The sequence below is a fragment of the Actinoplanes sp. 13 genome, assembly GCF_056134165.1.
The window spans coordinates 112,237-225,693 of record NZ_JBVYOQ010000009.1; the positions used below are offsets into that span (position 1 = coordinate 112,237).

A 113,457-nucleotide genomic window follows, 5' to 3' on the forward strand; every position below is an offset into this window, starting at 1 on the left:
GGGCTGGACTCGCTGCGGCCGTGGTTCTCCGGATATCTGCCGGCCCTGGTGCTCGGCGTGGTGCTGCCGCCGCTGGTGGTGGTCGTGATGGCGGTCGTGGACCCGGCGTCGGCAGTCATCGCGATCTGCACGCTGCCGCTGCTGCCGCTGCTCGGCGCGCTGGTCGGATGGGCCACGCAGGCGCGTGCCCAGCAGCGTTGGGCGGCGGACTCACGGTTGGCGGGCCACTTCCTCGACGTCGTGCGCGGGCTGCCGACCCTGAAGGTGTACGGCCGGGCCGAGCGCCAGATCGCGGTGATCGCCGGGCTGACCGACCGGCACCGGCGGGCGACCCTGCGGGTGTTGCGGGTGGCTTTCCTGTCGTCGACGGCGCTCGACCTGGTCGGCACCCTGTCGGTGGGGCTGGTCGCGGTGCAGGCGGGGCTGCGGGTGGCGGCCGGGACGATGGAGCTGGGGCCGGCGTTGCTGGTCATCCTGCTGGCGCCGGAGGCCTACCGGCCGCTGCGGGAGATGGCGGCGCGCTATCACGCTTCCACGGACGCCACGGCGGTGATCGCCGATGTGGACCTGATCCTGGCCGGGCCCGGTTCTCCGGCCCCGGCTTCCTCCGTGCCCTCCGCCCCCTCCACAGGCCCGTCCTCCACGGCTTTGTCTCCCACTGCGGCTGTGCTCCAGCCCTCTGCTGAGGTCTTGCGCGCATCGGCGGCTTCGGGAGAGGTACGGCTGCAGCTCACGAGGCTGGCGGCCGGGCGGTGGGGGGTGCGGGTGGCGGGGCTGCGCGCTCGATACCCGGGGGCGCCCAGCGACGCGGTCCGGCTGGATGAGCTCGGTGTGCGCGGCGGCGAGATGGTCGCGTTGCGGGGGCCGTCGGGCGCGGGGAAGAGCACGGCCCTGCGGGTGCTGGCGGGACTGCATCCGGCGGAAGCCGCGGCGATCGCGGTCGGGCGGACCTTCTACCTGCCGCAACGGCCCGTGTTGCCGCACGCCCGGACGGTCGCCGAAGTCTTCCCGGCCGGCACCGGCGCCGGGGACATCAGGGCGGCGTTGCGTGCTGTCGGGCTCGGCGGTGAGGTCGGTGGGACGACCCCGCTGGGCGAGCACGGCGCGGGGATCTCGTCGGGGCAGCGGCAACGGCTCGCGCTGGCGGCTCTGCTGCACCGGGCGGAGACGGAGATGGCGGCGGTGCGGCAGGCCGGTTCGGCGGCGGTCGTGACGTTGCTGCTCGACGAGCCGACGGCGCACCTGGACGCGTGGTCGGAGCGGGTGGTCGTCTCGCGGTTGCGGGAGTTCGCGGCCCTCGGGTGTGCGGTTCTGGTCGTGGCGCACCGGCCGGCCCTGCTCGCCGCCGCCGACCGCATCGTCGACCTCCGGTCCCCCGGTCCGGCCCTCACCGCCGGTCCGGCCCTCGCCCCCGACGCCGGTCGGCTGGACCCGGCCGGCTCGCAGAGCAGTTCCGCCGCCGCCGAAACAGCGCTGGCGGCCGGCCGGGTGGGGTTGGCCGGCTCACCGAGCGGGGCCGACACTCGCGCGGCAGCGCCGAGAGCCGGCCGTAGGGACGAGGCCGGCTCCGGCGACAGGGGGGACGGAGCCGGCTCCGGGAGTGGTGGCGACCGCGGGGCGGGGCGGACAGCGGGCGCGTGGCGGGAGTGGGCCCGGCGGCCGGGGACGGCGGTCACGCTCGGGGCCGGGTCGTCGCTGGCGGGGATCCTGCTGACGGGGGCGGCGGCCTGGCTGCTGGTCCGGGCCTCGTCGCTGCCTCCGGTGCTCTCGTTGTCGACTGCTGTCGTGCTGGTGCGCGGCAGTGCCGTGGCCCGGCCGCTGCTGCGCTATCTGGAGCGGCTGGTCTCGCACGATCTCGCGTTCGCCAGGCTGGGGCGGCGCCGGGCGAACGTCTATCGACTGTTGGTACCGCGGGTGCCGGGGCGACGGGCCCCCCGGCGTGGCGACCTGCTCACCCGCCTCGTCGACGACGTGGACGCGCAGGTCGACGGGCTGCTCCGGGGACGACTGCCGGCCCTGGCGGCGGCGGTGACGATCACGGTTGCGGGACTGGTCGTGGGGCTGACGGCGCCGGCGGTGCTCCTGCCCCTGGCGATCGGTGTGCTGGCCGCGGGCGTGGTGGCGCCGATGGTGGCGGCCCGGCAGGTGACCCGGCTGGACGCGGCCACCGGCAAGGCCCGGGCGGAACTGCGGGACGCGGTGGTGGAGACCGTGGACGGCGTCGAGGAGATCGGTGCCGGTTCCGGTCGGCTGCGCGTACCCGAAGAGAGAAGCCGGACCCTCGCGGACCTGGAGGCGCGGGCGGCGCGGGAGGCCGGGCTGGCCGCGGCGCTGGCGCACGCCGGGTGGGGGGCGGCAGCGGCCGGGACCGCGCTCGCGCTGGCCGGTGCGGGGCTGTCGGCGGAGTGGAGCGCGGTGCTGCTGCTCGGCATGATCGTGCTGGGCGAGACGGTGGTGGCGCTGCCGGAGGCGGCGATCGCGCGACGGCAGGCGGTGGGCGCCGAGCAGCGGGTGGCCGCGATGACCACGGAGCCCGGAACGGCGACGAACGACGAGCCGCGCACGGACGACGAGCCGGTGATCGATTTCGGGCGTGGTGGGTGTGTGGTGCGGGTCGAGGGACTCGTCGCCGGGTGGGATCCGGAGCGGGCGCCGGCGCTCGACGGGTTCGATCTGGAGCTGGCGGCGGGATCGCGGACGGCGATCACCGGTCGGTCCGGCTCGGGCAAGTCGACGCTGGCGGCCGTGCTGGCCCGGCTGCTGACGCCGCGGGCCGGGACGGTCGAGATCGACGGGACGCCGATCGCGGCGCTGCCGGAGGGCGGATTCCGGCGGCGGGTCGCGCTGGTCGGTGAGGCGACGGGTCATGTCTTCGCTTCGACCGTACGAGAGAATCTGCGTCTCGCCTCTCCCGGCGCGAGTGACCCGGAGCTCGTGGCTGCGCTGAACCGCGTCGGGCTGGGCGGGTGGCTCGCCGGGCTGCCGGACGGGCTGGGCACCTGGCTGGGCACCGGCGGCAGCACGGTGTCGGGCGGGCAGCAGCGGCGACTTGCCACGGCGCGGGCGCTGCTCGTCGATCCGGGGCTGCTGATCCTGGACGAGCCGACCGAGGGTATCGACGAGGCCGGCGCGCGGGAGCTGATGGCGGATCTGCTGGACGCGGCGTCCGGTCGTACCGTGCTGGTCCTCGCGCACCGCGCGGAAGGCCTGGACCTGGTCGACCGGGTGGTGGATCTCGGCGCCGCGGGGTGATCTCCTTCCGGGCGATCAGGGCCGCGAGGCCGTGCGACGGCACACCGCCGGGGTAGCGTTCTAGCTGGATCTCAGTCGGCCCGGAGCGGCTCAGGCACGTCGAGGGGTGCGTGCCGGTGGCGATTCCGTTCGGTCACCGGCGCGCGGCCACGATGATGGACCGACCGGTCCGCTAAACTGCCGCCATGGCACGCCGGCCCACCCCGGGCACCCGCGACACGATTCTGACCGCCGCCGCCGGGCTCTTCTACGAGCACGGCGTCCGCGCGGTCGGGATGGCGCAGGTGGTGGAGGTGGCCGGCTGCGGCAAGAACCTGCTCTACCGGCACTTCCCCAGCAAGGCGGAGCTGGCGGCGGCCTATCTGCGGCTGACACGCCAGGAGCGCGAACGCGGGGTCACCGAGGCCCTGCGCTGGTCCGGCACCCCCACCGAGCGGCTGACCGCGCTGATCGGGGAGATCGCCGAAGAGGTGCGCCGGCCGGGATACCGGGGATGCGCCTTCCGCAACTATCTGACCGAGTTCCCCGGCGAGGACGACGAGCCGGCCCGGGTGGCCAAGACGTACCTGACCGACAGCCGCGCCCGGGTGGACCGCCTGGTCGAGGAGTCCGGCGGTGACGCCTTGCTGGCGGACCGCATCTGGCTGATCGTCAACGGTCTCTACGGCGGCCCCCCGGTCCAGGCGCAGGTCGCGGTGGACTGGGCGGCGGAGCTCATCGACCGCCTGCCCTGACAGCCGCTCCCGCGACACGCGTCCGGCCGGACGCGGAAGCCCGGCCGGGGCGCGCCGGGCCGCCGATGCTGAGGCCGGTGTCGCCGGGTCGGCGTTCAGGAATCGCTGAGGAGGTCGAGGACCTCCTCCTCGCCCGAGGCGACGTTTCCCTTCTCGTAGTGCTCGATCACGCGCGGGTCGATGTACGAGTTGCGGGCCACTGTGGGCGTGTTGCCGAGCAACTCCGCGACCTCCCGGGAGGCCTGCGCCACCGCCTTCTTCCGTTTCGCCTTCGTGGGCTGCGGGCCGACCGCGGCCAGGGTGGCCGCGGCCTGCACGGTGCCGTGCCACGTCCGGAAGTCCTTGGCGGACATCTGCTCGCCGCTGACCTCCCTGAGGTATTCGTTGATGGTGTCGGCGCGGACCTCCTGCCAGCGCTTGCGACCGGCGTCCCAGTACGCGAAGAGCCGGTCCTCGCCGCGGCGGCGGCGTTTCAGATCTTTCAGCACCGCGCAGACCTCGCCGTCGCCGACGGTTGCCGAGTGGGAGACGCCGGACTTGCCGGTGAATTCCAGCAGGACGCAGCCGCCTTTGCCACGCAGGTGGTCGGGGCGCAGCGTGGAAAGCCCGAACGACGGATCCTCCTCGCGGGCGGCGGAGTCCTCGCCGCCGACCCGGAACATGCCCATGTCGAGGAGCCGGACGATGGCCGCGAGCACCCGTTCACGGCCGAGGCCGCGGCCGGTGAGCGCCTCGTCGAGTTTCTCGCGCACCTCCGGCAGGCGGGCGGCCACCTCGAGGGCGTGGTCGAACTTCACCCGGTCCTGCCGCGTACGCCACTCCGGGTGGTAGAGGTACTGTTTGCGGCCCGCGTCGTCGACGCCGGTCGCCTGGATGTGGCCGCGCGGGTCGGGTGAGATCCACACGTCCTTCCAGGCGGGCGGGATGACGAGTTCCGTGATCCGCCGGACGTCGGCGGAGCCGGACGGCAGCGGTTTGCCGTCCCGGTCCAGATAGCTGAATCCTTTGCCCGCGCGCCGCCGGCCGAGGCCGGGGGACGACGGGTCACTGCGCCGCAGTCGCATGCTGCACCTCCTCGACGGCGGAGAGGACCTCCTCCATGGTTACCGCGAGAAGCGCCGGATGAACCGGGCCGGGCAGATCGCCGCGTTCGTCGCGGATGCCGTGCCAGATCGCCCGGTGCCACGGGCGGTCCGGGGGCGGGCCCCAGCGCCGCGGGGAGACCGGCCCGAACAGCACCACCGACGGGGTGCGGTACGCGGTGGCCAGGTGCGCGATCCCGGTGTCACCGCTGATCACGAGGCGGGCACCGGCCACCAGGGCGGCGAGTTCGGCCATGTCGGTGCGGGGGACGGCGGAGGCGTCCAGCCCGGCGAGTTCGCTGACGCGTACACAAAGGTCGTGTTCGGCGGGGGAACCGGTGATCAGCAGGCGGTGGCCCGCCGAGCGCAACCGGCGGGCGACGGCGGCGTACCGGTCCGCGGGCCAGCGCCGGGCGGGCGACTTGGCGCCGGGGTGCAGGATCGTCACTCCGGCCGGGACGTCCGCCGGCGGCACGGCAAGATCAAGATCCGATTCCGAGCAGGGTACGCCGTACCAGCGCATCAGCCGGCACCAGCGCTGCACCTCGTGCTCGTCGTCGCGCCAGCCAGGACCGTCGAGGTGCCCGGCCGCGGGGCTGGCGAAGCCCCACAGCCGTGACGGCCGCAGCGCCTGCAGCCGCCGGTGCGACTCGGGCCCGGAGCCGTGCAGGTTCACCGCGAGCCGGGGCGCCGCCGGGGCGTTGTCGAGCGGTTCCAGCTCGCGCGCCGGCACCACCCGGTCGATGCCGCCGACCGCGTCGATCAGCGGGGTGAGCCAGGTGGGCGCGGCCAGGCTCAGGGTCTCGCCGGGGAAGGCGGCGCGGAGCCCGCGAAGTGCGGGCACCGCGGCCGCCAGGTCTCCCACGCCGAGCGCGCGCAGGACCAGGATCACGGGTACGACGTCTCCTGCTCCGCCGCCACGACCAGCTCCCGGACCGCGCAGCCGGCCGGCTGGTTGAGCGCGAACAGGACGGCCGCCGCCACGTTCGCCGGGTCGTTGAGGATCGCGTCCGGTCCCGGCTTGTACTTGGCGTCGCGCTCGTCGAAGAACTTGGTCCGCATGCCGCCGGGGATGAGCAGCGTGACGTTGACCTCGCCGGCGAGTTCGGCGGCGAGCGCGCGGGTGAAGCCGACCACGCCGAACTTGGCCGCGCAGTACGCGGTGGCGTCGGAGACCGCCTTGATCCCCAGGGTCGACGAGATGGTCACGACCCCGCCGTGCGACTGCTTCAGCTCGGGCAGCGCGGCCCGGATCACCGCGGCGGTGGCCAGTAGGTCGATCATGACGATCCGGTCCCAGGTCTCGCCGGGGATGTCGGCCAGCGCGCCGGGCACGTCCATGCCGGCCGCCGTGACGACGCCACTGATCGCGCCGCCGGCCCGGGCGATGAGCTCCCGGGTGGCCTTCTCCGCGGCCCGGGTGTCGGCCAGATCGCACTCGATCCACTCGACGCCGTGCGCGGGCTTCTGCCGGTCGATGACGTACGGGGTGCCGCCGCCCTTGATCACGGCGTCGACGACGGCGGCGCCCAGGCCGCTCGATCCACCGGTGACGATGACTGCGTCCATTCCCTACCTCCTGCGTGCTTCGGCGATGGTTTTCGTGGTGGAGCGACCGTCCAGGTAGGGCACGATCACGGTCTGCCCGCCCCAGCGTTCGACGAGCTCGGTCTCCGGCAGCGAGTCGTAGTCGCCGCCCTTGACCCAGATGTCCGGGCGCAGCCAGGACAGCACCGCCTCCGGCGTCGTCTCGTCGAAGATCACGACGGCGTCGACGCAGTCGAGGGCGGCGAGCAACCCGCTGCGGTCGGCCTGGGCGGTGAGCGGGCGGTCCGGGCCCTTCAGCTGCCGCACCGAGTCGTCGCTGTTCAGGCAGACGATCAGGCAGTCGCCGAGGGAGCGGGCCGCGCGCAGGGTGGCCAGGTGGCCGGTGTGCAGCAAATCGAAGCAGCCGCCGGTGGCGACCACGGTGCCGCCGCGCGCCCGGGTCTCCGCGACGAGGCGGCCGGCCTGGTCGGCGCCGATCCGCCCGCCCTCGGCCGGTTTCGGCGACGGCTCGAGGGCGGCCTGGACGCCACCGGCGGCGACGAAGGTGCTGGCCACCGTGACCGCCTCCTGCACGGCCTCGGAGACCAGCCGGCCGTTGGCCAGGGCCAGCGCCGCAGCCGAGGCGAACCGGTCGCCGGCGCCGCAGGTGTCCCCGGCGGACACCGCCGGCGACGGCACCACCAGCGGGGTCGCACCGGAGTGGCAGAGCACCGCGCCGTGCGCACCGCGGGTCACCACGACCGCGCCGGCCCGCCATCGCTGCCGCAGCGCCTGACCGGCGCGCTGGGCGGTGGACAGCCCGGAGCCGTTCCCGGCGTCGCCGGAGAGCCGCCGCACCTCGCTCTCGTTGGGCGTCACCAGGCTGACGTTCGGCACCGGCGGCGGGCCGTTCGGGTGCGGGTCCCACACCACCGGCGCCTTCGCCCCCTCGATGGCGGCGCGCAGCACGGGGTGCCGGGCGACGCCCCGGCCGTAGTCGCTGACCAGGATCGCCGAGGCGTCGGCGAAGACGTCCAGCACGGCCGGCGGCACGTCGCCGGGCGGCTGCGGTTCGCCGCCGCGGTCCAGGCGCAGCAGCACCTGACCGGCGGCGCGCAGCCGGATCTTCTCGGGCGTGGCGCCGGGCAGCGGGAGGGCATACACCTCGACGCCGGCGGCGGTGAGCAGCTCGGTGAGGCGGGCGCCGGCGGCGTCCGAGGCGATCGCGGTGACCAGCGCGACCCGGTGACCGTGCCCGGTCGCCAGCAGCGCGGCCAGTCCGGCGCCGCCGGGGCGCTCGCGCACCTGCTCCTCGTCGAGGACGGGCGCCGGGGCGTCCGGGGCGATGCGGCGGACGGTGCCCTCGACGTCGCGGTCGAGGAGGGTGTCGCCGACGATGACGAGTCTCATACGGCGGCCATCTCCTTCCGGTTCTGGTTGACGAAAGGGATGAGGTACCGGTCCAGGTAGGTGCACATCACGTGCACCGCGACCAGGTGCAGCTCCTGGACGACCTGGCTGTCCGGCGACGGGCAGGCCAGCGTCTCGTCGCAGGCGTCGGCGAGCGGGTTCGGGGCCTCGCCGACCATGGCCCAGGTGTGCAGGCCGGCGTCCTTGGCGGCCTCGACGGCGCGGACCAGGTTCGGGCTGCGGCCGCTGGTGGAGAGCACCAGCAGCACGTCGCCGGGGCGGCCGTGCGCGCGCACCTGGCGGGCGAAGACCTCGTCGAAGCCGTAGTCGTTGCTGATCGCGGTCACCGCCGAGGAGTCCGGGGTGAGCGCGATCGCGGACAGCGGCATCCGCTCGTCGCGCAGCCGGCCGACCAGCTCGGCGGCGAGGTGCTGGGCCTCGGCGGCGCTGCCACCGTTGCCGGCGACCAGCAGGCGGCCGCCGCTGCCCAGGTGGCGGGCCAGGTGGGCGCCCCAGACCTCGAGCACGCCGGCCCGCTCGCGGAACGGCTCGATGGCCGCCGCGAGCCCGTTCAGGTGACTGTCGAGCGGGCTCATGCGAGGACCTCCAGGTCGGCGACGGTCGAGTAGACGGCGGCCAGGCGCTCGGCGACGCGCGGCCAGGAGTAGGAGGCGGCGGCCCGGTCGGCGGCGGCCGCGGCGTACGCGTACCGCCGCATCTCGTCGCTCGCGAGCCGGCGCAGGGCCGCCCCGAGGGCGCGCGGGTCGCGCGGCGGCACCAGGTCGCCGGTGACCCCGTCGACCACGGTGTCGCTGAGCCCGCCGACCGCGGTGGCCACGACCGGCACCCCGCACGCCATGGCTTCCAGGGGGGTCAGGCCGAACGGCTCGTACCAGGGGGTGGCGGCGAGCAGGTCGGCGGAGCGGTACCACCGCGGCATCTCGTGGGCCGGGACCGCGCCGACCAGGGTGACCCGGTCGGCCACCCGGCAGTGCTCGGCGAGGGCCCGCAGCCGCCGGGCGTAGGGGTCGTGGGCGAGTTCCGCGGCCGGCGGCCCGCCCACCACGACCAACTCGGCGTTCGGCACGGCGGTGATCGCCCGGATGGTGTCCTCGATGCCCTTGCGCTCGACGAGCCGGGCCACGGTCAGGATCCGCAGGCGTCCCGAGGCGCGGGGCACAGCCGGTCCGGTGGCGCGGAAGCGTTCGGTGTTCACCCCCGAGGGGACGAGGTCCATCCTCGAGCGGGGCACGCCGAGCCGGGCCAGTTCGGCGATCTCGTCGCGGCACTGGACGATCACCCGGTCCATCTCGCGGCCCAGCCGGCGCTCGTACGCGACCCGCTCCGGCGGGCTGGTGTCGGCTGCGCCCTGGTGCCGGCGCTTCACCGAGCCCAGCGCGTGGAACGTCTGCACGACCGGCACCCCGCGGGCGCGGCCGGCCTCCAGAGTGGCCAGCCCGCTCATCCAGAAGTGCGCGTGGGCGACGTCCGGGCGCCACTCGTCGCGCCAGTCCGCGGCCATCTGATCGGCGAACTCCCCCATGTACGGCAGCAGCTCGTCCTTGGGCAGCGTCTCGGCCGGCCCGGCTGGCACGTGCACCACGTCGACGCGCTCCCCCATCGGCACCACGGCCGGCAGGTCCCGGCTGTCCCGCCGGGTGTAGACGCGCACCTCGTGGCCGTGCCCGGCGAGCGCCGCCGCCAGTTCGGCCACGTGCGAGTTCTGCCCGCCGGCGTCGACACCGCCGAGCGCCGCGAGCGGGCTGGCGTGTTCCGAGATCATCGCGATGCGCACATTTCCTCCTCCAGGAGCCGGTCCCAGTCGGCCAGGAACCGGTCGAGCCCGTACCGGGTGAGCGCCACCTGCCGGGCGCGGGCGCCGAGGCGGGCCGCCTCGTCCGGCTCGTCGATCAGCCACTGCGCGGCGTCGACGAGCGCGCTGACACGGGTGGAGAGCACTCCGGCCTCCGGCGGGACGGCGGCGATCGCCTCGGTGGTGCCGAGGGCGAGCACCGGCATGCCCATCTGCATGGCCTCGATCAGGCTGAGGCCGAGCGAGGTCCACCGGCACAGGTGCAGATAGGCCCGCCGCCGGGCGACCTCGGTGTGCATGACGTGTTGCGGCGGATCCTCGAAGACCGTGGCGCCGGGCAGCCCGGTGACACCCATCCCGAAGACGTCGAGCGGGGCGACGGAGGCGAACCGGGGGAACAGGTCGGTGCCGGTGACCCGGCCGCGCCGGACCGGCTCGTTGGTGACGATCGCCAGCCGTTCCAGGTCGCCGGTCCAGCGGGCGGCGGGCTCGACGATGCCGTGCTCGATCACCGTGGTCCGGGTGTTGCCGCAGTCCCAGAACAGCTCGTTGAAGTGCGTGACATGGGCGATGATCACGTCGTCCCGGTCGGCGAGCGGGTGCCGGCTGAACGGCACGTCACCCTTCGGCGTGTTGTGCTCGACGTAGATCACCGGCACGTGCGGCGGGATCAGGTCGAGCTCCTCGGGACGCTGGGCGATCGCCACGTCGACGTCGCGGATCTCCTCCAGCGGAAGCTCCTCCACCGTGTCCGGCCAGTCGAACGTTCGGGCACGGCCACGGCCCCACGCGTCACGCGCCGGGTTGACCGGCACGAGATAGCGGTGTTTGCCCTGGACGAACGCGGTCGTCCAGGAGCCGTGCACGTGCCAGAGCAGGATGTTCACGCGGCAGCCACCTTCTCTTGCTGAGGGGAGACGGGCACGCCGATCCGGCGTACCGCCTCCAGGACGTCCCGCGGCTCGACGGTGCCCAGGCAGGGGTGGCCGGGGACCGGGCAGCGGGTGGCGCGGGTGTTCCGGCAGGCCGCGGCGGCATCGCCGAGCCGGACCGCCGGCACGCGGTAGGGACCCCACTGGCCGTAGGGCACGGTGGGGGCGTACAGGCTGATGACGGGGGTGCCGACGGCCGCGGCGAGGTGCGCCGGGCCGGTGTTGGCGACGATCAGGCAGGCGGCGCCGGACAGCAGCGTGGCCAGCTCGCCGAAGGACATGGCGCCGGTGGGGTGCCCGGCCGTCCCGGCCACGAACGACGCCAGCTCCTGTTCGGCCGGGCCGCCCGTGACCAGGACCCGGTGCCCCTCGGCAGCGAGGGCGGCCACCACGCGGCGCAGGTTCTCCGGCGGGCAGGACCGGGCCTCGCAGCTCGCTCCGGGGTGCACCACCAGGTAACCGCCGGGCGCGGCGGGCGGCGCGGTCACCGCGAGCGTCCCGTCGTCGCCCTCGGGGAGGGCGAATCCCGCCGCCGCCGCGACGCTGCGGGCCCGCTCCGGTTCGGGCAGGCCGTCCGGTACGCGATGACGGACGTCCAGCAGGCTGCCCGGGTAGTCCTCGCTGATCGCCGTGATCCGGCCGACCCCGGCGGTGCGCAGCAGCAACGCCAGCGGCAGCGCCGACTGATGGAACGACGTGAAGATCACCGCCTCGTCGGCGCCGACGGCGCGCAGCCGTTCGGTGAGCGCGTGCACGTCGGCCGGGTCGACCGGTCCGGGCTCCGGGTCGATCCAGGGCAGCCGCCACTCGACGATCTCGTCGACACCGGGCAGCAGCTCGGCGGCGGCCCGGCCGCGCGGCCCGCAGAGCAGCACCACCCGGTCGGCGCCGGCCGTCAGGGCCCGGAGCGCCGGCCCGGTGACCAGCACGTCGCCGGCCGAGTCGGAGCGGACGGCCAGCACCGTGCGGGGCCGGCCGGGCCGCGGCGCCGGCGTGACCAGCGCCTGCCGGGTGAGGATCAGGTCGACGGCCGCGGCCAGGTCGACGGCGGTGTGCGGCGCGGCGGCCACCTCGGCCGGGAGGGTGACGGCGGTCGGCACCAGGATGCCGGTGGCGCCCGCCGCCAGGGCCGCCTCCACGTCGCGGCCGATGTCGCCGACCATCACGCAGCGGGCCGGCGTGGTGCCGAGGGCCGCCGCGCCGGCGCTGACCATGCCCGGCGCCGGCTTGCGGCACCGGCAGCCGGCAGTGTCGTCGTGCGGGCAGATCTGCCAGGTGTCGAACGGGCCGAGCAGCTCCTCGACGCGGCGGTTCACCGCTTCGAGCTGCTCGGCGGTGAACCGGCCGCGGGCCAGGCCGGACTGGTTGGTGACCACGCCCAGCCGCAGTCCGGCGGCCCGGAGCCGGTCGAGCGCCGCCCGGGCGCCGGGCATCGGCTCGACCAGGGCGGGGTCGCCGTTGTAGGGGACGTCCACGACGAGCGTGCCGTCGCGGTCGAGCAGCACCGCGTCGTAGAGGGCTCCGCTCACCGGCGGGCCTCCGCGGGCCGGCCGAGGATCTCTTCCGGTGCGGGCATCCGCACCGCGTCCCGCCAGCGCAACCAGCCTCGCAGCCAGTGGCCGACGGCGACCGGTGGGATCGCCGCGCTGGTCAGCAGCATGGTGGTGACCTCACGCGGGTCCCGGGGGCCGGGCCGGATCCGGGCGGCGGCGAACTCGGCGGTGCCGGCCGCCCAGGCGGCGCCGGCCACGGCTGCCGCTGCCGACCAGCCCCGGCGCCCGGTGACCAGGCCGGCGGCGGCGCAGACCAGCGCGGTGGCCCCGGCCGCGGTCACCGCCGCGTGGCGGCGCCGGCGGCCGGGCGGGATCTCGAGCACGGCGCGCCAGTGCGGGCCGTAGAGGCGGCGCAGCAGGGCGTCGTCGGCGTTACCGCGCTGGGTGCGCAGGCTGATCCAGCGGTGCTCCGGTCGTACCGGATGGGTCACGCATCGATGGCCGCGCCGCAGTTCGTAGCCCGCGCCGCGCACCCGGTGGGCGATCTCGGCGTCCTCCCGGAAAGCGCGCGGCAGACGCTCGTCGAAGCCGCCGGTGCGCTCCAGCGCGGCACGGCGGTAGGCCATGTCCGCGGTGATCCACTCGCCGTCGGCGAGCCCGGCGGTGACCCGCTCCCAGTCCGTCGGCCGGCGGTCCGCCGGCAGCGGCACCCGCAGCCGGCCCTGCACTCCCCCGGCCTCGGGGCCGGCGTCGCCCAGGTCGGCGGCGAGCGCCTCGGGCCAGCCCGGGTCGGGCAGCACGTCGTCGTCGAGGAAGGCGATCCACTCGTGCCGGGCCGCGCGCCAGCCGGCGTTGCGCGCCGCGGCCGGCCCGGCGGCCCGCCCGGTGACGACCTTCGCGCCGCCGGCGTGCGCACCGAGCTCGAGCGGGGTGCTCCGATCCGGCCGGTCGTCGACGACGATCAGCTCGAAGCCGTCGGGCAGCGGGCCCAGCGCCGCGAGCAACTCCTGCAGGCTGGGCCGCCCGAGGGTGGGGACGACTATGCTCACGCCGTCCAAGTCGTCCTCCGGTGCACCGCGAACGGGCCGATCGCGAGCAGGTCGACCGGCGCCGAGCCGAACAGCTCCAGGGCCTCGCGCGGGGTGTCGACCATCGGGCGGCCGGCCGTGTTGAGCGACGTGTTCACCACCACCGGCAGGCCGGTGCGCCGCTCGAAGTCGGCGAGCATCTCGGCGACCAGCGGCTCGGTGTCGGTGTGCACGGTCTGCACCCGGGCGGTGCCGTCGACGTGGGTGACCGCCGGGATGCGGTCCTTCCACTCCGGCTTCACCCGGTGCACGAAGAGCATGTACGGGCTCGGGTAGACGCCCTCGAAGATGTCGTCGAACCGCTCGGCCCGGACCATCGGCGCGATCGGGCGGAACTGCTCGCGGCCCTTCACGTCGTTCATCCGCGTCTGGGTGTGCTGGTCGCCGGGGTGGGCGAGCAGCGAGCGGTGGCCCAGAGCGCGCGGGCCGTACTCGCTGCGGCCCTGGTACCAGGCGACGATGCCGTTGCGGGCGAGCACCTCGGCAGCCTCGGCGGCGATCGACGCCGGCCGGGTGTACGGCACGGCGGCCCGCTTCAGCTCGGCCTCCAGTTCCTCGTCCGACCAGCCCCGGCCGAGCGCGGCGGAGCCGAACGGGATGTGCTCCCCGGTGACGGCGAGGGCGGCGCCCAGGGCGGTGCCCGAGTCGCCGGCGGCGGGCTGCACCCAGACCCGGTCGAACGGGCCCTCGGCGGCGATCCGGGCGTTGGCCACGCAGTTCAGCGCGGTGCCGCCGGCCATGGTCAGGGTCTTCAGGCCGCCGGAGCGCTCGTACGTCCACCGGGTCAGGTCGAGCAGCACCTCCTCGAGGCGGACCTGCACGCTGGAGGCCAGGTCGGCGTGCGCCTCGGTCATCTCACCGTCGGCGGTCCGGGACTTCGCGAGGGCGTCCCAGTCGATCCGCTCGACCGTGAAGCCGCCGTCGTCGTTGGCGTGCACCAGCTCGCGGAGCAGGCCGAGGAACTTCGGCCGGCCGTACGAGGCCAGGGCCATCACCTTGTACTCGTCGCTGGAGTGCATGAACCCGAGGTGCCGGGTGAGGTCCTCGTAGAGCAGGCCCAGCGAGTGCGGCAGCTCCTGGCTGCGGAAGGTCTCCAGCTGTCCGTCCCGGAACGCGCCGGACAGGTGGCTGGCGGCCTCGCCGCGCCCGTCCAGGACCAGCACCGCGCTCGGGCCTTCCACGCTGAGCCCGGCTGACGCGGCGTGCGCGACGTGGTGCGGCACGAAGCGCACCTGCTCCGGGTCGAGGCCGGGCAGAGCGGTGGCCAGGAACTGCGGCGCCCGCCGCGCATAGTCGACGCGGAGGTGGTCCCACGGGTCGTTGATGCCCACCTCGGCCGGGTCACGGCAGAGGTCGGGGTCGAAGGAGTACGCAACCGCGTCCAGATCACCGGGCTTCAGGCCGGCCGCCTCCAGGCACCAGGCCGCGGCCAGCTCCGGCAGCTCCCAGGCGGAGAACGGCACGGGACGTTTGCCGTGCTTACGGCGGCTGAACCGCTCCTCCTCGGCGGCCGCCACGACACGGCCGTCGACGATCACGGCAGCCGCTGGATCATGGAAGATCGCGTTGATCCCGAGTACTCGCATAGCGGCCGGTTACCCCGGAAATTTGCGGATACTCACATGATCATCGACTTCTCCGAGAAAACCGGCGGCCGGGGTAATGGCCGCCATGACCTGCACTGATAGGTACTGTGAGCAACTAGATAGTTGCCATCTGTCACGTTTTCATTCGATGCAGTGTGGTACTCGGGGGCCATGTACGACATCGAGCAGCTGATCGACGGAACCTGGGCGCCCGGCACCGGCGGGCGCACCCTGACGGTCACCGACCCCCGCGACGACAGCCCGGTCACCCGGGTGCCCGTCTCCTCCGACGCCGACGTGGCCGCCGCCGTGAAGGCCGCCCGCGCCGCCGCACCCGCCTGGGCCCGGACCGCACCCGCTGCCCGGGCCGCCGCACTGCACGCCGCGGCGAACGCTCTGGAGGCCGCCGCCGGCGACCTCGCGGAGATCATGGCCGCCGAGATGGGCAAACCGGTGGACGGCGCCCGCGACTCCATCGGCGCCGGCGTCGGCACCCTGCGCCAGTACGCCGAACTCGGCCCGACCCACCGCGGCCGCGCGCTGGCCGGCAACGACGAGGCGATCGACCTGATGGCGTACGGCCCCCGCGGCGTGGTCGCGGTGATCACCCCGTGGAACGATCCGGTCGCGGTCTCCTGCGGCCTGCTCGGCGCCGCGCTGGTCACCGGCAACACCGTCGTCTACAAGCCCAGCGAGCGCACCCCGGCCACCGGCTGGCGGCTCACCCACTTGCTCGCCCCGCACCTGCCGGAAGGCGTGCTGTCCCTGGTCAACGGCGACGGGCCGGTCGGCGCGGCACTAGCCGCCGCGGAGGTCGACGTGGTCGCCCACGTCGGCTCGACGGCGACCGGCCGGGCGATCGCCGCGGCCTGTGCCGCCACCGGGGCGAAGGCGCTGCTCGAGAACGGCGGCAGCGACCCGGTGATCGTCGACGAGGGCGTCGACCCGCGGTGGGCCGCGCAGCAGGTGGCGCTCGGCGCGTTCGTCAACTCCGGGCAGATCTGCGTGGCGGTCGAACGGATCTACGTGCACTCCGCGGTCGCCGGCCCGTTCGTCGCGGCGCTGGCCGACGAGGCCGCCCGCTGGACGACCGAGATCGGCCCGCTCGTCGACGACCGGCTGCGGTCCGCCGTCGACGGCCAGGTTCAGGCAGCGGTCGCCGACGGGGCGCGCCTGGTCTGCGGCGGCGCCGTGCCGGACGGCCCCGGCGCCTTCTATCCGCCGACCGTGCTCGCCGACTGCACCGACGACATGGCGGTGGTCCGGGAGGAGACGTTCGGCCCGGTCGCCCCGGTGGTGACGGTGAACTCCTTCGAGTCGGCCCTGCAGAAGGCCGCGGACTCGCCGTACGGCCTCGCGGCGACCGTGCTCACCACCTCGATGAGCCACGCGCAGCAGGCCTGGCGCGAACTCCCGGTCGGCACCGTGAAGATCAACGCGGTCTTCGGCGGCGCACCGGGCGGCGCCGCGCATCCGCGTCGCGGCAGCGGGCAGGGCTTCGGGTACGGCCCGGAACTTCTCGACGAGATGACGGTGACCAAGGCCGTCCACATCGAGGCGCCCCCATCCGGCTGGTGATCCCCCTGAGCGGCCCGGTCACTCTCTCTGCCGGGCCGCTTTCACCTTCTTCGGTACGGCCAGGACGAGTCCCCCTGGCTACACCGCGGCCATCTGCCGGAGCCGGGCCGCAGCGCGGCCGCCGGGCTGAAGCGGTTGGTCACCCTGTCGGCGCCGGGCCACGGCGACCGGTGTCACGAACGCCGATCCGGCGGTCTGGTGGCCGCCGCCTACCTTGAGGGCATGGACTCCCACGACACCATGCTGCGGCTGGCGGCGCAGCTCAGGCAGGCCGCCATCGACGCCGGCCGGCGCGACGTCGTGGCGGAGGTCGACGACCTGATCGTCCGCATCGCCGGCGACAGCGGCGCCCCGGAGCAGGAAGGCGAGAGCAAGAGCAACATCGTGATCAGGATCCTGGACGGCCTGGGCTTCTGAAGACGGCTTACCCGGATCGCCCCGGTCCGGTTGGGCTGCCGACCTGCCGTGATCGCTAGCCTGATCCCGTGACGGATCTCTTCGAGCAGTTCATCGACGAGCACCGCCGAGCACTCGCCGGGTGCCTGGACGGGCTGACCGAACAGGAGGCCCGGCGCTCGCTGGTGCCGTCCCGGACCACGCTGCTCGGCCTGGTCAAGCACGCGACGTTCGTGGAGAAGGTCTGGTTCGACGAGGCGATCACCGGCCGTTCCCGCGCCGAGATCGGCATCCCGGCCACCCCGGACGAGTCGTTCGTCCTCCACACCGGCGACACCATCGCCTCCGTGCAGGCGGCTCACCAGGAGGCGTGCGAGGCTTCCCGGCGGGCCACCGCGCGCCTCGGGCCGGACGATGTCGTCACCGGGAACCGGCGCGGGCCGCTGCCGGTGCGCTGGATCCTGCTGCACGTGCTGCGGGAGATGGCCCAGCACTGCGGGCACGCCGACATCATCCGGGAGCAGATCCTGCGGGACCGTGGCTGATCAGCCGTTCCATCTCGCCGACCGGCAGGGCCGGATTCGCCGCGGCGACCTTGCCGAGCTCGGGATCGTCGAGCAGGGCGACGATGCGGGCCACCGGCAGCCGCGGGCACCTCGCGGCCACCGTCCGGACCTCCTCATCGGGGTCGGCCAGCAGGGACTCGAGGACGCCGGGGCCGGCTGCCGGGTCGAGCGTGGCCAGCAGGCGCAGGCCCGGATCGGGGTCGCCGGCGAACCGGGCCAGCCCCACGGTGGGAAACCCGGGCCGGCGACGCAGCCGCGCCCGGGCCCATCCCGGCACCACCCGGTAGGCCGGCATCAACAGGTGGGCCGGCGCCGCCGGATGGGTCACCGCCAGCGCCGCCCGCACGCCCTCGTCCGGGTCGGACGCCAGCTCCGCGATCAGTTCAGCGGGCAGCTCGCGGTCACGGGCGGCGCGCAGGCGCAGCAGCGGGTTCACCGACCGGGCCCAGGCCGCGGTCTTTCCCGGTTCCCGCTCGCCGCCGGAGTCACAGTCGCAGGCGCGGCTCTTGGTCGCGTCCGGGCCGAGGACGATACCGGCGCGCTGCTCCTCGGTGAGCACCGGGTGGACCGAGATCCCGGCGCGGACCTCCGCGTCGGGGTCAGCGCCGAGCCGGACCGCCTGCTCGTTGCCGAGATCGTCCCGGCGGGTGGTGAGGCGGCGCACCTCCGCGTCGGGATGGGCGACCAGCGCCTCGACCGCGTGCGGCGGCAAATGCTGGTTGAACGCCAGAAAGGAGGCGTCGTCGGCGTCGTCGAGCACCGAGGTCAGCAGCTCGGGGCTGAGCGGGTGTTGCAGCACCGAACCCCGCCGCATCCCGCGGATTCCCTCCAGATCCTCCGCGGTCCGCGGGCGTACGTCCTCGGCGAGCTGCTCCGCCATCGCCGACCGCACCGCCGGGGACGCGTCGGCCAGCAGCGCCGACCGGCTCGCCGCGTCGAGCCGGTCACCGATTCCGCAGGCGATCAGCCGGAACTGTTCCTGCGGGTGCCGGGCCAGCACCGGCACCAGGCGGCGCTCCCGGGCGACGAGCTCGTGCACCTCGCCGGCCAGCTCGGACGGAGTCAGCAGTTCCCGCCGCAGCCACGACTCGAGCTGCTCCAACACGCGCGGCAGATCCGCTTCGGGCAGCGGCAGGTTCCGCCCGGTGAGGACCCGGTCCCGCACCAAGGAGTGTGGATCGCTGAGCATCCCGAGGCGGACCCGCGGCTCCACCGCAGCGTTCTCGACCAGGGCCGCGCGGACCCACTCGTCGGGATGGTCACGCATCGCGGCGAGGGTCGCCTCCGGCACCGGCCGGCGTAGGGCCAGCGCCCACGTCACCACCGGGCCGTGCGCGCGGACCAGCCGCGCCAGCAGCTCGTCCGGGACAGCCGGGTTGCCGGCGAGGCCACCCAGCACCGGGTCGTCGGAAGGCCGGGACTTCCACTCGGGCATGCCACCTCCGGGCTCAACCAGTGTGTGAAGTTGTGGTCGGATTCGCACCTCAACTTCACACACCGGTCTCAGGCGATCGGGTTCAGGTGGCCAGAGTAGGGGGCGGGATCCCCTGGCCGGGACCGCTGTTCACCCGATCGACCGCGGCCACTACCCCGGGATAGGCTGAAGCTCGTCAGCCCCGGCAAGACGCCGCAGGCCGGCCTCGACCGCCGGCGGCAGCGGGCGCCGGTTCCGCAGCACCCACGGCATCGCCCGCGCCACGTCCCAGCCCGCCGCCGGGCAGTCGCGCAGCGCCTCGGTCACCGTCTGCGCGGCCACCCCGGCCGGGCGCCGCAGCAGCGCGGTCAGCATCCGGTTGCGCGCCTCGATCCGCCGCCGGGCGCCCCGGTCGCGGCCGGTGGGACGCGGGAAATGCCGGACGACCAGGGACTCGTCGTAACAGAGCCACCAGCCCGCCGCGGCCATGTCCATCGCCAGGAGTGCTTCTTCCCCGTACACGAAAAGACGGGGCTGGAAGCCGCCGGCCGCGAGGAAGGCCTCCCGCCGGACCATGACGGCGCAGGAGAGGAAGCCCAGCACCGACGGCCCGGGCGCGCCCGGCGGGGTGCCCAGCGGCGCGGCGGCCATCGCGGCCGAGATCGGGTCGAGGCGGCCCTCCGGGCCGATCAGCACCCGGGCGGTGAGCAGCCCGAGCTCGTCGTGCGCGTCCAGCAGGGCGACGGCCCGTGCCAGGCACCCCCTCGACCAGTACGAGTCATCGTCCGCGAAAGCCACATAGGGTGTCGTGGCGCGCCGCACCCCCTCGTTGCGGGCCGCGGCGCCCCGGTTCTCGCCGAGGCGCACCACCTCGACGGCCGGGAACGCCTCCTCGACCGCGGCCGGGCTGCCGTCGTCGGAGCCGTTGTCGACCAGGATCACCGGTGCCTCGTGTTCGGGCAGCGTCTCGAAGAGGCGGTCCCGCCGGTTGCGGGTCGCCACCACGACGGTGACCCGCGCGGTCACCTCGCGCCCAGCTGGTCGCGAAGCTCCTTGGCGAAGAACTCGAAGAAGCCGTCCGGATCGGGTCCGGCGTTCATCAGCACCAGGTGGTCGTACCCGGCGTCGGTGTACTCGCGGACCTTCGCCACGTACTTCGCCGCGTCGGGGCCGGCGATGACCAGCTCCCGCACGTCGTCCTCGGTGACCGTGGCCGCCGCCGCCTCGAAGTTGACCGGGTTGGGCAGCTCGGACATCACCTTCCAGCCGGTGACCATCCAGCGGCTGGTCCGGTGCGCCTCGGCGATCGCGGCCTCCTCGGTGGGCGCCCACGCGACCGGCACCTCGGCGTATTTCGGGCCGCGCCCGCCGGCGGCGGTGAACGTCTCGACCAGGTCGGCGCGCGGCTCGGTGGCGAACAGGCCGGTGCCGTGGCTGGCGGCCAGTTCGGCGGCGGACTTCCCGCCGGCGGCGACCGCGATGGTGGGCAGCTGGTCCGGCAGGTCGAACACCCGCGCGTCGTCGAGCTGGAGGAACTTGCCTTCGTACGACTGATAGCCGCCCTGCCAGAGCAGGTTGATGATGTCCAGGGCCTCGACCAGGCGCTCGTGCCGCTCGCGGACGCTGCCGAACGTGGGGGTGCCGACGATGTGCTCGTTGAGCCGCTCGCCGGAGCCGATCCCGAGGGTGAACCGGTTGTCCGAGATGATCGCGAGGGTGGCCGCGGCCTGCGCGATGATCGCCGGGTGGTACCGCACGGACGGGCAGGTCACGCCGGTCGCCAACCCCAGCGTGCGGGTCTGGGTGGCGATCGCGCTCAGCACGTTCCAGGCGAACGGCGAGTGGCCCTGCACGTCGAGCCACGGGTGGTAGTGGTCGCTGATCTCGACGAAGTCGAAACCGGCCTGCTCCGCCTTGACCGCCTGGTCGATCAGGTCCTTCGGGCCGAACGCCTCGGCCGCCAGTTTGTATCCGATTTTCATGGCGTTGCCGGTTCCCCGCACAAGGCCTTGCAAACGCTATCAGGGGCGGCCGAAGCCGCCCCTGATGAAATCGCGGCTGCCTAGGAGGTCGCGGCCTGCTTGGTCTCGTCGCGGACGTCCTGCGCGTTGGAACGCGCCGTCTCCTTGGTCGTCTGCGCCGCGTCCCGGGCGGTCTCGCGGATCTCGCCGGCCGCCTGCTGCACGGTGCCGCCGAGGTCGTCCTTCAGCTCGGTGGCCACGTCCTTCACCTTGTCGGTGAGGTCGCTGCCGTGCTCCTTGAGCTGCTGGCCGGCCCGGCGCTCGGCATCGGTGACCGGGATCAGCGAGGACGCCAGCAGGCCCACGCCGAACGCGATGATGCCGGCGGCGAGCGGGTTGCCCTGGGTCTGGCCGGCAACCGTCTGCGGCGCGGAACGCACCGCGTCGGCCGCGGTGTGCGCGGCACTGCTGGCCTTGTCGCCGATGTTCGACGCCGTCTCGCCGGCCTTGTCGCTCAGGTGCGACGCCTTCTCGCTGGCCGTGCCGGCCAGGTTGGAGGCCTTGTCCTGTACGGCGTAACGGGTGTCCTCGGTGGTGCCCATGACCTTCTCCTTCACGCTGGTCCAGCGCCTACGGGCGACCTGGCGGGGGCTGGTCTTCTCGGCCAGCAGGTCGACGTCGCGCGTCAGCGTGGCGCGGGTGTTCTCGATGTCCTGCTTCAGCCGGTCGGGTTCTTCAGCCATTGCGCGTCCTCCTTCAGAGTTTCCGCGGTGCGGCGCGGCACCGGGTCGACGGTCTTGAGCTTCTTGCGGCCGTTGACGAAGAGAACGGCGCCGATGGCCGCCCAGACGAGGCCGACGATCAACGCGGCCCAGCCGAGCGGGATGACCTCGCCGAGGCCGAAGACGACAGCGAAGCTCAGCAGCACCACGGACAGGTAGCCGGCGAACCCGGCGCCGCCGAGCATCCCGGCGGCCTTGCCCGCCTTGGTGGCCTCCTGCTGGATCTCCGCCTTGGCGAGGGCGACCTCCTGCCGGAACAGCTGCGACAGGTCGTTGCTGATGTTGCCGATGATCTCGCCGATCGAGGTCTCGGAAACCTGCTCGTCGCGGTACGGGGTGGTCATGACCGGGTTCCCGGGTAGGTCTCGTCCACCACGGCCGGGGTGCCGGTGCCGGTGGCGGAGTAGGACGTGGTCGCCGGGGGCGTCGTGGTCGCCGGGCTCACGTAGCCGGGGTCGTAGTTCGTCGCCGGGTCCACGTAGGCCGGGGTTCCGGTGGCGTAGCCCTGCGTGCCGGTCGCGTAGCCGGTCGTGCCGGTGCTGCTGGTGAACGTGTCGGTGTCCGGCTTCCCGGCGTCCGGGTCGGCCTTCGCGACGCTCTTGCCGAGGCGCCCGACCACGAAGCCGGCCGCGAGCGCGGTGGCCAGGAAGGCGCCGGGGCGGCGGCGGGCGAAGTCCTCGACCTCACGGAGCACGCCGTCCGGGCCGTTGCGGTCCAGGTAGTCGGCGAACTGGCGGCCGCCCTCGGCCACCCGGGAGACGACGGCGGCGGCCGGCGAGTCGCCTCGCTCGCCACGCATCTCGTCCAGCTGGTCGGCGGTCTGCCGGATGGTGCCCACCAGACGCTCGTTCTGGGTGCGGGCCTGCTCGCCGAGCTTGCCACGCACCTCGGAGGCGACGCCGCGGGCCTGGGCGCGCGCCTCCGCGCCGACCCGCTGGACCTGCTCCTTCGCGGTGTCCTTCACGTCTGCGGCGGCCTGGCCGGCCGACTCGCGGGCCTGCTCGGCGACCTGGCGGGGCTTGGAAGTCTCGGTGCCGGTGTCGCCGGTCGCATAGCCACCCGTCTCAGCGACGGGGTAGGCCGGCGTGGTCGGGTAGTCGGTGCCATAAGCCGGCTGCGGCGGCACGTCGACCGGATCTGTAGCGCGGTCACTCATGGTTCCTCCGTTTGGGTGTTGGCCGTTGTGCCCACGCCTTTCAGCTACCCCTCAGGAGCTGCGACGACTCCTCTCCGGATGTGATGAATAGCGCCAAAAAGTGGCCCCATAAAACCGGAATTCCTGGGTACTGCGCGACCCTTTCCGAGCACATTTCACGTATGGCCTCAAGGGGCCGACTGTTAAGGTCCCTCCGTGAACGATCATCTCGGTACGCGGACCATCGGCGGCCGGACCTTCGACTTCTCCCGCCGGGTCGTCGTGATGGCGATCGTCAACCGCACACCGGACTCGTTCCACGACCGGGGCCGCACCTATGCCCTGGAACGGGCCGTCGAGGCGGTCCGCGCCGCGGCCACTGACGGCGCCGACTGGATCGACGTCGGCGGGGTGCCGTTCGCGCCGGGCCCGGAGGTCACCGTGGCCGAGGAACTGGACCGGGTGCTGCCGGTCGTCGAGGCGGCCCGCGACCTCGCCGTGGTCTCGGTGGACACGTTCCGTCCCGAGGTGGCCCGCGCGGTGATCAAGGCCGGCGCCGGGGTCGTCAACGACACCTCGGGGCTGCGCGACCCGGCGATGGCCGACGCGGTCGCCGGCACCGACGCCCAGCTGGTGATCTGCCACAGCCTGGCGGCGCCGCGCACGCTTCACCCCTCGCCCCGGTACGACGACGTGACGGCCGAGGTGGGCACGTTCCTGCGGGCGAAGGTCGAGCTGGCGATCTCCCGGGGGGTACGACCGGACCAGATCATCATCGACCCCGGTCACGACCTCAACAAGAACACGTACCACTCACTCGAGATCACCCGGCGGCTGGACGAGATCGCCGCGATCGGGTACCCGATGCTGGCGGCGCTCAGCAACAAGGACTTCATCGGCGAGACCCTGGACCGGCCCCAGCAGGAGCGACTCGCCGGCACCCTCGCGACGGTCGTCTTCTGCATCCTGCGTGGCGCCCGGATCATGCGGGTGCACGACGTCCGGGCGGCGTACGACGCGGTCCGGATGACCGAGGCGATGCTGGGGTGGCGGGAACCCGCCTACACCAAGCACAACATGTGAGCCCCGATCAGGCTTCCGGGAGTGTGCCGAGCAGCTCGGCGGCCCACGGCGGCGGCGGGACCGCGCCCGGGCCGAGCACGCGCATCGAGCCGAGCACGGTGAGCAGCATGCCCATCGCGAAGAAGTCCCGCACCTGCTCGGGCCCGGCGCCGGTCAGCTCCCGCACGACGTCGTAGAGCCGGCCGTAACAGTCGCGCACCGCCTCCCCGACGACCGGATCGGCGGCTGCCGCGTAACCGTGCAGCAGCACAGCCAGCAGCTCCGGCTCGGCGAGCAGATCCTTGTAGGCCTTGCCGAGTGAGTCCAGCGTCGCCTCGCGCGCCGCGGCGCCCCGCCAGGTCTGCTCGATCCGCTCCCCGGCGTGCCGCAGGGTCGCCAGGAACAGCTCCTGCTTCGTGCCGAACAGACGGACCACGTACGGCTGGGAGACGCCCGCGAGCCGGGCCACCTGATCGGTGGTCGTCCCGGCGTAGCCCCCGTCGGCGAAGACCTTGACGGCCGCCTCCACGAGCTGGACGTGGCGCTGCTGGGCGGTGAGGCGGGTCCGGGTCACGTTGACATGTTATCAGTCAATGCCTACCGTACTTAGTTATCAGTGGATAACAACTTACTGGGGGAAGTAGTGACCACGCTCGCGCCGGCCCGTCCACGCACCCGCCCGTTCGGCCTCGTCATCGCCGCGGTCGGCATCCCGGCCTTCATGGGCGCCCTGGACAACCTGGTCGTCAGCACCGCGCTCCCGGTGATCCGCACGGATCTCGGGGCGTCCCTGTCCGACCTGCAGTGGTTCGTCAACGCGTACACCCTGCCGTTCGCCGCCTTCCTGCTCACCGCGGCCGCGCTCGGCGACCGCCTCGGCCGCCGCCGGATGTACCTGGCCGGCATCGTGCTCTTCACCACGGCCTCGGCCGCGGCGGCACTCGCCGCCGAGCCGTGGCAGCTCACCGCAGCCCGCGCCGTCCAGGGCATCGGCGGCGCGATGATCACGCCGCTGTCGCTGACCCTGCTGGCGGCGGCCGTCCCCGACTCCCGGCGCAACGCCGCGATCGGCATCTGGGGCGGCATCACCGGCCTCGGCGTCGCTGTCGGGCCGGTCATCGGCGGCGCGGTCACCGAAGGCCTGGCCTGGAACTGGATCTTCTGGGTCAACGTGCCGATCGGCGCGGTCGCGCTCGTGCTCGCCGCCACCGTCCTCACCGAGTCCCGCGGCGGCGCCCGCCGGCTCGACCCGCTCGGCCTGGTGCTGTCGGCGGGCGGCATGCTGCTGCTGGTCTGGGGCGTCGTCGACGGCCCCGAACGCGGCTGGACCACCGGCCGGGCGCCGGTCATGCTCGGCGGGGGCCTCGCGCTGATCGCCGGGTTCCTCCTCTGGCAACACCGCGGCCGTACGCCCATGCTGCCGCTCAGCCTGTTCCGGTCCCGCTCGTTCAGCCTGGTCACCGCGGTGACGCTGACCTTCTCCGCGGGCGCGTTCGGCGCGGTCTTCCTGCTCGCCCAGTTCTTCCAGGTGGTGCAGGGGCTCAGCCCGCTCGAAGCCGGCCTGCGCACCCTTCCGTGGACCGCCGCCCCGATGATCGTCGCGCCGCTGGCCGGCATCTTCGGCGCCCGCCTCGGCCTGCGCAACCTGATCGTCGCCGGGCAGGTCCTGCTCGCCGCCGGCATCCTCTGGATCGGCCTGGCCACCAGCACCGACGTGAGTTACGGCCGGCTGGTCGGGGCGTTCCTGCTGGCCGGCGTCGGCATGGGCCTGACCTTCGCGCCGATCAGCACGGTCGCCCTGGCCAGCGTGTCCGAGTCCCGGCGGGGCGTCGCCTCGGGCGCCAACAACACGGTCCGCGAATTCGGGGTCGCGGCCGGCGTGGCCACCCTCTCCTCGATCTTCAGCACCTACGGCAGCTTCGCCACCCACCAGGCCTTCGTGGACGGCCTGCGCCCCGCCGTCCTGACCGGCGCCGCAGTCCTGGCCGCCGGCGCCGTCGTGGCCGCCTTCCTCCCCCGCCGCGCCACTCCCGCCGAGACTGCAACCTCTCCCGTCCCGGCCGCCGCCACTGCGGCGCCCGCCCGGACCTCGCAGGCGGCGCCCACCCCCGCCCTGCGAAGCTGACCCCTTCCGGCCGGCTCCAGCGCTGTCCCGCCTCCGCCGAAGGAGCCCCGGCCGGCTCCCTGAGTGGTTCGGGAGGCGATGCGGCGGCGCTGGGCGCCGACCGGGATCTTCGGTCGGAAACATCTGTGAACTTCAGGCAGCGGGACTGTTGCATCCGCGCAACGCGGCTGAAACGATGACCTTCAATTCGATGCCTTCGTGGGAACACCGCGAGGACACCGGCACCGTCCTCGCCGGTCGATCCCGCTCGCGGTTCCCGCTCCCCGCGGGCACCGGATCCCGCCCGCCGATCATCCCCGCGGCGGCGCGAGTGGCTGCGTGTGCCGGACCTCCGACCGGCACACGCAACTCCACGCTCTCCCGGCCCCCACCGCCGACACCCACACCGGCGCCTCCACGCGTCGCCGCCTGCCGCGATCGCCCGATGTGGTAGTGCCGGCGTTGGCGCCTACCGGGCTCAGTTCCGGCTCCCGGACCGACGCGGCCAACCCTGGGCCGGCCAGCGGCCAGCGGCCAGCGGCCAGCGGCCAGCGGCCAGCGGCCAGCGGCCAGCGGCCAGCGGCCAGCGGCCAGCGGCGACGGCGACGGCAGCGGCAGCGGCAGCGGCAGCGGCAGCGATCAGGTGCCGGCGACCGGTGGCCGGCAGTTGGTGCGTGACGGCGGCTCAGCCGATGTGCACCCAGACGTCGTCGAGGGTGCCGTGGAACTGGTCGTTGTCGGCGCCGACGCCCTTGCCGCCCACGGTGAACGGGTGGCTGGTCTCGACGGCCAGGGTCGCCGGGACCGGGATGCTCGCCTCCAGCCGGTCGTCGACCAGGATGGACAGCGTCGGGCCGGTGCGGCGGCACTCCAGGGAGTGCCATCTGCCGTCGGCCACCGAGGTACGGCTGCGCGCCACGTGCACGGTCGTACCCGTCTTGTCGCTCATCCCGCAGCTCGGCTTGCCGGAGAGGCCGTCGACCTGCAGCTTGTACTGGCCGCCGCCGGTCGAGTAACCCTTCTGCAGGATGTTCTCGCCGCGCCCGGTCTCGGCCGGCGAGAGCAGCACCCCCGCGCCGTACCGCAACGGCCGCGCCCCCGGGTTCAGGTCACCGGTCTCGCCGGCCTGCAGGATCAGGCGCGGGCACGCGGCGCCGGCGCACTTGGCCGGGAAGCGGAGCGCCTGCCCGCTGCCGTGCTCAACCAGGACCGGCATGCCCCCGTTGCGGGTGACCGCGCGCAGCAGGTGACCGTGGCCCGAGCCGTCGTCGAACGTGCCGTCGGCGATCGTGGTGTCGAAGTTGTACGAGGCCACGTGGTCGGACGAGGGCGCCGCCGCCGAGGCCGACGCGAGCGCCTCCGCGCGCGGCGTCACACCGGCGAACGCGGCGTACCGTTTGCGGCCCAGACCGCCGACCGTGGTGAAGTCGCCGACCGCGCTGACCGCGCCGAGCACCCTGCTGGCGGCCAGCTGCCGGGTGCCGGCCACCCCGTTGGCCTGCGGCGACCACTCCAGCAGGTTGCCGTCGGCGTCCACCGCGGCCAGCTTGCCGCGGACCACCGACCCGTCGGTGCAGATGCCCCGGGCGCCGTTGTTCGTGGTGGTGCACGCCTTGTCGAAGTGGCCACCGACGTAGACCACGCCACCGAGGACGGTGACCGCCTGCGCGTCGCCGTCGAAGACCCGGGTCCAGCGGGTCTCCCCCGAGCGGGTGTACGACACAGCCCGCCCACCCAGGCCGCCGAGCGCCGCGTACACGCCGTCCTCATGGGCGCTGAGCGCGAAGACCTGCGAGACCGGCTTCGGCACGAACCCCCGGTCGAGCACGCCGGTGGCCGGGTCGACCGCGGACAGCCGCAGCGTGGAGCCGACCCCGTTGGTGCGGTGGAACCGCCCACCGAGATAGACCCGGTCCTCGGTGACGGCGAGCGCGTTCACCGCGTCGTCGGTGGCCGGCGCCCACGTGTCCAGGGCGCCGGTGGCGAGGCTGAACGCGGCCAGGTTGGCGCGCGGCACGCCGTTCACCGCGGTGATCCGCCCGCCCAGGTAGAGCCGGCCGTGCCCGGTCGCCAGAGCGCTGGGCTGGCCGAGCACGCTGTGCCGCAGCGGGGTGAGCGTGCCGTCGGCGACCCGCAGGCCGGCGACCGCGTCCCGCGTCTCGCCGTTGACCCGGTCGAAGTCGCCGGCCGCGTAGACCACGTCGCCGGCCACGGCGAGCGCCCGCACGTTCGCGTCGGCCGCGGGCTTCCAGTCGAGCAGCGCGCCGGTTCGGGCGCTGAAGGCGGCGAGCCGGGTCCGGGCCACCGCCTTGCCGTTCACCACGGCGCTCGTGAAGTTGCCGCCGACGAAGACGGTGTCACCGCGGTACGCGACCGCGTAGACGGAACCGTTGAAGGAGGGGGACGTCACCGGGTTCGAGGAGACGATCTCGGCGAACGCCGTGCCGCCGGCCGCGACGAGCACCGTCGCGATCCCGGCGATCAGCGTCCGGCGGACCACCGACTTACCGTTCTTGGGGTTATTGGCCACGTTGGTACCTAACTTCACGGTCCCCGCAAAGGTGGCGGACCTCCCGTCCGGCGGGACTATGCTCCGGTCGTACCACGGATGGAAGAAGGGAAATGTCGTGCCGCACCGTCGCCGCACCGCCCTGACCACCGTGCCGGCCGCGGTCCTGCTGGTGAGTGCCGGCTGCGAGATCGAGGTGGAGCCCGGTTCGCTGCCCGTCCCGGTCAGCATCGCGCCGGCGCCGTCCGCCTCGGCCGGCCAGCCGCGATATGTCTGCAGCGCGGTCCAGGCCGTGCTCACGCAGGGCGGGCTGCGCCTGGCCGAACACGCGACCGGCGACGGCGCCGACGGGCTGCGGAAGACGTTCGCCGACATGGCCGGGCAGATCACCGCCGCGGGCGAGAGCAGCACAGATCCGGCTCAGCGGCAGGCGGTCGACGAGATCGCCGCCGACCTGACCCGGGCGTCGCGGACGGGCGACCCGGAGGCGTTCCTCACCGGAGAGTTCACCACCATCGGGCAGAAGCTCGACGGCACCTGCACGTAGTCTTTCCCTCATGATCGATAGGCCGGTTCGGATAGGGCTGCAGTTGCAGCCGCAACACATGGACTACGCCACCATCCGCCGCACGGCTGCCGAGGCGGAGGAACTCGGCGCCGACATCCTGTTCAACTGGGACCACTTCTACCCGCTCTACGGCGAGGCCGACGGCCCGCACTTCGAGTGCTGGACGATGCTCGCCGCCTGGGCCGAATCCACCTCCCGGGTGGAGATCGGCGCGCTGGTCACCTGCAACAGCTACCGCAACCCCGACCTGCTCGCCGACATGGCCCGCACGGTCGACCACATCAGCGACGGGCGGCTGATCCTCGGCATCGGCTCCGGCTGGTTCGAGCGCGACTACACGGAGTACGGCTACGAGTTCGGCACCGCCGGCGGCCGCCTCGACGACCTGGCGACGGCCCTGCCCCGCATCGAGTCGCGCTGGGAACGCCTGAACCCCCGCCCGACCCGGAAGATCCCGGTGCTGATCGGCGGCGGCGGCGAGAAGAAGACCCTGCGCCTGGTCGCCCAGCACGCCGACATCTGGCACTCGTTCGCCGACGCGGAGACCCTGGAACACAAACTGGGCGTACTGCGCGGCCACTGCGACACGATCGGCCGCGATCCGAACGAGATCGAGGTGTCGGTGGCCTTCAAGCCGGAGAGCGGCGACCGCATGCGGGAACTGGGCGCCCGGCTGTTCACCATCGGCGTCGGCGGCCCGAAACCCGACCTCGGCGAACTCCGCGAGGCCCTCGCCTGGCGAAACGAGATCAACGCCTGACGCGACGCTGACGGCAGGAGGTTGGTCACCGTCCTTCGCCAGATCAACCCCTGCCGTGTACGGCGGGCTCGTCGTCCACCGGCCGGTCGAAGTCGATGCGATTGCGAGAAGCCGCCCGTCTCCGTCAGGACGGTAAGCCGCACTCCACACGGCAACGCCGACCCCCGGACCCGGTGTGTGAAGTTCGGGTGCGATACGCACCCGAACTTCACACCCGTCATCGTGTGATCAGCGGGCGAACGGGCCGATCAGCTCCGGCAGCGGGTTGACCACGCCGGTGTTGCTGAGCGTGGCGACCCCCGGCGGCGGGGTGTCCGGGAAGACGGCCGGGCAGTGGGTGCCCTTGGCCGGCGTGCGGCGATCGATCAGATACGTGTCGATCGCGGCCCGGGCGCACGGACTCAGCCAGTACGTCCCGTGGCCGACGCCGTCGTAGGTCAGGAACGTGGCGCTGGGCAGCTGGGACGCCAGGCTGGTGCCCCACTGGTACGGCGTGGCGACGTCGTAGCGGCTGTTCGCCAGCAGGATGGGCGGCAGCTTCTTGGAGGCGCGCAGCTTGTGCGGCGGGTTGGTGACGCCGAACGGCCAGTTCTGGCAGCTGGTCAGGTCGCTCCAGGCCAGCGGGTTGTACCGGGTGTGCGGGGCGATCTTGCGCTGGACCTTACGGATGGCGTCGAGGACGGTGTACGAGCCGACGTCGAAGCGGAAGTCGGAGCACATGACCGGCCAGTACCCGTACTCGACCGGCTCGCCGCGGAAACGCTGCGCCAGGGCAGGGGTCTCGCCGCCGAGCCAGAGCAGGTCGTCGGCCAGCCAGAACCAGGACGCCGGGTCGTAGAGGTAGCCGAAGATGAACGAGATGACCGTCTCGGCGCTGATCACGTCGCCCTCGACGACCAGCTCGCCGGCGTCGGCGCGGGCGAGCAGCTCGTCGAAGTAGGCCAGCACGTCACGGTCGTTCAGGGAGCACGCCTCGGTGCGCTCGCACCAGGCGGCGAACTGCTCGAACGACTGCTCCATCGCCAGCGATTCCCACTTCTGATAGCTGGGGATGCTCTGTGCGTGATCCATGTTGGAGTCCAGCGTCATGGCGCGGATCCGGGTCGGGAACAGCTCGGCGTACTGCTGGCCGATCATCGTCCCGTAGGAGACGCCGTAGTAGCTGATCTGCTTCTCGCCGAGCGCGGCGCGGATGGCGTCCATGTCGCGGGCGACGCTGGCGGTGTCGATGTTCTTGGCGAGGGGGCCGGACAGGTCGCGGCAGCTCTCGGCGAGGGCACGGTTGGCGGCACGCAGGCTCGCGTACTCCTGCTTGCTCTTGGGGTGCAGCAGCGCACCTTGCGCGTCGACCGCGTCGCCGTCGCAGAGGACCGCGTTGCTGCGGGCCTGGCCGCGCGGGTCGAAGCCGACGATGTCGAACCGGTTGACGATCGCCGGCGAGAACGACTCGGCGGCGCCGTAGGCGAAGCTCACCCCGGAGCCGCCCGGGCCGCCCGGGTTGATCAGCAGCGGACCGATGCGCTGCGCGGGGTCGGCGGCCGGCAGTTTCGCCAGCGCTAGCTTGATCTTGGGCCCGCGCGGCTCGGACCAGTCGACCGGCACGTCGAGGCTGCCGCAGAGCACGCGCTCCGGGGCTTCCTCGGCGGGGTCGCAGGGACCCCAGGCGATCGATCCGGCCGGCGCCGGTGCCGCCGGGGCCGCGGCCTGGGCGGCCACCGGCGCGGCCGGGGCGACGGTGGCCAGCAGGGTCACGGCCAGCAGGGGTACGACTTTGCGTCTCATGGGCAACCTCATGGTCGGGTGCAGAGTCGAGACCCATCTAAGCCAGACGATGCAAGCCTGTCACCCCGCCAGGCCCGCTTTCACGTGCCGAGTCACGTCGTCGGCGAGAATCTCCTGGTCACCGCGGGCCAGCGCGTCCACAGTGAGTTTGGCGATGGCGGCCGGGTCGGATTTCTGCTCCGGGGGGACCGCGGCGGCCATGTCGGTGTCCATGTATGCCACGTGCAGGCCGGTGACGGCGATCCCGCGCGGGGCGAGCAGCTCGCGGCTGGCGTTGGTGAGCGCCCAGGCCGCCGCCTTGGCCGCGGAGTACGACCCGAGGGCGCCGGGGTGCAGCCAGGACAGCACGGACAGCACGTTCAGCACCGCTCCCCCACCGTTGGCCTCGATCACGGGAGCGAACGCCCGGGTGGTGGCGAGGGTGCCGAAGTAGTTGGTCTCCATGTCGAGACGGATGCCCGCGAGGTCGCCGTCGAGCAGGGAGCCGCCGGCGCCGACCCCGGCGTTGTTGACCAGCAGGGTGGCGTCGGCGGCGGTGCCGGCGGCCCACGCACGGCGGCTTCCACAAGCACTTCACCTCGAAGGACGCGCTGGTCGCCGAGGCGGTCGGGCGGGCGTTCACCGAGCAGGCACAACACGTGCCGGAGGAGCGGGGGCGCTGCTGGACGCGTACCTCGCCCTCATCCTGGCCCGCGCGACCGCCGGCACCGAACTGTCCGATCGGATTCTGACAGCGGCGCGCGAAGCGCTGCTCAGCCCAGCGGAAGGCCGTCCTGCAGCAGGGTGAGCGCCTGCTCCAGGCGCTGCAGGTCACCCGGCGTGGCGCCGTCGACGTGCGACAGCCCACCGGACGGCAGCACCGAGAGCATCGCGCCGACCGCCGCGCCGGCCGTCACCCGGGCCGAGAAGTCGTCGGCCGGCAGGCCGGCCCGCTCCGCGATCGCCGCGGCCACCAGGTCGATCGCGTCGGTCATCTGGTGCAGCAGGCGGGCCCGCAGATCCGGCACGCCGATCAGCAGCCGCTGCCGGCGCCGCTCGAACTCCCAGGTCTGCTCGTCCATGTCGGCGAAGACGGCACGCAGCGCGTTGAGGATCGCGGTGATCGGCGGCACGTCCACGGGCTGCGCGCGGATCCCCGCGATCAGCCCCGCGTCCACGTCGTCGACCAGGACGACGTCCTCCTTGGTCGGGAAGTAGCGGAAGAACGTGCTCGGCGAGACCTCGGCCGCGTCCGCGATCTGGTCCACGGTGGTCGCCGTGTAACCCTGCTCCTCGAACAGGCGCATCGCGTGCTCGCGGATCGCGGCGCGGGTCCGCGCCTTCTTGCGCTCGCGCAGGCCGGCCGGCGGCGTGGTCACGAAGCCGGCCGGGCGGACAGGGACGGGGACGGTGTCATGCCCCCGATTCTGCCAGCATCGGAGCGGGCCGCCGGTGCGCCGGCAGCACGATCAGCGCCAGCACCGCGCCGATCCCCGCCACCGCGCCGGCGACGATCAACGAGTCGCCCATACCGGCGGTGAAGGCGTCCCGCACCGACGCGAGCAGCGCCACGTCCCCGGTCTGCTGAGCGATCGCCGCCCCGGCGGACACGCTGTCGCGCACCGGCTCGGGCACCGCGGCGCGATAGCCGGCGTTCAGCACCGTCCCCAGCACCGCGACCCCGATCGCGCTGCCCACCTGCCGCAACGCCTGGATCAGCCCGGACCCCGCGCCGCTGCGCTCCGGCGGCAACGCGCCGAGGGCCGCGTTCATCGACGGCGGCATCGTCAGACCGAGCCCCACCCCGGCCGCCGCGATCCACGCCGCCACCCAGCCGTAGGGGGTGCCCGCGGTGGTCAGCGCTCCGGCGAACAGCGACGCCGCCATCACCGCCAGCCCCGCGGCGATCACCACGCGGGGGCCGCGCGACGTCGTGAGCCGGGCCGCGACCCGGGCGCCGGCGATCAGCCCGCCGATCACCGGGAGCAGCCGCAGCCCGGTGCCCAGCGCGCCGGCGCCGTGCACCGCCTGGAACAGCTGCGGCAGGGCGAAGAGCAGCCCGAACAGTGAGAAGCCCGCCAGGGTGGCGAAGAGCGTGCCGCCGACGAAGGCCCGGTCGCGGAAGAGCCCGAGGTCGATCAGCGGCGCGGCGGCCCGCCGCTCCCACAGCACCAGCGCGACCAGGGCCGACACGCCGAAGGCGACGGTGAGCAGGGCGCGCCCGTCGCTCCAGCCGCGTTCGCCGGCCTCGATGACGCCGTACGTGAAGGCGACCAGTCCCGCCGTCGACAGCACCACACCGGGCAGGTCGAAGCGACGCTGCCGGTCACCGTGCGACTCGGGGAGCCAGACGGTGACCGCGATCAGACCGAGCACCACCAGCGGCACGTTGATCAGGAACACCGACCCCCAGCGGAAGTGGTCGAGGAGCCAACCGCCGAGGATCGGGCCGAGGGGGACGCCGAGCGCGTTGGCGGTGATCCAGACGGACAGCGCCCGCGGACGCTCCTCGGCGTCGAACAGGACGGTGACCACGGCGCCCATCAACGCCATGATCAGCGCGGCGCCGAGACCGAGGACCGCTCGGGCGGCGATCAGCTGGCCGGTGGACTGCGCGTACGCGCACGCGGCCGACGCGAGACCGAACAGGATCAGGGCCACCCGCATCAGGCGCTTGCGCCCGTACCGGTCGCCGAGCATCCCGGCCGGCAGCAGGGTGGCGGCCAGGACCAGCAAATAGGAGGTGGTGAACCACTGAAGGTCGCCGGTGGAGGCGGACAGCTCACGGGCCAGGGTGGGCAGCGCGACGCTGAGCACCGTGCCGTCCAGCCCGATGGCGACGGTGCAGAGGGCGAGGGCGGCCAGCGCGTACCAGCGCGAGGGCGATCGAGTCATAAAATGAGAGTAACTGTCAAAAGCAAGTCTGTGTCAGTTAAGGTCGGTTGGGCGCGCCGCCTGCACGGCTTGCCGACCTGTGCCACGATCTTGGATGGCGATCCGGCGTACGGAGGAAGCTGCATGAAGAAGATCCTCGGTTGGGTCCTGGTGTTCCTGCTGGTCTTCTGGATCGGCACGAACCCCCGGCCGGCCGCTGACGTGGCGCGCAGCCTCGGCGACGGGGTGGCCCAGATCTTCAGCAACATCGGGACGTTCTTCGTCGACCTCTCCAACGGCTGAGGCGCCACTGCGGCGGTAATCCATTGACGACAGTGGCTCGTCACGCATAGCGGCGTCCGCTCAGGACCGCCGACTCCCGAGCTGAGCATCGATGACCGCACTGCACGACCCCGCCCCGGCGCCGCCGCTGTCGATGCCGGCCGCCTCCGGCTCGCGCAGCACCTGATCACCACGGTCCTCTCCCTGATCGCCCTGGTGGCCGCCCGCTCGTCGGGCTCGCCCGGACGGCCGTCGCCACCGTCCACCGGAGCAACCGGTCGAACACGCTGCGCGCCCTGCTGGAGCGCTTACCGGTTCCGCCGGTAGATCTTCGGGTTCCTCGCCGTCGGCGCCTCGGTCATGGTGGCCACCCTGATCGGCACCGTCATGCAGCTGTCGTCGATGGCCGAGGACCTCGTCGAGGAGCAGACCGGGGCCCTCCCGGCGGACGAGGCCGGCGGGATCGACGCGAACTGGCTCGCGGTGGTCCTGCTGCTGAGCCTCCGACCCTGCGGGCGCCGTGGCTGCACGAGGGCCAGCGGGTCGCCGGCCTGTCGGTCCGGCCGTGGGTGGTGGCCGACGGCGTGCGCGACCATGTGGTCGTTGCCGGGCGCTGCCTGAGCCGTTCAGGCTCCGTCAGATGCCCTGGCGGTTGCGGACCGGCAGGGAAAGCTCGGTGGCCACCGGATTCCACAGCCGCAGGAACCTGATTCTCGCCGCGCCGGCCTGCTCGGAGACCTGATCGCCCTTGCTCTGATGCCGACGGGCGGCGCAGAACTCCAGCGCAGGATCATTGTCGAGCCCGCACACGCCGCATTTCATTCCGGGATCGTACCGACGCCCACCACGCCCACGACAGGCCATTTCCGGCGCCGATCAGCGCAAAGAAAACGCGGCCCCGACGACGATGAAGGGGCCGCGTTCCGGTGATACGGGTTAAACCGTTCGGGCCAGCCGATCGGCGAGCAGCTTCGCGAACCGGGCCGGGTCGTCGAGGTCACCGCCCTCGGCGAGGAGCGCGGTCCCGTACAACAGCTCGGCAGTGTCCGGCAGAGCCGGGTCCTCCGCGCCCCGCTCGTGGGCCGACCGCAGACCGGAGACCAGCGGGTGGTTGGGGTTGAGTTCGAGGATCCGCTTCACCCGCGGCCCCTCCTGGCCCATCGCCCGGTACATCTTCTCCAGCGCCGGCGTGATGTCGTCAGCGTCGCTGACCAGGCAGGCCGCCGAGGTGGTCAGCCGGTGCGACAGCCGCACCTCCTTGACCCGCTCGTCGAGCTTCTCCTTGAGGAAGCCGAGCAGCGGCCCGAAGTCGCCGTCCGGCTGCGGCTCCTCCTCGTCCTTCTTCAGGTCCACGGAGCCGCGGGCGATGGACCGCAGCTTCTTGCCCTCGAAGTCGGGCACCGCGTCGACCCAGATCTCGTCGACCGGGTCGGTGAGGATCAGCACCTCGTAACCCTGCTCGCGGAACGCCTCCATGTGCGGGGAGTTCTCCACCTGGGAGCGGCTCTCGCCGGTCAGGAAGTAGATCTCCTCCTGCCCCTCCTTCATCCGCTCCACATAGCCGGCCAGCGTGGTCGGCTCGGTGCCGTTCGTGGTCGCGAACGAGGCGATCTCCAGGATCGGCTTGTGGTTGTCCGGCTCGCTGAGCAGGCCCTCCTTGACCGCCCGGCCGAACTCGCGCCAGAACGTCGCGTACTTCTCCGGGTTGCTGGTCATCAGGTCCTTGACGGTGGCCAGAACCTTCTTGACCAGCCGCCGGCGGATCATCTGGATGTGCCGGTCCTGCTGCAGGATCTCCCGGGAGATGTTCAGTGACAGGTCCGCCGCGTCCACCACACCCTTGACGAAGCGCAGGTAGTCCGGGATCAGCTCGCGGCTGTCGTCCATGATGAAGACGCGCTTGACATAGAGCTGAAGCCCCCGGCGGGCGTCCCGCTGGAACAGGTCGTGCGGCGCCCGGGACGGGATGAAGAGCAGCGCCTCGTACTCGAAGGTGCCCTCCGCCTTCATGTTGATGATCTCGAGCGGGTCGGTCCAGTCATGGCTGATGTGCCGGTAGAACTGGTGGTACTCCTCGTCGGTGACCTCGCTGCGCGGCCGCGCCCACAGCGCCTTCATCGAGTTGAGCGTCTCGTCGCCCTTTCTGATGGGGAACGAGATGAAGTCCGAGTACCGCTTGACGATCTCCCGGATCTTCCAGTCGTCGGCGTAGTCGAAGAGATTGTCGTCCTCGTCCTTCGGCCGCAGGTGCAGCGTCACCGACGTCCCGACCGGCGCGTCCGGCTCGTCGTCGATCGTGTAGGTGCCCTCGCCGCCGGACTCCCACCGGGTGCCGTGGCCCTCGGTGCCGGCCTTGCGGGTCACCAGCGTCACCCGGTCGGCGACCATGAAGGTCGAGTAGAAGCCGACACCGAACTGCCCGATCAGCTCGGGGCTCTCCTTCGCCTCCTTCAGCTTGGTGAGCAGCTCCGCGGTGCCCGATTTGGCGATCGTGCCGATCAGGTCGACGACCTCGTCGCGGGTCATGCCGATGCCGTTGTCCCGGACGGTCAGCGTCCGCGCCTCGGCGTCCGCCTCGATCTCGATGTGCAGATCCGAGGTGTCCGCCTCGATGCCGTCCTGCAGCTTGGCCAGGCGCAACTTGTCCAGGGCGTCCGACGCGTTCGAGATCAGCTCGCGCAGGAAGATGTCCTTGTTCGAATAGATCGAGTGGACCATCAGCTGCAGCAGCTGTCGCGCCTCGGCCTGGAACTCCAACGTCTCCATCGTCACCCGTTTCCGTCCGGTCCGGTGTTACGCCCCGATCGTAAGACCGAACCGATCCGCTCCGGGCACCCGCTCACCACACCCACCCTCGCGCGGCGTGTTCCCGCAGCTGACGGCAAGGACGACGATCAAGGGCAGGCTGTCGTAGCGGGGTGGTGGGTACAGACCGCTGCTCACGCCGAGGGCCGCGCGGCGGCTCGCTGGCCGCTACGCGTCCAAACCACTCCCCACCACCCGGCAACCTGCGTGCGTGGTCACCCCCAGAACCCGTGTGTGAAGTACGGGCTCGATGCGAGCCGAAACTTCACACACACAGGGTCAGCAGCCTGGGCCGGCGGCGACGCCGTTGACGATGCGGTACTTCGAGATGTCGCCCTTCACGTACGAACGGAGCTGCGTCGCCGAGCGCGGCGCCTCGCCGTGCACCCCGGTGAACGCGACGATCGCCGTGTCGACGGTCCGGCAGGTCGCCTGGTTGGCGACCGCCCGCGCAGACTCCTCCGCCTTCTTCGGGTTCAACGCAACGTAAGAAACACCCGAAATACCGAGAGTTACTGCGGCGGCCATCGTCAGCTCCAAGATACGCACCGGAGCAGGCTAGCGATCATTACGCCAAGTATCCAGTGGGCCGATCAGACGAGTGATGATCACTCTTAGCGACCATGCCACTTAGGCGAATGAATCGTCGTGAGCCTTTACCGGCACTCCCGGCGCCTCTTACGGTGATTACCCGCAGCAACGGTCTGAACACGCTGGAGGATCCCATGCGTCGTGCCGCTGTCGTTCTCTCCCTCGCCCTCGCCGGCCTTCTGATCGCCTCGCCTGCGCAGGCGTTCGCCCACACCCGGGTGCAGAACCCGGCCCTGCACGCCGTGCTCGACGGCCTCACCCTGCTGGTGGTGTCCGCACCGGTGTGGACCGCCCTGCTGTGGAGCGGCGGGAACCGCCGGCACCTGGCGGCCCTTGTCGCGGTGGTCCAGATCCCGGTGGCGGTCATCGCCTTCGCGCCGATCACCGACCCGTACCTGCATCTCGCTCTGTTCCTGATCGCGCTCGCCATCACCGGCGCCGCCCTGCGGGCGGTGCGCAACCAGGCCCGCGCCACCGCGCCGGCGGCCGGCCGGAGCTGACCACGGCCCCGCCGCCGCCCGGTGATCGGCCGGGCGGCCCGGCCGAACTCTCAGCGAGGACGTCATCCGCTGTGATGCCGAGTTAACGTGCCCGCAAGTGAGACTGGCCACAATGACCCCGTGGTGACCGAGACGATGATGCCCGTCAACGGCATCCAGGTGTGCATCGAGACCTTCGGCGAACCGGCCGACCCCCCGCTGCTGCTCCTGGCCGGAGAGGCCAGCTCGATGGACTGGTGGGACGACGAGTTCTGTCGGCGGCTCGCCGCGGGCGGGCGCTTCGTGATCCGCTACGACCACCGGGACACCGGCCGGTCCACCTGCTTCCCGGCCGGCGGCGCCTACTCCGGGGTCGACCTGATGAACGACGCGCTCGGTGTGCTCGACGCCCTCGCGATCCGGGCGGCGCACCTGGTCGGCATCTGCCTCGGCGGCGGCCTGGCCCAGCGCATCGCGGTCGAACATCCGGAGCGGGTGCTCACCCTTACCCTGATCGCCACGAGCCCCGGCACCGGCGAATCCACCGCACCCCGCGGCGAGATCGACTGGTCGAGCCGCCGAGCCGCCGTCACCGCGCTGATCGGCGAGGTACGCGCCCACGGCGGCCCGTTCACCGCCGACGAGTACCACCTGCGCCGCCTGGCCGAACGGATCTACGACCGGGGCGGCAACCTCGCGGTGGCCCTGCACAACCACCGCCGGGCCGGCTTCGGTCCGCCGGTCCGCGACCGGCTCGGCGCGATCACCGTGCCCACGGTCGTCCTGCACGGCACCCTCGACCAGCGGTTCCCGGCCGAACACCCGACGGAGCTGGCCGGTTCGATCCCGAACGCCCGGCTGGTGTGGCTGGAGGGCGTCGGCCACGAGTTCCCGCCCCGCGCGGTCTGGGACCGGGTGCTCACCGAGATCCTCGGCGCAGCCTCCTGAGACCGCCCGCTCGACCGGATGCCCGGTGCATCAGCCTGACATCATCGGCCGGGTGCTGCTCCGCGTCGCCGTGCCGTCCGCCGTTCTGGTCGCGTTCGTGCTGGTCCTCCACCGCCTGATCCCCGGGCGGTACGGCAATCTGGTGGAGACGTTCCTGCCCTGGTTCGGCCTGACCGTCCCGGTGCTGCTCGCCCTCGCCTCCTGGCTGCGCACCGTGCCCGCGCTGCTCACCGCCCTGCTTCCGCTCGTCACGTGGCTGGCCGTGTTCGGCGGCCATCTCCGCCCGGCCGCGGACGTCACTCCCGCGCTGATCGCGGTGCAGCACAACGTCAGCGACGAGAACCCCGACCCGGCCGCGACGGTACGCACGCTGACGGCGGAGAGTCCGGATCTGATCGGCCTGCAGGAGATCACGCCGGAGGCGTACCCCGCCTATGCCGCCGCCTTCGGCACCGCTTACCCGCACCACACCGTGCAGGGCACCGTCGCGCTCTGGTCCCGGCACCCGCTGACCCGCCCGGGCCCGCTGGACATCCGCCCCGCCGCGTTCGGCGCCGACTGGAACCGCGGCCTGCGCGCGGTGGCGCAGACCCCGAACGGCGAGGTGGCGGTCTACGTCGTTCACCTACCCTCGGTGCGGGTCGGTCCGGGTGGCCTCGATTGCGTACGACGGGACGAGAGCGCCCGTCTCCTCGGCGCTGCCCTGCGGACCGAGCCGCTGCCCCGCACGCTCCTGCTCGGCGACCTCAACGCGACCGTCGACGACCGCGGCCTGGCCCCGCTGACCGAGGTGCTGAGCACCGCCGACGCCACGTTCGAGTTCACCTGGCCCGCGACGTTCCCCGTGGCGCGAATCGATCAGATCATGGCCCGCTCCCTCCACGTAGCTGATCTCCGCACGCTCCCCAGCACCGGCAGCGACCACCTCCCCCTGACCGCCCACCTGACGTGGTGACTTCGCGCCCACACCGCACTCCCACCCGGCGTGACGACTTCGGGTTCGCTCCGCGCCCTGAGTCACCACACAGGCGGGTCGCTCGGTGGGCGGGGCGACGTCGGCACCAAGCAGTCGCGGTCGGGCTGAACCGGCAGGCGGGGACGCCGGCGACGCGGCGGGTGCGGGTGCGGGTGCGGGTGCGGGTGCGGCTGAGCGATCCGGCTCTGGAAGCGGGGCCGGCTGGTCAGGGCTTGAGGCTGGTGCGCAGGGTCAGGCCGGCGGCGACGGCTCCGGCGGAGCAACCCAGGTAGAGGGTCAGGAAGAAGAGCGCGCCCCCACCGCCCAGACCGGCGATCGCCAGGGCGAAGAACAGCGCGCCGGCCGCCGAGCCCATGGTCAGGGTCCAGGCCGCCGCTTTCTGGGCCGGGCTCCAGCGGCTGGAACCGGTGGCGATCAGCAGGCCGGCCATCGGGCTGACCACCGGAAGCACGAACGCGCCGGCCGTGAGCAGGGTGATCGCCGTGTGTTCCGGCCCGCCGCCGGGCGCGGGTGCCGGGGCCGCGACCGGCACCGCAAGCGCCGGCAGGCGCAGGTGGGTGGGCATCCCGCCCCGGCGGACCGCCTCGGCCAGCTGCTCGGGCGGGCCCAGCCGGCCGAGCGCCAGGGCCGGGTCGTCGGCGAGATCGCGCCGCAACGAGATGTAGTTGGTGACGGTCCGCATCAGGTCGTCGCGTGCCTCGGGCAGCAGGTCCCCGCTCGCCGCCCAGAGCGCGGCCAGATAGTCGAGCACCAGCGCATCGCCGGCGGCCAGCGGTGTCGCCCCCGGAGAAGCGGTTCCGGTGGCGGCCTCGCTGGTGGCGGTGGTGCTGGTGGCGGCTGGGCTCATCGAGGGTGAGGTCATGGTTCCTCCCGGGTCGGCGTTGCCGCCAGCATCGCGGGACGGGACCCCGGGGCGCATCGGTCCCCGGTGTGAGGTGCCGGCCGCCGGCTACATCTTTAGGCCGACCCACTTCCGTGTCACCGGGCCCGCCAGCGGGCAGGATGAGGGCATGCGCCTGGTGTCTCTGCTGCCCTCCGCGACCGAGATCGTGTACGCCCTCGGCCGCGGCGACGACCTGGTCGGTGTGACGTTCGAGTGTGACGAGCCGGCCGAGGCCCGGTCCACGAAGACGGTGGTGGTCGGGGGGCGGGACACCCGGAGCATGAGCCCGGGTGAGATCGACGCCTACGTGCGCACGCAGATGGCGGCCGGCGGTGATCTCTACACGTTGCATGCGGACGCGCTGGCCGGCCTGAACCCGGATCTGATCCTCACCCAGGATCTGTGCCGGGTGTGCGCGGTGCCGTCCGGGCACGTGGACGACGCGCTCACCCACCTGGGCTGCCGGTCCGAGGTGCTCGCCCTGGACCCGCACTCGCTGACGGACGTGCTGGACACCTTCATCGAGGTGGCGAACGCGCTGGGCGTACCCGAGCGGGGTTCTGATCTGGTGGGTTCGCTGACGGAACGCCTGGCGCGGGTGTCGAAGGCGGTTGCCGGCCGGCCGCGGCCGAGAGTCGCGGTGGTGGAGTGGGTGGATCCGCCGTTCGGCGCCGGGCACTGGGTGCCCGACATGATCGTCGCGGCGGGCGGCGAGCCGGTCGCCTGCCGGCCGGGGCATCGGTCGGTGGCGGTGTCCTGGGCCGAACTGGCCGCACCGGAGCCGGAGGTCGTGCTGGTCACGCCGTGTGGCTATCACCTGGACGGCGCGGTCCGGCAGGCGGCGGTGGTGGCGCCGCACTTCCCGGGTTCCGCGGTGTGGGCGATCGACGGTGACGGCCTGGTGGTGCGGCCCGGTCCGCGCCTGGTCGACGGTGTTGAGGCGATCGCCGCGATCCTGCACCCGGACGCCGTCCCCGCTCCCCCACCCGGCGCCGTCTCGCGGGTGGCCTGAACAGGCGTTGCGGCGAGGCCCGGCGCAACCTGACGCGTGCGGCGGTGACGGGGGGCGGGTCAGCGGGTCGCGAGGGCGGGCTGCTGCGGCGGCGCCGACCAGCGGCTACGGGGCTCCTCGCGGATCCGTGACGCCCGGTGCAGCCAGGCCACATCGGTGCCGAACGACCAGGTCAGCGTGCCGAGCGAGACCGCCAGCGTGACCACCGACAGCCATCCCGGGAGCAGGCCGCTGAGCACCACGAGAAGCACGATCCCCTGCTGCGCGGCGACCACCTTGCGGCTGAACCGGGGCGGCAGCGGGGCGTTCAGCCACGGGGCCACCCACGCGGCAGCGGCGAAGACGTAGCGGAAGGCGCCGATCGCCAGCGCCCACCAGCCGAACTCGGCGGCCGCCACGAAGCTGAGGACGAGGACCAGGACCGAGTCGACCTCCATGTCGAAGCGCGCGCCGAGCGGCGTCGACGTGCCGGTGCGGCGGGCCACCTGGCCGTCCACCCCGTCCATGGCCAGGGCGACCGTGGCGATGGTGACCAGCAACGCCGTCGGCACCGGGGATCCGGTGAAGGCGGTGACGACCAGCGCGGTCACTCCGCCGGTGAGGATCGCGCGGCTGAGGGTGACCGCGTTCGCCCAGCCGAGGTCGCGCATGCCGGCGCGGCGCAGGCCGAGCCCGAGCAGGCCGCACAGCGCGGCGCCGTAGGCGGCGCCCGCGACCCAACCGGCCGTGCTGAGGTCCACGACACCGGCGAGCGCGGCTAGCAGGAGCAGCTGGGCCGCGAACCCGGCCAACGGGGCCCGGGCGGGACTCGTCGTCATCGTGGCGGTACTGATCGTCACCGTTCCTCCAGCACGTAGGGTTTAGCCGCTGTCCCCGTTACACGCTTGCCGGGGACTTTTGGTTCAGTGTCGAGAGGAAGACCCTTGGCGGCTCGCGCGTTCTGGATGACTTGCCCGGGAACCGGGGAGATACGCACCGAGCCGATGCCGGAACGGTCACAGTCCGATGTCGTCGTTCGTACCCTGCATTCCGGGGTGAGCCGGGGCACCGAGACGCTGGTGTTCCAGGGCCGGGTTCCGCGGAGTCAGCGGGCGACGATGCGCGCGCCGTTCCAGGTCGGCGACTTCCCGGCCCCGGTGAAGTACGGATACCTGAACGTCGGCGTGGTGGAGGCCGGCGACCCGGACCTGGTCGGCCGGACCGTGTTCTGCCTCTATCCGCATCAGACCCGTTACGTGGTGCCGCGGGATGCGGTGACGGTGGTGCCGGAGGGTGTGCCGGCCGCGCGGGCGGTGCTCGCCGGCACGGTGGAGACCGCGGTGAACGCGGTCTGGGACGCGCACCCGCAGATCGGCGACCGGATCACCGTGGTGGGCGGCGGCATGGTCGGCTCCTCGGTGGCCGCCGTGCTGGCCGGCCTGCCGGCCACCAACGTCCAGCTGGTCGACGTCGACCCCGGCCGGGAGAGCATCGCTGCATCGCTGAACATCGGTTTCGCCCGGCCCGCCGACGCCGAGCGCGACCGCGACCTGGTCATCCACGCCAGCGCCACCGAAGCGGGCCTGGCCACATCCCTGGAGCTGCTGGCCACCGAGGGCACCGTCGTCGAGCTGAGCTGGTTCGGCGACAGGCACGTCAGCATCCCGCTGGGCGAGAACTTCCACTCCCGGCGGCTGACCATCCGCTCCAGCCAGGTCGGCGGCATCGCGCCGGCCCGCCGCCGTTCCTACGCCGAGCGCCTGGCCGTGGCCCTGGATCTGCTCAAGGACCCGCGCTTCGACGCGCTGATCACCGGGCACGACGCCTTCGACGACCTGCCGGCGGTGCTGCCGAGGCTGGCCGACGGCAGTCTTCCCGCCCTTTGTCACGTCATCGACTACCCGGCCGCCAATTGATCTTTAAGCTCACCACGACCGTAGTACCGGCACGAAACACGAGAAGGAGTTGAGCCCTTGTTCAGCGTCACCGTCCGCGACCACATCATGATCGCCCACAGCTTCTCCGGCGAGGTCTTCGGACCCGCCCAGCGGCTGCACGGCGCCACCTTCGTGGTGGACGCGACGTTCCGCCGCCCGGATCTGGACGACGACAACATCGTGGTCGACATCGGTAAGGCGAGCGAGCAGCTGCACACCGTCTGCTCCGGGCTCAGCTACCGCAACCTCGACGACGATCCCGAGTTCACCGGGGTGAACACGTCCACCGAGTTCCTCGCGAAGCTGATCGCCGACCGGCTGGCGGTGCGGATCAAGGCGGGCGAGTTCGGCCCCGGCGCCTCCGGGCTGACCGGCATCGAGGTGAAACTGCACGAGTCGCACATCGCCTGGGCGAGCTACGAGCGCACCCTGTGAGTTTCCCGCTGGTCGCGGTGCTGCCGGGCGGGATCGACGACCCGGCGGCGCCGAGCGGGGGCAATCGGTACGACCGCGAGGTGCTCCGGCGCCTGGCCACCACCGATCCACACCCTCTGGTCGTACGGGAGGAAGCCGTCCCCGGCAGCTGGCCCCGTCCCACGCCGGCCGAACGGTCGGCGCTGACCGCCGTCCTGCGCGGCGTCCCGGACGGCGCGACCGTGCTGATCGACGGTTTGGTGGCTTGCGGTGTCCCGGAGCTCCTGGAGCCGCATGCCGGCCGGCTGCGCCTGGTGGTCCTGGTCCATCTCCCGCTCAGCGACGAGACCGGCCTGTCCGCCGCGGACGCCGCCGAGCTGCGCGCCCTGGAGCGACGCGCGCTGCACCTGGCCGCGGCGGTGGTCGCCACCAGCGGACCGGCGGCCGGTCAGGTGGAGCGGATGCACGGCCTGTCCGGTGTGCACGTCGCTCCCCCGGGCGTCGACCCCGCCCCGCTCGCGGTGCCCTCACCCGGCGGCGGGCGGCTGCTCAACGTCGCGTCGCTGATTCCCCGCAAGGGCCAGGATCTGCTGATCGCGGCCCTGCGGCAGCTCGGCGACCTGGAGTGGACGTGCACTTTCGCCGGCGCCGGCCGGGCGCCCGTCACGGGCGAACCGCGGCTGCGCTTCCCCGGTCCGCTGACCGGCGCCGACCTCGACGCCGCCTACGCCGGCGCGGATCTGTTCGTGCTCCCGTCCCGCGCCGAGACGTACGGGATGGTGGTGACCGAGGCGCTGGCCCGCGGCCTGCCGGTGGTGGCCGCCGACGTGGGCGGCGTCCCGGAGGCGCTCGGCGTGACACCCGGCGGCGACCGGCCCGGACGTCTGATCCCGCCCGGCGACCCGGACGTTCTGGCCGCCACCCTGCGCGCCTGGCTGACCGACCCCGGGCTGCGGGAACGCTGGCGTGAGCGGGCCCGCAGCCGCCGCGAGACCCTGACCGGCTGGGCCGAGACCGCCCGGCTCCTCGGCGACATCCTTGGACGGAGTGCACAGTGACCGGAGAATTCAGTCCCGACTGGCTGACCCTGCGCGAGCCGGCGGACGCCGCGGCCCGCGCCGCCGACCTGGTCGGCGAGCTGCCCGGGCCGGTGCGGGTGATCCGCGACCTGGGCTGCGGCACCGGTTCGCTGGGCCGCTGGCTCTCGCCGCAGCTGCCGGCCCCCCAGCACTGGGTGATGACCGACCTCGACCCGGCGTTGTTGCGGTTGGCCGCCGACGGCATGCCCGCCGACGTGTCGGTGGATACCCGGCTGGGCGACGTCACCCGGCTGACCGCCGCCGACCTGACCGGCACCGACCTGGTGACCTGCTCGGCGCTGCTGGACCTGCTCACCGCCGAGGAGCTGGACAGCCTGGTGGCGGTCTGCGCCGAGGCCCGGGTGAGCGCGCTGTTCACGCTCTCGGTGACCGGGGAGGTCCGGTTCACCCCGGCGGACCCGCTCGACGAGGCCATCCAGGACGCGTTCAACGCCCACCAGCGGCGGGTGACCGGCGGGCGGCGGCTGCTCGGGCCGGACGCGCCCGGTCACGCGGCGGCCGCGTTCGAGAAGGCGGGCGCCCGGGTGCTGACCCGGCCGAGCCCGTGGCGGCTCGGCCCGGCGCTGTCCGATCTCACCACGGAGTGGCTGCGGGGATGGGCCGCGGCGGCCCACGAACAGCGCCCTGACCTGTCCGTGGACGCCTACCTGACCCGGCGGGCGGCGACCGTCCCGCACGCTTCCGTGGGACATCAGGATCTTTTAGCGATCTTCAACTGAACCGTGGCGTGCGAATCCGGCGTACTAGTCCCTAGAACGACGAGGGGACTAAGAAAAGTGACGCGATCGATCTGGGCCTGGGCGCGCCTGTTGGGTGGTGCGGCAATCCTGGCCCTGGTGCTGTGGCGACTCGGGACCGGCGCGTTCCTCGACGGCCTGCGGGTGCTCGACACCGGCGCGCTGGCGGCGGCGCTGGTCATCGGAGCGGCCACCACCGTCCTCAGCGCCTGGCGCTGGTGCCTGGTGGCACGCGGCCTCGGCATGCGCCTGCCGCTGCGGGACGCGATCGCCGACTACTACCAGGCGCTCTTCCTGAACGCGGCGCTGCCGGGCGGCGTGCTCGGCGACGTCGGGCGGGCGGTGCGGCACGGCCGGGACGAGGGCGACCTGGGCCGCGGCGTCCGGGCGGTGGTCCTGGAGCGGACCGCGGGACAGATCGTCCTGCTGGTCGTCGCCGGGACCGTGCTCCTCACCGTACCGTCGCCGGTGTTGACCCTGGCCCAGGAGCACGGCCTGCTGATCGCCGCGGTGGGCCTGAGCGTCGCGACGGCCGGCGGCCTGGTGGTGGCGGTCCTGCGCCGTCTGCGGCACGGCCGGTCCCGCGCGGCCGGCGCCGCCCGCACCGGGCTCGCCGAGATCCGCTCCGGCCTGTTCTCCCGGCGCAGCGCGCCCGGCGTGCTGCTGGCCTCGGCCGTGGTCCTCGCCGGGCACCTCGCCACCTTCCTGGTCGCCGCCCGCGCCGCGGGCAGCGCGGCCTCGGTGCTGCAGCTGGCGCCGCTGCTGATCCTCGCGCTGCTGGCCATGGGCCTGCCGGTCAACGTCGGCGGCTGGGGCCCCCGTGAGGGTGTGATGGCCTGGGCGTTCGGCGCGGCCGGGCTCAGCGCGGCGCAGGGGCTGACCATCGCGGTGGCGTACGGGATCCTGGCGTTCGTGGCGGCGGCACCCGGCGCGGCGATCGTGCTGATCAGGTTGCTGGCACGCAAGCGCGAGCGGTCCGTCCCGATGCCGGCTCTGGAAACGATCCCAGCTCTGAAGACGGCTCGGGGAACTGTCCCGGTCCGGGTGTCGGCAGTGGCGCCGGTCTCGCCGGCGCCGGTGATGGCGGCCCGCCCGATCATCGTGCCGGCCCCGATCCCGGTGGTTCGCCGCACGACGGTCCGGCAGCCGGCCGGTGTCGCGGCTTGACCAGTCCGTCAGCGGCTTTCGCCGAACCGTTCCGAGAGGGCATAGCGCAGCAGCACGACGTCGCCGATCCGGCGGACCTCGGCGAGGTCGGCCCGGTTGCGCGGGCCCCACGGGAACGCACCGTCGTGGACGAAGCGCGGCGCCCGGGCGTCGCCGACGAAGAACGGCGCCACCACCAGCTGGAGTTCGTCGGCGAGGCCCGCGGTGAGGAACTGGGTGTGCATGCGGCCGCCGCCCTCGACCATCAGTCGGCGCACGCCGCGCCCGGCCAGGTCGGCCACCACCACACCGACGTCCACCGGGTCGCCCGCGTCCACCACCACGGCCCGGTCGCCGAGCAACCGGCCGGCGCCCGGCACGGACGGCGTGGCGCAGTAGACGAGCTTGTCGTTGCCGCCGGCCGTGAAGAACGACGCGTCCGGGTCGAGGTGGCAACTGCTCGTTACGGTGACCTTCACCGGGTCCGGGTGCTCGCCCCGGGCGACGCGGGCCGCCCGGCGGTCCGCGGAGCGCACCAGCAACCGCGGGTTGTCCTGCCGGATGGTGGCGGCGCCGACCAGGATCGCGTCACAGCCGGCGCGGACCTCGTCGACCCGGTCGAAGTCGGCGTCGTTGGAGAGGAGCAACCGCTCGTCGCTCGCGTCGTCCAGATATCCGTCGATCGACATCCCACAGCTCAGCACGATGTAAGGACGCTCAGCCACCGCCCCACGATAGTCCCCGGACCGCACCACTGGATCTGGAGGGCGATGATCGGTAAGGCTGAGTACGGCGGGAACCAACGAGGAGGACCGATGTTCCAAGCCCAGGCCGGAACGGCGACCACGGCGACGATCCGGCGGCAGGTCACCGTGCCGCTGCGCTTCCCCGACGGCTACGCCACCAGTGCACGGGTGATGACCTTCGACGGCCTGGCCGACGGGAAGGAGCACCTCGCGCTCGGATTGGGCGACTGGCAACGAGCCCTGACCAAGTCGGCGGCCGGTGGCCGGGCGCCGCTGGTCCGCCCGCACAGCGAGTGCCTGACCGGCGACGTCTTCGGCAGCCAGCGCTGCGACTGCGGCCCGCAGCTGCGCGAGGCGGTGGAGCGGATCGCCGACCAGGGCGGGTTCCTGCTCTACCTGCGGCAGGAGGGCCGCGGCATCGGCCTCTACGCCAAACTGGACGCGTACGCGCTGCAGGACGACGGGCTCGACACGTACGAGGCGAACGTGGCGCTCGGCCGCGGCGAGGACGAGCGCGACTACACCGCGGCGGCGCAGATGCTGCTCGCCCTCGGGGTGGACAGGTTGCGGCTGCTCAGCAACAACCCGGACAAGGCGGCGCAGCTGACCGGTCTGGGCATCGACGTGACCCAGCGGATCCCGACCGGGGTGCATCTGTCCGCCGCGAACGTGCGGTACCTCAGCGTGAAGGCGACGCACACCGCGCACACCATCGATCTCCCCCTGGCGGAGTGACTTCGGCCTGCGGCCTCAGGCGAGTCCGGCCGGCGGCCCCGGGCGTGTCCGGCCGGCGACCTCGGGCGTGTCCGGCCGGCGACCTCGGGCATGTCCGGCCGGCGACCTCGGGCATGTCCGGCCGGCGACCTCGGGCATGTCCGGCCGGCGGGTGAGCGAGCCACCTGCCGGCCGGGCTCTGTCCACAGGGCCGAACGATCTTCCCGCCGGGCTCTCTAGTATCGCGGGGTGACTTCGCCGATCCTCGTGTCCAGCGCCACCGACGCCCTCAACAAGGTCTTCGGCTATCAGTCGTTCCGCGGCCAGCAGGGCGACGTCGTCGAGCACGTCATCAACGGCGGCGACGCCCTGGTGCTGATGCCGACCGGCGGCGGCAAGTCGCTGTGCTACCAGATCCCCGCCCTGGTCCGGCCCGGCACCGGCGTGGTCGTCTCGCCGCTGATCGCGCTGATGCAGGACCAGGTCGCCGCGTTGCGGACCCTGGGCGTCCGGGCTAATTTCCTGAACTCGTCGCAGGACTTCGACGAGCGGCGGATCGTCGAGGCCGAGTTCGTGGCCGGTGAGCTCGACCTGCTCTACGTCGCGCCGGAAGGGCTCGGCACGGCCGGCGTGCAGCGGCTCCTCGATCGGGGGAAGATCTCGCTGTTCGCCATCGACGAGGCGCACTGCGTGGCGCAGTGGGGCCACGACTTCCGGCCCGACTATCTCGGGCTGTCGATGCTGCACGAGCGGTGGCCCGAGGTGCCGCGGATCGCGCTGACGGCCACCGCCACCCCGGCGACGCGCGACGAGATCGCGACCCGGCTGCAGCTCGTCGAGGCGCGGCACTTCACGGCCGGTTTCGACCGGCCCAACATCCAGTACCGGATCGTGCCGAAGAGCCAGCCGGCCAAGCAACTGCTGTCGTTGCTGCAGACCGAGCATCCCGGCGACTCCGGAATCGTGTACTGCCTGTCCCGGGCCTCGGTGGAGAAGCACGCCGCGTTCCTGACCGACAACGGGATCCCGGCGCTGCCGTACCACGCGGGGCTGGACTCGCGGACCCGCTTCGACAACCAGTCCCGGTTCCTCCGCGAGGACGGGCTGGTGATGGTGGCGACGATCGCCTTCGGGATGGGCATCGACAAGCCTGACGTGCGGTTCGTGGCCCACCTCGACCTGCCCAAGTCGGTGGAGGGGTATTACCAGGAGACCGGCCGGGCCGGGCGCGACGGGCTGCCGTCGACGGCCTGGCTGGCCTACGGGCTGCAGGACGTGGTGCAGCAACGCAAGATGATCGACGGTTCGGAGGGGGACGTCGCGTTCCGGCGCAACGCCGCCCAGCATCTCGACTCGATGCTGGCGCTGTGCGAGAGCGTCACCTGCCGCCGGGCGCAGCTCCTGCGGTACTTCGGGCAGGAGGACGTGCCGGCCGACTGCGGCAACTGCGACGTCTGCCTGTCACCGCCGTCCTCGTGGGACGGGACAGTCGCCGCGCAGAAACTGCTGTCCACGGTGTTCCGCCTGCACAAGGAGCGGAATCAGCGGTTCGGGGCGGGGCAGTCGATCGACATCCTGCTCGGCAAGCGGACCGAGAAGGTGGCGCAGTTCCGGCACGACGAGTTGAGCGTCTTCGGCATCGGCACGGATCTGAGCGAGGTGGAGTGGCGCGGCGTGGTCCGGCAGTTGCTCGCCGGCGGGTTTCTCGCCGTTCAGGGTGAGTACGGCACGCTCGCCCTGACCGAGAGCAGCGGCGAGGTGCTCCGCGGCGAGCGCAAGCTGCTGATGCGGCGCGAGGCCAAGCCGGCCCGGGCGGCCCGGTCGTCGTCGGGGCGGTCGGCGGCCGCGGCGGCACCGGCGGACTTCCCGGCGTCGGCGGAGCCGCTGTTCGAGAAACTGCGGACCTGGCGCGGCACGGTGGCCAAGCAGCAGGGCGTCCCGGCGTACGTGATCTTCCACGACGCCACGCTGCGGGCGATCGCCGCGCTGGCCCCGCAGACGATGGACCAGCTGGGAACCGTCAGCGGTGTCGGCCAGAGCAAGCTCGCGAAGTTCGGCGACGGGGTGCTTGCCGTGGTCAACGGCGAGCCGGAGGACTGACCAGCCGATCCCGGCGCCGGAGCCCGTCGTGCGAGCCCTCGTCGCTGCCCACCGCCACGCGCAAGCCCGTGACGCCACCCCGCCGCCACACGCGCAAGCCCACGTCGCCACCCACCGCCACACGCGCAAGCCCACGTCGCCACCCACCGCCACACGCGCAAGCCCACGACGCCACCCGCCACCACACGCGCAAGCCCACGACGCCACCCGCCACCAAGCCCGCGTCCGCCGGCGGCGCTGCCCCACCACAGCGCCGCTGGTGGGCCGGTCAGGGCTCGCGGATCGCCTCGCCGGCCAGTTCGATCCGGACCTTCTTGCCGACCAGGACGCCGCCGCTCTCCAGCAGGACGTTCCAGACCAGCCCGTAATCCTCCCGGTCGAACTCGGCCGACGCGCTGAACCCGAAGATGTCCCGCCCGTACGGGTCGCGCCGGGCCCCGCCGAACTCCAGGTGCAGGCCGATCGGCCGGGTCACGCTCTTGATCGTCAGCAGGCCGTGGACGACGAACCGGCCGGACGCGCGGGTGGCCGCCGGTGGCAGGTCGGCGACCGTGCCCCGGCGACCGAGCGGATTGTTGCGCAGGCGCGCCCAATGGAAGATCGGATCGTTCTCCGCCTCCCAGACGATGCCCGTGCTGCGGTACTCCAACGTGGGAAAGCGTTCCACGTCGAGAAAGTCCGGACTGGACAGATGCTTGTCCCGATCCGGATTGTGCGTGGTGATGCTGGCCGCCTGAATCGTCGCGGTGATCGACGACCGCAGTGGGTCTCCCCCCACCACGATCGTCGCCGACGCCTCGGCGAACTCACCGCGAATCGGGCTGACCATCATGTGTTGTGCCTGAAAGCCGATGCGCTTGTGCGCCTCGTCCAACGTGTAGACACCCGGATCCGGAATGATCAGGCCGTTCCACTCACGGATCGGCCGGTCGACCGTCACGTAGCCTCCCCCTCGGCGACGTCCGGCATCCTCGAGCACGAGCCCCCGCCCGTTCGGATGCCAGGATTTCCGGGCGATTCTAGGCTCCACGTTGATCACGCAATGTCCCCGAGGAATGCATTACGTGGCCGCCGCCACATCGGCACCGATCCACAAGATCCCTGATTTCGTATCATTCGGGTCAGCGGGGTCGCTTTCGTCATCAGCGCTGTGAGCTGGGGAAACACTGAATCGGTAAGGAACCGGTGGCAATCCGTCCGGCAGCTGTTCCGCGCTGTCAGAAGTAGGACATCCCACATCGCGGTCGCACCGCGTGACTGCCGACAGGTCACTCTGCGCTGATATTCACCATCCACGGGACGCCGAACCGGTCGACCAGCTGACCGAACTCGTCACCCCACATCTGCTTCTCCAGCGGGACCTGCACGGTGCCGCCCTCGGCGAGCGCATCCCACACCGCCCGCAGACCGTCGCCCGCGCCGCCGGTCAGGCTGACGGTCATCGTGGTGCCGGGCTGGAACTCCATGCCGGGCGGGCAGTCGGAAGCCATCAGCGTGTGCCCCTCGGTCGTGTCCAGCCGGGAGTGCATCAGCTGGTCCTTGATGCCCGGATCGGGGGTGCCGAACTCGCCGAACGTGGTGACCGTCAGCTCGCCGCCAAGAACGGTGCGGTAGAACTCCATCGCCTCGCGCGCGTTGCCGTTGAACGTCAGGTAGGGGTTGAGCTGGGATGTCATGACAGCTCCTTCGAAGATCGATCGATCGTTGCCTTCTCCTCAGGAACGCTAGACCTCCCCACCGACAATTCCCTTCCCCGCCCGAGGGGCTCCACCCGGTCGGGTAACGCGGACGGCGGGGCGCAACGCGGGGACGGCGGCGCGCCCCGCCGCGGCGCGACGCAGGGACGGCGGCGCGGCGGGGCGCGACGGGGTGCGACGCGGGGACGGTGCGCGACGCGGCGCGGCGCGGTGGCGCGACGGGAGTGGGTAGCGGTGCACGGCCCGGGTGCGCGGCCCGGCCGCCACGCACCCCCGCCGCCGGGCTCAGCGGTGGTCGGAGCCCTCCGACTGCACCGCCGCGCGGCCCGCTTCCAGGCGCGCGATCGGCACCCGGAACGGCGAGCACGACACATAGTCGAGCCCCACCTCGTGGAAGAAGTGCACCGAGTCCGGGTCCCCGCCGTGCTCCCCGCACACGCCGAGCTTCAGTCCTGGGCGAGCGGCCCGCCCCTCCTCCGCGGCGATCCGCACCAGCCGGCCCACCCCGGCGGCGTCGATCGACTCGAACGGGGAGATGCCGAAGATGCCGAGCTCCAGGTAGCGCCAGAAGAACGCGCCCTCGACGTCGTCGCGGGAGAAGCCCCAGGCCATCTGGGTCAGGTCGTTGGTGCCGAACGAGAAGAACTCGGCGGCCTCGGCGATCTCGCCGGCCGTCAGCGCCGCCCGTGGCACCTCGATCATCGTGCCGATCAGAACCTCGACGCCGGTGGATTCGCCCACCACCTCGGCAATGATCTTCTCGGCCTCGGTGCGTACCGTCTCGAGTTCCTGGACCGCGCCGACCAGCGGAACCATGATCTCCGGGCGTGGCCGGCCACCCTCCGCGGCAAGCGCCACCGCGGCCTCGGCGATGGCACGGACCTGCATCGCGAACAGGCCGGGGATGACCAGTCCGAGGCGTACGCCGCGCAGGCCCAGCATCGGGTTCTGCTCGTGCATCCTGCGCACGGCGGCGAGCAGCTTCTCGTCGTGCTCGACGCGCCGGCCGTGTTCGTGCTGGACGGCGACGCGCACCGCCAGCTCCTCCAGCGGCGGCAGGAACTCGTGCAGCGGTGGGTCGATCAGCCGGATGGTCACCGGCAGCCCGTTCATCTCCCGGAAGATCTCCAGGAAGTCGGCGCGCTGCAGCGGCTGCAGGGCGGCCAGGGCCTCGTTGCGCTCGGTCTCGGTACGCGCCAGGATCAGCCGTTCCACCAGCTCGCGCCGGTCGCCGAGGAACATGTGCTCGGTGCGGCACAGCCCGATGCCCTGCGCCCCGAAACGCCGCGCCCGGGCGGCGTCCGTGCCGGTGTCCGCGTTGGTGCGCACGGTCAGCGCGCGCTTGGCGTCGGCGTGCGTGAGGATGCGGTGCACGGCGCCGACCAGCGGGTCGTTGGCCTGGGCCGGGTCGAGGTCACCCTCGAAGTACTGCACCACCTCGCTGGGGCGCACGGGCACCTCGCCGAGGTAGACCCGGCCGGTGGTGCCGTCGACCGAGACGATGTCGCCCTCGCGGACGGTGTGCGCGCCGACGGTGAACGAGTCCCGGCCGACCTCCATCTCGTCGGCGCCGCAGACGCAGGTCTTGCCCATGCCGCGGGCGACCACGGCGGCGTGCGACGTCTTGCCGCCCCGGCTGGTCAGGATGCCGTTGGCGGCGATCATGCCGGGCAGGTCGTCCGGGTTGGTCTCGCGGCGGACCAGGATGACCGGCCGGCCCTCGGCGGCCACCTCGACGGCGTGCTGGGCGGTGAAGACCACTTCGCCGTACGCGGCGCCGGGTGACGCGCCGACGCCCCGCGTGATCGACTCCGGGGACGACGACAGGTCGAAGCGCGGGAACATCAGCTGCGCCAGTTGTGCGCCGGTGACCCGGGTGAGCGCCTCGTCGAGGTCGATCACGCCTTCGTCGATGAGCTGCGCGGCGATCGTGAAGGCGGCGGCCGCGGTGCGTTTGCCGACCCGGGTCTGCAGCATCCACAGCTTGCCGCGCTCGATGGTGAACTCGATGTCGCACAGGTCCCGGTAGTGACCTTCGAGGGTGGCCATGATCTGCATCAGCTCGTCGTACGACTTCTTGTCGAGCCGCTCCAGGTCGGCCAGCGACAGCGTGTTGCGGATGCCGGCGACGACGTCCTCGCCCTGGGCGTTGGACAGATAGTCGCCGTACACGCCCTGCTCCCCGGTGGCCGGGTCGCGGGTGAAGGCGACGCCGGTGCCGGAGTCCGCACCGAGGTTGCCGAACACCATGGCGACCACGTTGACCGCGGTGCCCAGGTCGGTGGGGATGCGCTCCTGGCGCCGGTAGAGGACGGCACGGTCGGCGTTCCACGACCGGAAGACCGCCTCGACGGCCAGGTCCAGCTGCTCGCGCGGGTCCTGCGGGAAGTCGTGGCCGGTGTGTTTGACGAACACCTTCTTGTACGCCCCGACCAGTGCCTTGAGGTCGTCGGCGTCGAGCTGGACGTCGTCCTTGACGCCCTTGGCCGTCTTCGCCTCGTGCAGCGCGTCCTCGAACTCGTGACCGGGCACGTCGCAGACGGTCTTGCCGAACATCTGGATGAGCCGCCGGTACGAGTCCCAGGCGAACCGGTCGTTGCCGCCGGCCTGGCGGGACAGCCCGTCGACGGACTCGTCGTTGAGCCCGACGTTGAGGACGGTCTCCATCATGCCGGGCATCGAGAACTTGGCGCCGGAGCGCACCGAGACGAGCAGCGGGTCGGCCGGGTCGCCGAGCCGGCGTCCCATGTCGCGTTCCAGGGTGGCGAGATGCTCGTCGATCTCGGCGGCGAGCCCGTCGGCGTGCGTGCCGTGGCGCAGGTACTGCTGGCACGCCTCGGTGGTGATCGTGAAGCCGGGAGGAACGGGCAGGCCCAGGTTCGTCATCTCCGCGAGATTGGCGCCCTTGCCACCCAGCAGGTCTTTGAGGTCCTTGTTGCCCTCGTGGAAGTCGTAGACGAACTTCATGCCGCACCCACCTCCGGTTAAGAATCCGCGGCCAGAAGTGTTTCCTGCCCCGGGATTCGTAAGGCTAAGCGTGACGCCGGTGAATAGTTAACAGTCCGGTGGGGTTTTCCACACCTGCACGGAAGACCCTGTTCGGTTAGCGCTCTCATCGAGCACATATGAGCAAGTCGATGGGGCGAGGTAGCGTTTCGGCAATGCAGGGAATGAAGGGAATGGCGGCACTGCGCCGGCGGAGCGCCCGGCAGCTCCGGGGCATCCGCGTCCCGTACCCCTTCGATCTCGATCTGCTCTGCGCCGAGGTGGCGGCGGCCCGCGGCCGTCCCTTGCACCGCCTCCCGCTGCCCGGTCCCCGCCCGGACGCGCCGTGCGGCCTCTGGCTGGGTCTGCCCGGCGCCGACTACGTCTTCTACGACCCCGGAACGTCGCCGCTGCACACCGAGCACATCGTGCTGCACGAGATCGCGCACATCCTCTGCGGGCACACCACCGACCGGGCGCGGCTCTTCCCCGACCTCGATCCGGCCCTGGTGGCCCGGGTGCTCGGCCGGGCCGGGCACACCACCGCGCAGGAACGCGAGGCCGAGACGCTCGCCTCGGTGATCCGGGCCGGCGGGGCGCCGGTGCGCGGTGACGTGCTCAGCCGGGCGGTCCGCGTGCTGCGCTCGTTCCTGGCCGCACCCCGGCCGGCCCGGCTGTGGACCGTGCTCCGGGCGTACCGGACACTGCTGGCGCTGCGGCCGCTGTGGAACGCGATGCGGCGCGCCTGTCCGGAGATGGTCCTGTGGCGGCCGGCGCGCTCGGCGGTGGAGCTGCGCGGGGTGGCCGGCGTGCGGCTGCGTCTCTACCGGCGGGTGATCGAGATCCGGGACGGGATGCTGGCCCTGCGCGACCACCTGCCGGCCCGGTCCGCGATCGGCGACGCCGAGCCGGCGGCCGCCGAGGCCCGGGCGATCGCGGTGGCGCTGCAACGGCTGGCCGCCGGTGCGCCGGCGGCGGGCCCGCCGCGGCCGTGGGCGCCGGTCGGGCCGGACATGGCCGACGAGATCGCCTGGCTGTGCGAGGTGAGCAGGGCGTACCGGCGGATCGTCACCGAGGTCCGGGGTGCTCGGACTCCCACACCTGACGGATCAGCTCGTTGATCGTCTCGCGCGCGCCGGGTGACACGTCGGCGGCGCGCAGCGCCATCTCGGTCACCCCGGCGTCCCGCAGGGTCCGCAACAGCGACAGCTGACCGTCGACCCGGTCGGTGGTCTCGTCGTCCAGGAAATACGCCACCGGCACCCCGAAAAAGGTGGCGAGCGCCGTCAGATGCTGAACAGTCGGGTTGTCCCGGCGGCCGGTGCGCAGCTGCCAGATGTAGGTGTGCGAGATGGGAACGCCCTGGCCCGCCCGGATCGCCTCGGCGACCGCCATGTAACTCGGCTCCGGACGGCCGGTGGCGCGGAAGAGCCGGTCCAGCTTCTCGGCGATCGAGAAGACCCCCGCTGTCCCGGCCATCCCGCACCACCTCCCGCCGGACCCCCGCTCACCTCACGCAGGCCATGAGCAGCGGCGACGCCGATGCACATCCCCCGATGCGGGCCAGACGTAAACTGAGGTTGATGGGCCGATCAGAAGCCTAGGCGAGCTTGGAGCAGCGCTCAAGAAACACCACCGGGACGGTTGAGTCCCCATCGGACAGTCGGGGGATGCCGGTTCCGGCGCCGGAACCCGGCCGGGAAAATAAGGGCGCCGCTGCGAATTCCACGGGGGAAGAACTCGCAACGGCGCAGAGCGAACATTAGACCAAGCGCGGGCGACTCGCAATCCCGGCTAACCCACCCGCTGGACCACCGTGCCGACGAGGCGCTTCCAGTCGTTCTCGAAGTTCGGCGACGGGCTCGCGTTGTCCAGCCGGTACACCGCGTAGGTGTCGACGAGCACGACGTTGCGGCTGGTCAGCACGGCCACCGCGGTGTCCGCGGTGCCCGGGTGCGTGGAGTCGTACAGCTTGTGCCGGACGATCACGAAACCGGACCAGCCCGCCTCGTCGACCGGCCGGACCTCGACAGTCTCGGTGTAGGCCGGTTCGTTGCGGTCCGCTGTGGTGGTCTGCGGCACGGTCACCGACGGCGGGCACTTGTCGGCGACCGCCTTGAGCAGCTCCTGGCCGGCGGCGGCCGCCGCGGCGTCCGGATAGACCAGCGCGGTCTGGTGCAGCGTCTGCGCGCCCTTGCTGCCCTCGTCGGCGAGCGACGCCGAGACCAGCTGGGCGCCGGGCGGCGCCTGCGGCGGGGTGCTGGTGCCGCCGCAGAAGCTGACCATCTGGTTCGCGTCCGCGCTCTCGGTGGGCGCCTTCCAGGTCGGGCCGACCTCGGCGGCCTGGAGGAACGCGCCCCGCATCGTGGTGACACCGATCAGGGCGTCCTCCGGCGCCGGGTCGGGCTCGTCGTCGCTGCAGCCGGTGAGCAGCGCGAACACGCAGGCGGCGGTGACGACGGCACTGATCGCGGCGCGGCGGGTCCGGGGAAACATCGGGCCATCTTGACAGACCACGACGCCATCGGAAAAAGCGCGACGCGCCGCCACCACATGCTCACCCAGGGTCGATCCCGTCGCGAGTCACCCGTCGCGCGGGCGGCGGATCACGGATAGCGTGACGACAGGCGACGACGCCGGAGGAGGTGCCCGATGGCCGATGTCGATGCGCTGGCCGCCCGGCTGCGGGCCGAGATACCGGCCGGGCAGGTGCTCACCGACCGGCAACAGCTCCGGACGTACGAGTGTGACGGCCTCGCGAACTACCGGGTGATCCCGGCGCTGGCCGTCCTGCCCCGCACCGCCGCCCAGGTCGCCGCGGTCGTCCGCGCATGCGTCGACGCGAAGGTCCCGTTCGTCGCCCGCGGCTCCGGCACCGGTCTGTCCGGCGGCGCCCTCCCGCACGCCGACGGGGTGCTGATCGTGACGTCGCAGCTGCGCCGGATCGTCGAGGTGCGCCCCGCCGACGAACGCGCCGTCGTCGAACCCGGCGTGATCAACCTGCAGGTCACCACGGCCGCCACCCCGCACGGCTACTACTACGCCCCGGACCCGTCCAGCCAGCAGATCTGCTCGATCGGCGGCAACGTGGCGGAGAACTCCGGCGGCGCGCACTGCCTGAAGTACGGCTTCACCACCAACCACGTGACCGGCCTGCGGGTGGTCACCCCCGACGGCGAGCAGGTCCAGCTGGGCGGCGCCGCTCCGGACACCCCGGGGTACGACCTGCTCGGCACGTTCGTCGGCTCGGAGGGCACGCTCGGGGTCGCCACCGAGGTGACCGTGCGCCTCACCCGGCTGCCGGAGACGGTGCGCACGCTGCTCGCCGCGTTCACCTCCACCGACCAGGCCGGCGCCGCCACCTCGGCGATCATCGCGGCCGGGGTGGTGCCGGCCGCGATCGAGATGATGGACGCGCTCTCCATCGAGGCCGCCGAGTCCGCGGTGAGCTGCGGCTATCCGCCCGGTGCCGGGGCCGTGCTGATCGTCGAGCTGGACGGGCCGGCCGCCGAGGTCGAAGCCCAGTTCGAGCAGGTCAGCCGGCTCTGCGACGAGGCCGGCGCGTTCGAGACCCGGGTGGCCGCCGACGACGGCGAACGGCAGCTGATCTGGCGCGGCCGCAAGTCGGCGTTCGCCGCGGTCGGCCGGATCAGCCCGGACTACATCGTGCAGGACGGGGTGATCCCGCGGACCGCGCTGCCCGAGGTGCTGCGCCGGATGAACGAGGTCGCCGCCGAGCACGGGGTGCGCGTCGCCAACGTCTTCCACGCCGGCGACGGCAACCTGCACCCGCTGGTCCTCTTCGACGCCGGCGTGCCCGGCGAGGCGGAGCGCGCCGAGACGGTCTCCGGCGCGATCCTCGACCTCTGCATCGAGCACGGCGGCTCGATCACCGGGGAGCACGGCGTCGGCGTGGACAAGGCCCGGTACATGCCGCGCATGTTCACCGACACCGACCTCGACACCATGCAGCTGCTGCGGTGCGCCTTCGACCCGGACGGCCTCGCCAACCCCGGCAAGGTCTTCCCCACGCCACGGCTGTGCGGGGAACGCCCCGGACGCCGGCAGGGCGCTTTCTCCCACGACGGCGCGGAGGTCTTCTGACATGGGCGCGCTCGACGAGCTCGCGGTCGAGGCGAGCGATGACGACGTGGTGGGCGGCGTCCCGGCCCGCCTCGTCGCGGCGCCGAGGTCCACCGCGGAGGCGGCCGCGCTGGTCGCCGACGCGCAGGACCTCAGCGTGGTGGTCCGCGGCGGCGGCACGAAACTGGACCAGGGCACTCCCCCGCGCCACCTCGACCTGATCATCGACACCCGGCGGCTGACCGGGGTGGTCGAGCACGCCGCCGGGGACCTGATCACCGTGGTCCGGGCCGGCACGCCGATGGCCGAGCTGCACGCGCTGCCCGGCCAGCAGCTGGCGCTGGACGCGCCGGACGGCGCGACGGCGGGCGGCACGGTCGCGGCGAACGACAGCGGGCCGCGCCGGCTGCGTTACGGCACCGCACGCGACCTGCTGATCGGCATCACCGTGGTCCGGCCGGACGGGAAGGTCGCCAAGGCCGGCGGCAAGGTGGTGAAGAATGTGGCGGGGTACGACCTGGGCAAGCTCTACACCGGTTCCTTCGGCACCCTGGGCCTGATCACCGAGTGCGTGTTCCGGTTGCATCCGGTGGCGGCCGCGACCCTGTTCGTCCGCGCCACCGCACCGCCCGGCCACACCGCGCGGATCCTCGGCGCCCAGGTGGCGGCCAGTGCGATCGAGGTGCACGCCGGCCCCGGCGCCGACCCGCAGATCGCCGTCCTGCTCGAAGGCACCGCGGCCGGCACCCGGGACCGGGCGGCGCTGGTCGCCGGGCTGCTCGACGGCGGGGAGATCAGCGAGGAGCCGCCGCCGTGGTGGGGCGTGCCGCCGCGCGACGACGTGACGGTGAAGCTGACCGGCGTGCTCTCCCAGGTCCCGGCGCTCGTCGCCACCGCGGTGGGTGCGGGCGCCACGGTCACCGGCTCGGCCGGGGCGGGCGTGCTCTACGCGGCCATCCCGGCGAACGGGGCCGCCGAGGCGCACTGCCGGGTCGAGCTGCTGCGCGCGGCGGCGGTGCGGGCCGGCGGGCACGCGGTGGTGCTGACCGCGCGGCCGGACGTCCGGGACGCCCTGGACATCTGGGGTCCCGTGCCGGGTCTCGATCTGATGCGCCGGGTCAAGGCCCAGTTCGACCCGGCCAACCGATTCGCGCCCGGCCGTTTCGTCGGCGGCATCTGATGCCCCCACCCGAAGCCCCACCCCACCGTGTGAACTTCGGGTTCGACACGCACCACAACTTCACACACAACGAACGTCCAGCCCGGCGTGTGAACTTCGGGTTCGATACGCACCACAACTTCACACACAACGAACGTCCGGCCCGGCGTGTGAACTTCGGGTTCGGGACGCACCACAACTTCACACGCGGTTCGAGGGGGTTGACGTGACTGATGTGGACGCTACGCACGGGACCGGGGAGCCGCCGCCGGACGCGTTGCGCGCCGCGGAGAAGGTCGGCAGGCCCGGTGGTGAGCCGGCCTTCGACGGCGACCATCCGCCGCGCGCCGACCTGGTGTCGGACTGCGTGCACTGCGGGTTCTGCCTGACCACGTGCCCGACGTACGTGCTGTGGGGCGAGGAGATGGACTCGCCGCGCGGCCGCATCCACCTGATCGGGCAGGGCCTGGACGGCGAGCCGCTGAGCGACTCGATGGTCGAGCACTTCGACAACTGTCTCGGGTGCATGGCATGCGTGACGGCGTGCCCGTCCGGGGTGCGGTACGACCGGCTGATCGAGGACACCCGGGCCCAGGTGGAGCGCCGGCACCAGCGCGGGCCGCGGGACCGGGCCCTGCGGGCGGCCATCTTCGCGCTGTTCCCGTACCCGAAGCGGCTCCGGCTGCTGCGGGGACCGCTTCGGGCGTACCAGAGCTGGGGTCTGCAGAAGCTCGTCGGCCGCACCGGCCTCCTGCGCCGACTGGCACCCGGCCTCGCCGCCCTCGAGTCGCTGGCGCCGCGGCTGCGCAGCGTGCCGAAGCCGCCGGCTCGCGTGCCGGCCCGCGGGACACGGCGTGCGGTGGTGGGCATGCTGACCGGATGTGTCCAGTCGGCGTTCTTCCCGGACGTCAACTCGGCGACCGTACGGGTGTTGGCAGCCGAGGGCTGTGACGTGCTGATCCCGCCCGGCCAGGGGTGTTGCGGGGCGCTGAGCGTGCACAACGGGCGCCGGGCCGAGGCGCAGCGGTTCGCCCGGAAGCTGATCGACACCTTCGAGACGACCGGGATGGATTACTTCGTGGTGAACGCGGCCGGGTGCGGGTCGTCGCTCAAGGAGTACGACGAGTTGCTCGCCGACGACCCGGCCTATGCGGCGCGGGCCGCTGCGTTCACGGCGAAGGTACGCGACCTGACCGAACTGCTGGTGGAGCTGGGCCCGGTGGCGACCCGGCATCCGCTGCCGTTGACCGTGGCCTATCACGACGCCTGCCATCTCGGGCACGCGCAGGGGGTGCGCGACCAGCCCCGCGCGCTGCTCGCCGGCATTCCCGGTCTCCAGGTCCGGCCGATCGCGGAGGCCGAGATCTGCTGCGGCTCGGCCGGCGTGTGGAACGTGCTGAACCCGGTCCCGGCGGCCGAGCTGGGTGACCGCAAGGCCGCCGCGGTCCTGGCGACCGGCGCGGAGCTGCTGGTCACCGCCAACCCGGGGTGCCTGATGCAGGTGGCCGCCGCGGTGCGCCGCCAGGGCTCGTCGATCGCCCTGGCCCACACCGCCCAGGTCCTGGACGCCTCCATCCGTGACCTGGGCGGTGCGGGCCTGCTCCAGGGGCGGTGACCCACCATCCACCCCCGGCCGGCGCGCGGAGCCGGGCCCGTTCCCAACCCGCCTCCGCACTGCCCCCGGGTTCGTCGGCGTGGGGCCCGAGTCCCGTTCCCCAGTCTCACTCCCCACGCCCCGGGGTGTTCTGTCAGCCGATCGAGAAGCTCGGGTGCGGCGGCTGGTTGTAGGCGGTGTTCTGCCAGGCGATCGCGGTGCGGTACTGGATGTCGTGCATCAGCGTGACGACGCGCAGGCCGGTCGCCACCGGGGTGCTGTAGATCCGCAGCCGGGTGTTGTCGGTGGTGGGCCAGATGACCTCCTCGCGCCAGTCGCCGAGCAGGTCGGCGGAGAGCGACGGGGTGGCCTTGGTGCCGTTGTTCGAGTGCACCCCGGAGGCGGTCAGCAGGCGGGTGTCGGCGGCGGTGCCGTACTTGTCGATGCGGGTCTGGTCGAGCAGCTCCCGCTGGGCGTCGCCGTCCCACCAGATGACGAAGTTGGACGAGCCAGGCTTGCGGCTGGAGACCACCGCGCCGGACGGTGAGCGCACCCCCGCCGGGGCCGAGGACCAGGACTCGGCGCCCGGGCTGCCGGCCCAGATGTCCGCCGAGACGCCCCGGCCGTTGTCGCCGGCGGCCGGCGTGGACCAGATGACCCGGCCGGTCCGGGCCTCGGCGAACCACGAGGACGGCTTGCCGGCGTCCTCACTGACCTTGAACACCTCGAGACCGGCCCGGCTCGGGTCCAGATCGCCGACGTGCAGGGCGTCGCCGTGCCCGTGGCCGGTGTTCCACAGCCGGGCGCCGTTGTCGTCGATGGCCAGCGCGCCGTAGACGATCTCGTCCCGACCGTCGGCGTCCACGTCGGCCACCGAGAGCTGGTGGTTGCCCTGGCCGGCGGTGCCGGGGTTGGTGGAGCTGTTGCTGTCGAACGTCCAGCGCCGGGTCAGCGCACCGTTGCGGAAGTCCCAGGCGACGACAACGCTGCGGGTGTAGTAACCGCGGGCCATGATGATGCTCGGCCGCTGCCCGTCCAGATAGGCGGTGCCGGCCAGGAAGCGGTCCACCCGGTTGCCGTACGAGTCGCCCCAGCTGCTCACGGTGCCGCGCGGCGGGACGTAGTCGACGGTGGACCGGACCGCCCCGGTCCGGCCGTCGAAGACGGTCAGGAACTCCGGGCCGGCCAGCACGTACCCGCTGGAGTTGCGGTGGTCGGCGCTCGCGTTGCCGATCACCTGCCCGGTGCCGGAGGTGGTGCCGTCGGCGGTCTTCATGGCCACCTCGGCCCGGCCGTCGCCGTCGTAGTCGAAGACTTGGAACTGGGTGTAGTGCGCGCCGGCCCGGATGTTGCGGCCCAGGTTGATCCGCCACAGCCGGGTGCCGTCCAGCCGGTACCCGTCGAGGTAGACCGGGTCGGTGACGCCGGACTGCGAGTTGTCCTTGGCGTTCAGCGGCTCCCACTTGAGGACCAGGTCGAGCCGGCCGTCGCCGTCCAGATCGCCGGTGGAGGCGTCGTTGGCGGCGTACAGCGCGCTGTTCGGGTTCTGGATCGGGACGTCCAGGTAACCGTCGGCGAAGCTCAGCGAGGTCGACGAGGCCGCCTGCTCGACGCCGTTCACCACGGGACGTACGGTGTACGCCTGGCCGGCGGCCGCGCCGCTGTCCAGATGGTTGGTCACCGACGTGGTGGCGATCCGGGTCGAGCCTCGATAGAGGTTGAAGGTGACGCCCGCCGGATCGCTCGCGAGGAGCCGCCAGCTGACCAGGTTGCCGGCGGTGGACCGGACGCTGATCAGACCGCGGTCGAGCGCCTCGCGCTGCTTACCGTCGGTGAGCGGGGGCGGTGGGGGCGCGGCCCGCGCCGGGCCGATCGCCGGAAATCCCGCGGCCAGGACGGCGGCCACGGCTCCGGCGACGGTTCTGCTCTGCGCCATTCTCCAACCTCACATCGATGTGCGTTAATGGGAGCGCTCCCAGCGTGCGCCGTTCGCGCACGCTCGTCAAGAACACCCGTGGAGGCATCCCATGCACCGACGAAGACTCACCGCTCTCGGCGCCGCCGCCGCACTCCTCGCCACCGCTGCCATCGCCACTGCGACCAGGGCGGACGCTGCCGCCGGCTGCTCGGTGAAATACACCGTGGCGTCCCAGTGGTCGGGCGGCTTCGGCGCGAACGTGGAAGTCACCAACCTCGGTGATCCGGTGCCGTCGTGGTCGCTGGTGTTCACGTTCACCGCCGGCCAGACGATCAGTCAGCTGTGGAACGGATCGGTGACCCAGTCCGGGTCGACGGTAACGGTCCGTAACGCCGGCTGGAACGGATCCGTCGCCACCGGCGGGAAGGCGTCCTTCGGCTTCAACGGCTCCTGGACCGGCTCCAACCCGGCGCCGTCCGCGTTCACCCTCAACGGGGTGGCCTGCACCGGTGGAGTAGCGCCGTCGTCGCCCTCGTCACCGTCGCCGTCCACCTCCACTCCCCCGGCGGACGGGCCGACGAAGATCATGGCGCTCGGGGATTCGATCACCGGCTCGCCCGGCTGCTGGCGGGCGTACCTCTGGCAGAAGCTGCCCGCCGCCGAGGTCGACTTCGTCGGGACGCTGCCCGGGCAGGGCTGCGGTTTCGCCTACGACGGCGAGAACGAAGGGCACGGCGGTTTCCTGGTCACCAACGTCGCCAACCAGAACCAGCTGGTCGGCTGGCTGGACGCGACCGACCCGGACGTGGTGCTGATGCACTTCGGAACCAACGACGCGTGGAGCAACATCCCCGCCACGACGATCCTGGCCGCGTACACCCGGCTGGTCGGGCAGATGCGCGCCGCCAACCCGAACATGAAGATCATCGTCGCGCAGATCATTCCGCTCAACCCGCCGACCTGCGCGGATTGTGGACAGCGGGTGGTCACGTTGAACGCGGCCATCCCGGGGTGGGCGGCGTCGCTGAGCACGGCCGCGTCACCGATCACGGTGGTGGACCAGTGGACCGGCTTCAACACGGCGACCGACACCTACGACGGAGTGCACCCGAACGACGCCGGCAACGTGAAAATCGCGGATAGGTGGTATCCGGCGGTGGCCGCGGCCATCTCCTGACGCCGGCGTTCCTCCTCGGCCGGCTCTCAGGGCTGTCCTTCAGTCTGCGGGCAGCTGTGGGGGTCGGCTCTTGGTTCGCGGCCGGCTCGCGGGACTGTTCTGGACGCGTTCGGGTGGTTCGCGAAAGGTCTGAGCGCCTCGGCGCGGAGAGCCAGCCCCTCCGGGGACTGTGGCCAACGCCGGCCCAGGCCTACGCTGACACCCATGGCCGAGCTGAAGACACAGCGCAACGACGACGACGTGGCGGCCTTCCTCGCAAGCGTCCCCGACGAGCAGCGCCGGGCCGACGCGGCCGCCGCCACCGAGCTGATGGCCGCCGCGACGAACAGCCGGCCCACCATGTGGGGCAGCTCGATCATCGGCTTCGGCACGTACCACTACGTCTATGCCACCGGCCGGGAGGGCGACTGGCCCGCCGTCGGGCTCTCGCCCCGCAAGCAGGCGCTGACGCTCTACGTCTCGGCCGGGTTCGACGGATACGCCGAGCTGCTGGGCCGCCTCGGGCCGCACCGCACCGGGAAGTCCTGCCTCTATCTCAAGCGGCTCGCCGACGTCGACCAGGCCGTGCTCGGTGACCTGGTCAAGGCCGGTTTCGACCACCTGAACGGCCGCACGCTGACGCCCGGCCCGAGCTGACGCGCGAAGCGGCGAACCGGACGTCATAATCATCCGGTGGACAACTGGGAATACGCACGGCTGGAATACCGCGCTGCGGGCACCCTCGGCGGTGACCGCTACATGGACTGGACCGCGACCTTCCACCACCCGGGTGGCGTGCTGCGCTGGGGCACCGACGAGCGCTTCGACGACATCCAGCATCTGAACCGGGCGGGTGCGGCCGGCTGGCAGGCGTACGACCGGGCGGCCATCCATGTGAAGGACGAACCGCACCGACTGAGCAGCGTCACGTACTCGATGCGCCGCTCGATCCCGGTTGATCCCGCCGTCCCGGGCGTCGCCTGATCATGCCTCGCGAGACCGGGACCAAGCTGATCGCCTCGAACAAGAAGGCGCGTCACGACTACGCGATCCTGCGGACGTACGAGGCGGGTCTGGTGCTGGCCGGGACCGAGGTGAAGTCGCTGCGCCTGGGCCGCGTGTCGCTGGTCGACACGTTCGCCCAGGAGCACGAGGGCGAGATCATGCTCTACGGGCTGCACATCGCGGAGTACGGCTTCGGCAGCTGGACGAACCACGCCCCGCGCCGCACCCGCAAGCTGCTGCTGCACAAGGCGGAGATCATCAAGATCTTGAACCAGTTGGGGAACGGGCAGGGCCTGACGCTGGTGCCGCTGTCGCTCTATTTCAAGGACGGCTGGGCCAAGGTGGAGCTGGGGGTGGCGCGCGGGCTCAAGTCGTACGACAAGAGGCAGGTGATGGCCGAGCGCGACGCCCAGAAGGAGATCGCCCGGGAGATGGGCCGGCGCCTGAAGGGCCGTCGCTAAGATCGACGGGTGGAATTCGGTCTCGATACCTTCGGCGACGTCACCGTCGGCGAGGACGGCAAGCGCCTCCCCTACGCCGAGGTGATCAGGAACGTGGTGGAGCAGGCGGCGCTGGCCGACCGGCTCGGCGTCGACGCCTTCGGCGTCGGTGAGCACCACCGCGACGATTACGCGATCTCCGCGCCGGAGATCGTCCTGGCGGCGATCGCCGCCCGGACCGAGCGGATCACCCTGGGCACGGCGGTCACCGTTCTCAGCTCCGACGATCCGGTACGGGTCTTCGAGCGTTTCGCCACCCTCGACGCCGTCGCGAACGGCCGTGCCGAGATCATCCTGGGTCGCGGCTCGTTCACCGAGTCGTTCCCGCTCTTCGGCTTCGACCTGGCCGATTACGAGCGGCTGTTCAGCGAGAAGCTGGACCTGATGACGCATCTGCTCGGTGAGGGCCCGGTGACCTGGGAGGGCACGGTCCGCCCGCCGCTGCGTGACCAGGAGGTCTATCCGAAGACCGAGTCCGGCCGGATCCGCGCCTCGATCGGCGTCGGCGGCAGCCCCGAGTCCGTGGTCCGCGCCGCCCGGTACGGCCTGCCGCTGGTCCTGGCGATCATCGGCGGCGAGCCGGCCCGGTTCGCGCCCTACGTCGAGCTGTACCACCGGGCCCTCAAGGAGCTGGAGCAGCCGTCCCAGCCGGTGTCGGTGCACTGCCCCGGCTTCGTGGCCGCCACCGACGAGGAGGCGGTCGACGTGCTCTGGCCGCACGCCCGGCGGATGCTGGACCGGATCGGCCGCGAGCGCGGCTGGCCGCCGATGACCCGGGACCGTTTCCAGGCCGACGTCACCGGCGGCGCGTGGCACGTCGGCTCCCCGGAGACGGTGGCGCAGAAGATCGCGGCCACGGTGAGCGCGCTCGGCATCCAGCGTTTCGACCTGAAGTACTCGCACGGCACCCTGCCGCACGACCGGCTGATGACCTGCGTCGAGCTGTACGGCACGCAGGTGATCCCCCGCGTGCGGGAGTTACTGGCCTGAGGCGAACCTGACGACCTGACCGACCTCGCGCATCCCCAGCTGTTCGTAGAGCCTGCGGGGCACCGGATAGGCGTCGTCGCCCCGCGGGCCGACCCGCGGGCGCGGCGCAGCATCTCGGCACACAGGGCTCGGGCCAGGCCGCGGCGGGCGTGCTCGGGCGCGGTGCCGACCGGCTCGAACAGGACCGACCTCGACCGCGGGTCGAACCAGCCCAGACCGTACCCGGCGAGCGACCCGTCGGCCGCTTCGACGACCAGGTCGAGTTCCCGGCGGTACGGCGGGGTGCCGAGCACGGCCAGGTGCTTGTCGATCGAGTACTTCGAGCCGGGCTCGTTCCCGGTGACCGGCAGGTCGAGCATCCGCTTGATGCGCGCCGGGTCCCCGCGGGACTCAGATGGAGCGCCGCGGCCGGTTCCGCGGGCCATACGTCGGCGAATCCGTGGAGGGGATCGCCCCAGGCCAGGCTCATGCCGGGGGCCGGGCCGCCGTCGCCGCCGGCGTGCGACCAGGCGAGGTCACCGACGTGCAGCCGCTGGTGCGGGGCCCAGCTCCGGGAGACGCAGTCGAGGCGCGCGTCGAGGCCGCCGCTTCCCCGGTCCGGTCGTGCTCATCACCGCATTGTCTCCGCATGCCGGGACAGCCGCTAAGGTCGGGTTTCATGACCGAACGTCTGGACTGGGCCGACCCGACCCTGCGCACCTGGGACTGCACCGTGCTCGCGTCCGACCCGGAGGGCGGCATCGTCCTGGACCGGTCGGCTTTCTATCCGGGTGGCGGCGGGCAGCCACCGGACCACGGGGTGCTGCTCTGGGAGGGTGTGCAGACCCGGATCGTCGACACCCGCAAGGGCGACGACCTCTACCTGATTCCGGCGCCGGGTGACCCGGTGCCCGCCGTGGGGACGACGGTGCGCGGCGCGATCGACGACGAGCGGCGCAGCAGCCTGATGCGCACGCATTCCGGCCTGCACATCCTCTGCGGGACCGTGTTCCGCGACTTCGGCGCGCTGGTGACCGGCGGCAACATGCAGCCCGGCGAGGCGCGGATGGACTTCAACCTGCCGGAGGTGCCGCCCGGGTTCAAGCAGTCGCTGGAGGACGCGGTGAACGCGGAGATCGCCGCCGATCGCAAGATCGTGGCGCGGGTGCTGCCCCGCGAGGAGGCCCTGGCCATCCCGACGCTGGTGCGCACCCAGGACGCCCTGCCGCCGCTGGAGAGCCCGGAGATCCGGGTGATCGACATCGTCGGCCTGGACGTGCAGGCCGACGGCGGGACGCATGTCGCCTCGACCGCCCAGGTCGGACGGGTCGAGGTGGTCAAGGTGGAGAGCAAGGGCCGGCAGAACCGCCGGGTGCGGATCCGGCTGGCCGGCTGACCGGCCCTCGCCTGAAGGGTGGTTACTGCAGCTTGGCGCGCTCGCAGGCCTTGCGGAGCTCCGGCGTGCACAGGTCTTTGAGCTCGACGAAACCATCGTTCAACACGGTCTTCATGTTCTTGGCGGTGATGGGCTGCGGGTCGAGGCTGACGAACGGGATGTAGAGGCCGGACTCCGGGTCCTTCAGCTTGTCCGTGGTCGGCGGCTTGCCGTCCTTGAAGAGCTGGATCGCCAGGCTGGCGGCCTCGTTCGCCTCCTTCTCGATCGACTTGTAGACCGTCATGCACTGGTCGCCGCGAAGGATGTTCTGCAGGCCCTGGACGGTCGCGTCCTGGCCGGTCACCGGCACCTGGCCGTTGAGGTTCTTCTCCCGCAGCACCTCGATGGCCGCGTTGCCGAGGCCGTCGTTGGCGGCGAGCACGCCGCCGATGTTCGGGTACTGGCTGAGCATCTGCGCGAAGATCTCGCGGCCCTCGTCGTTGTCCCAGTCGGGCACCCACTGGTCCGGGCCCTTGGTGTAGCTCGCCGTGTCGTACATCTGCTGGAGGACCTCGTCGTAGCCGTCCTTGAACAGCCGCGAGTTGTTGTCCGTGGGCGACCCGTTGAGCTCGGCGATGATCGGGTTCTGGGCCTTCTTCGCGGTCAGGCACTGCTTCAGGTACTGGGCCTGGAGCTGGCCGACCTTGTGGTTGTCGAAGCTGACGTAGTAGTCGGCGCCGCCGTTGAGGGTCAGCCGGTCGTAGTCGATGACCGAGACGCCGCGGGCCTTGGCGTTGTCGATCGCCGCCTTGCCGCTGGCCGGGTCCAGGTTGGCGATGATCAGCACCTTGACGCCCTTGTCGACCATGTCGGCCGCGATGCGCTTGAACTGTTCCTTGTCGCCTTCGGCGTTGCGGATGTCGTAGGGCACCTTGGCGGCCTTGAAGGCTCGCTCGAGGTACCTCGGGTCGTCGGTCTTCCACCGCTGCGAGCTCTTGGTGTCCGGCAGCACCACGCCGATGCCGCCCTTGCCGGACGTCTTCGCACCGGTCGCGGTGGCCGCCGAACCACTGTCGTTGTCACCGGGTTCGGAGCCATCGTCACAGGCAGTGAGTGACATCGATGTCAGCAGGCCGGCGGCGACCAGAGCGACCAAAGACTTGCGCATCGCGATAGGTGTCCTCTCAGGGGGGCCCGAGCTGCGGTGGCCGCCGAACGGTCCGCCAAGTATCGGTCAGCGCGGCGCGGACGCAGCATCGGGAGGGGGGCCAGCGCACAAGATTATTCATCTTCTGCGGGTTACCGCCAAACAATCACTCACCGTGACCGCGTCATCCCTTATCCGCACCGGCCGTGAGTCCCTCGGTCAGCAGGCGCTCGGCCGCGAAGAAGATGATCACAATCGGCAGCGTGAGCACCACGGAACCGGCCATCAGGACGGTCTTGCTGACCTCGATGCCGCCGGAGAGCTGCGCCAGGCCCAGCGAGACGGTCCAGTCGGCGCGATCCTCGACCAGAAAGAGCAGGGCGAACAGGAACTCGTTCCACGCGATCATGAAGACGTAGAGCGCGTTCGCCATCACGGCCGGCGCCGCCAGCGGAAGGATGATCTTGCGCAGCGTCTGCAGGCGGCTGTACCCGTCGACCGCGGCGGCCTCCTCCAGGCTCTTCGGGATCGTGGCGAGGTAGTTGCGCAGCATGTAGATCGACACCGGGACGGTCTGCGCGATGTACACCATCGTCAGCCCACCCAGCGACCCGCGCAGGCCCAGCCGGGTGAAGAGCACGAACAGCGGGATGGCCAGCAGGATCGACGGGAAGAGATAGACCGACAGGAACAGGAAGTGCACCTGGCGGCGGCCGGTGAACCGCAGACGGCTGACCGCGTACGCCCCGGGGATCGACACGAGCAGCGTCAGCGCGGTGGCCGCCAGCGACACGATCGCCGAGTTCGCCAGGAAGCGCAGGAACCCCTGTCCGCCCTCCTCGGCGGAGGTGAGCACCTCGCGGTACGTGCTGGTGGTCCACTCCGACGGTGACAACCAGAGCTGCCCGGGGTTCTGCAGCAGCGTCTCGATCGGGCGGACGGAGAGCAGCAGCATGTAGAGGAACGGGAAGAGGGTCGCCACCACGAGGCAGATGATCACTATCGGGCGGAGGACGCTCAGGACCCGTGCCTCGACGGTTGCCCGGTCTCTCACTGCTCGTCCCCTTCCACGCGTGGCGCCAGAAAGCGCAGATAGATCGCGAGCAGCACGACCAGACCGGCCGCCAGGACCAGCGCCTGCGCGGCCGCCGCGCCGATGTCGAAGCGGGCGGTGAGGAACTCGTACACCCGGACGCTCACCACCTCGGTCCCCGCGCCGCCGCCGGTGAGCAGATAGACGTCGTCGAACTTGTTGAACGTCATGATGAACCGCAGCACGCTGAGCAGTGCGATCACCGCGGCCAGCTGCGGCAGCACGATGTGCCGGAAGGCCTGGGTGGGTGCGGCGCCGTCCACCCGGGCCGCCTCCTCCAGCTCGTTCGGCACCGCCTGCAGCCGGGCCAGCAGGAACAGGAACGCGAACGGGAAGTACCGCCAGGACTCGAACGCGATGACGGTGAGCAGGGCTAGCGGCACCTCGATGTGCCAGCCGAGCAGGTCGAAGGCGTACTCCCGCTGGCTGAGGAAGGCGATCGGGCGGTCCCAGCCGAGGAACCGCACGCCCCAGTCGTTGGCCAGCCCGAACTGGGGGCTCAGCAGCACGTTCCACACGAAGGCCACGGACACCACGGGCGCGACGTAAGGCAGGAGCACCGAGCCCCGGACCAGCGTCCGGCCGCGGAAGCGGCCGCGCAGCGCGAGCGCGGCGATCAGCCCCAGCACGATCGAGCCGAACGTGGAGCCGACCGTGTAGACCACGGTGGTCCACAGCGACGACCAGAAGCCCGGCGAGGTGAGGACCAGTTCCAGATTGGCCAGGGTGAAGTCGCCGAACACCCCGGCCCGGCGCAGGTTGATCAGCCGGATCCGCTGGAACGCCAGCATGACGGTCCAGAGGATCGGCAGCACGACGACGACCAGGACGACGATGAGAGTCGGCGACAGGTACGCCAGGCCGGCGCGGTTCTCCCGCTGACGGGCGGTGAGCGGCTTCTTGCCGGGCGGCTGCTCGACGGCGACCCGGTCCTTCGAGACGACGCTCACTCCAGGGACTTCTGGATCGTCTTGACGTCCTCCGCCGCCCGCTCCGCGGCGCCGGCCGCGTCCAGCTCCCCGCCGGCCAGACTGTTGATCGCCTTGGGTACCGGCAGCTCACCGAGGGTCGCGCCGACGAGCGTGCCCTGCTTCTGCGGGAAGCCCCAGCGCTGGAACGACTCCGGGCTCTTACGCAGCGCGGTGAGCAACTCGGCGGGATAGAAATCGGCAAGCGGTTTCTTGGTGTCGACGCCGGCCGGCAGTTTGCTCCAGGCCTCCGCGGCGACGTCGCGAACCGGGATCTTGCCCTCCGGCGCGATGCCGAGCCAGTCGGTGTATCCCTCGTTCATCATGTACGCGACGAACCGCTTCGCCGCGTCGGTGCGCGGCCCGCCGTTCGTGATGGTCCAGCTGGTGATCTCGCCGAACTGGGCCGGCTGTCCCTGCGGGCCGGACACCGCGGTCACCACGCCGGTGTTCTTCGCCAGCCAGGTGGGGTCGCTCTTGCACTGCGGGCAGGTGGGCAGCGCATCGTTGCGCAGCCCGGCCAGCTCGTCGAGCAGGAACGACGACCAGACCACCATGGCCGCCTTGCCGGCGAAGTAGGTGGCCCGGGTGGTGTCGACGTCCTGGGCGCCCGGGACGGAGTAGTTCTTCAGCAGGTCGGAGTAGAGCTGGAACGTCTCTACGCAGGCCGGCGAGTCGAGCTGGACGGCTTTCGCGTCGTCCACCAGCTGGCAGTTGTTGCCGAGCGCGAGGTTCTCGAACGTCTGCTGGGTGAAGGCGTCGTTGCCGACCGTCGCCAGGGTGATGCCGGCGACGTCCTTCGAGTTCAGCCGCTGCGCCGCCGCGCGGATCGCGTCGTACGTGTCCGGCGGCGCCAGCCCGGCCGCGGAGAACAGGTCCTTGCGGTAGAAGAGCAGCTGCGCCCAGGCGTCCGAGGGCACCGCGAGCTGAGCGCCGTCCGAGCTGGTCAGCTCGAGGGCCCGGGCCGCGAAGGTGCCGGCGCCGAGCTGGTCGACCACGGCCTTGTTGGCCTCGGTGTCGACCAGTTCCCCGGTCGCCATCTGCGCCACCGCGGCCAGCGGCAGCGCCCCCACCACGTCGGGCAGGGTGCCGGCCGCCGCGGCCGAGGTGATCAGGCTGCTGAACTGGTTCTCGTCGGTCGCCACCAGCTTGACCGGGATGCCGGTCTCCGCGGTGAACCGGTCGACGATCCGCTGGGTCGCCTGGACCCGGTCGGTCAGGTTCTCCAGACTCCACACCGTGAGGGTGCCGTCCCCGGACTCGCCGCCGTCGTCGTCACCGCACGCGGTGAGTGAGGCGGCGAGCAGGAGAGCCGCCGCTGCCGCGCCGTATCTTGACCTCATCGTCATGGACTGACGTTAAGGCCGGCGCGGCAACTTCACCAGTTGACAGCGATGTACTTGGATTCCAGATATTCCAGCAGGCCCTCATGGCCGCCCTCGCGGCCGATCCCGCTCTGCTTCACGCCGCCGAACGGCGCAGCCGGGTCGCTCACCAGGCCACGGTTCAGGCCGACCATGCCGGCCTCGATCGCCTCGCTCACCCGCAGGCCTCTCGCCAGGTCTCCGGTGTAGACGTACGCGACCAGCCCGTACTCCGTGTCGTTGGCCAGCCGGACCGCCTCGTCCTCGCTGTTGAACGTCACGATCGGGGCGACCGGGCCGAAGATCTCCTCGCGCAGGATCGGCGCGTCCGCCGGCACGCCGGTGAGCACGGTCGGCGGGTAGTAGTAGCCGGGGCCTGCCGGGCGGCTGCCCCCGGTCACCGCCGAGGCCCCGCCGTCCAGTGCCGCCCGGACCAGCGAGTCGACCTTCGCCACGGTGTCCTCGTTGACCAGCGGGCCGACCTGCGTCTTCTCGTCCGTGCCGGGGCCGACCACGAGGCCGGACATCCGCTGCGCCAGCCGGCGGGCGAACTCCTCGGCGACCGGGGACTCGACGTAGAAGCGGTTCGCCGCGGTGCACGCCTCGCCGCCGTTGCGCATCTTCGCGATCATCGCGCCCTCGATCGCGGCGTCCAGGTCGGCGTCGGCGAACACCAGGAACGGCGCGTTTCCGCCCAGCTCCATCGACGTGTTCACCACGTTGTCGGCGGCCTGCGCGAGCAGGATCCGGCCGACCTCGGTGGAGCCGGTGAAGGAGATCTTGCGGACCCGGTGGTCGCGCAGCATCGCCGAGACCACCTTGCCGGAGCTGCGCGACGGCAGCACGTTCACCACGCCCTCGGGCACGCCGGCCTCGGCGAGGATCGCGGCCATCGCGAGCGCGGTCAGCGGGGTGTCGCTGGCCGGCTTGAGGATCACCGTGCAGCCCGCGGCGAGCGCCGGGCCGATCTTGCGGGTGGCCATCGCGGCCGGGAAGTTCCACGGCGTCACCAGCACGCAGACGCCGACCGGCTGGCGCACCACGAGGATCCGGTTCGCCCCGGACGGCGCGGTCGCCACCAGGCCCTCACCGCGCACGGCCTCCTCGGCGAACCAGCGGAAGAACTCGGCCGCGTACGTCACCTCGCCCTTCGCGTCGACGAGCGCCTTGCCGTTCTCCAGGCTGATCATCCTGGCCAGGTCGGCGGCCCGCTCGGTCATCAGCTCGAAGGCCTTGCGCAGGACCTCCGACCGTACCCTCGGGGGTGTCGCCGCCCAGGCCGGACCGGCCGCCGCGGCCGCCTCCACCGCGGCGATCGCGTCCGCCTCGCCGCCGTCGGCGACCGAGGCGATCACGTCGCCGGTCGCCGGGTCGAGCACGTCGAACCGGCTCCCCGAGGACGCCGGTACCCATTTGCCGCCGATGAAAAGTTCGGTCTCCACCACAGCTCCCTCACCTCTGGTTCCGCACCTCAGCATCCTCCACGACACTCGGTGCATGGGCGACTGGTGGCGCGACGGCGTGGTCTATCAGGTCTACCCGCGCTCGTTCGCGGACGCGTCGGGCGACGGGGTGGGTGATCTCGCGGGCCTGACGGCCCGGCTCGGGCACATCGCCGGCCTGGGCGCCGACGCGATCTGGGTGACGCCGTTCCAGCGTTCGCCGCAGAAGGATTTCGGGTACGACGTGAGCGACTACACCGACGTCGACCCCCTCTTCGGCGACCTGGCGCAGTTCGACGCGATGCTGGCCCGCGCGCATGCCCTCGGCCTGCGCGTGGTGATCGACATCGTGCCCAACCACTGTTCCTCGGAGCACCCGTTGTTCCGGGCCGCGCTCGGCGGCGACGAGGACGCGCGGGCCCGCTTCCACTTCGCGGACGCCCCGAACAACTGGCCCAGCGTCTTCGGCGGTCCGGCCTGGAGCCGGGCCCCGGACGGCACGTGGTACCTGCACCTGTACGCGCCGGAGCAGCCCGACTGGAACTGGCGTGACCCGCGGACCGCGCCGTTCTTCGACGAGGTGGTGCGTTTCTGGTTCGACCGGGGCGTCGACGGCCTGCGGGTGGACGTGGCGCACGGGCTGTTCAAGGCGCCGGGCCTGCCGTCGCTCCCGCCGGGCGTGGCACCGGAGCCGGGCAGGCTGCGCGGCAACCCGCTGGCGTGCGACCAGCCGGAGACGCCGGGCGTCTACCGGAGCTGGCGGGCGATCGCCGACTCCTACGACCCGCCGCGGGTGCTGATCGGCGAGGTGAACCTGGCACCCGAGCGGGCCGCCCGGTTCGTCGGCCCGGACCGGCTGCACCAGGCGTTCGCGTTCGGCTTCGTGATCGCGCCCTGGGACGCGCGGGCGTGGCGGGAGACCGGCGAGCGGCTGCTGCGGCACCGCCCGGTCACCTGGGTGGTGGAGAACCACGATGTGGTCCGGGCGCCCACCCGGTACGGCAGCCGGGACCGGGCCCGGGCCGCCCTGCTCACGATCCTCGGCCTGCCCGGTGCCACCTATCTCTACCAGGGCCAGGAGTACGGGCTGCCCGAGGTGGACGTGCCGGCCGAGGCCCGCCGGGATCCCGCGGAGGTGTCCCGGGACGGGTGCCGGGTGCCGCTGCCGTGGGAGTCCGGGTTCAGCCCGCCGGGCAGCGACCCGCCCTGGCTGCCGGTGCCCGAGGGATGGGGGGCGCACCTGGCCTCGCCGACGCTGCCGCTGTGCCGGGAGGCGATCGCGCTGCGCCGCGGGCTGCACGCCGACGGGGTGCTGTCGGCGGACGACCCGGTGGAGTGGTCGGTGGACGGCGACGACCGGCTGATCGCCCGCCGGCCCGGTCTCGCCCTGGTGGTGGCGATGGGCGCGGGGGCGGTGCCGCTGCCGGCCGGGACGCCGCTGCTGACCAGTGCACCGCTGACCGCGGACGGGCTGCTTCCCCGGGATGCCGCCGCCTGGATAAGTATCTGACCTACATATGTAGTCGATATATGTATAGGCTGCGGGGCATGCGGGAACCGACCTACTTCATCCTGGCCTCGCTCCAGGACGACCCCCTCCACGGCTACGCGATCATCAAACGGGCCGAGGAGCTGTCCCAGGGGTCGGTCAAGCTGGCCACCGGCACCCTCTACACCGCGCTCGACCGGCTCGCCGGCGAGGGCTTCGTGCACGTGGTCAACGAGGAGATCGTCAACGGGCGGTCCCGGCGCTACTACGCGCTCACCGCAGACGGCGCCGCGGCGCTGCGGGCCGCGGCGGCACGCCTGGCCTCGGCCGCCCGGGTCGTCCTCGCCCGGCCCGTGGCGGGCCTCGGATGAGCGCCGCCCTGCAGCGGCGTTACGGCCGCCTGCTGCGCCTCTATCCGGACGCCTACCGCCAGGCCCACGGCGCCGAGCTCCTCGACACGCTGCTCGCCTCGGCCGAGGACGGCCGGATGCGCCCGGCCTGGCGGGAGACCACCGCGCTGCCGGTGGGTGCGTTGCGGGCGCGCGCCGGGCGGGACCGTCGCTGGAGCGTCCGGGATCCTGGCCGCCGTCTCGCTGGCTGTGGGCGCGGCGGCACCGCTGATCCTGCTGCTGGCGTCCGGGACGACGGCACGGCGTCAGGCCGAGATCTGACCGAACACCCGCGCGATCGCCTCGAGCTCGGGGGGCTCGAGGCGGTCGGGCAGGGCGCCCAGGTCGGCCGGGAGGACCCAGGCGGTCTCGATCAGGTCGACCTGCTCGTACGGCAGCAGGCCGTCCCGGGCCACCGGCGGCCGGGAGCCGGTGAACCGGGCGGCGAAGAACTGCTCGGCGCCCACGAAGTGGCGGCCCTTCCACCACACGTCACGGTCGACGTCCACGAAGTCCGGCCCGATCGCGGCCGGATCCAGGCCGGTCTCCTCGGCCAGCTCGCGCCGCGCCGCCTCCAGGGGTGTCTCGCCCGGGTCGATGCCCCCGCCCGGCGGCTCCCAGAGACGCGATCCGTCGGTCGGGTCCGCCCAGCGCATGAGCAGGATGCGGCCGTCGCCGTCGAAGCAGAGCACCCGGACGGCGGGCCGGTAAACGGGATCCATGATCCGAGCCTAAGCTGACACGAGTGGCCAGGTACTTCGACGTGCACCCGGAAAACCCGCAGGCACGCACCATCGCCCAGATCGTCCAGCTGATCCGGCAGGACGGGCTGATCGCCTATCCCACCGACTCGTGCTTCGCGCTGGGCTGCCGGATGGGCAGCAAGGACGCCCTCGACCGGATCCGGGCGATCCGCCATCTCGACGACCGGCACCACTTCACGCTGATGTGCCACGACTTCGCGCAGCTCGGCCAGTTCGTGCAGATCAACAACGCGTTGTTCCGGGCGGTGAAGGCGGCCACGCCGGGCCCCTACACGTTCATCCTGCCGGCCACCCGCGAGGTGCCGCGGCGCCTGCTGCATCCGAAGAAGAAGACCGTCGGGGTGCGGATCACCAGCCACACCACCGCGCAGGCGCTCCTGGCCGAGCTGGGCGAGCCGCTGGTCTCCAGCACGCTGCTGATGCCCGGCGAGCAGGAGCCGATGACTCAGGGCTGGGAGATCAAGGAAGCCCTGGACCACCAGGTCGACGCGGTGGTCGACTCCGGCGAGTGCGGCACCGAGCCGACCACGGTCATCGACCTCTCCGACGGCGCGCCCGAGGTGCTGCGGGTGGGCGCCGGGGACCCGGCGCGCTTCGCCGAGTGATTCAGCCGAAGAGCTCCAGCGGCACAGCAGCCGCCAGAGCGCCCATCCCGGCATCGTTCGGGTGCAGGTGGTCGCCGGTGTCGTACGCCGGCCGCATGCGTCGCGGAGACCTCGGATCCCGGATCGCCGCGTCGAAATCGATCACCCCGTCCAGCTCCCCCGCGACGCGCAGCCACGTGTTGAACCGGGCCCGCTCCACCTGATTGGCCGCGGTGTCGAAGGCCGCCGACGCCCCGCCGAACGGCAGCATCGTGCCGCCGATCATCCGCAGACCCGCACGCCGGGCCCGATCGGCCAGCTCACGATGCCCGGCGATCAGATCCTCGGCAGTGGTGCCGGGACGGCGCCTGAGATCGTTCACCCCGATCAGCGTCACCACGTGACGCACACCGGGATGCGCGAGGACGTCGGCGTCGAAGCGGCGCAGTGCGGACGGCCCGATGTGCGCCGAGCGCCCGGCGCGCCTGCCGGGCGACCGCCCGGTCGGCCGGTCGTAACCGCTGAGCAGCCGGTTCCCGCTGATTCCGGCGTTCAGCACCCCGCGGTCCAACCCCCGCACCCGCAGCCGGGTGGCGAGCAGGTCGGGCCAGCGGTGGTTGGCGTTCTGCTGGGTGCCCACCCCGCAGGTGATCGAGTCGCCGAGCACGGCGATCGCGGCCGCGGACCGGTGGGTGCGCACGCTGACCGCGGACAGGTAGAACCAGCGGCCGAACCGGCGGCTCACGGCCGGGGCGGCCTCGGCGGTGACGTCGCCGTCGGCCAGCACGCTGGTCTGGAACGACCGGGGGCTGGCCGTCCGGATCCGGGTCGGCTCGGGCAGGTGGATGCTGATCACCAGGTCGGCGCCGGCCGGGACGACCAGGTCGGCGGGGTCGCCGGCGAGGGTGCCACCGGCCGGGAGGATCGCGCCGCGGCTGCCGCCGAAGGTGAGGGTGCGGATCGTGTCCGCGAGCACGGCGGTGCTGGCGCCGTCGAGGTGGGCGGGATCGGACTTGGACGCCCCGATCCGGGCGGCGCCGCGGGCGCGCAGGCCGATCCGGACGGCTCCCAGGCGCACGGGCTCGTCGCCGAACCGGTTGGTGAGGTGCACCACCGGCTGATCGCCCCCGAGACTGAGGTGGACGACCTGTCGTATCGTCGTGTCCGCCACCATGATCGCCTTGTCCGGCTCCACGGCGGTGGGCGCGGTGGCCCAGGTGCCGGCCCGCGCCGGCGCACGCCGGACCGGGTCGCGCTGCCCGGCGGAACCGGGGGCGGCGGTCGCCAGGGCGGCGCCCACACCGGCGAACAGCAACGCGCGCCGCGTCGTGGCGCGGCCGTGACTGATAAGAAGATTATTCCGGTTTATGGCGATAACTTAGGTATTCCATGCCTGTCGCGTCAAGCCGCCAGAAGGCGGACCGGCCCCGGCAGTGTGACTGCCGGGGCCGGTATGTTCCCTTTGTTACGGTGTCGTGCAGGTGAGGTTGTTCACCGTCGGGGCGACCGCTCCGGAGGCGATGAACCCGAACGTGACGTACCCGTTGGCCGGGACCGTGCCGTTCCAGGCCTCGTTCTTCACATTGATGAGCGAGCCGGTGACCGTGGACTTACCGCTCCACACCTGGGTGAGCTTCTGGCTGCCCGGGAACGTCCAGGACACGTCCCAGCCGTTCACCGCGGTGGCGCCGGCGTGCACCATGATCTCGCCCTGGAAGCCGCCGTTCCACGTCGACTTGATCGAGTACATCGGGCTGCACGCGCCGGTGCCAGGGTTCGGGTTCGACGGGCTCGGGCCCGGGTTGGACGGGCTCGGCCCCGGGTTGGACGGGCTCGGACCCGGGTTCGACGGGCTCGGGCCGGGGTTGGACGGGCTGGGCGACTGGGTGCCGCCGTTGCCGATGCCGGTGACCTGACCGTTGCCGCCGTCGAAGACGACGTCCGAGCAGCCGTAGAAGGTCTCCGTGCTGTCCGAGCGCGACCACACCGAGTAGATCAGGTGCTTGCCGGTCTTACCCGCCGGCAGCCGCCCGTTCCAGTAGTAGTGCCCGTCGTCGGTGCCCGGTCCGCCGTTGGCCGGCGGGTTGGTCACCTGGTCGAACGGCGTCGGCTCCAGGTCGGTCCAGCGCAGCGGCCGGGTCGGGTCGTACCCGTCCTTCGTGATGTAGAGCGAGAACGTGCCCGGGTGCTTGGCCCAGTTGTTGTACTTGAACTGGACGGTCGCGCCGGCGGTCAGGTGGGTCTCCGGCCAGTCCCTGCGGGCCAGGTTGAACCCGCTGAAGTTGTACGGCCCACCGGTCCCGCCGCTGCAGAGCTGACCGTCCGGGATGAACCCGTTGACCCGCCCGGCACCGTCGGAACGCAGCACCGCGAACCAGTTGTAGAGCGAACTCACGCCGCTCTGTGCCACCGCGGCGGCGCAGGCCGGGTTCTTCGGCTCGATCGCTCCCGTCTGCGGGTTGCGGCCGTCCTGGTAACAGAACCAGGTCCGGCTGCCCGGCACCTGGATGGCGCCGTGCGCCTGTGCCGGCGACGATGGCACTGCCAGGATCCCGGCCGTCGCGGCGAACAACGCCACGGCAGCCATGCGTACGATGCGCAATTCTCAGCCCTCCGGGAACAGTCGGGCGTAGTCGGCGTAGCCGGTGGCGACGTCGACCTGGGCCCAGAATCGGTGATAGTTGAACGTCGGCGCGGGGCCGCCCTTGAGGTAGGCGTCGACCTTGCCGAACTCCGGGTCCTGCCGGTAGAAGGACCGGATGTCGAGGAACGAGACGCCCGGCTGGATCACGTCGCCGTTCGGCATCTCGCCGCGCCAGCCCGGCGGGATGTAGATGCCCTGGCCGGTGGACGCGTTGTAGGTGTCGTCCATCCGGTTGTAGTCGGCGCGCGTCTCGGTCACCGACACGCCCTTGTCGTCCTTGTACGCCCAGATCGCGTCGAGCAGCCCCTTGGCGGCCGTCTTCGCCTGCGCGTTGCCGGACTTGGCGGCGTAGTAGGTGAGCAGCTTCGCGAACGAGCCGGCGATGCCGAGGTCCTCACCGTGCGCGGTGACCTCGACGTGCAGGTTGGTGTTCGGCTGCGGGTTCGACGCGTTCCAGGTGTTCGGCGCGCCGGTCCACTCCATCTCGGCGGGGATGCGGAAGCTGTCCGCCTCGATGGTGGTGTTCGCGAGCGCCCACGGCACCCACTTGTCGAGCACCGCCTTGGCCTTGGCGTTGCCGGTCACGTAGTACAGCTCGGCGAGCCGCTCCAGCGACCAGGTCTGCATGCCGAACCAGCGGTTGGACGGCGGGTCCTCGTACACCGGCGCCTCGACGTACGCCAGACCGTAGAAGGTCGGCGTGCCGGCCGGCCGGGCCGAGTAGTTGCCGTTCCAGCTGTTCGTCGCGCCACCGGCGATGGCGCCCTCGGCGGACTGCAGCCACTGGTAGAACTCGAGCTGCCGGTCCAGGCTGGCCTGCCAGTCGGCCTTCGCCGTCGGCGACTTCGGCGTGAAGGCGCTGACGTTGGACAGGATGTACGCCGCCATCGGGTTCTGATATCCGAAGTGGCTGGTGCTGGAGCCGATCCGCCAGGCCCAGCCGGCGTTGGTGTCGTACGCGCCGCCCCAGGCGTAGTACCAGGACATCAGGTTGCTGGACGCGTTCTTGCCGGTGCCCGCCGGGCAGCCGGTCGACGTGCAGCCGGGCTGCTTGAAGTACTTGTCGTAGAACGAGTACCGCAGGTAGTCGCCCATCTTGGCGGCCTTGGCCACGGCGTCCGAGATCTGCGACGCCTTGCCCTGCTGGGTCGCCCAGGTGTACGCCCAGTACGCCACCTGCACGGCGCGGGCGTCCGCGTCCGGCGCGTTGGTGTACTTCCACTGCTTGGCGTAGGACGAGTCCTTGGTGAACAGGTCCAGGTAACCGTTCGGGCCGCCGTGCGCGAACGTGTCGCAGGACGGCTGCGGCACGGTCTCGAAGACGGACTCCTGCGGGCCGCGCTGGAAGGTGTTGATGTAGGCGACCCGGGTGGTGCCGTCGCCGCACTTGCCGAAGCCGTACGTGTTGTCGACGTCGAGCAGCCAGTGCATGCCGTAGATGTCGTCGGTGCCGTACGCCGCCTTCAGCTCCGCCGCCAGCGGGTCGGTGCCGACCGACACACCCTGGTCGAGCTGCGACGGGTACTGCGACGGCTGCGGGTACTCGGCCGCGTAGGTGGCCGGCTTGGCCGGGTTGTAGTTGGCGTTGGTGGGCTGGTCCGCGTGCGACGGGATGATGTACTTCTCCATCGTCGCCCAGGCGTTGTTGAACGGCGCCCAGTCGCCGCTGATCTGCCCGTGCTCGGCCTCCAGCCACAGCCAGTAGCTGAACGCCTCACTGGTGGTCTCGTGGCCGTGGTCGGGCGCCTCGTTGATCAGCGTCTCGATCGAGTGGTACGGCACGCCCTCCGGGCTGAAGTACCCGTTGGCCGGGTTCTTCAGGTCGTTGTAGAGCTGCGTGAACCGGGTGTCGACGGCACCCTCCTCGACCACTGTGACGCCGAGCTGCGCGGCGGTGTGACCGCCGGCGGTGGCCGCGATGGTGGCGGTCGCGCCGACGGCCGCCGAGGCGGACGCGGCGACCGTGACGGCCTGGCCGGTGTTCCAGTTCGCCGGGGTGAAGGTGAGCGTCGCCGGCGTCACGGTGACCGCGGTGCTGCCGGCGGTGCGGGCCACCGCCACGCTGACGTTCGCGGCCGGCGCCTTGCTCAGCGCCAGCTTGAACGAGCCGCTGCGCCCGGGCGAGATCGCCAGGGAGGTGGCGTCGGCGACGATCGACGGGGTGGTCGCCGCGTCCACGAAGACCGGCACGTCGGCGGTGCTGCTCCTGGTGCCGGCGTTGTCGTACGCCACCGCCTGCACGCGGTACGCCGCCGACTGGGCCGGCACGCCGTTCCAGCTGTACGTGTACGGCGCGGTCGTGTCCGAGCCCAGCAGCAGGCCGTCGTGGAAGAACTCGACCCGGCTGATCGTCTGCCCGCTCGACGCGGTCGCGGTGGCCGCGATCGGGATGGTCGCCGGCGCGGTGAAGCGGGTGTTCGCTGCCGGGCTGGTGATCGCCACCGTGGGCACGGCGGCGGTCTGGTTGCAGGCGGTGCCGTTGAGCGTGAACGCGGTCGGCACCGGGTTGGCGGAGCCGAACGTGCCGTTGAAGCCGGTGCCGATCGTGGCGTTGGTGCCGAGGCTGCCGTTCCAGGCGGCGTTGTTCACGGTCACCCGCTGCCCGGTCTGGCTGTAGACGCCACTCCAGCCCTGGGTCGCCTTCTGCGCGGCGTCCGGGAAGTCGAACTCCAGCTTCCAGCTGGTCAGCGGGTCACCGGTGTTCTTGATCTGGATGTCGCCGGTGAAGCCGCCGGTCCACTGGCTCTGCACCTTGTAGACGACGGTGCAGCCGGCCGCGGCATAGGCCGGCGCGCCGGCTGCCATGACCGCGCCGGCGCCGAGGACGGCGACGCCGGTGACGGCCAGCCTGCGTCGCAGGCGATGACGGTCTGGTCTCACGGTGGTCCTTTCCGCAGGCGGTGGCGTCCCTGGTGGAAGGAGTGGGACGCCACCGCCCGGCCTGGGGGAACGGGAGGGAGTTACCGGGTCGTGCAGGTGATCGGGGACGGGACGGGGTTGGTGGTGCCGGTGGTGCTGCCGAGGAACCCGAAGGTCGTGGATGCCCCGGACGCGAGGGCGCCGTTGTAGCCGGCGTTGCCGACGGTCACGGCGGTACCGGCCTGGGACGCGGTGCCGCCCCAGGCCTGGGTGACGGACTGGCCGCCGGTGTAGGTCCAGCCGACGGTCCAGCCGGTGACGGCACGCGATCCGTTGTTCTTGACCGCCACCTCGCCCTGGAAGCCGCCACCCCACTGCCCGGTGACGCGGTAGGTGGCCGTACAGCCGCCGACATCGTTCGAAGGGCTGGGACTGGTGGAAGGTGACGGGCTCGTGGAAGGTGACGGCGGCGACGACGGGGTCGGTGACGACGGTCCGCCGGTCCGGTCCGCGTAGAGGATGCCGCGGCCGTTGGTGCCCAGGTAGACCCGGCCGTAGATCCGCGGGTCACCGGCCAGCGCGTCGCCGGCATTGCCGTACTGATGCCGATCGTCGTTGATCCGGACCCAGGCCGCGCCGTCGTCGTCCGAGCGGAAGACCCCGGCGACGCCGTCCACCGTGCCGACCAGGAACACCGCCGGGCGGGTACGACCGGGCGCGGCCCTGCCGAAGGCGACGTTGATGCCCGACGTCACCGAGGCGACCCTGGTGAACGTGACCCCGGCGTCGGTGGAGCGCAGCAGCCCGGTCTCTCCGGCGAGCCACACCTCGCCCGCGGCGCCCGGCACGGCCGTGAAGCTGACCCGTCCCGCGGTGGGCATGGCGGCCGGCGACGCGGTGAACGTCGCCCCGCCGTCGGTGCTCGTGTAGAACCGGCCTTCGGCGTACCCGTAGAAGATCCTGGGGTTCACCCGGTCCGATTCGACCTCGGCCCCGGCCGGGATGCCGGTCGACGACGTCCATGAGCTGCCGCGGGTGCTCGAGTGGTGCACGCCGGCGCCGGCCGGCGACCAGACCACCGCGTTCGCGTCGGCGCCGACCGCGACCGTGCCGCCACCGGTCACGCCGCCCGGCTCCTGACCCTGGTACCAGCTCTTGCCGCCGTCGTTGGAGACGCCGATGTGCGGTGCCGCGTCGGCGTTGCCGACCCGGACGAAGAACTGCGGGTTCGCCTCGGCGAAGTCGAGACTCGTGTTGCTGCCCAGCGACGGGGTGTCGTGGAAGTTCGCCGGCACCGTGTCGAGGTCGGCGTGGTGGAAGCCGCCGATGTCGCCGAGCGCGCTGACCAGCGGGGGGCCGGTGGGCGGGCTGGCCAGATCGAGGACCGCGGTCTCCTCGAGGCCCCGGGCGAACGGCTTGATGGTGAACGTGGTGTTCCGGTCCCAGTTCGTCAGCCCGGTGGTGCCGTAGACGGTGGCCCCGGTGCCGTAGAGCAGCCGGTCCGAGTCGAACGGGTCGATCGCGAGGGACTCGTTCATCCAGCCCACCTTCGGGCTGTCCTCGGGCGCCTGGGAGGTGCTGTTGAAGTCGAGCCACGGGTTGGCCGAGATGTCCATGGTGTAGCGCTTGGTGCGGCTGGGGTAGCTGCTCCAGTCCCAGATCCGGGTCCAGGTCGCGCCGTGGTCCGTGCTGCGGAAGAAGATCGCGTCCGGCCACCAGGAGATCTGGGTGGCGACCATCAGGGTGCCCGGCCGCTGGGCGTCGACGGTCAGCCCGGAGTACCCGAAGTAGCGGTCGGCGACCGGCATCGGCGAGATGTCGGTCCAGACGCCGGTGGTGGTGTCCAGGCGCGCCACCTGTCCCGCCGCCCCGTCGTACGGCCCGCCGGTGTCACTGGTCGCGATGAACAGGTACCTGCCCTGTACTGCCCCCTTGTGCGCCAGGTACCCGGTCGGCTGCCCGGGGATCCGCTCCCAGGTCGCGCCGGAGTCGAGCGACCGGTAGACCGGGTTCTCCTTGTCCGCGACACCCACGTAGACCGCCGGCGACGCCGGGTCGAAGGTGACCCAGGTGAGCCCCTGGTTCTGGCTCAGGTAACCGTTCGTGTCCGACGGGTCCGCGACATAGTTGCCGGCATTCGGGAAAGTGTTCACCTTGGCCCAGGTGGCGCCGTGGTCGGTGCTGCGCCAGAGCCCGTTTCCACCCTCTGCGGCGAAATAGACGTTCCGGTTGTTCCGCGGGTCGACAGCGAGCCGCTCCCCCATGCCCCGGCCCGGCATGTTGCCGCCCACCTTGAACGGCAGCGCGGTCCGCTGCCAGGTGTTCCCCTTGTCGGTGGAGCGCAGGATGGCGCCGTTGTTCGGGTCCCAGCTGTTCGTGTACATGCCGACCGCGGCGTAGACCCGGCCGGTGTCGACCGGGTCCGGCGCGATGCTGAGAACGCCGTTGTGCCCCCAGTCGCTCTGGCCCACCCAGTCGAGCAGCGGCGTCCAGCTCTGGCCGGCCTGGGTCCAGCGGTACGCGCCACCGATGTCCGTACGGGCGTAGATCAGATCCTTCTCGCCGGGGTTGAAGACGATGCCGGGCACGAAGCCGCCGCCGTCGATCCGCACGTTCTTCCAGGTGTGCGGCTCGGCGGGGGCCGCTGTCGCCGCCGGGGAACCGGTCACGACGGCGACCGCGGTGGCGGCGAGCACCGCAGCGGTGACCGCCGCGCCGCCGGGGTACCTTCGCATCAAGGGCCTTCCATCGATGGGCGTTCATGTGGGAGCGCTCCCAGAAGCGTCGGACTCCGTCATCGCTATGTCAAGAGCCGGAAACTTTCCATTGATAACTCGCGACTTCTAATTGACTACGCAGAGTCACCATGTGGATCATCCTGATGTTCGTCGCCGGACGATTCGGGTAAGCAGCCTTCGCACGGCGGCACAAAGACGCCCATCCAGCGACAAAACGGCGGGGATTCCGCTGTGTATCATTCGGCGGAACACGCAGGCCGACGCCACCGGAACGCCGTCCGGCCGGCCCGCCGAACGCCGGCGGACCGGCTCAGCCGAGCAGCCGGCAGCACGTGGCGTAACCACGGCCGGCGTATCGGCGGAGGAGATTGCATGAAGGTTTGCGTTGTCGGCACCGGCTATGTCGGCCTCACCACCGGCGTCAGCCTCGCCTTCCTGGGCCACGAGGTGACGTGCGTGGACCTCGACCAGGCGAAGGTCGACATGCTGCGGGCCGGGCGCTGTCCGATCTACGAGCCGGGGATGGAGGACCTGCTCGCCGAGGCGGCGGCCAACCTGACCTTCACCACGTCGTACGCGGACGCGGTCCCCGGCGCGGACGTCGTGTTCGTGGCGGTGCAGACCCCGTCCGCCGACGACGGCAGCCCCGACCTGCGTTACCTGCGCAGCGCGGCGGAGAGCGTGGCGCAGTCCCTGGACAACGAGTTCACCGTCGTGGTGAACAAGTCGACGGTGCCGATCGGCAGCGGCAACTGGGTCGACGCCATCCTGCGGGACTCCTTCGAGCAGCGCCCCGGCGCCGGGCAGACCTCCGAGTTCGCGGTCGCGTCCAACCCGGAGTTCCTGCGCGAGGGCAACGCCATCGCGGACACCCTCTACCCGGACCGGATCGTCATCGGCTCGGACAACCCGCGCAGCCTCGAGGTGCTCAACCGCCTCTACCGGCCGATCATCAACCAGACCTTCACCGCGCCGTCGTTCCTGCCGCGCCCGGAGGACGTCAACGCGGTCCCGCTGGTCTCCACCGACCTGGCCTCGGCCGAGCTGATCAAGTACGCGGCCAACGCCTTCCTGGCCCTGAAGATCAGTTACGCCAACGAGATCGGCCAGCTCGCCGCGAAGGTCGGCGCCGACATCACCGAGGTCGCCCGCGGCATGGGTCTCGACCAGCGGATCGGCTCCCGGTTCCTGCAGCCCGGCGTGGGCTGGGGCGGCTCCTGCTTCGGCAAGGACACCAAGGCCCTGATCGCCACCGCCGCCGAGTACAACCTCGAGATGCCGATCGTGAAGGCGGCCCGCGACGTCAACTCGCGGCAGCGCGCCATCGCCGTCGAGCGGCTCCAGGACGAGCTGCGCATCCTGAAGGGCCGCAAGATCGGTCTGCTCGGGCTGGCGTTCAAGCCGAACACCGACGACCTGCGGGACGCGCCCGCCCTGGACATCGCGAACTCGCTGCTCGCCCGCGGCGCGCGGGTCAAGCTGCACGACCCGGTGGCGACCGAGCGGTTCCGTGTCGAGCAGCCGGACCTCGCGATGTACCTGAGCGAGACGATCGACGACCTGTTCGCCGACTGCGACGCCGTCGTGCTTGTCACCGAGTGGGCGCAGTACCTGGAGCTGGACTGGTCAAAGTTCGTCGGCCTGATGCGGACGCCGATCGTGCTGGACGGGCGGCACGTGCTGGACGCCGAGCGGATGCGCCGCCTGGGCTACCGGTACCTCGCGGTCGCCGGCTGACCCGTCGCGATCGTCCTACCGCCGCGGTGGCCCGGAGCCACCGCGGCGGTTTCTTTTACCAGGTGCGGCAGCCGCGGGCTTGACACCAGAAGCACCTTCCCCCGAACGTTAACAAAACCGACTCACCGCACTCGATAAGCCGGTTCAACGCGTGTAAACCGGGGTATAAAGGGTGGGCGTATGCCAGTTACCGAGGGCGCCTTCCACCAATCTTCTTAACCGGTTAAGGTGCTGGGGCGTCGCAGCTATATCGTTACCGACTCGATCACGCGGAAATCATTGCGCAACGTCCCGGTTACCTCTTGACTGTTGGTCAAGAAGCGCTTCGGACGGCGACGTCGTCAAGACGTCGGAGGCGCTATATGACATAGGGAGCGGTATGTTCGGTCACAGTGGGAGTTCGCGATCCCGAGTCGCGCTCGCCGGTGCCCTCAGCGTCGGGCTGGCCTTCAGCCTGACCGCGTGTGGCGGCAGCGACGATTCCGAAGGCGGCGGAACCACCGACAGTTCGGCGGCGGCCATCGACTGCGCGCCGTACACTGCGTTCGGCGACATCAAGGGCAAGACGGTCACGATCTACACCGGCATCGTGACCCCGGAGGACACTCCGCACAAGGATTCCTACAAGCCCTTCGAGCAGTGCACCGGCGCCACCATCAAGTACGAGGGCGACAAGGCCTTCGAGACGCAGATCCTGGTCCGCGCGCAGGCCGGCAACCCGCCGGACGTGGCGTTCGTGCCGCAGCCGGGTCTGCTGCAGCAGCTGGTCGCGACCGGCAAGGCCGTCGAGGCCCCGGCCGAGACCGCCGCGAACGTCGACAAGCACTTCGGCGCCGACTGGAAGTCGTACGGGACGGTCGACGGCAAGTTCTACGCCGCGCCGCTCGGTGCGAACGTGAAGTCCCTGGTGTGGTACTCGCCGAAGGAGTTCACCGACGGCGGCTACACCGTCCCCACCACGCTCGACGAGCTGAAGGCCCTCACCGACAAGATGGTGGCCGACGGCAAGAAGCCGTGGTGCGCGGGCATCAGCAGCGGTGAGGCGACCGGCTGGCCGCTCACCGACTGGATGGAAGACATGATGCTCCGCCTGTCCGGGGCGGAGACCTACGACAAGTGGGTCAAGCACGAGATCCCGTTCAACGGCCCCGAGGGCACCGCGGCGCTCGACGCCGTCGGCCAGTACCTGAAGAACGACGCGTACGTGAACGGTGGCCTCGGCGACGTCAAGAGCATCGCCAGCACCACCTTCCAGGACGCCGGCCTGCCGATCCTGGAGGGCACCTGCTCGCTGCACCGCCAGGCGAGCTTCTACGCGGCGAACTTCCCGTCCGGCACGAACATCGCCGAGGACGGCGACATCTTCGCCTTCTACCTGCCGGGCAAGGACACCACCACCAAGCCGGTCCTCGGCGGTGGCGAGTTCGTGCTGGCGTTCGCCGACCGGCCCGAGGTCAAGGCGTTCCAGACCTACCTGTCCAGCGACACCTGGGCCAACGCCAAGGCCAAGCTGTCGTCCGGCTGGGTGAGCGCCAACAAGGGCCTGGACGTCAACAACCTGAAGAACCCGATCGACAAGCTGTCGGCGGAGATCCTGCTCGACCCGAACTCGCAGTTCCGCTTCGACGGCTCGGACATGATGCCCGCCGCGGTCGGCTCCAACGCGTTCTGGAAGCAGACCACGAACTGGATCACCGGCCAGGACACCAAGACGACGGTGGACAACATCGAGAAGGCTTGGCCGCAGTAATGCGATAGCACCACCGCGGGGCCGGTCGGGATAGCCCGACCGGCCCCTAGCAGTCTCAGCAATCTTGCCTTTCACTGGTCTTCTCGCGTTTGGAAACCGCCCTAGGAGGAACGGGCAGAGTGTTCACCACCGCCTCCACCACCTCAGACAAGCTGCTGCAGATGATTGCAGCGATCTTGCTGTTCGCCGCCACCGTCGGCGTCATCCTGTTCATCGCCGGCCGTTTCGCCGGTAAGCGGGACAAGGCCGTCGCCTACCTCTACCTGGCCCCGGTCGTGCTCATGCTCGGCGTGGGCCTGCTCTACCCCGGCCTGCGCACCATCTACCAGTCGTTCTTCGACGCCGCGGGCACCGCGTTCATCGGGATCGACAACTACAAGACCATCTTCACCGACGACGAGCAGCTCGTCGTCCTGCGCAACACCGCGTTCTGGGTGCTGCTGACGCCGTTCCTGGCGACCGGCGTCGGCCTGCTCTACGCGATCCTGGTGGACAAGGCGCGGGTCGAGTCCCTCGCCAAGGCCCTGATCTTCCTGCCGATGTCGATCTCGTTCGTGGCGGCCTCGGTGATCTGGAAGTTCATGTACGAGTTCCGCCCCGACCAGGGCAACGTGAAGCAGATCGGCCTGGTCAACCAGTTCATCGTCTGGGCCGGCGGCAAACCGGTCCAGCTGCTGATCGAGTCACCGCTGAACACGTTCCTGCTGATCGTGGTGATGATCTGGATCCAGGCCGGCTTCGCGATGACCGTGCTGTCGGCGGCCATCAAGGCGATCCCGGACGACATCGTGGAAGCTGCCCGCCTCGACGGCGTCACCCCCCTGGGCATGTTCCGCTTCGTCACCCTGCCCGCGATCCGCCCGGCCGTCGTCGTCGTCCTGACGACCATCGCGATCGGCACGCTCAAGGTCTTCGACATCGTGCAGACGATGACCGGTGGCCGTTTCGACACGAGCGTGATCGCCAACGAGTTCTACAGCCAGAGTTTCCGCAGCGCGAACACCGGCCTCGGCGCCGCGCTCGCGGTGGTGCTGTTCGTCCTCGTGATCCCGATCGTCATCTACAACATCCGGCAGCTTCGCCGTTCGGAGGCGTGATGACCACCGCAACCCCTGTCGTCGCCACCACCGTGTCCAAGGAGCCCATCGGCAAGGTCTCCGCGGCGGCGAAGGCGAAGAAGAAGCTCACCTCTCCCTGGGCGTCGCTGGCCGCGCTCGTCATCGCGACGCTCTGGACGTTGCCGACGTTCGGCCTGCTGATCTCCTCGTTCCGCGAGGAGCGGGCGATCAAGACGACCGGCTGGTGGACGGCGTTCACCAACCCCCAGTGGACGCTCGACAACTACCGGGCGGTCTTCGACCCGGACGCGATCAACCTGGCCGACTTCTTCCTGAACTCGCTGGTGATCACGCTCCCTGCGGTGATCATCCCGCTGTGCCTGGCGTCGCTGGCGGCCTACGCGTTCGCGTGGATGAACTTCCCCGGGAAGAACTTCCTGTTCATCGCGATCTTCGCGCTGCAGATCGTCCCGCTGCAGGTCACCCTGATCCCGCTGCTGTCGCTCTACGTCGACATGGGCATCGCCAACACGTTCTGGACGTTGTGGCTCTCCCACTCGGCGTTCGCGCTGCCGCTGGCGATCTACATCCTGCACAACTTCATCAAGGAAGTGCCGTCCAGCCTCATCGAGGCCGCCCGCATGGACGGCGCCGGCCACGTGGCGATCTTCTTCCGGGTGCTGCTCCCTCTGCTCACCCCGGCCCTCGCCGCGTTCGGCATCTTCCAGTTCCTCTGGGTGTGGAACGATCTGCTGGTCTCGCTGACCTTCGCCGGAAGCCCGGAGATCTCCCCGATCACCGTCCAGCTCGCGAACCTCAGCGGCACCCGCGGCACGGCCTGGCACCTGCTCTCCGCGGGCGCCTTCGTCTCCATCATCGTGCCGGTCACGGTCTTCCTGCTCCTCCAGCGCTATTTCGTCCGCGGCCTGCTCGCCGGCAGCGTGAAGGGCTAGCACCGGGCGAGCGTCAGCTCACCGCAGTCGAGGGCCGCACCCGCCAGGGGTGCGGCCCTCGCCGTTTCCCCACCCCACCGCTCTCCGACCTCGCCGCTCCCCATCGCTCCCTGACCTGGCCGCTTCCCTTGCCGCTTTCCCGCGCCGCCGCCCCGCCGCTTTCCCGCCCCGCCGCTTCCCGCAGCCCGCTCCTCGGCGGTGGCGGCTCGCTCCCAGCGCTGTCCCCTGGTGTCTGGGCCGCGGTGGAGGACGGGTGGTCGCCTAGCGCGGTCGCGGGTCGGACAGGGGGCGGAATGTGCGGGCGACGAGCAGGAGGCTGAGCGTCAGGAGGGCGGCAGGCAGCGCGTAGGAGGCGCCCACCGCGAGCGCCAAGTCGTCCCGCACCGACGCGCGGGCGGCCGGGCTCAGGGCCAGCATCTCGGCCACTCCCCCGGCGCCGGGCATGCGGGCGGCAACCGCGGTGCTGAGGGTGACGGCCACGACGGCGCCGCCCATCGCGGCGGCCAGCTGCTGAGCCAGTGCCAGCAGCGTGGTGCCCCTCGGGGTCTCGGCGTCGTTCAGGTCGCGCAGGGCGTACGTCATCGTCGGCATGATGGTGGCGCCGGAGCCGGCGCTGAGCAAAGCCGCCGCCGTGATGATCCAGGGATAGCCGGCGCCGGTCACGGTCGTGACCAGCAGGCCGAGGCCGCCGGTTGCCGCTGCTGCTGTGCCGGTGAGGACGACGCGGCGGGCCGGGACCCGGTCGACCAGGCGGGTGGCTGTCTGCGCGACCACGCCCACGGCTACCGCGCCCGGCAGTGCGAGCAGGCCTACCAGGGTGGCGGGGTCGCCGTTCACGCCCTGGACGTAGAGCGGCAGCACCGCCATCGACCCGAAGTAGGCCGCGCCGAAGCACACCAGCACCGCCACCCCGGCCCGGAACGGCGCGTGCCGCAGCAACCGCAGGTCGACGAGCGGCTCGGCGACCCGCCGCGCCCGCCGGACGAAGGCGACCAGCATCAACACCCCCGCCGCGAGCACCGCACCCGCCTGCCAGGAGACGCCGCCGGGGCGATCGAGCAGCGTACCGCCCAGGACGACCAGCACCGCACCGCCGGAGAGCTGCGCGAGCCCGGCCCAGTCGACCCCCGCCGCCGCCGCGGACGAAGCTCGCGCGGAGGAAGTAGGCGCGGGGCCGCCCGATTCTGGAGCTGCGGGCGCGGGAGCTGTCTCGTCCCGGGGCAGGACGCGGGCGCAGACCAGCAGGGCCAGCGCGCCGAGCGGTACGTTGATCAGGAAGATCCAGCGCCAGGAGGTCGCTTCGACCAGCCAGCCGCCGAGCAGGGGGCCCAGCGCCGGGCCGATCAGCAGCGGCAGGACCAGCATGCTCATCAGGCGGCCGCGCTGATCACGGGGTGCGGCGCGCAGGCCGATGGCTTGGCCGACCGGGTTGAGCAGGCCGCCGCCGAGCCCTTGGAGGAACCGGAAGACGGCCAGCGACACCGCGCCCCGGGCCAGGCCGGCCAGCGCCGAGAAGAGCGTGAAGGCGATCAGCGCGGTGAGGTAGACGCGGCGGGCGCCGAAGCGGGCCGACGTCCAGCCGGCGAGTGGGATGACCGCGACGATGCCGAGCAGGTAGCCGGTGGTGACCCACTGGACGGCGGCCAGCGGAGCGTCGAGCCCGGCGACGACGGCCGGGACGGCGACGACGGTGACCGTGGTGTCGACGACGACCATCAGTCCGCCGAGGGCGAGGGTGAGACCGATCCGGCGCACGCCCGCCGCGTCGGGCGGCGGGTCGGGCGTGGCCGGATCGAACGTGGGCAGATCGGGCGTGGCTGGGTCGTACGCCGGTGAGTTCGTCATCGGCGGGCGTAGGGGCGCTCGTGGCGGGCGGCCCGCAGTACGGTGGCCCACCAGGTCAGCTCGTGCAGGGCGTCGCTGAACGCGGCCGTGACGTCCGGCGGCGGGTTGAAGCCGCCGGGGCCGAGATGGTCCCAGGGCCGTGGCAGGCCGACGACGCGCCGGGTGGTGACCATGTTGAGTTCGGCCAGGACGCCGCGGAGGTGCTCGGTGGCCAGCAGGCCGCCGTGCACGCCGTAGGAGAGCACGGTGGCGGGCTTGAACATCCACTCGCGGTAATGCCAGTCGATCAGGCGTTTCAGGCTGGCCGGATAGCTGTGGTTGTACTCCGGCGTGACAAGGATGAACGCGTCGGCGGCGGCGATCCGGCCGGCGACCGGGGAGCCGGAGCTGCCGCCGGGCCGCAACTGGTCGTCGCCGGGCAGCCCGGAGTCGGCACAGTCGATCAGGTCGACCTCGGCGGACGGGCCGGCGGCCCGGAAGGCGGCCCACTCGGCGAGAGCACGGCTCATGCGCTGCTCGCGGACGCTGCCGGCGATCACCGCGAGGCGCAGCGGGTGGTCACCGGCGTGGCCGGGCGCGGCGGGGACGGCGGGAGACGTGGAAACGGTCATGCGGCCAGACTCGGCCTTCAACATATGTTGAAGTCAAGCGCCCGGTGGGGGCAGGATGGCCGGATGACCGTGACAGTGAGCCCGACCCACACGCTGACCGTCGGTGAGGTCGCGGCCGCCAGTGGGGTGGCGTCCTCGGCGGTCCGGTTCTACGAGCAGCACGGGGTGATCCGGGCCGAGCGCACCGCCGGTGACCAGCGGCGTTTCGACCAGGGCGCGGTGTGCCGGATCCGGGTCGCCAAGCTGGCGCAGCGGGTGGGCCTGACCGTCCGGGAGATCGCCGACGTCTTCGCCGGCCTGCCGGACGACCCACAGCCGGAGGACTGGGGCCGGATCGCCGAATTCCTGGTCGCTGAGGCCGAGGCCCGCACCGCCGCGCTCAAGGCCGCCCTGAGCGACATGCGCTCCGGCACCCGCCTCTGCGAGATCCCACCCAGCGTGGGGACTTCCGGTTAGAAACGCACCCGAACTTCACACACTGCGGGCGGGTGGCGGGGATTTCAGTTGCCGGCGGGGGTCAGGCGGCCGTCGCGGAGGGTGAGGACGCGGTCGGCGCGGTCGATGAGGGCCGGGTCGTGGGTGGCCACCAGGGCGGTCATGCCGCGGGCGTCCACCACCGCACGCAGCAGGTCCATGATCGCGCGCCCGGTGTCGGAGTCCAGCTGACCGGTCGGCTCGTCGGCGATCAACAGGTCCGGGTCGTTCGCCAGGGCGCGCGCCACCGCCACCCGCTGCTGCTGCCCGCCGGAGAGTTCGCCGGGACGCTGGGCGGCCTGCCCGCCGAGCCCGACCATCTCGAGCAGGACGGCGACGCGCTGGTCGCGTTCGGCGGGATCGCGTCCGGCGAGCCGCATCGGGACGCTGACGTTCTCGGCCGCGGTGAGGATCGGGACCAGCCCGAACGACTGGAACACGAAGCCGATGACGTCCCGGCGCAGCTCCAGCAGCTCCCGCTCACCCGCGCCGGTGACTTCGCGGCCGGCCACCGTGATGGTGCCGGCGTCCGCGCGGTCCAGGCCGCCGATCAGGTTGAGCAGGGTGGTCTTGCCGGCGCCGGAGCGCCCGCGGACGGCGACCAGCTCGCCCTTGGCCACGGTGAACGTGACGTCGCTGAGCGCGTGCACCACCCGGTCGCCGGAGCCGTAGTCGCGGCCCAGCCCGGTCACCTCCACCAGACTCATGCGGACTCCTCGGTGCCGGGGCGGACTTCCACGTGATCGGGTTCCAGATCGAGGCGCACCCGGTCGCGGAGGCTGAGCGCCTCCACGAAGGCGGCCGGCAATTGCAGGCGGCCGGCCCGGTCGAGCACCGCGTATTCCTCGGAGACGTGCTGTTCGGTGCCATCGGCTGCGATGCGTGCGGAACGTCGTACCTCTGAAGCGGTTTTGCCGTCGCGAATCGCCACCGCCCGCCGCACCTGGCCGGACACGTTCATGTCGTGCGTGACCACGACCACCGTGACGCCCAGCTCGGCGTTGACAGTGCGCAACGCGCCGAAGACCTCGTCCGCGGTGGCCTCGTCGAGTTCGCCGGTCGGCTCGTCGGCGAAGAGCACCTCGGGGTCGTTGGCGAGGGCCACCGCGACCGCGCAGCGCTGCTGCTCACCACCGCTCATCTGGTCCGGCCGCCGGTCGGCGCGGTCGGCCACCCCGACCATCTCCAGGAGTTCCTCGGCCCGGCGTCCGCGGCGCCGGCCGGCCAGGCGCATCGGCAGCTCGACGTTCTCCCGGGCGGTCAGGTAGGGCAGCAGGTTGCGGGCGGTCTGCTGCCACACGAAGCCGACGACCTTGCGCCGGTATTCGAGGCGTTTCTTCGCCGACATGCCGAGCAGGTCGTACCCGGCCACCCGGGCGACTCCGGCGGTCGGCTCGTCCAGCCCGGACAGGATGTTGAGCATCGTGGACTTCCCCGAGCCGGAGGCGCCCACCACGGCGAGCAGCTCGCCCCGGTCGACCACCAGGTCGAGGCCCTGGAGGGCGACCACCTCGACACCCTCGGTCCGGAAGATCCGGACGAGACCGTCGCAGACGATGTGGCCGGACAACCGGTCCTGGCCACCGGCACGGGCGGCCGCGCGTTCCGCGGCCCGCCTCTCCAGATCGGCGAGCGTCATCAGATCTGCTCCTCTCCCAGCCGCAGGACCGTGCCGAGGCGCATCCGGCGGTTGGCGGCGTCCTCGACCACCAGCGCCGCGACCACGGCCAGGACCGCGACGATCAGCACGCCGGCCGCCAGCAGCGGGTCGACGCTGAGGCCGGCGGGCACGCCGGCGGTGAAGTCCTCCAGGCCCAGGGCGGGCCCGATCAGGATCGGCAGGGCAACGCCGACCAGGCCGCCGGTCAGCACCGCCACGCCGATCAGCGGGACGATCTCGAACACGAGCAGCCGCCGGCCCTGTCCCGAGGACAGGCCCAGCGTGCGCAGACGCGACAGCGTCCGCCCGCGGGCCGGGGCGCCGGCCAGCACGGTGAGCGCGACCGCGAGCAGGGCCAGCGCGGCCGAGGTGGCCACCCCGGCGGCAAAGGTGAAGCTCAGCACCCCGTCGACGCCCCGCTCGTCGAGACCGGCCCGGAATTCGTCGCGGGTGGTGACGACGGCGGGCATGGCGAGCTCCCAGTTCTCGACGGCCCGCCCGAGGGTGGCCTCGCTCTGCTCGCGCTGGCCGGCGTCGGCGGCCGCACGCACCACGGCGACGTCGAAGTCGCCGCCGTGGATCAAAACCCGGTTGGCGACGACCGGCTGGAAGTCCGGCACCGGCAGCGCCTGCAACGGCACGATCAAAAAGTCGCGCGTCTCGGCCGCGAACCCGGGCGCGGTCTCGCCGACCGCGGCCACCCGGAACCGGTAGCGGCGGCCCTGCACGTCGACGGTGCCGCCCGCGCCGACCCGCTCGGCCAGGCGCGACGAGACCAGCGCGGGCACCGGGCCGTCCGAGCGGACAGCGTCCTTCAGGACCGCGGGCAGGTCCAGGCCGGCGGTGGTGTCGACGACCATCGCCTGCGCCTGGGTGATCGCCGGGCTGGCGTCGCTGCGGATGCCGGCCGCCGACTCCATCCGGAACGCGGTGGCGCCACGAGTGCCGGGGACCGCCGCGATCAGCGAGGCGGTGGACGGGCCGAAGGCGAAGCCGGTGACCACCGCCTCGGCGGGCACGGCCAGTTCGGCGGCCCGGTCCCGGGCGTGGCCGACAGTGGTCGTGACGGTGCTGCCGAAGATGCCGGTGGCGATCGCGATGACCAGCACCGCGAGGGGGCCGGAGCGCAGCGGGGCGCCGCGGCCGGCTGCGGTGAGGCCGAGGAAGGCCACGGCGCCACGGGTCTGGGCGGCGAGCCGCCCGGCCCAGCGCAGCGGCAACGGCACGAGGCGCAGCGCCAGCAGGGAGGCGGCGAGGGCCAGCAGAACCGGAACGGCGATGAGGTACGGGTCGACGCCCGCCCCCGCGTCGAGTCCACGGCTGCGGACCAGGAACGTCCCGCCGGCCGCGAGCGCCACCACGAACAGCTCCGCAGTGATCCGGCGCGGCGACGGCCGGTCCGCCACCAGGTCCTGCCGGTGCCCGGTGAAGTCGGGCCGGCGCGCGCCGGCCGCGGCATAGCCGGCCGGGGCCAGGACGGCCAGCAACCCGACGGTCACGACCAGGACCGGCTCGGCGGGGTCCGCCCGGCCACCGGTGACCATCCCGGCCAGCCAGCCCAGCGCCGCTGCCGGCAGCACCACGACGAGGGTCTCGGCGAGGGCGCGGCCACCGATCGCGGACACCGCGCCGCCCCGGGCGCGGATCAGCGCATGTTCGGCGCGGCGCCGGTCCACGGCGAGGCGGGCGGCGAGCAGGATCAGCCCGACCATGGTGGCGAGCAGCCCGGCCTGGACCACGGCCAGCAGCGACCGGACCCCCCGCAGCCGCTGGTCGAACTCGGCGAGGGTGTTGTCCACGCTGCTGATCAGCGTGGTGCCGTCGGGCGGCTGACGCCGGGCGGTGCCGACCGCGGTGGTCAGCTCGCCGATCCGGTCGGCGGTCAGCCGCTGCTCGTCGAGTCGGTACCGCCAGCGTTCCCGCGGTTCGAGGGTGGTCGCGCCGAGCTGCAGGGAGCCGGCGGTGTCGGTCAGCAGGGCGGCACGGAACCGGGTGCCCTCGGCGGGGTTCGGGCAGGCGACCCGGGTCAGCGCGAAGTCGTCCCAGAACGGCGCCGCCCGGTCGACGGGCTCGTAGACGCCGACCACCCGCACGGTGGCGTTCTCCCACCGGGTGGACACGGTGACCGTGTCGCCGATCTTGACCTTCAGGGCTTTCGCCTCGTCCACCCCGACGACGGCCTCGGCGACCGGACCCGACTGTGCCGCCCGCCCGGAGACGATCCGGATCGCCTCGTCGGAGCCGGTCTGCCGGCGGATCGAGGCCAGCTGGGGGCAGCTGCCCGCGTCGACGCGGTTGACCGAGACCGGACCGGGCCCGATCTCGGCGACGTACCACGCCTCGGTGATCAGGCCGGGCAGCGGCGCGGGCAGCAGCCGCCGGATCGGGTCGAGCTGCCCGGAGCGGTCCTGCGGCGGGCCGACGTCGCGCGTCCTGGTGGACGCGGCGGTGAAGGTCAGGTCGCGCTGGCCGGAGACGAGCCGGCTCACGTCGGCGCGCAGCCCCGCATCGGTGCGGTCGTTGGCGAGGCGGGGCGGGCCGGACGCCAGGAACGCGGCGAGACCGGCGAGGGCGGCGAGCAGGCCGAGTTGAGCGGCGTAGGAGAGGACGCGTCTGCGCGTACCAGCAAGGGTGGTCATTGATCGGCCCCCAGCCGCAACCGGGCGGCCGGCAGCCTGCGCGCCGCCGACGCCGCCGTCGCCGCGCTCAGCGTGAGGGCGACGCCCACCAGGAGCAGCACGCTGCCCAGCGTCGGCAGCCAGCCCACCGTGAGGATCGGCTCGGGCACCGGCCGCACCGCCGCCGGGGTGAGCACCAGCAGCGGGGCCATCGCGCCCGCCACCAGCAAGCCGACCGCGAGACCGGCCAGCGCGCCCACGCCGGCCAGGAAGGCCTGTTCGACGACGAGCGAGCGGGCCAGCAGGCCCGGCCCGGCGCCCAGCGTATGCAGCACGGCCAGCTCACCGGCACGTCGCCGGGCGGTGGCCCGGGAGTCGGCGGCGATGCCGGCCGCCGCGAGCAGCACCGCGCCGAAGGCCGCGAGGAACAGCGCGACCCGGGAACCGGCGCCGAACGGGTCGCGGGCGGCGCCCTCGGCCATCTCGCGCCGGTCCAGGACGCGCAGGCCGGGCAGGTCGTGGACGCCCGCCGGGGTGCCGCTCAGCCACCACTCGCCGGTGTTCTGCACGATGCCCCAGCCCTCGAAGAGCCGGGCGTCGAGGGCGGCGCGGTCGGCCAGGATCGCGGCGCCGCCGGACGTGCCGGGCACCCGCTCCACGACCGCGACCACCTTGATCGGCACGCTGACGCCGGCCACGCCGAGGAACGAGTTCCTGCCGACGGGGAGGTTCAGCTGGGCGAGGGCGGCCGGGGTCATCGCGACCGGCACCGCCGACCGGGTGGCGCGCCGCGCGACCGCGAACCGGCCGGCGTAGCGCAGCCGCCCGCCCGCGTCGGCGACCTCGGTCGTCCCGTCGCGTCCCACCGCCTGCCACTCCCCCTGCTGACCGCTGATCCGCCAGCTGACGGTCGCGGGCCCCGGGTCCACCACGAAACCGGCCAGTCCCGGTCCGGCGGCGTCGAAGTCCAGCGGCCGGCCCCGGTCGCTCTCCCCCAGGTCGATGCGGCGGCCGTCGGCGAAGATCGCGGTGGTGCGCGCCCGGCCGCTCGTGACGATCCGGCCCGGCCGCAACTCGTTCGCGTGCTCCACCTCGCGGGCGGCGGCGAGCTGCCGGAACAGCTCCGCGGGCGGCCCGCCGGTGGCGTCCTCGCGGGCCCGCACCACGGACCCGGCGACGTCGGCGTTCACGACCACCACCTCGGCCGGGTCGTTGCCCGCGGTCAGCGGCACCGAGTCCCGCCAGCCCGGCACGATCGTCCCGGCGCCGGGCAGCGCGGCAAGCTGCGCCGGCCGGTCCGGCGGGGCGGTACCGGCCGCCTCGACCAGCCGCAGATTCGCGCCGACCTGCTGCTCGGCCTGGTCGTCCAGGGAGCCGCGGGCGGTGCCGGCGAACCCCCAGGAGACGGTCGCGGCGGCGACCGCGAGCGCGAGCATCACCATCGGCCCGGGGTGCGAGCGGCGGCCGGCCTGCCAGGTGCCGAGCAGCCGGGCCTGCGCCCCGCCCCGGCCCAGCCGGGCGGCGGCGAACCGGGCGACCGGCGGCAGCACCCGCACGGCGAGCACCGCGCCGGTCAGCACACCGAAGGTCGGCGCGGCGGCGAGCAGCGGGTCGATGCCGAGACCCGCGCCGACCGGGGTGGAGTACTGCCGGAGCTGGAGCCAGCCGATCACGGCCAGCGCGACCACGACCAGGTCCAGGCCGGCCCGGCGGACCAGTGGGAGCCGGGACCGGGTCGCGGTCTCGGCGACATAGGTGCGGGCCCGGCGGAGCGCGGGCACGGTCAGCGCGAGGACGCCGCCGGCGACCGCGAGGGCTCCGGTCAGCCACACCACGGCATCGAGCCGGGGGTGAACAGCCGGGCCACCGGGGAACGGGACGGTGCGGACCAGCAGCACGGCCAGCGGCGGCGCGAGCAGACCGGCCGGCAGCATCAGCGCGAGCGCCTCGGTCCCGGCCATCGCGGCGAGCCGGACCCGGGACGCGCCGCGGGCCCGGAGCAGCGCGGTCTCGGCCCGGCGGGCCTCGCCGAGCAGCAGGGCCACCAGGGTCAGCGCGTACCCGGCCAGGACGGCGAGCAGCAGGATCGGCGTGACCAGTGCGGAGCGCCGGACCAGGTCGGCGCGATCCAGGCGGTCGGCCAGGCCGGGGAGGCCGCTGGTGATCGTCGCGGAGGTGCCGAGGCCGGTGCGTTCGGCGAGGCCGTCGCTGGTCGCGGTGGCTGCCTCGGCGGTACGGGCCACCTGCGCCAATCCCACATCGGTGAGGTCGGGCGTCACGAGCCAGCCGGCCGAGGCGCCGGCGGCGAACCGCGCGTCGAAGGCGGCCCGGTCCACGACGATCGGCCCGTGCGTGGAGGTCTGCGGGGCCCGCCCGGCGAACACGTCCGGGGTGAGCAGCCAGTACGGGTCGCGCGCGTCGGCGGGCCGCCAGATCCCGGCGACGGTGACCGGCACCAGCCGGTTGCTGCGGCGGTCCAGCAGGCGCAGCGTGCCGCCGGTCCGCACGCCGAGGAGCCGGGCGGCGGGCTCGGCGATGGCGGCGCTGCGCGGGCCGGCCGGCCACTCGCCGGAGACCAGGACGGCGTGGTCGGCCAGGTCGTCGAGGGCGACCAGGTTGCCGTAGACGACGCCGTTGGAGTCGGGGGCCGCGCCCGGGCCCGGGCGGTCGACGGCCCAGCCCGACCCGTAGACCGCGCTGGTCACACCGGCCGCGACGCCACCGAGGCCGGCGGCGAACGTCTCCCGCACGGCCCGGTCGTGTTCGGCGAGCCGGGGGCCGCCGGCGCCCCGGACGAGCACCGCGCGTTCCGCCGCGCCGGCGGCGGCGACCGCGGACCGGATCCCGGCCTCCCCGGCGGCGCCGGTGTAGGCCGTCAGACCGGCCAGCAGCAGAACGGCGATGAACATGACGGCGGCGCCGGCCGCGAGAAGCCCTTTGGCGGCTGCCGCGCGCCGGACGATCAGCGCCATGGGCGAACCGGGACGACCATGCGGCGGATCTTGCCATATGGACAGCGGGCCGGTGATCCCACCGGCCCGCTGACGCGTTTCTGTCTGATGTTTCGTTACGGCTGGCTTCGGGGGCTCTCCGGCGCCAGCGTGTCGATGAACTCGTTCGGCTCGTGCAGGGTGGTGGTGCGGCGGGCGTCCGCGGCCTCGGCCTTGAGCGCGCTCGCCACCCCGGCGGTGTCCACGCCCGGAATGCCGCGGACCGTGTCGTACGCCTTCTCCGCGAGGGTGTACGCCGCGCGGTACTCGTGCGCGGCGAACGCCTTGGCCGCCAGCGCGAGGATCGCGTCGGCCGCCTTCAGCCGGGTGTGGCCCTTGCCGGCCGGCACCGTGGCGGCCAGCCGGTTGGCGGCCTCCCAGTACGCGGCGGTCAGGAACCGGTCGCTGTTGTCCCGGTCGAACTGGCTGAAGTCCCAGTTCACGTCGATGTAACTCATGATCGAGTTGCTCTCGTCGCCGGCGTTGACGAACCAGAACTCGCCGGACGGGCCGTAGTCGACACCGGTGGCGCTGTCGTAGCCGTCGTGCGGGTGGCTCAGGCCCAGGTGGTGGCCCACCTCGTGGATCTGGGTGGTGGTCAGGCCGTACCCGGAGGCGACGATCTCCGGGGAGACGAACGAGAACACGTAGCTCTGGGTGCCGCTGACGTAGTCGTCGTCGGCGAAGCCGAGCGCCGGCGAGCCGACACCCTCGCCGACGGCGTAGTTGAACATCGGCAGCTCGTAGTCGACGCGCCCCTCGTCGTCCAGCGCCCGGTCCAGGTTCTCCCGGTTGAACAGGTAGAGGTTCGCGAAGGCCGGCAGGCCGGTCTCCGGGTAGCAGGACTCGCCGGCGAGCAGCCCCAGGTAGCACTCCTGGGCACGGGCGTCGTACGGCAGGTCCTGGCTGTCGTAGCTCAGCCGGTTGCGCCAGCGCAGCTCGGCCAGCTCCGCCTTGAGCAGGCTCGGCGTCGAGTACTGCTCGGACGCGTCCACGCCGGGCCAGCCCTCGTACGTGTTGTCGTCCAGGTTGATCGACTTGGGCGGCTCCGGAGACGGCAGTTCCACCGGGTAGAGCGGCGAGGTGGTGAACAGCAGGTTCAACGCCACGTACCGGGTGATCTTGCCGAGGTCACCGGCCAGGGCGCTCGGCGACCGGAAGCCGTCGGCCGAGTATTCCCAGATCGGCGGCATCCGGTAGTCGAGCACACCGTCACCGTCCAGGTCCGGGGTGTCGACCTCGAAGTTCGTGGTCCACGACTCCGGGCCGGCCGACAGGTCGTGGAACCAGACCCGCCGGGTCGCGCCCAGACCGGTCTCCTCGTCGTCAGCGGTGGTGCCGCCCCACGCGATCACCTTGCGGCTCTCCCGGACGGCGCCGAAGTCGTTGCCGGTGTCCGGGTCGGGCTCGCCGAGCTTGGTGTAGACGTGGTGCTTGAAGTCGGACCGCCCGTACCAGTTCACGAAGAACACGGTGTTGCGCCGGGTGTCCACGCCGGACGGCGGGTGGAAGGCCAGCCACTTCTCCACGCTGGGCGCGTCGATGGTGTGGTTGTCCGGGATGTCGAGCACGTTGTTCTGCTGGTTGTTGTACTCCTGCTGGAACAACGTCAGCGGCGCCGGCTTCGCGAGGTTCGAGAGCTGGCCGAAGAACCGGTCCTCGTACCGCTTGTCGGTGTATGTCAGCCGGTAGTCATATTTGTAGGTGATGCCGAGCTTCTCGGTGACCCCGTAGGAGAGGCGGGAACGCACCACCGGCTCATAGGAACCGGCCAGCTCGGCCAGGAAGCCGCTCTTGGCCACCTGCTTCGGCTCGTAGCCGACGAAGACCACGTTGACCGGCAGCCTCTCGACCAGGCGGGGCTGCCCACCGGGGTCCAGATAACCCAGCTTGGGCGCGGCGGCGCTGGCGGCGGGTCCCGCCGAGGCCACCACGAGAGCCGCGACGAGCGTCACGACTAAGGGGCTTCTCCATCTCATGTGGACACGCTGCCATCAACACGTGCCGATGGGAAGGTCTAGAGACGGGCAGTGAGCAGTTCGGCACCGGGGCCGGTCAGGTGCGACAGCGCGGCCTTGCGCCCGGCGCAGGCGAGCAGCAGCGCGGCGGCCGGGCCGCGCGCCTCGGCGCCGTGGCCGTACGACCAGTCGGCGTCGCTCGCGACCAGCCGCAGGCCGGCGGCGGCGCGCACCGACGGCTGGGGCGGCGGGAACCGCATCGTCAGCAGCCGCTGGAGGGCGACCACCGCCGCAGCCGGTGGCACCGGGTGGTCGCGGCCCAGCGGGAGCGCGATGTCCTGCCCGTGGACGAGCAGGTCGATGAGGGTCTCGAGCGGGGTGACGCCGAGGTTGCGCCGGCGGCGCGCTGCTGTGGCGCGCAGGTCGGCGACGATCTGCTCCGGAGTCCATGCGGCCGCCCGCCGGCGCGCGGCGTCCCGAATGGTGGGGTGCATGCCGCCGCGCGTCCGGTTCTCAGCATCGTAGGCGCGGTCACGGCGGGCCAACAGGGGCGAGGGCCGCACCCCGGTGACGGGATGCGGCCCTCGGCCGATCAGAAGGGCTCCGCCCGAGCGTTCCGGGCCGGGCTTCGATCAGAGGCTACGAGCGGAAGCTCAGTTCTGCTTCCAGTCGTTGCCGCGGTGCGGCCAGCCCCGGTCGTCGTTGTCACGGTGCGGCCAGCCCTGGTGGTCGTCGCCCCGGTGCGGCCAGCCGTGGTTGAAGTGCCCACCGTAGTAGACCTTCAGCGCCCAGTCGCCGCGGTGGAAGCCGCGCCAGACCTGGAAGCACTGGAACCGGACCCACTTGCGCTGGAACTGGCCGATCTTGCCGACCTTCTGGCACGTCCGCGGGCTGCGGTAGTAGTCGTGGATCCGCTCGCGGAACTTGACCTGGGTGGTCAGGCCCGGCTTGGTGGAGCCCTTGGTCGCGCTCGGCTTGTCGGCCACGACCGCGGGGGCGGACGGCGCCGACGGCGAAGCCACGGCCGGGGCGGTCGCCATGGTGAGGCCCGCGGCGACCGCGACACCTGACATGACGAAAGCCCTGGTGAGCTTGTTCATGAGATCACCTCTCTGGAAGGTAATTCGGACAAGAGGCATCGTAAAGGCATGAAACGTCCGATAATGCCCGCGCCGCCGCCACGAACGGGTGACAGATCGCCGAAACGGCGAAAGCCGCACCCGGACCGGGTGCGGCTTTCGCGGGAGGAACCTCAGACGGCGATCCGGGTGCGCGCTGCCGGTCGCAGGTAGACGGTCCAGGTGATCAGCACGCAGAGCGCGTAGAACGCGATGAACCCGATGTACGCCGCGTCGGCGTCCCGGTAGGTCAGGAACGACTGCCGGAAGGCCAGGTTCACCAGCACGCCGCCGACCGCGCCGACCGCGCCGGCGATGCCGATGACCGCGCCGGAGATGCGCCGGGACTGGTGCTCGTCGCCGGCGTACTTCTGCCGGAAGATGGCCGGGATCATCTTGTAGGTCGATCCGTTGCCCAGCCCGCTCAGGATGAACAGCGAGATGAAGCCGACCAGGTAGAGCGGCAGGGACCGCTGCTGCGAGGCGATCAGCACGATCGACGCGCCGGCGGCCATCGCGATGAAGTTGACGAAGGTGACCCGGGCGCCGCCCAGCCGGTCGGCGAGCGCCCCGCCGAACGGCCGGATCAGCGAACCCAGCAGCGGGCCGAGGAACGTGAGGTACGCGGCCTTGATCGGGGTGTCGAACTGCTCGGCGAACTGCACCTGCAGCACCTGGCCGAACGCGAAGCCGAAGCCGATGAACGAGCCGAAGGTGCCGATGTAGAGCACCGCCATGATCCAGGTGTGCGGCTCCCGGGCGGCGTCGCGCATGCCGCGCTTCTCGTTGCGGGCCTGGGTCAGGTTGTCCATGTAGAGGGCCGAGGCGACCGCCGCGATCACGATGAACGGGATGTAGATGCCGGCCACGATGCCCGGCGAGCCGGCGCCGAAGACCGCGAGCACGAACAGGCCGACCAGTTGCGCCACCGCCACGCCGAGGTTGCCGCCGCCGGCGTTGATGCCGAGCGCCCAGCCCTTGAGCCGGTCCGGGTAGAACGCGTTGATGTTCGCCATCGAGGAGGCGAAGTTGCCGCCGCCGACGCCGGCGAGGGCGCCGAGGATCAGCAGCGTGCTGAACGAGACGCCGGGCTCGACCAGGAACGCCGCGGCGACCGACGGCACCAGCAGCAGGGAGGCGCTGATGACCGTCCAGTTCCGCCCGCCGAAACGTGCCACCGCGAACGTGTACGGGATGCGCAGCGCCGCGCCGACCAGTGCGGGGACCGCGGTGAGCAGGAACTTCTGCGCCGGGTCGATGCCGTACTGCGGGCCGAGGAAGAGGACCAGCACCGACCAGAGCGTCCACACCGAGAAGCCGATGTGCTCGGAGAAGATCGAGATGATCAGGTTGCGGCGGGCGATGGTGGCGCCGCCGTTGGCCCAGAACGCCGGGTCCTCGGGCCGCCAGTCGTCGATCCAGTGGCCGCGGACGGTACTCGTGGCGGTGGGCCGCTCGACAACAGCAGTCATGTCACTCTCCCAGGACGATCTGGTCGCCGTCGGCCCGGACCGGGTAGACGGTGATGTTGGGCTGGCCGGACTGGGAGCACCCGGTGGCGAGGTCCCAAGCGTTGAGGTGCAGGGGGCAGACGACGACCCGGTTGTCGATCTGCCCATCGGCGAGCGGGCCGCCCTTGTGCGGGCAGACCGCGGAGACCGCGCGCAGGGAGCCGTCGCGGAGCCGGAAGACGGCGATCATCTCGCCGTCCACGGCGTAGGTACGTCCTTCGCCGAGCGGGATGTCGGTCAGGTTGCCGAGGATCACTGCCGTGGGAAGAGTCATGCGCGCACCGGAACCTGTGGGAGAACGGTCAACGGGAGAGAGGTGCGGAACTGTCCGGGCGTGGCCGGCTCGGCCCGCTCCTTCCAGGGGTCCTTGTAGGCCTGCACGGCCTCCTCCACGGCGGCGTCCAGCCGGTCGGCGATCCCGTCGGAGTCCTCGACGACGATCTCGCGGACCCGGTCGATGCCGATCCGCGGCACGAACGCGTACGTCCGCTCCAGCCAGTTCGCGTTCTCCCGGTAGTACTGGAGGAACCGGCCGGTCAGCCGGATCACCGCTTCCGGTGAGTCGACCGTCGCGAGCAGGTCACCCTTGCGGATGTGGGCGCCGGCCGCGCCGCCGACGTAGATCTCCCACCGGCCGCCGTCGATGGCGACCACACCCAGGTCCTTGACGTACGACTCGGCGCAGTTGCGGGGACACCCGCTGACCGCGAGCTTCATCTTGCCCGGGCCCTCCAGCCCCTGGTACCGCTCCTCGAGGGCGATGCCCAGCGCGGTGGAGTCACCGACCCCGAACCGGCAGAAGTCCGAGCCGACGCAGGTCTTCACGGTGCGGAAGCTCTTCGCGTACGCGTATCCCGAGGGCATGTCCAGGTCGGCCCACATCGCCGGCAGCTTCTCCTTCGGCACGCCGAGCAGGTCGATGCGCTGGCCGCCGGTGAGCTTGACCATCGGGACGTCGTACTTCTCGGCCACCTCGGCGATCTTGCGCAGCTGGGCCGGGGTGGTGACCCCGCCCTTCATCTGCGGGACCACCGAGAAGGTGCCGTCGCGCTGGATGTTGGCGTGCACCCGGTCGTTGATGAAGCGGGCGTCGCGCTCGTCGACGTACTCGTCGGCCCACATCATCTTGAGCAGCGAGGCGAGGCCCATCTTGCTCTTGGCGTCGTGCTCGCCGCCGGGGACCAGTTTGTCGAAGACCGACGAGACGCTCTTCAGCTCGTACCGGCGGATCGCGTCCATCAGCTCGGGCTTGGGCATCGGCACGCCCGGGACGTACCAGGAGGCCGCCGGGTCCTCCTCGACCTCGCCGCCGGCCGCCCACTCGACGATCCGCTGGACGAGGGGCTTGCAGGTGCCGCAGCCCTTGCCGGCCCGGGTCTTGTCCATCACCCCGTTGACCGTCTTGCAGCCGCCCTCGACGACGCCGCAGATGGCGCCCTTGCTGACGCCGTTGCAGTTGCAGACCTGCGCGTCGTCGGGCATCTCGGCGGGCGACTCCTCGGCGGCCGGCCCGCCGATGTCGAACATCAGCTCGGCCCGCTCCTCCGGCAGGGCCAGGCCCCGGTCGAAGGCCTGGATCAGGTTCGCGGCCTTGCGGTTGTCACCGACCAGGGTGGCGCCGACCAGCACGCCGTCCCGGATGATCACCTGCTTGTAGATCCCCCGGCGCGGCTCGCTGTAGACGATCACCTCGTCCTCGTCGGACTCCGGTTCACGCAACCCCATCGACGCGACGTCGATGCCGGCCACCTTGAGCTTCGTGGAGATCTTGGAGCCCAGATAGGCCGCGTCGGAGGAAGTGCCGGTGATGTGATCGGCCAGCACCTTCGCCTGGTCCCAGAGCGGCGCGACCAGGCCGTACAGCTCCCCGCGGTGCTGGGCGCACTCGCCCACCGCGTAGATGTCCGGCTCGTCGCGCACCCGCATCTGGTCGTCCACCACGATGCCGCGCTCGACCGGGAGGTCGCTGTCCGCGGCGACCTGGGTGTTCGGCCGGATGCCGGCGGCGACCACCACGACGTCGCACTCGATCACGGTGCCGTCCGCGAGCTTGACCCCGGTGACCCGGTCCTTGCCCAGGATCTCGCTGGTCATCGCGTTGACGATCACGTCGATGCCGAGCCGGTTCTCGACGCTGTCCTTGAGCATCGCGCCGGCCCGCTCGTCGAGCTGGGTGTTCATCAGGTGGCCCATGGCGTGCAGCAGGGTCACGTGGCCGAGGTGGTTCTGCAGGCCGCGGGCCGCCTCCAGGCCGAGCAGGCCGCCGCCGATCACGACCGCCCGCTCGTGGTCCCGGGCGTACCGGATCATGGCGCGGGTGTCGTCGAGCGTGCGGAACGCGAAGACACCCTGGTGGTAACCGCGCTTGGGGTGGTGGATGCCCTTGATCGGCGGGGTCCAGGCGCTGCTGCCGGTCGCGATGATCAGCTTGTCGTACGGCGTCCGGCTCCCGTCGTCGCCGTGGACCACCTTCGCCCGCCGGTCGATCCGCTCGATCTTCACGCCGGCGTGCAGCGTGATCCCGTTCTCGGCGTACCACGCGAGGTCGTTGAGGAAGATGCCGTCCTCGGTCTCCACCCCGGCGAGCAGGTTGGACAGCATGATCCGGTTGTAGTTGCCGTACGGCTCGTCACCGAACATCGTGATGCTGAAGTCGCCGTCGCGGGCGAGGATCTCCTCGACCGTGCGGGCGCCGGCCATGCCGTTGCCGATCACAACGAGACGTTTCATCGGGTCCCAGTCCCTTCCGGCGCTCGAACGGTCGCCGTCACGGGACGTAGCGTCTCGGCCGCCCGTTAACCCGGAGGACGTGTTGCGGTGACGCTGAGGTCAGATAATCCCTACAACGCCCGGCCGGCCGATGTGAGCCGGGCGGCGTCGAAGCGGCGCAGCACCAGGTCGGCCACCGCCGGGTCGTGACACAGCGGCGGCGTCACCGCATCGGCGCCGGCGCTCTGCAACGTACGATAGAAAAGGCCCTCGGCCAGCAGATAGGCGGCCACCGCGACCCGCCGGGCGCCCCGCGCGCGCAAGCGCGCCACCTCGTCCGCCACCCGCGGCCCGCTCCCCGAGGTGTACCCGACGGCGGCCGCGCCCAGCTCGGCGGCGACACCGTCCACATCGGCCCGCCACACGGGATCCGAGGAACCCGCGGCCGCCAGCACCACGGCGTCCGCGTCCGGCAGGTCGCGGCGCATCGCCTCGCGGAGCACGGGGTCCGGGCCGAGCGGCGGCGTCACCGGGATGTCCGTGCCGGCGACGGCCTCGGCGATGTCCACCCGCACGTGATAGCCGCAGGAGAGCAGCAGCGGCACCACCACGGCGGCGGCACCGGCGGCCGGCACGATCTCGGCGACCTTCGGCTCCTGCACGTCGACGTAACACAGCCGGACGTCCAGGCCGGGCCGGCGCCGGGCCACCGCGGCGGCCAGCTCCTGGATCTGCCGACGGCCGGCGGGCGAGCGGGTGCCGTGCGCGACGGCGATCAGGGTCTCGGTCACGGTCTTCTCCTCGCGGTCGGTGCGACAGGGCGGAGAGCGGCCCGGCAGGCGCCGGGCACGCCGGCTGCGGCCCGGCACCCTTGCCGGACCCTCAGCTTTCTTGCTCGGGCGGTACGCGCTACGCGCACCGTGGTGGTGCGGACACGTCGTCGCGGCCCGCCGGCCGGCGCCCGTCCCGCCTTCGCGGGGTGGGCCCGTCCCGCCTTTCCCGTGCGGGCGGCCTCGTCCTCAGGCCGCTTCGTCCATGCGCAGGCGGTAGCCGCGCTTGATGACCGTCTCGATGTGCTTGCCGGAGCCGAGCGCGGCACGCAGACGGGCCACCGCCACGTCCACCGCGTGCCCGTCGTTGCCCCGCGGCAGCGCCTCGGCCAGCTGGTCCTTCGACACCACGGCGCCGGGGCGGCGGGCCAGCGCGGACAGGATCGCCATCGCCGCCGGGGCCAGCGTGTGGGTGGTCCCGTCGATCAGCACGGCGTGCCCGCGCACCTCCAGGGTGGAACCCGCGACCCGCAGCCGCAACGCCCGCCGGGGCAGCTCGTCGGTGACCGTCTTGATCAGCGCCCCCAGCCGGAAGCGCTCCGGCATCACCACCGGGACACCGCGCTCGACCAGCGGCGCCGCGGTCACCGGCCCCACGCAGGCAGCCAGCGTGCGGCCCGCGAACGCCCCCGTGACGTCCGCGCGCGCCTCCTCCGCGAGCTGCAGGAACGCCTTCACCGCCGGGGCGCTGGTGAACGTGACCGCGTCGATCTGCCGGGCCGCGACCTGCTCGATCAGGCGTTTCACCGGGGCCACGTCCGGCGGCAGCGCCCACCGGTAGACCGGCACCTCGACCACCGCGGCGCCGGCCGCCCGCAGCGCGGCGACGAACTCGGTCTGCGGCTCGCCGTGCTCCTGCACCACGATCCGCCGTCCGGCGACACCCTCGTCGAGCAGCCGCTGCAGCACCTCCTCGGAGGCCTCGGTCTTGGCCGCCCACTCCTCGATGAGGCCCGCCGCCCGGATCGCGCCGCACGGTTTCGGGCCGCGCGCCAGGATCCGCGCGTTGCGCAGCGAGGCCCGCAGCACCTCACCCATCCCCCAGCCCTCGGCCGCCTCCAGCCAGCCCCGGAAGCCGAACCCGGTGGTGGCGACGACCAGGTGCGGCTCCAGCCCGATGCAGGCCGCGGTCGCCGCGTGCAGGGCGTCGTCGTCGATCAGCGGGATGATCGTGATGGCCGGCGCGCTGACCACCCGCGCGCCGCGCCGCTCCAGCAGCGCCTCCATCTCGGTGCGGCGCCGTTCCGCCGTGACCGCCACGGTGAAGCCGGCCAGTGCGCCCTCGATCATCCGGTCCCCATCCTGTGCCGCCAACGCCCGCTCCGGCCGCCGTCGTGCCTGGCCGCCGGTCCTGCCCGAGCCTCGACGCAAGAGTCCTAAGGGCTCATTTCGGGAGGAGCGCGACCATGTTTCCGCGAGAATAACGGCTGTTCACTTGGCGTGATCGCGTCGTTGTGAGCTGTTGATCATGTCCCGGAGACATCGTCCGGCCGGTCGAAGAGCGAACCCTCCACACCCAGAATCCGGCGGATCTCGGCGATGTGGTGAAACGCGGCGATCCGCCCGTCGATCAGCCCCACCCGGTAGTCCGCCCCGACCTCCGGGTCCACGGCGATCTGCGGGTCCCGAAACCCGGCCGCCCCGTCCACCCGCCCGGCGTTGTAGGCCACCAGAGCGTCGTCCATCGTCTCTCCCCGCGCTTGCCGTCGCGCCAGGCTCGCACAGGAAGATCAGCCGGCCCACCGGCCGACCGTCCGGATCACACCGGCCCGTCCGCATGACATGACGCCTCGCCCTGCGGGTCAGCACCCCGATGCGGGGCCCACTGCCCGCCCGCGGGTGCCTACGGCCCGGCCTCGGCGGGCCATGCGCGCGCCCTCGCCGCCGGGAACGCACGCGTTGTGCCTCTCGTCCCGGAATCCACGCGCCGCACCCTCGCTCCCCGGACCCCGCCGCAGCCTCGCTCCCAGGACCCCGCGCGCCGCCTCGCCCCCGCGCGACACCCCGGCGACACCACGCGCCGCACCCTTCGCCAGGGACCCGCGGCCCGCGCCCCACGCACGGCGCCCAGCTGCAGTGGTTCGCCTTGCAGCCGGCCGGTGGGGTGAGGGTGACCGGGCGCCTCCGCCCGGCGGGCGCGCTGCGGCCTGGAGTTGCAGCTGGTCGCGGGGTAGGCACGGCACTGGTCGCCGATCGTACGAAATAGGGGGAAAGAGCGACCCGGCAGTGAGGGTGACTCAAACGCCGAGCAGGCCGGAGGCCCGCCAGAGGGCCGCACCCGGGCCGCCGATCAGGTCGAGGTCGCGCAGGAACGCGACGACCCGCTCCCCCGCCCACCGCATGGTCTCCTGGTGGTGCGGGTTGGCCCGCGCCGCCTGCCGGCCTTCCCGCGGGCCGATGCCGACGGCCCGGTACACGCGGGGGTCGATGAGCCGGGTGCCGGTCAGGTACGCGGCGCGGCCGATCACCAGTTTGTC

General features: G+C 72.2%; 99 protein-coding genes and 2 pseudogenes (2 of these 101 cut by a window edge). 40 read left to right on the plus strand and 61 right to left on the minus strand.

The window, feature by feature from the left end:
• Positions 1-3,252, plus strand: the 3' portion of a protein-coding gene (cydC, locus tag AC0NH5_RS20090; protein ID WP_474405940.1) for a thiol reductant ABC exporter subunit CydC. Its footprint begins 414 nt before the window's first position; only the last 3,252 of its 3,666 coding nucleotides appear in the window; the start codon falls outside the window, past its left edge; the stop codon is at positions 3,250-3,252.
• A 185-nt stretch (positions 3,253-3,437) separates the two neighbouring features.
• Positions 3,438-3,986 carry a TetR/AcrR family transcriptional regulator gene (locus AC0NH5_RS20095; RefSeq protein WP_474405942.1) on the plus strand — a complete coding sequence of 183 codons (549 nt, stop codon included), beginning with the start codon at positions 3,438-3,440 and terminating at the stop codon, positions 3,984-3,986.
• 95 nt (positions 3,987-4,081) lie between these two features.
• Here AC0NH5_RS20095 and AC0NH5_RS20100 read toward each other — a convergent pair whose 3' ends face one another.
• Genes AC0NH5_RS20100 through AC0NH5_RS20145 form a run of 10 tightly spaced genes read right to left on the minus strand, consistent with a single transcriptional unit; the run spans position 4,082 to position 14,917 of the window.
• Positions 4,082-5,050, minus strand: coding sequence for a DNA topoisomerase IB (locus AC0NH5_RS20100; RefSeq protein WP_474405945.1), 969 nt, complete (start codon positions 5,048-5,050; stop codon positions 4,082-4,084).
• On the minus strand, positions 5,031-5,960 hold the full coding sequence (locus tag AC0NH5_RS20105; RefSeq protein ID WP_474405948.1) for a glycosyltransferase family 9 protein: 930 nt from the start codon (positions 5,958-5,960) through the stop codon (positions 5,031-5,033). The genes AC0NH5_RS20100 and AC0NH5_RS20105 overlap by 20 nt, the downstream gene beginning before the upstream one ends.
• Complete coding sequence (locus AC0NH5_RS20110; RefSeq protein ID WP_474405950.1) at positions 5,957-6,637, minus strand: SDR family oxidoreductase; 681 nt, start codon at positions 6,635-6,637, stop codon at positions 5,957-5,959. Before AC0NH5_RS20110 ends, AC0NH5_RS20105 begins: the two co-directional genes overlap by 4 nt.
• Positions 6,638-6,640: 3 nt before the next feature.
• Entirely contained in the window at positions 6,641-8,005 is a 1,365-nt protein-coding gene (locus tag AC0NH5_RS20115) for a PfkB family carbohydrate kinase (RefSeq protein ID WP_474405952.1), read from the minus strand.
• A complete protein-coding gene (locus AC0NH5_RS20120; protein WP_474405954.1) occupies positions 8,002-8,601 on the minus strand; it encodes a D-sedoheptulose-7-phosphate isomerase in 600 nt (199 codons plus the stop codon). The genes AC0NH5_RS20115 and AC0NH5_RS20120 overlap by 4 nt, the downstream gene beginning before the upstream one ends.
• Positions 8,598-9,800: a glycosyltransferase gene (locus AC0NH5_RS20125; RefSeq protein WP_474405957.1), complete on the minus strand. Its 1,203-nt coding sequence runs from the start codon at positions 9,798-9,800 to the stop codon at positions 8,598-8,600. Before AC0NH5_RS20125 ends, AC0NH5_RS20120 begins: the two co-directional genes overlap by 4 nt.
• The gene (locus tag AC0NH5_RS20130; protein WP_474405960.1) at positions 9,785-10,705 is read right to left on the minus strand and encodes a glycosyltransferase; all 921 of its coding nucleotides are present in this window, start codon (positions 10,703-10,705) and stop codon (positions 9,785-9,787) included. The genes AC0NH5_RS20125 and AC0NH5_RS20130 overlap by 16 nt, the downstream gene beginning before the upstream one ends.
• Positions 10,702-12,279: an HAD-IIIA family hydrolase gene (locus tag AC0NH5_RS20135; protein ID WP_474405963.1), complete on the minus strand. Its 1,578-nt coding sequence runs from the start codon at positions 12,277-12,279 to the stop codon at positions 10,702-10,704. The genes AC0NH5_RS20130 and AC0NH5_RS20135 overlap by 4 nt, the downstream gene beginning before the upstream one ends.
• A complete protein-coding gene (locus AC0NH5_RS20140) occupies positions 12,276-13,292 on the minus strand; it encodes a glycosyltransferase family 2 protein (RefSeq protein WP_474405966.1) in 1,017 nt (338 codons plus the stop codon). Before AC0NH5_RS20140 ends, AC0NH5_RS20135 begins: the two co-directional genes overlap by 4 nt.
• Positions 13,289-14,917 carry a carbamoyltransferase family protein gene (locus AC0NH5_RS20145; protein ID WP_474405969.1) on the minus strand — a complete coding sequence of 543 codons (1,629 nt, stop codon included), beginning with the start codon at positions 14,915-14,917 and terminating at the stop codon, positions 13,289-13,291. The genes AC0NH5_RS20140 and AC0NH5_RS20145 overlap by 4 nt, the downstream gene beginning before the upstream one ends.
• Before the next feature lie 171 nt (positions 14,918-15,088).
• Here AC0NH5_RS20145 and AC0NH5_RS20150 point away from each other — a divergent pair, with 171 nt between their 5' ends.
• The 3 genes from AC0NH5_RS20150 to AC0NH5_RS20160 all read left to right on the plus strand — a co-directional run bounded on the left by AC0NH5_RS20150 (position 15,089) and on the right by AC0NH5_RS20160 (position 17,436).
• Positions 15,089-16,495 carry an aldehyde dehydrogenase family protein gene (locus AC0NH5_RS20150; RefSeq protein WP_474405971.1) on the plus strand — a complete coding sequence of 469 codons (1,407 nt, stop codon included), beginning with the start codon at positions 15,089-15,091 and terminating at the stop codon, positions 16,493-16,495.
• Positions 16,496-16,717: 222 nt separating this feature from the next.
• Positions 16,718-16,912 (plus strand): hypothetical protein, encoded by a 195-nt coding sequence (locus tag AC0NH5_RS20155; RefSeq protein WP_474405974.1) that lies wholly within the window; start codon positions 16,718-16,720, stop codon positions 16,910-16,912.
• Between the two features lie 68 nt (positions 16,913-16,980).
• Complete coding sequence (locus tag AC0NH5_RS20160; protein ID WP_474405977.1) at positions 16,981-17,436, plus strand: DinB family protein; 456 nt, start codon at positions 16,981-16,983, stop codon at positions 17,434-17,436.
• Here AC0NH5_RS20160 and AC0NH5_RS20165 read toward each other — a convergent pair.
• The 6 genes from AC0NH5_RS20165 to AC0NH5_RS20190 all read right to left on the minus strand — a co-directional run bounded on the left by AC0NH5_RS20165 (position 17,402) and on the right by AC0NH5_RS20190 (position 22,770).
• On the minus strand, positions 17,402-18,892 hold the full coding sequence (locus tag AC0NH5_RS20165; protein WP_474405979.1) for a hypothetical protein: 1,491 nt from the start codon (positions 18,890-18,892) through the stop codon (positions 17,402-17,404). The genes AC0NH5_RS20160 and AC0NH5_RS20165 overlap by 35 nt on opposite strands.
• A gap of 150 nt (positions 18,893-19,042) precedes the next feature.
• The gene (locus AC0NH5_RS20170; RefSeq protein WP_474405981.1) at positions 19,043-19,897 is read right to left on the minus strand and encodes a glycosyltransferase family 2 protein; all 855 of its coding nucleotides are present in this window, start codon (positions 19,895-19,897) and stop codon (positions 19,043-19,045) included.
• The gene (locus AC0NH5_RS20175; RefSeq protein ID WP_474405983.1) at positions 19,894-20,853 is read right to left on the minus strand and encodes a TIGR03557 family F420-dependent LLM class oxidoreductase; all 960 of its coding nucleotides are present in this window, start codon (positions 20,851-20,853) and stop codon (positions 19,894-19,896) included. Before AC0NH5_RS20175 ends, AC0NH5_RS20170 begins: the two co-directional genes overlap by 4 nt.
• A gap of 80 nt (positions 20,854-20,933) precedes the next feature.
• Positions 20,934-21,575 (minus strand): DUF3618 domain-containing protein, encoded by a 642-nt coding sequence (locus AC0NH5_RS20180; protein ID WP_474405986.1) that lies wholly within the window; start codon positions 21,573-21,575, stop codon positions 20,934-20,936.
• Positions 21,551-21,958 (minus strand): phage holin family protein, encoded by a 408-nt coding sequence (locus tag AC0NH5_RS20185; RefSeq protein WP_474405988.1) that lies wholly within the window; start codon positions 21,956-21,958, stop codon positions 21,551-21,553. The genes AC0NH5_RS20180 and AC0NH5_RS20185 overlap by 25 nt, the downstream gene beginning before the upstream one ends.
• Positions 21,955-22,770, minus strand: a complete 816-nt coding sequence (locus AC0NH5_RS20190; protein ID WP_474405990.1) for a hypothetical protein — start codon at positions 22,768-22,770, stop codon at positions 21,955-21,957. The genes AC0NH5_RS20185 and AC0NH5_RS20190 overlap by 4 nt, the downstream gene beginning before the upstream one ends.
• Before the next feature lie 264 nt (positions 22,771-23,034).
• Between AC0NH5_RS20190 and folP the strand changes: the two genes are divergently transcribed.
• The gene (folP, locus tag AC0NH5_RS20195) at positions 23,035-23,832 is read left to right on the plus strand and encodes a dihydropteroate synthase (RefSeq protein ID WP_474406202.1); all 798 of its coding nucleotides are present in this window, start codon (positions 23,035-23,037) and stop codon (positions 23,830-23,832) included.
• Between the two features lie 7 nt (positions 23,833-23,839).
• Here the strand turns inward: folP and AC0NH5_RS20200 are convergent, their stop codons facing one another.
• On the minus strand, positions 23,840-24,385 hold the full coding sequence (locus AC0NH5_RS20200) for a TetR/AcrR family transcriptional regulator (protein WP_474405991.1): 546 nt from the start codon (positions 24,383-24,385) through the stop codon (positions 23,840-23,842).
• Positions 24,386-24,454: 69 nt separating this feature from the next.
• Between AC0NH5_RS20200 and AC0NH5_RS20205 the strand changes: the two genes are divergently transcribed.
• Positions 24,455-25,936, plus strand: coding sequence for a DHA2 family efflux MFS transporter permease subunit (locus AC0NH5_RS20205; RefSeq protein ID WP_474405994.1), 1,482 nt, complete (start codon positions 24,455-24,457; stop codon positions 25,934-25,936).
• Between the two features lie 664 nt (positions 25,937-26,600).
• Here AC0NH5_RS20205 and AC0NH5_RS20210 read toward each other — a convergent pair.
• Entirely contained in the window at positions 26,601-28,445 is a 1,845-nt protein-coding gene (locus AC0NH5_RS20210) for a LamG domain-containing protein (protein WP_474405996.1), read from the minus strand.
• A 97-nt stretch (positions 28,446-28,542) separates the two neighbouring features.
• On the opposite strand from AC0NH5_RS20210, the gene AC0NH5_RS20215 reads away from it, so the two are divergent.
• Together AC0NH5_RS20215 and AC0NH5_RS20220 are read left to right on the plus strand one after the other, a co-directional pair.
• The gene (locus tag AC0NH5_RS20215) at positions 28,543-28,971 is read left to right on the plus strand and encodes a hypothetical protein (protein WP_474405997.1); all 429 of its coding nucleotides are present in this window, start codon (positions 28,543-28,545) and stop codon (positions 28,969-28,971) included.
• 10 nt (positions 28,972-28,981) lie between these two features.
• Positions 28,982-29,752: an LLM class F420-dependent oxidoreductase gene (locus AC0NH5_RS20220; protein WP_474405999.1), complete on the plus strand. Its 771-nt coding sequence runs from the start codon at positions 28,982-28,984 to the stop codon at positions 29,750-29,752.
• Between the two features lie 228 nt (positions 29,753-29,980).
• On the opposite strand, the gene AC0NH5_RS20225 is transcribed toward AC0NH5_RS20220, so the two are convergent.
• From AC0NH5_RS20225 to AC0NH5_RS20240, 4 genes are all read right to left on the minus strand, one after another.
• Entirely contained in the window at positions 29,981-31,534 is a 1,554-nt protein-coding gene (locus AC0NH5_RS20225) for an alpha/beta hydrolase (RefSeq protein WP_474406002.1), read from the minus strand.
• A 60-nt stretch (positions 31,535-31,594) separates the two neighbouring features.
• Complete coding sequence (locus AC0NH5_RS20230) at positions 31,595-32,053, minus strand: SDR family NAD(P)-dependent oxidoreductase (RefSeq protein WP_474406205.1); 459 nt, start codon at positions 32,051-32,053, stop codon at positions 31,595-31,597.
• Positions 32,054-32,286: 233 nt separating this feature from the next.
• Positions 32,287-32,892, minus strand: coding sequence for an acyl-CoA-like ligand-binding transcription factor (locus tag AC0NH5_RS20235; RefSeq protein WP_474406004.1), 606 nt, complete (start codon positions 32,890-32,892; stop codon positions 32,287-32,289).
• A gap of 34 nt (positions 32,893-32,926) precedes the next feature.
• Complete coding sequence (locus AC0NH5_RS20240) at positions 32,927-34,408, minus strand: DHA2 family efflux MFS transporter permease subunit (protein ID WP_474406006.1); 1,482 nt, start codon at positions 34,406-34,408, stop codon at positions 32,927-32,929.
• A gap of 123 nt (positions 34,409-34,531) precedes the next feature.
• Here AC0NH5_RS20240 and AC0NH5_RS20245 point away from each other — a divergent pair, with 123 nt between their 5' ends.
• A complete protein-coding gene (locus tag AC0NH5_RS20245; RefSeq protein ID WP_474406008.1) occupies positions 34,532-34,690 on the plus strand; it encodes a hypothetical protein in 159 nt (52 codons plus the stop codon).
• A 339-nt stretch (positions 34,691-35,029) separates the two neighbouring features.
• On the plus strand, positions 35,030-35,290 hold the full coding sequence (locus AC0NH5_RS20250) for a hypothetical protein (RefSeq protein WP_474406010.1): 261 nt from the start codon (positions 35,030-35,032) through the stop codon (positions 35,288-35,290).
• Positions 35,291-35,305: 15 nt separating this feature from the next.
• On the opposite strand, the gene AC0NH5_RS20255 is transcribed toward AC0NH5_RS20250, so the two are convergent.
• The 3 genes from AC0NH5_RS20255 to AC0NH5_RS20265 form a co-directional block, all read right to left on the minus strand.
• Positions 35,306-35,491: a hypothetical protein gene (locus AC0NH5_RS20255; RefSeq protein ID WP_474406012.1), complete on the minus strand. Its 186-nt coding sequence runs from the start codon at positions 35,489-35,491 to the stop codon at positions 35,306-35,308.
• Between the two features lie 114 nt (positions 35,492-35,605).
• On the minus strand, positions 35,606-37,441 hold the full coding sequence (gene htpG, locus AC0NH5_RS20260) for a molecular chaperone HtpG (protein WP_474406014.1): 1,836 nt from the start codon (positions 37,439-37,441) through the stop codon (positions 35,606-35,608).
• 312 nt (positions 37,442-37,753) lie between these two features.
• Positions 37,754-38,023, minus strand: coding sequence for a hypothetical protein (locus AC0NH5_RS20265; RefSeq protein WP_474406016.1), 270 nt, complete (start codon positions 38,021-38,023; stop codon positions 37,754-37,756).
• A gap of 176 nt (positions 38,024-38,199) precedes the next feature.
• Here AC0NH5_RS20265 and AC0NH5_RS20270 point away from each other — a divergent pair, with 176 nt between their 5' ends.
• The 3 genes from AC0NH5_RS20270 (at position 38,200) to AC0NH5_RS20280 (ending at position 40,447) form a co-directional block, all read left to right on the plus strand.
• Complete coding sequence (locus AC0NH5_RS20270; RefSeq protein ID WP_474406019.1) at positions 38,200-38,565, plus strand: hypothetical protein; 366 nt, start codon at positions 38,200-38,202, stop codon at positions 38,563-38,565.
• Positions 38,566-38,685: 120 nt separating this feature from the next.
• Positions 38,686-39,492 (plus strand): alpha/beta fold hydrolase, encoded by an 807-nt coding sequence (locus tag AC0NH5_RS20275; protein ID WP_474406021.1) that lies wholly within the window; start codon positions 38,686-38,688, stop codon positions 39,490-39,492.
• 25 nt (positions 39,493-39,517) lie between these two features.
• Positions 39,518-40,447, plus strand: a complete 930-nt coding sequence (locus AC0NH5_RS20280; protein WP_474406023.1) for an endonuclease/exonuclease/phosphatase family protein — start codon at positions 39,518-39,520, stop codon at positions 40,445-40,447.
• Between the two features lie 226 nt (positions 40,448-40,673).
• Here AC0NH5_RS20280 and AC0NH5_RS20285 read toward each other — a convergent pair whose 3' ends face one another.
• The gene (locus AC0NH5_RS20285) at positions 40,674-41,330 is read right to left on the minus strand and encodes an HAAS signaling domain-containing protein (protein WP_474406026.1); all 657 of its coding nucleotides are present in this window, start codon (positions 41,328-41,330) and stop codon (positions 40,674-40,676) included.
• Positions 41,331-41,478: 148 nt separating this feature from the next.
• On the opposite strand from AC0NH5_RS20285, the gene AC0NH5_RS20290 reads away from it, so the two are divergent.
• Positions 41,479-42,363 (plus strand): ABC transporter substrate-binding protein, encoded by an 885-nt coding sequence (locus AC0NH5_RS20290; protein ID WP_474406029.1) that lies wholly within the window; start codon positions 41,479-41,481, stop codon positions 42,361-42,363.
• 59 nt (positions 42,364-42,422) lie between these two features.
• Here AC0NH5_RS20290 and AC0NH5_RS20295 read toward each other — a convergent pair whose 3' ends face one another.
• A complete protein-coding gene (locus tag AC0NH5_RS20295; protein ID WP_474406032.1) occupies positions 42,423-43,202 on the minus strand; it encodes a CDP-alcohol phosphatidyltransferase family protein in 780 nt (259 codons plus the stop codon).
• 105 nt (positions 43,203-43,307) lie between these two features.
• On the opposite strand from AC0NH5_RS20295, the gene AC0NH5_RS20300 reads away from it, so the two are divergent.
• The 5 genes and pseudogenes from AC0NH5_RS20300 to AC0NH5_RS20320 form a co-directional block, all read left to right on the plus strand.
• Positions 43,308-44,258: a zinc-dependent alcohol dehydrogenase gene (locus AC0NH5_RS20300; protein ID WP_474406208.1), complete on the plus strand. Its 951-nt coding sequence runs from the start codon at positions 43,308-43,310 to the stop codon at positions 44,256-44,258.
• 57 nt (positions 44,259-44,315) lie between these two features.
• On the plus strand, positions 44,316-44,714 hold the full coding sequence (locus AC0NH5_RS20305) for a 6-pyruvoyl trahydropterin synthase family protein (RefSeq protein WP_474406035.1): 399 nt from the start codon (positions 44,316-44,318) through the stop codon (positions 44,712-44,714).
• On the plus strand, positions 44,711-45,751 hold the full coding sequence (locus AC0NH5_RS20310; protein ID WP_474406037.1) for a glycosyltransferase family 4 protein: 1,041 nt from the start codon (positions 44,711-44,713) through the stop codon (positions 45,749-45,751). Before AC0NH5_RS20305 ends, AC0NH5_RS20310 begins: the two co-directional genes overlap by 4 nt.
• A complete protein-coding gene (locus tag AC0NH5_RS20315; RefSeq protein ID WP_474406039.1) occupies positions 45,748-46,512 on the plus strand; it encodes a class I SAM-dependent methyltransferase in 765 nt (254 codons plus the stop codon). The genes AC0NH5_RS20310 and AC0NH5_RS20315 overlap by 4 nt, the downstream gene beginning before the upstream one ends.
• 57 nt (positions 46,513-46,569) lie before the next feature.
• A pseudogene (locus AC0NH5_RS20320) lies at positions 46,570-47,481 on the plus strand (lysylphosphatidylglycerol synthase transmembrane domain-containing protein); the annotation flags it as partial.
• A 224-nt stretch (positions 47,482-47,705) separates the two neighbouring features.
• On the opposite strand, the gene AC0NH5_RS20325 reads toward AC0NH5_RS20320, so the two are convergent.
• Entirely contained in the window at positions 47,706-48,401 is a 696-nt protein-coding gene (locus AC0NH5_RS20325; protein ID WP_474406041.1) for a RibD family protein, read from the minus strand.
• Positions 48,402-48,491: 90 nt separating this feature from the next.
• On the opposite strand from AC0NH5_RS20325, the gene AC0NH5_RS20330 reads away from it, so the two are divergent.
• Positions 48,492-49,157 carry a GTP cyclohydrolase II gene (locus AC0NH5_RS20330; protein ID WP_474406043.1) on the plus strand — a complete coding sequence of 222 codons (666 nt, stop codon included), beginning with the start codon at positions 48,492-48,494 and terminating at the stop codon, positions 49,155-49,157.
• 228 nt (positions 49,158-49,385) lie between these two features.
• Complete coding sequence (recQ, locus tag AC0NH5_RS20335; RefSeq protein WP_474406045.1) at positions 49,386-51,236, plus strand: DNA helicase RecQ; 1,851 nt, start codon at positions 49,386-49,388, stop codon at positions 51,234-51,236.
• 268 nt (positions 51,237-51,504) lie between these two features.
• On the opposite strand, the gene AC0NH5_RS20340 is transcribed toward recQ, so the two are convergent.
• From AC0NH5_RS20340 to ppdK, 3 genes are all read right to left on the minus strand, one after another.
• Entirely contained in the window at positions 51,505-52,176 is a 672-nt protein-coding gene (locus tag AC0NH5_RS20340) for a YceI family protein (protein WP_474406211.1), read from the minus strand.
• Positions 52,177-52,504: 328 nt separating this feature from the next.
• Positions 52,505-52,912 carry a VOC family protein gene (locus tag AC0NH5_RS20345; protein ID WP_474406048.1) on the minus strand — a complete coding sequence of 136 codons (408 nt, stop codon included), beginning with the start codon at positions 52,910-52,912 and terminating at the stop codon, positions 52,505-52,507.
• Between the two features lie 306 nt (positions 52,913-53,218).
• Positions 53,219-55,900, minus strand: a complete 2,682-nt coding sequence (gene ppdK, locus AC0NH5_RS20350; protein ID WP_474406050.1) for a pyruvate, phosphate dikinase — start codon at positions 55,898-55,900, stop codon at positions 53,219-53,221.
• A gap of 194 nt (positions 55,901-56,094) precedes the next feature.
• Between ppdK and AC0NH5_RS20355 the strand changes: the two genes are divergently transcribed.
• Complete coding sequence (locus AC0NH5_RS20355) at positions 56,095-57,039, plus strand: DUF6545 domain-containing protein (RefSeq protein WP_474406051.1); 945 nt, start codon at positions 56,095-56,097, stop codon at positions 57,037-57,039.
• Here the strand turns inward: AC0NH5_RS20355 and AC0NH5_RS20360 are convergent.
• Positions 56,987-57,397, minus strand: coding sequence for a helix-turn-helix domain-containing protein (locus AC0NH5_RS20360; protein ID WP_474406054.1), 411 nt, complete (start codon positions 57,395-57,397; stop codon positions 56,987-56,989). The two genes, AC0NH5_RS20355 and AC0NH5_RS20360, sit on opposite strands and share 53 nt — an antisense overlap.
• Positions 57,398-57,712: 315 nt before the next feature.
• The gene (locus tag AC0NH5_RS20365) at positions 57,713-58,414 is read right to left on the minus strand and encodes a hypothetical protein (RefSeq protein WP_474406055.1); all 702 of its coding nucleotides are present in this window, start codon (positions 58,412-58,414) and stop codon (positions 57,713-57,715) included.
• A 156-nt stretch (positions 58,415-58,570) separates the two neighbouring features.
• On the opposite strand from AC0NH5_RS20365, the gene AC0NH5_RS20370 reads away from it, so the two are divergent.
• From AC0NH5_RS20370 to AC0NH5_RS20380, 3 genes are all read left to right on the plus strand, one after another.
• Positions 58,571-60,022: an FAD-linked oxidase C-terminal domain-containing protein gene (locus AC0NH5_RS20370; RefSeq protein WP_474406056.1), complete on the plus strand. Its 1,452-nt coding sequence runs from the start codon at positions 58,571-58,573 to the stop codon at positions 60,020-60,022.
• A 1-nt stretch (position 60,023) separates the two neighbouring features.
• Positions 60,024-61,181 carry an FAD-binding oxidoreductase gene (locus AC0NH5_RS20375; protein WP_474406058.1) on the plus strand — a complete coding sequence of 386 codons (1,158 nt, stop codon included), beginning with the start codon at positions 60,024-60,026 and terminating at the stop codon, positions 61,179-61,181.
• Positions 61,182-61,386: 205 nt separating this feature from the next.
• Positions 61,387-62,775 carry a (Fe-S)-binding protein gene (locus AC0NH5_RS20380; protein ID WP_474406061.1) on the plus strand — a complete coding sequence of 463 codons (1,389 nt, stop codon included), beginning with the start codon at positions 61,387-61,389 and terminating at the stop codon, positions 62,773-62,775.
• A gap of 133 nt (positions 62,776-62,908) precedes the next feature.
• Here the strand turns inward: AC0NH5_RS20380 and AC0NH5_RS20385 are convergent, their stop codons facing one another.
• Positions 62,909-64,690 carry a rhamnogalacturonan lyase gene (locus AC0NH5_RS20385; RefSeq protein WP_474406063.1) on the minus strand — a complete coding sequence of 594 codons (1,782 nt, stop codon included), beginning with the start codon at positions 64,688-64,690 and terminating at the stop codon, positions 62,909-62,911.
• Positions 64,691-64,781: 91 nt separating this feature from the next.
• Between AC0NH5_RS20385 and AC0NH5_RS20390 the strand changes: the two genes are divergently transcribed.
• From AC0NH5_RS20390 to AC0NH5_RS20410, 5 genes are all read left to right on the plus strand, one after another.
• Positions 64,782-65,849 (plus strand): cellulose binding domain-containing protein, encoded by a 1,068-nt coding sequence (locus AC0NH5_RS20390; protein ID WP_474406066.1) that lies wholly within the window; start codon positions 64,782-64,784, stop codon positions 65,847-65,849.
• A gap of 204 nt (positions 65,850-66,053) precedes the next feature.
• On the plus strand, positions 66,054-66,485 hold the full coding sequence (locus AC0NH5_RS20395; RefSeq protein ID WP_474406068.1) for a DUF1801 domain-containing protein: 432 nt from the start codon (positions 66,054-66,056) through the stop codon (positions 66,483-66,485).
• Between the two features lie 36 nt (positions 66,486-66,521).
• Entirely contained in the window at positions 66,522-66,812 is a 291-nt protein-coding gene (locus tag AC0NH5_RS20400; RefSeq protein WP_474406070.1) for a hypothetical protein, read from the plus strand.
• 2 nt (positions 66,813-66,814) lie between these two features.
• Entirely contained in the window at positions 66,815-67,294 is a 480-nt protein-coding gene (gene smpB / locus AC0NH5_RS20405) for an SsrA-binding protein SmpB (RefSeq protein ID WP_474406073.1), read from the plus strand.
• Positions 67,295-67,303: 9 nt separating this feature from the next.
• On the plus strand, positions 67,304-68,323 hold the full coding sequence (locus AC0NH5_RS20410) for an LLM class flavin-dependent oxidoreductase (RefSeq protein ID WP_474406076.1): 1,020 nt from the start codon (positions 67,304-67,306) through the stop codon (positions 68,321-68,323).
• Positions 68,324-68,424: 101 nt separating this feature from the next.
• On the opposite strand, the pseudogene AC0NH5_RS20415 reads toward AC0NH5_RS20410, so the two are convergent.
• A pseudogene (locus AC0NH5_RS20415) lies at positions 68,425-68,748 on the minus strand (GNAT family N-acetyltransferase); the annotation flags it as partial.
• A 233-nt stretch (positions 68,749-68,981) separates the two neighbouring features.
• Between AC0NH5_RS20415 and AC0NH5_RS20420 the strand changes: the two are divergent.
• Complete coding sequence (locus AC0NH5_RS20420) at positions 68,982-69,698, plus strand: alanyl-tRNA editing protein (RefSeq protein ID WP_474406078.1); 717 nt, start codon at positions 68,982-68,984, stop codon at positions 69,696-69,698.
• Positions 69,699-69,720: 22 nt separating this feature from the next.
• On the opposite strand, the gene AC0NH5_RS20425 is transcribed toward AC0NH5_RS20420, so the two are convergent.
• The 5 genes from AC0NH5_RS20425 to AC0NH5_RS20445 all read right to left on the minus strand — a co-directional run bounded on the left by AC0NH5_RS20425 (position 69,721) and on the right by AC0NH5_RS20445 (position 75,691).
• Positions 69,721-70,845 carry a sugar ABC transporter substrate-binding protein gene (locus AC0NH5_RS20425; RefSeq protein WP_474406080.1) on the minus strand — a complete coding sequence of 375 codons (1,125 nt, stop codon included), beginning with the start codon at positions 70,843-70,845 and terminating at the stop codon, positions 69,721-69,723.
• A gap of 163 nt (positions 70,846-71,008) precedes the next feature.
• On the minus strand, positions 71,009-71,878 hold the full coding sequence (locus AC0NH5_RS20430) for a carbohydrate ABC transporter permease (protein WP_474406082.1): 870 nt from the start codon (positions 71,876-71,878) through the stop codon (positions 71,009-71,011).
• Entirely contained in the window at positions 71,875-72,867 is a 993-nt protein-coding gene (locus AC0NH5_RS20435) for a carbohydrate ABC transporter permease (protein ID WP_474406084.1), read from the minus strand. Before AC0NH5_RS20435 ends, AC0NH5_RS20430 begins: the two co-directional genes overlap by 4 nt.
• Positions 72,864-74,234 carry an ABC transporter substrate-binding protein gene (locus tag AC0NH5_RS20440; protein ID WP_474406087.1) on the minus strand — a complete coding sequence of 457 codons (1,371 nt, stop codon included), beginning with the start codon at positions 74,232-74,234 and terminating at the stop codon, positions 72,864-72,866. The genes AC0NH5_RS20435 and AC0NH5_RS20440 overlap by 4 nt, the downstream gene beginning before the upstream one ends.
• A gap of 29 nt (positions 74,235-74,263) precedes the next feature.
• Entirely contained in the window at positions 74,264-75,691 is a 1,428-nt protein-coding gene (locus AC0NH5_RS20445; protein WP_474406088.1) for an NAD-dependent succinate-semialdehyde dehydrogenase, read from the minus strand.
• A gap of 55 nt (positions 75,692-75,746) precedes the next feature.
• Here AC0NH5_RS20445 and AC0NH5_RS20450 point away from each other — a divergent pair, with 55 nt between their 5' ends.
• Complete coding sequence (locus AC0NH5_RS20450) at positions 75,747-77,201, plus strand: alpha-amylase family glycosyl hydrolase (protein WP_474406089.1); 1,455 nt, start codon at positions 75,747-75,749, stop codon at positions 77,199-77,201.
• 38 nt (positions 77,202-77,239) lie between these two features.
• Complete coding sequence (locus AC0NH5_RS20455) at positions 77,240-77,551, plus strand: PadR family transcriptional regulator (protein ID WP_474406092.1); 312 nt, start codon at positions 77,240-77,242, stop codon at positions 77,549-77,551.
• A 284-nt stretch (positions 77,552-77,835) separates the two neighbouring features.
• Here the strand turns inward: AC0NH5_RS20455 and AC0NH5_RS20460 are convergent, their stop codons facing one another.
• Positions 77,836-78,291 carry an NUDIX hydrolase gene (locus tag AC0NH5_RS20460; RefSeq protein ID WP_474406094.1) on the minus strand — a complete coding sequence of 152 codons (456 nt, stop codon included), beginning with the start codon at positions 78,289-78,291 and terminating at the stop codon, positions 77,836-77,838.
• Positions 78,292-78,314: 23 nt separating this feature from the next.
• Here AC0NH5_RS20460 and AC0NH5_RS20465 point away from each other — a divergent pair, with 23 nt between their 5' ends.
• Positions 78,315-78,938 carry an L-threonylcarbamoyladenylate synthase gene (locus tag AC0NH5_RS20465; RefSeq protein WP_474406095.1) on the plus strand — a complete coding sequence of 208 codons (624 nt, stop codon included), beginning with the start codon at positions 78,315-78,317 and terminating at the stop codon, positions 78,936-78,938.
• 1 nt (position 78,939) lies between these two features.
• Here AC0NH5_RS20465 and AC0NH5_RS20470 read toward each other — a convergent pair whose 3' ends face one another.
• The 4 genes from AC0NH5_RS20470 to AC0NH5_RS20485 all read right to left on the minus strand — a co-directional run bounded on the left by AC0NH5_RS20470 (position 78,940) and on the right by AC0NH5_RS20485 (position 87,155).
• A complete protein-coding gene (locus AC0NH5_RS20470) occupies positions 78,940-80,232 on the minus strand; it encodes an SGNH/GDSL hydrolase family protein (protein WP_474406098.1) in 1,293 nt (430 codons plus the stop codon).
• A 150-nt stretch (positions 80,233-80,382) separates the two neighbouring features.
• Complete coding sequence (locus AC0NH5_RS20475) at positions 80,383-81,504, minus strand: lytic polysaccharide monooxygenase (RefSeq protein ID WP_474406101.1); 1,122 nt, start codon at positions 81,502-81,504, stop codon at positions 80,383-80,385.
• Positions 81,505-81,522: 18 nt separating this feature from the next.
• A complete protein-coding gene (locus AC0NH5_RS20480) occupies positions 81,523-84,366 on the minus strand; it encodes a glycoside hydrolase family 48 protein (RefSeq protein WP_474406214.1) in 2,844 nt (947 codons plus the stop codon).
• A gap of 155 nt (positions 84,367-84,521) precedes the next feature.
• Positions 84,522-87,155: a cellulose binding domain-containing protein gene (locus AC0NH5_RS20485; RefSeq protein ID WP_474406104.1), complete on the minus strand. Its 2,634-nt coding sequence runs from the start codon at positions 87,153-87,155 to the stop codon at positions 84,522-84,524.
• Between the two features lie 375 nt (positions 87,156-87,530).
• Here AC0NH5_RS20485 and AC0NH5_RS20490 point away from each other — a divergent pair, with 375 nt between their 5' ends.
• The 4 genes from AC0NH5_RS20490 to AC0NH5_RS20505 all read left to right on the plus strand — a co-directional run bounded on the left by AC0NH5_RS20490 (position 87,531) and on the right by AC0NH5_RS20505 (position 92,656).
• Complete coding sequence (locus tag AC0NH5_RS20490; protein WP_474406105.1) at positions 87,531-88,895, plus strand: UDP-glucose dehydrogenase family protein; 1,365 nt, start codon at positions 87,531-87,533, stop codon at positions 88,893-88,895.
• Positions 88,896-89,274: 379 nt separating this feature from the next.
• Complete coding sequence (locus tag AC0NH5_RS20495; protein WP_474406107.1) at positions 89,275-90,645, plus strand: ABC transporter substrate-binding protein; 1,371 nt, start codon at positions 89,275-89,277, stop codon at positions 90,643-90,645.
• 161 nt (positions 90,646-90,806) lie between these two features.
• Complete coding sequence (locus AC0NH5_RS20500; RefSeq protein ID WP_474406110.1) at positions 90,807-91,742, plus strand: carbohydrate ABC transporter permease; 936 nt, start codon at positions 90,807-90,809, stop codon at positions 91,740-91,742.
• Positions 91,742-92,656, plus strand: coding sequence for a carbohydrate ABC transporter permease (locus AC0NH5_RS20505; protein WP_474406112.1), 915 nt, complete (start codon positions 91,742-91,744; stop codon positions 92,654-92,656). The genes AC0NH5_RS20500 and AC0NH5_RS20505 overlap by 1 nt, the downstream gene beginning before the upstream one ends.
• A 261-nt stretch (positions 92,657-92,917) precedes the next feature.
• Here the strand turns inward: AC0NH5_RS20505 and AC0NH5_RS20510 are convergent, their stop codons facing one another.
• Both AC0NH5_RS20510 and AC0NH5_RS20515 read right to left on the minus strand, forming a co-directional pair.
• Positions 92,918-94,501, minus strand: a complete 1,584-nt coding sequence (locus AC0NH5_RS20510; RefSeq protein WP_474406114.1) for an MFS transporter — start codon at positions 94,499-94,501, stop codon at positions 92,918-92,920.
• Positions 94,498-95,112, minus strand: coding sequence for an NADPH-dependent FMN reductase (locus tag AC0NH5_RS20515; RefSeq protein WP_474406117.1), 615 nt, complete (start codon positions 95,110-95,112; stop codon positions 94,498-94,500). Before AC0NH5_RS20515 ends, AC0NH5_RS20510 begins: the two co-directional genes overlap by 4 nt.
• Before the next feature lie 63 nt (positions 95,113-95,175).
• On the opposite strand from AC0NH5_RS20515, the gene AC0NH5_RS20520 reads away from it, so the two are divergent.
• Positions 95,176-95,568 carry a MerR family transcriptional regulator gene (locus AC0NH5_RS20520; protein WP_474406120.1) on the plus strand — a complete coding sequence of 131 codons (393 nt, stop codon included), beginning with the start codon at positions 95,176-95,178 and terminating at the stop codon, positions 95,566-95,568.
• 44 nt (positions 95,569-95,612) lie between these two features.
• Here the strand turns inward: AC0NH5_RS20520 and AC0NH5_RS20525 are convergent, their stop codons facing one another.
• The 14 genes from AC0NH5_RS20525 to AC0NH5_RS20590 form a co-directional block, all read right to left on the minus strand.
• On the minus strand, positions 95,613-96,293 hold the full coding sequence (locus tag AC0NH5_RS20525) for an ABC transporter ATP-binding protein (protein ID WP_474406123.1): 681 nt from the start codon (positions 96,291-96,293) through the stop codon (positions 95,613-95,615).
• Complete coding sequence (locus AC0NH5_RS20530) at positions 96,290-97,225, minus strand: ABC transporter ATP-binding protein (protein WP_474406126.1); 936 nt, start codon at positions 97,223-97,225, stop codon at positions 96,290-96,292. The genes AC0NH5_RS20525 and AC0NH5_RS20530 overlap by 4 nt, the downstream gene beginning before the upstream one ends.
• Entirely contained in the window at positions 97,225-99,885 is a 2,661-nt protein-coding gene (locus AC0NH5_RS20535) for an FtsX-like permease family protein (protein WP_474406129.1), read from the minus strand. The genes AC0NH5_RS20530 and AC0NH5_RS20535 overlap by 1 nt, the downstream gene beginning before the upstream one ends.
• The gene (locus tag AC0NH5_RS20540) at positions 99,882-102,836 is read right to left on the minus strand and encodes an FtsX-like permease family protein (RefSeq protein ID WP_474406131.1); all 2,955 of its coding nucleotides are present in this window, start codon (positions 102,834-102,836) and stop codon (positions 99,882-99,884) included. The genes AC0NH5_RS20535 and AC0NH5_RS20540 overlap by 4 nt, the downstream gene beginning before the upstream one ends.
• Positions 102,837-102,931: 95 nt before the next feature.
• Positions 102,932-104,809: a zinc metalloprotease gene (locus AC0NH5_RS20545; protein ID WP_474406134.1), complete on the minus strand. Its 1,878-nt coding sequence runs from the start codon at positions 104,807-104,809 to the stop codon at positions 102,932-102,934.
• Positions 104,810-104,871: 62 nt separating this feature from the next.
• Positions 104,872-105,375 (minus strand): maleylpyruvate isomerase family mycothiol-dependent enzyme, encoded by a 504-nt coding sequence (locus AC0NH5_RS20550; RefSeq protein WP_474406137.1) that lies wholly within the window; start codon positions 105,373-105,375, stop codon positions 104,872-104,874.
• Positions 105,376-105,465: 90 nt separating this feature from the next.
• Entirely contained in the window at positions 105,466-105,912 is a 447-nt protein-coding gene (locus AC0NH5_RS20555) for a hypothetical protein (RefSeq protein ID WP_474406140.1), read from the minus strand.
• A gap of 152 nt (positions 105,913-106,064) precedes the next feature.
• A complete protein-coding gene (locus AC0NH5_RS20560; protein ID WP_474406142.1) occupies positions 106,065-107,402 on the minus strand; it encodes an MFS transporter in 1,338 nt (445 codons plus the stop codon).
• Position 107,403: 1 nt separating this feature from the next.
• Entirely contained in the window at positions 107,404-107,715 is a 312-nt protein-coding gene (locus tag AC0NH5_RS20565) for a Rieske (2Fe-2S) protein (protein WP_474406145.1), read from the minus strand.
• Positions 107,712-110,171: a nitrite reductase large subunit NirB gene (gene nirB, locus AC0NH5_RS20570; RefSeq protein WP_474406148.1), complete on the minus strand. Its 2,460-nt coding sequence runs from the start codon at positions 110,169-110,171 to the stop codon at positions 107,712-107,714. The genes AC0NH5_RS20565 and nirB overlap by 4 nt, the downstream gene beginning before the upstream one ends.
• Before the next feature lie 110 nt (positions 110,172-110,281).
• Positions 110,282-110,941: a sirohydrochlorin chelatase gene (locus tag AC0NH5_RS20575; RefSeq protein ID WP_474406151.1), complete on the minus strand. Its 660-nt coding sequence runs from the start codon at positions 110,939-110,941 to the stop codon at positions 110,282-110,284.
• Between the two features lie 228 nt (positions 110,942-111,169).
• Positions 111,170-112,267, minus strand: coding sequence for a uroporphyrinogen-III synthase (locus AC0NH5_RS20580; protein ID WP_474406216.1), 1,098 nt, complete (start codon positions 112,265-112,267; stop codon positions 111,170-111,172).
• 179 nt (positions 112,268-112,446) lie between these two features.
• A complete protein-coding gene (locus AC0NH5_RS20585) occupies positions 112,447-112,665 on the minus strand; it encodes a hypothetical protein (RefSeq protein WP_474406153.1) in 219 nt (72 codons plus the stop codon).
• Positions 112,666-113,217: 552 nt separating this feature from the next.
• On the minus strand, positions 113,218-113,457 hold the 3' end of the coding sequence (locus AC0NH5_RS20590; protein WP_474406156.1) for an AurF N-oxygenase family protein. Its footprint extends 645 nt past the window's final position; only the last 240 of its 885 coding nucleotides appear in the window; its start codon lies beyond the right edge, outside the window — the gene reads right to left on this strand; its stop codon occupies positions 113,218-113,220.

What these genes read in the sequence shown, in the direction of transcription:
- AC0NH5_RS20480 (WP_474406214.1), bottom strand. Translation starts at nt 84,366, where the DNA reads ATGGCAGCCGGCGCGCCGGCCTATGCCGCGGCCGGCTGCACCGTCGTC.
- AC0NH5_RS20345 (WP_474406048.1), bottom strand. Translation starts at nt 52,912, where the DNA reads ATGACATCCCAGCTCAACCCCTACCTGACGTTCAACGGCAACGCGCGC.
- AC0NH5_RS20530 (WP_474406126.1), bottom strand. Translation starts at nt 97,225, where the DNA reads ATGACGCTCGCCGATCTGGAGAGGCGGGCCGCGGAACGCGCGGCCGCC.
- AC0NH5_RS20120 (WP_474405954.1), bottom strand. Translation starts at nt 8,601, where the DNA reads ATGAGCCCGCTCGACAGTCACCTGAACGGGCTCGCGGCGGCCATCGAG.
- AC0NH5_RS20495 (WP_474406107.1), top strand. Translation starts at nt 89,275, where the DNA reads ATGTTCGGTCACAGTGGGAGTTCGCGATCCCGAGTCGCGCTCGCCGGT.
- AC0NH5_RS20190 (WP_474405990.1), bottom strand. Translation starts at nt 22,770, where the DNA reads ATGAGTGACCGCGCTACAGATCCGGTCGACGTGCCGCCGCAGCCGGCT.
- AC0NH5_RS20100 (WP_474405945.1), bottom strand. Translation starts at nt 5,050, where the DNA reads ATGCGACTGCGGCGCAGTGACCCGTCGTCCCCCGGCCTCGGCCGGCGG.
- AC0NH5_RS20500 (WP_474406110.1), top strand. Translation starts at nt 90,807, where the DNA reads ATGATTGCAGCGATCTTGCTGTTCGCCGCCACCGTCGGCGTCATCCTG.
- AC0NH5_RS20440 (WP_474406087.1), bottom strand. Translation starts at nt 74,234, where the DNA reads ATGACGATGAGGTCAAGATACGGCGCGGCAGCGGCGGCTCTCCTGCTC.
- AC0NH5_RS20460 (WP_474406094.1), bottom strand. Translation starts at nt 78,291, where the DNA reads ATGGATCCCGTTTACCGGCCCGCCGTCCGGGTGCTCTGCTTCGACGGC.
- AC0NH5_RS20450 (WP_474406089.1), top strand. Translation starts at nt 75,747, where the DNA reads ATGGGCGACTGGTGGCGCGACGGCGTGGTCTATCAGGTCTACCCGCGC.
- AC0NH5_RS20520 (WP_474406120.1), top strand. Translation starts at nt 95,176, where the DNA reads ATGACCGTGACAGTGAGCCCGACCCACACGCTGACCGTCGGTGAGGTC.
- AC0NH5_RS20490 (WP_474406105.1), top strand. Translation starts at nt 87,531, where the DNA reads ATGAAGGTTTGCGTTGTCGGCACCGGCTATGTCGGCCTCACCACCGGC.
- AC0NH5_RS20220 (WP_474405999.1), top strand. Translation starts at nt 28,982, where the DNA reads ATGATCGATAGGCCGGTTCGGATAGGGCTGCAGTTGCAGCCGCAACAC.
- AC0NH5_RS20515 (WP_474406117.1), bottom strand. Translation starts at nt 95,112, where the DNA reads ATGACCGTTTCCACGTCTCCCGCCGTCCCCGCCGCGCCCGGCCACGCC.
- AC0NH5_RS20285 (WP_474406026.1), bottom strand. Translation starts at nt 41,330, where the DNA reads ATGACCTCACCCTCGATGAGCCCAGCCGCCACCAGCACCACCGCCACC.
- AC0NH5_RS20560 (WP_474406142.1), bottom strand. Translation starts at nt 107,402, where the DNA reads ATGACTGCTGTTGTCGAGCGGCCCACCGCCACGAGTACCGTCCGCGGC.
- AC0NH5_RS20095 (WP_474405942.1), top strand. Translation starts at nt 3,438, where the DNA reads ATGGCACGCCGGCCCACCCCGGGCACCCGCGACACGATTCTGACCGCC.
- AC0NH5_RS20225 (WP_474406002.1), bottom strand. Translation starts at nt 31,534, where the DNA reads ATGAGACGCAAAGTCGTACCCCTGCTGGCCGTGACCCTGCTGGCCACC.
- AC0NH5_RS20175 (WP_474405983.1), bottom strand. Translation starts at nt 20,853, where the DNA reads ATGAAAATCGGATACAAACTGGCGGCCGAGGCGTTCGGCCCGAAGGAC.
- AC0NH5_RS20565 (WP_474406145.1), bottom strand. Translation starts at nt 107,715, where the DNA reads ATGACTCTTCCCACGGCAGTGATCCTCGGCAACCTGACCGACATCCCG.
- AC0NH5_RS20385 (WP_474406063.1), bottom strand. Translation starts at nt 64,690, where the DNA reads ATGGCGCAGAGCAGAACCGTCGCCGGAGCCGTGGCCGCCGTCCTGGCC.
- AC0NH5_RS20290 (WP_474406029.1), top strand. Translation starts at nt 41,479, where the DNA reads ATGCGCCTGGTGTCTCTGCTGCCCTCCGCGACCGAGATCGTGTACGCC.
- AC0NH5_RS20455 (WP_474406092.1), top strand. Translation starts at nt 77,240, where the DNA reads ATGCGGGAACCGACCTACTTCATCCTGGCCTCGCTCCAGGACGACCCC.
- AC0NH5_RS20475 (WP_474406101.1), bottom strand. Translation starts at nt 81,504, where the DNA reads ATGGCTGCCGTGGCGTTGTTCGCCGCGACGGCCGGGATCCTGGCAGTG.
- AC0NH5_RS20375 (WP_474406058.1), top strand. Translation starts at nt 60,024, where the DNA reads ATGGGCGCGCTCGACGAGCTCGCGGTCGAGGCGAGCGATGACGACGTG.
- AC0NH5_RS20485 (WP_474406104.1), bottom strand. Translation starts at nt 87,155, where the DNA reads ATGCGAAGGTACCCCGGCGGCGCGGCGGTCACCGCTGCGGTGCTCGCC.
- AC0NH5_RS20300 (WP_474406208.1), top strand. Translation starts at nt 43,308, where the DNA reads ATGACTTGCCCGGGAACCGGGGAGATACGCACCGAGCCGATGCCGGAA.
- AC0NH5_RS20555 (WP_474406140.1), bottom strand. Translation starts at nt 105,912, where the DNA reads ATGAACAAGCTCACCAGGGCTTTCGTCATGTCAGGTGTCGCGGTCGCC.
- AC0NH5_RS20510 (WP_474406114.1), bottom strand. Translation starts at nt 94,501, where the DNA reads ATGACGAACTCACCGGCGTACGACCCAGCCACGCCCGATCTGCCCACG.
- AC0NH5_RS20185 (WP_474405988.1), bottom strand. Translation starts at nt 21,958, where the DNA reads ATGACCACCCCGTACCGCGACGAGCAGGTTTCCGAGACCTCGATCGGC.
- smpB (WP_474406073.1), top strand. Translation starts at nt 66,815, where the DNA reads ATGCCTCGCGAGACCGGGACCAAGCTGATCGCCTCGAACAAGAAGGCG.
- AC0NH5_RS20395 (WP_474406068.1), top strand. Translation starts at nt 66,054, where the DNA reads ATGGCCGAGCTGAAGACACAGCGCAACGACGACGACGTGGCGGCCTTC.
- AC0NH5_RS20255 (WP_474406012.1), bottom strand. Translation starts at nt 35,491, where the DNA reads ATGAAATGCGGCGTGTGCGGGCTCGACAATGATCCTGCGCTGGAGTTC.
- AC0NH5_RS20360 (WP_474406054.1), bottom strand. Translation starts at nt 57,397, where the DNA reads ATGGCCGGGACAGCGGGGGTCTTCTCGATCGCCGAGAAGCTGGACCGG.
- AC0NH5_RS20425 (WP_474406080.1), bottom strand. Translation starts at nt 70,845, where the DNA reads ATGCGCAAGTCTTTGGTCGCTCTGGTCGCCGCCGGCCTGCTGACATCG.
- folP (WP_474406202.1), top strand. Translation starts at nt 23,035, where the DNA reads ATGGCGATCGTCAACCGCACACCGGACTCGTTCCACGACCGGGGCCGC.
- AC0NH5_RS20110 (WP_474405950.1), bottom strand. Translation starts at nt 6,637, where the DNA reads ATGGACGCAGTCATCGTCACCGGTGGATCGAGCGGCCTGGGCGCCGCC.
- AC0NH5_RS20585 (WP_474406153.1), bottom strand. Translation starts at nt 112,665, where the DNA reads ATGGACGACGCTCTGGTGGCCTACAACGCCGGGCGGGTGGACGGGGCG.
- nirB (WP_474406148.1), bottom strand. Translation starts at nt 110,171, where the DNA reads ATGAAACGTCTCGTTGTGATCGGCAACGGCATGGCCGGCGCCCGCACG.
- AC0NH5_RS20180 (WP_474405986.1), bottom strand. Translation starts at nt 21,575, where the DNA reads ATGGCTGAAGAACCCGACCGGCTGAAGCAGGACATCGAGAACACCCGC.
- AC0NH5_RS20365 (WP_474406055.1), bottom strand. Translation starts at nt 58,414, where the DNA reads ATGTTTCCCCGGACCCGCCGCGCCGCGATCAGTGCCGTCGTCACCGCC.
- AC0NH5_RS20240 (WP_474406006.1), bottom strand. Translation starts at nt 34,408, where the DNA reads ATGACTCGATCGCCCTCGCGCTGGTACGCGCTGGCCGCCCTCGCCCTC.
- AC0NH5_RS20270 (WP_474406019.1), top strand. Translation starts at nt 38,200, where the DNA reads ATGCGTCGTGCCGCTGTCGTTCTCTCCCTCGCCCTCGCCGGCCTTCTG.
- AC0NH5_RS20115 (WP_474405952.1), bottom strand. Translation starts at nt 8,005, where the DNA reads ATGAGACTCGTCATCGTCGGCGACACCCTCCTCGACCGCGACGTCGAG.
- AC0NH5_RS20370 (WP_474406056.1), top strand. Translation starts at nt 58,571, where the DNA reads ATGGCCGATGTCGATGCGCTGGCCGCCCGGCTGCGGGCCGAGATACCG.
- AC0NH5_RS20145 (WP_474405969.1), bottom strand. Translation starts at nt 14,917, where the DNA reads ATGCGAGTACTCGGGATCAACGCGATCTTCCATGATCCAGCGGCTGCC.
- AC0NH5_RS20330 (WP_474406043.1), top strand. Translation starts at nt 48,492, where the DNA reads ATGTTCCAAGCCCAGGCCGGAACGGCGACCACGGCGACGATCCGGCGG.
- AC0NH5_RS20525 (WP_474406123.1), bottom strand. Translation starts at nt 96,293, where the DNA reads ATGAGTCTGGTGGAGGTGACCGGGCTGGGCCGCGACTACGGCTCCGGC.
- ppdK (WP_474406050.1), bottom strand. Translation starts at nt 55,900, where the DNA reads ATGAAGTTCGTCTACGACTTCCACGAGGGCAACAAGGACCTCAAAGAC.
- AC0NH5_RS20540 (WP_474406131.1), bottom strand. Translation starts at nt 102,836, where the DNA reads ATGGCGCTGATCGTCCGGCGCGCGGCAGCCGCCAAAGGGCTTCTCGCG.
- AC0NH5_RS20355 (WP_474406051.1), top strand. Translation starts at nt 56,095, where the DNA reads ATGCAGGGAATGAAGGGAATGGCGGCACTGCGCCGGCGGAGCGCCCGG.
- AC0NH5_RS20390 (WP_474406066.1), top strand. Translation starts at nt 64,782, where the DNA reads ATGCACCGACGAAGACTCACCGCTCTCGGCGCCGCCGCCGCACTCCTC.
- AC0NH5_RS20420 (WP_474406078.1), top strand. Translation starts at nt 68,982, where the DNA reads ATGACCGAACGTCTGGACTGGGCCGACCCGACCCTGCGCACCTGGGAC.
- AC0NH5_RS20250 (WP_474406010.1), top strand. Translation starts at nt 35,030, where the DNA reads ATGGTGGCCACCCTGATCGGCACCGTCATGCAGCTGTCGTCGATGGCC.
- AC0NH5_RS20505 (WP_474406112.1), top strand. Translation starts at nt 91,742, where the DNA reads ATGACCACCGCAACCCCTGTCGTCGCCACCACCGTGTCCAAGGAGCCC.
- AC0NH5_RS20165 (WP_474405979.1), bottom strand. Translation starts at nt 18,892, where the DNA reads ATGCCCGAGTGGAAGTCCCGGCCTTCCGACGACCCGGTGCTGGGTGGC.
- AC0NH5_RS20535 (WP_474406129.1), bottom strand. Translation starts at nt 99,885, where the DNA reads ATGACCACCCTTGCTGGTACGCGCAGACGCGTCCTCTCCTACGCCGCT.
- AC0NH5_RS20150 (WP_474405971.1), top strand. Translation starts at nt 15,089, where the DNA reads ATGTACGACATCGAGCAGCTGATCGACGGAACCTGGGCGCCCGGCACC.
- AC0NH5_RS20155 (WP_474405974.1), top strand. Translation starts at nt 16,718, where the DNA reads ATGGACTCCCACGACACCATGCTGCGGCTGGCGGCGCAGCTCAGGCAG.
- AC0NH5_RS20245 (WP_474406008.1), top strand. Translation starts at nt 34,532, where the DNA reads ATGAAGAAGATCCTCGGTTGGGTCCTGGTGTTCCTGCTGGTCTTCTGG.